General features: G+C 68.6%; 100 protein-coding genes. 47 read left to right on the top strand and 53 right to left on the bottom strand.

Annotation, left to right across the window (positions count from 1 at the left end):
* Nucleotides 1-128 precede the first annotated feature (128 nt).
* Together ACWGID_RS23800 and ACWGID_RS23795 are read right to left on the bottom strand one after the other, a co-directional pair.
* Complete coding sequence (locus ACWGID_RS23800) at nucleotides 129-473, bottom strand: VOC family protein (protein WP_452199918.1); 345 nt, start codon at nucleotides 471-473, stop codon at nucleotides 129-131.
* A gap of 10 nt (nucleotides 474-483) precedes the next feature.
* Nucleotides 484-1,314, bottom strand: coding sequence for a helix-turn-helix domain-containing protein (locus ACWGID_RS23795; RefSeq protein ID WP_452199916.1), 831 nt, complete (start codon nucleotides 1,312-1,314; stop codon nucleotides 484-486).
* A 49-nt stretch (nucleotides 1,315-1,363) separates the two neighbouring features.
* On the opposite strand from ACWGID_RS23795, the gene ACWGID_RS23790 reads away from it, so the two are divergent.
* On the top strand, nucleotides 1,364-2,188 hold the full coding sequence (locus ACWGID_RS23790) for an acyltransferase domain-containing protein (protein ID WP_452199914.1): 825 nt from the start codon (nucleotides 1,364-1,366) through the stop codon (nucleotides 2,186-2,188).
* Here the strand turns inward: ACWGID_RS23790 and ACWGID_RS23785 are convergent.
* The 3 genes from ACWGID_RS23785 to ACWGID_RS23775 all read right to left on the bottom strand — a co-directional run bounded on the left by ACWGID_RS23785 (nucleotide 2,183) and on the right by ACWGID_RS23775 (nucleotide 5,389).
* On the bottom strand, nucleotides 2,183-3,376 hold the full coding sequence (locus ACWGID_RS23785) for a hypothetical protein (protein WP_452199912.1): 1,194 nt from the start codon (nucleotides 3,374-3,376) through the stop codon (nucleotides 2,183-2,185). The two genes, ACWGID_RS23790 and ACWGID_RS23785, sit on opposite strands and share 6 nt — an antisense overlap.
* A 99-nt stretch (nucleotides 3,377-3,475) precedes the next feature.
* Nucleotides 3,476-4,105 (bottom strand): DedA family protein, encoded by a 630-nt coding sequence (locus tag ACWGID_RS23780; RefSeq protein ID WP_452199910.1) that lies wholly within the window; start codon nucleotides 4,103-4,105, stop codon nucleotides 3,476-3,478.
* Between the two features lie 99 nt (nucleotides 4,106-4,204).
* Nucleotides 4,205-5,389, bottom strand: a complete 1,185-nt coding sequence (locus tag ACWGID_RS23775; RefSeq protein WP_452199909.1) for a cytochrome P450 family protein — start codon at nucleotides 5,387-5,389, stop codon at nucleotides 4,205-4,207.
* Nucleotides 5,390-5,443: 54 nt separating this feature from the next.
* Here ACWGID_RS23775 and ACWGID_RS23770 point away from each other — a divergent pair, with 54 nt between their 5' ends.
* Nucleotides 5,444-5,770, top strand: coding sequence for an ArsR/SmtB family transcription factor (locus ACWGID_RS23770; RefSeq protein ID WP_452199907.1), 327 nt, complete (start codon nucleotides 5,444-5,446; stop codon nucleotides 5,768-5,770).
* A complete protein-coding gene (locus ACWGID_RS23765; protein ID WP_452199905.1) occupies nucleotides 5,760-6,179 on the top strand; it encodes an SRPBCC family protein in 420 nt (139 codons plus the stop codon). Before ACWGID_RS23770 ends, ACWGID_RS23765 begins: the two co-directional genes overlap by 11 nt.
* A gap of 160 nt (nucleotides 6,180-6,339) precedes the next feature.
* On the opposite strand, the gene ACWGID_RS23760 is transcribed toward ACWGID_RS23765, so the two are convergent.
* On the bottom strand, nucleotides 6,340-6,516 hold the full coding sequence (locus ACWGID_RS23760) for a DUF5302 domain-containing protein (RefSeq protein WP_452199903.1): 177 nt from the start codon (nucleotides 6,514-6,516) through the stop codon (nucleotides 6,340-6,342).
* Between the two features lie 137 nt (nucleotides 6,517-6,653).
* Between ACWGID_RS23760 and ACWGID_RS23755 the strand changes: the two genes are divergently transcribed.
* The 3 genes from ACWGID_RS23755 to ACWGID_RS23745 are packed head-to-tail and all read left to right on the top strand — an operon-like array spanning nucleotide 6,654 to nucleotide 8,921.
* Nucleotides 6,654-7,304, top strand: coding sequence for a LysE family translocator (locus tag ACWGID_RS23755; RefSeq protein ID WP_452199901.1), 651 nt, complete (start codon nucleotides 6,654-6,656; stop codon nucleotides 7,302-7,304).
* A 33-nt stretch (nucleotides 7,305-7,337) separates the two neighbouring features.
* Nucleotides 7,338-8,018 (top strand): hypothetical protein, encoded by a 681-nt coding sequence (locus tag ACWGID_RS23750; RefSeq protein WP_452199899.1) that lies wholly within the window; start codon nucleotides 7,338-7,340, stop codon nucleotides 8,016-8,018.
* 9 nt (nucleotides 8,019-8,027) lie between these two features.
* Nucleotides 8,028-8,921, top strand: a complete 894-nt coding sequence (locus ACWGID_RS23745; protein WP_452199897.1) for an aminoglycoside phosphotransferase family protein — start codon at nucleotides 8,028-8,030, stop codon at nucleotides 8,919-8,921.
* On the opposite strand, the gene ACWGID_RS23740 is transcribed toward ACWGID_RS23745, so the two are convergent.
* The 5 genes from ACWGID_RS23740 to ACWGID_RS23720 form a co-directional block, all read right to left on the bottom strand.
* The gene (locus ACWGID_RS23740) at nucleotides 8,869-9,087 is read right to left on the bottom strand and encodes a hypothetical protein (RefSeq protein ID WP_452199922.1); all 219 of its coding nucleotides are present in this window, start codon (nucleotides 9,085-9,087) and stop codon (nucleotides 8,869-8,871) included. The two genes, ACWGID_RS23745 and ACWGID_RS23740, sit on opposite strands and share 53 nt — an antisense overlap.
* Nucleotides 9,088-9,098: 11 nt before the next feature.
* Nucleotides 9,099-9,833 carry a class I SAM-dependent methyltransferase gene (locus tag ACWGID_RS23735; RefSeq protein ID WP_452199895.1) on the bottom strand — a complete coding sequence of 245 codons (735 nt, stop codon included), beginning with the start codon at nucleotides 9,831-9,833 and terminating at the stop codon, nucleotides 9,099-9,101.
* A 152-nt stretch (nucleotides 9,834-9,985) separates the two neighbouring features.
* A complete protein-coding gene (locus ACWGID_RS23730) occupies nucleotides 9,986-10,768 on the bottom strand; it encodes an ABC transporter permease (RefSeq protein WP_452199893.1) in 783 nt (260 codons plus the stop codon).
* Nucleotides 10,765-11,520 carry an ABC-2 family transporter protein gene (locus ACWGID_RS23725; protein WP_452199891.1) on the bottom strand — a complete coding sequence of 252 codons (756 nt, stop codon included), beginning with the start codon at nucleotides 11,518-11,520 and terminating at the stop codon, nucleotides 10,765-10,767. Before ACWGID_RS23725 ends, ACWGID_RS23730 begins: the two co-directional genes overlap by 4 nt.
* A complete protein-coding gene (locus tag ACWGID_RS23720; RefSeq protein WP_452199889.1) occupies nucleotides 11,517-12,485 on the bottom strand; it encodes an ABC transporter ATP-binding protein in 969 nt (322 codons plus the stop codon). The genes ACWGID_RS23725 and ACWGID_RS23720 overlap by 4 nt, the downstream gene beginning before the upstream one ends.
* Nucleotides 12,486-12,547: 62 nt before the next feature.
* Here ACWGID_RS23720 and ACWGID_RS23715 point away from each other — a divergent pair, with 62 nt between their 5' ends.
* A complete protein-coding gene (locus ACWGID_RS23715; RefSeq protein ID WP_452199887.1) occupies nucleotides 12,548-13,531 on the top strand; it encodes a helix-turn-helix transcriptional regulator in 984 nt (327 codons plus the stop codon).
* Here ACWGID_RS23715 and ACWGID_RS23710 read toward each other — a convergent pair.
* Genes ACWGID_RS23710 through ACWGID_RS23695 form a run of 4 tightly spaced genes read right to left on the bottom strand, consistent with a single transcriptional unit; the run spans nucleotide 13,519 to nucleotide 16,132 of the window.
* On the bottom strand, nucleotides 13,519-13,782 hold the full coding sequence (locus ACWGID_RS23710; protein WP_452199885.1) for a hypothetical protein: 264 nt from the start codon (nucleotides 13,780-13,782) through the stop codon (nucleotides 13,519-13,521). The two genes, ACWGID_RS23715 and ACWGID_RS23710, sit on opposite strands and share 13 nt — an antisense overlap.
* 57 nt (nucleotides 13,783-13,839) lie before the next feature.
* The gene (locus tag ACWGID_RS23705; protein ID WP_452199883.1) at nucleotides 13,840-14,466 is read right to left on the bottom strand and encodes a DUF3885 domain-containing protein; all 627 of its coding nucleotides are present in this window, start codon (nucleotides 14,464-14,466) and stop codon (nucleotides 13,840-13,842) included.
* A gap of 15 nt (nucleotides 14,467-14,481) precedes the next feature.
* A complete protein-coding gene (gene ychF / locus ACWGID_RS23700) occupies nucleotides 14,482-15,558 on the bottom strand; it encodes a redox-regulated ATPase YchF (RefSeq protein ID WP_452199881.1) in 1,077 nt (358 codons plus the stop codon).
* Between the two features lie 43 nt (nucleotides 15,559-15,601).
* Nucleotides 15,602-16,132, bottom strand: coding sequence for a GNAT family N-acetyltransferase (locus ACWGID_RS23695; RefSeq protein WP_452199879.1), 531 nt, complete (start codon nucleotides 16,130-16,132; stop codon nucleotides 15,602-15,604).
* A 65-nt stretch (nucleotides 16,133-16,197) separates the two neighbouring features.
* Here ACWGID_RS23695 and ACWGID_RS23690 point away from each other — a divergent pair, with 65 nt between their 5' ends.
* The 9 genes from ACWGID_RS23690 to ACWGID_RS23650 all read left to right on the top strand — a co-directional run bounded on the left by ACWGID_RS23690 (nucleotide 16,198) and on the right by ACWGID_RS23650 (nucleotide 23,945).
* Complete coding sequence (locus ACWGID_RS23690; protein WP_452199877.1) at nucleotides 16,198-17,064, top strand: DUF817 domain-containing protein; 867 nt, start codon at nucleotides 16,198-16,200, stop codon at nucleotides 17,062-17,064.
* A 78-nt stretch (nucleotides 17,065-17,142) separates the two neighbouring features.
* Entirely contained in the window at nucleotides 17,143-17,904 is a 762-nt protein-coding gene (locus tag ACWGID_RS23685) for a polysaccharide deacetylase family protein (protein ID WP_452199876.1), read from the top strand.
* Nucleotides 17,905-17,935: 31 nt separating this feature from the next.
* The gene (locus tag ACWGID_RS23680) at nucleotides 17,936-18,910 is read left to right on the top strand and encodes a methyltransferase (RefSeq protein ID WP_452199874.1); all 975 of its coding nucleotides are present in this window, start codon (nucleotides 17,936-17,938) and stop codon (nucleotides 18,908-18,910) included.
* Between the two features lie 46 nt (nucleotides 18,911-18,956).
* On the top strand, nucleotides 18,957-20,126 hold the full coding sequence (locus tag ACWGID_RS23675; protein WP_452199872.1) for a DNA recombination protein RmuC: 1,170 nt from the start codon (nucleotides 18,957-18,959) through the stop codon (nucleotides 20,124-20,126).
* A gap of 47 nt (nucleotides 20,127-20,173) precedes the next feature.
* The gene (locus tag ACWGID_RS23670; protein ID WP_452199870.1) at nucleotides 20,174-20,719 is read left to right on the top strand and encodes a DinB family protein; all 546 of its coding nucleotides are present in this window, start codon (nucleotides 20,174-20,176) and stop codon (nucleotides 20,717-20,719) included.
* A gap of 94 nt (nucleotides 20,720-20,813) precedes the next feature.
* Complete coding sequence (locus tag ACWGID_RS23665) at nucleotides 20,814-22,001, top strand: glycoside hydrolase family 64 protein (RefSeq protein WP_452199868.1); 1,188 nt, start codon at nucleotides 20,814-20,816, stop codon at nucleotides 21,999-22,001.
* A 39-nt stretch (nucleotides 22,002-22,040) separates the two neighbouring features.
* On the top strand, nucleotides 22,041-22,379 hold the full coding sequence (locus ACWGID_RS23660; RefSeq protein WP_452199867.1) for an ArsR/SmtB family transcription factor: 339 nt from the start codon (nucleotides 22,041-22,043) through the stop codon (nucleotides 22,377-22,379).
* A complete protein-coding gene (locus tag ACWGID_RS23655) occupies nucleotides 22,376-22,828 on the top strand; it encodes an SRPBCC domain-containing protein (protein ID WP_452199865.1) in 453 nt (150 codons plus the stop codon). Before ACWGID_RS23660 ends, ACWGID_RS23655 begins: the two co-directional genes overlap by 4 nt.
* 7 nt (nucleotides 22,829-22,835) lie before the next feature.
* On the top strand, nucleotides 22,836-23,945 hold the full coding sequence (locus ACWGID_RS23650) for an aromatic ring-hydroxylating oxygenase subunit alpha (RefSeq protein WP_452199863.1): 1,110 nt from the start codon (nucleotides 22,836-22,838) through the stop codon (nucleotides 23,943-23,945).
* On the opposite strand, the gene ACWGID_RS23645 is transcribed toward ACWGID_RS23650, so the two are convergent.
* On the bottom strand, nucleotides 23,929-24,537 hold the full coding sequence (locus ACWGID_RS23645) for an NAD(P)-dependent oxidoreductase (RefSeq protein ID WP_452199861.1): 609 nt from the start codon (nucleotides 24,535-24,537) through the stop codon (nucleotides 23,929-23,931). The genes ACWGID_RS23650 and ACWGID_RS23645 overlap by 17 nt on opposite strands.
* A gap of 77 nt (nucleotides 24,538-24,614) precedes the next feature.
* Between ACWGID_RS23645 and ACWGID_RS23640 the strand changes: the two genes are divergently transcribed.
* The 3 genes from ACWGID_RS23640 to ACWGID_RS23630 all read left to right on the top strand — a co-directional run bounded on the left by ACWGID_RS23640 (nucleotide 24,615) and on the right by ACWGID_RS23630 (nucleotide 26,240).
* Complete coding sequence (locus ACWGID_RS23640) at nucleotides 24,615-24,971, top strand: winged helix-turn-helix transcriptional regulator (RefSeq protein WP_452199859.1); 357 nt, start codon at nucleotides 24,615-24,617, stop codon at nucleotides 24,969-24,971.
* 96 nt (nucleotides 24,972-25,067) lie between these two features.
* Nucleotides 25,068-25,595 (top strand): SigE family RNA polymerase sigma factor, encoded by a 528-nt coding sequence (locus tag ACWGID_RS23635; protein ID WP_452199858.1) that lies wholly within the window; start codon nucleotides 25,068-25,070, stop codon nucleotides 25,593-25,595.
* A gap of 3 nt (nucleotides 25,596-25,598) precedes the next feature.
* The gene (locus tag ACWGID_RS23630; RefSeq protein ID WP_452199856.1) at nucleotides 25,599-26,240 is read left to right on the top strand and encodes a hypothetical protein; all 642 of its coding nucleotides are present in this window, start codon (nucleotides 25,599-25,601) and stop codon (nucleotides 26,238-26,240) included.
* Here the strand turns inward: ACWGID_RS23630 and ACWGID_RS23625 are convergent.
* The 3 genes from ACWGID_RS23625 to ACWGID_RS23615 form a co-directional block, all read right to left on the bottom strand.
* Nucleotides 26,233-27,273 (bottom strand): 4-hydroxy-3-methylbut-2-enyl diphosphate reductase, encoded by a 1,041-nt coding sequence (locus ACWGID_RS23625; RefSeq protein ID WP_452199854.1) that lies wholly within the window; start codon nucleotides 27,271-27,273, stop codon nucleotides 26,233-26,235. The genes ACWGID_RS23630 and ACWGID_RS23625 overlap by 8 nt on opposite strands.
* A 14-nt stretch (nucleotides 27,274-27,287) precedes the next feature.
* On the bottom strand, nucleotides 27,288-27,683 hold the full coding sequence (locus ACWGID_RS23620; protein WP_452199852.1) for a hypothetical protein: 396 nt from the start codon (nucleotides 27,681-27,683) through the stop codon (nucleotides 27,288-27,290).
* 91 nt (nucleotides 27,684-27,774) lie between these two features.
* Nucleotides 27,775-28,281, bottom strand: a complete 507-nt coding sequence (locus ACWGID_RS23615; protein ID WP_452199851.1) for an HAD domain-containing protein — start codon at nucleotides 28,279-28,281, stop codon at nucleotides 27,775-27,777.
* A 45-nt stretch (nucleotides 28,282-28,326) separates the two neighbouring features.
* Here ACWGID_RS23615 and xseA point away from each other — a divergent pair, with 45 nt between their 5' ends.
* From xseA to ACWGID_RS23600, 3 genes are read left to right on the top strand one after another with little or no spacing between them, the layout of a single operon-like run.
* Nucleotides 28,327-29,547, top strand: coding sequence for an exodeoxyribonuclease VII large subunit (xseA, locus tag ACWGID_RS23610; RefSeq protein WP_452199849.1), 1,221 nt, complete (start codon nucleotides 28,327-28,329; stop codon nucleotides 29,545-29,547).
* Complete coding sequence (locus tag ACWGID_RS23605; RefSeq protein WP_452199847.1) at nucleotides 29,544-29,759, top strand: exodeoxyribonuclease VII small subunit; 216 nt, start codon at nucleotides 29,544-29,546, stop codon at nucleotides 29,757-29,759. The genes xseA and ACWGID_RS23605 overlap by 4 nt, the downstream gene beginning before the upstream one ends.
* Nucleotides 29,684-30,256: an N-acetyltransferase family protein gene (locus ACWGID_RS23600; RefSeq protein ID WP_452199845.1), complete on the top strand. Its 573-nt coding sequence runs from the start codon at nucleotides 29,684-29,686 to the stop codon at nucleotides 30,254-30,256. The genes ACWGID_RS23605 and ACWGID_RS23600 overlap by 76 nt, the downstream gene beginning before the upstream one ends.
* 176 nt (nucleotides 30,257-30,432) lie before the next feature.
* Here ACWGID_RS23600 and ACWGID_RS23595 read toward each other — a convergent pair whose 3' ends face one another.
* Nucleotides 30,433-31,059, bottom strand: coding sequence for a TetR/AcrR family transcriptional regulator (locus tag ACWGID_RS23595; protein ID WP_452199843.1), 627 nt, complete (start codon nucleotides 31,057-31,059; stop codon nucleotides 30,433-30,435).
* 38 nt (nucleotides 31,060-31,097) lie between these two features.
* Here ACWGID_RS23595 and ACWGID_RS23590 point away from each other — a divergent pair, with 38 nt between their 5' ends.
* Nucleotides 31,098-31,697: a flavodoxin family protein gene (locus tag ACWGID_RS23590; protein ID WP_452199841.1), complete on the top strand. Its 600-nt coding sequence runs from the start codon at nucleotides 31,098-31,100 to the stop codon at nucleotides 31,695-31,697.
* Nucleotides 31,697-32,017: a DMT family transporter gene (locus ACWGID_RS23585; protein WP_452199839.1), complete on the top strand. Its 321-nt coding sequence runs from the start codon at nucleotides 31,697-31,699 to the stop codon at nucleotides 32,015-32,017. The genes ACWGID_RS23590 and ACWGID_RS23585 overlap by 1 nt, the downstream gene beginning before the upstream one ends.
* Nucleotides 32,018-32,035: 18 nt before the next feature.
* Here the strand turns inward: ACWGID_RS23585 and ACWGID_RS23580 are convergent, their stop codons facing one another.
* Together ACWGID_RS23580 and ACWGID_RS23575 are read right to left on the bottom strand one after the other, a co-directional pair.
* The gene (locus ACWGID_RS23580; protein WP_452199838.1) at nucleotides 32,036-32,689 is read right to left on the bottom strand and encodes a nucleotidyltransferase family protein; all 654 of its coding nucleotides are present in this window, start codon (nucleotides 32,687-32,689) and stop codon (nucleotides 32,036-32,038) included.
* Nucleotides 32,690-32,928: 239 nt separating this feature from the next.
* The gene (locus tag ACWGID_RS23575; RefSeq protein ID WP_452199836.1) at nucleotides 32,929-33,540 is read right to left on the bottom strand and encodes a DUF4245 domain-containing protein; all 612 of its coding nucleotides are present in this window, start codon (nucleotides 33,538-33,540) and stop codon (nucleotides 32,929-32,931) included.
* Nucleotides 33,541-33,689: 149 nt separating this feature from the next.
* Between ACWGID_RS23575 and glpX the strand changes: the two genes are divergently transcribed.
* The 3 genes from glpX (at nucleotide 33,690) to ACWGID_RS23560 (ending at nucleotide 36,249) form a co-directional block, all read left to right on the top strand.
* Entirely contained in the window at nucleotides 33,690-34,724 is a 1,035-nt protein-coding gene (gene glpX, locus ACWGID_RS23570; RefSeq protein ID WP_452199834.1) for a class II fructose-bisphosphatase, read from the top strand.
* A 97-nt stretch (nucleotides 34,725-34,821) separates the two neighbouring features.
* Complete coding sequence (locus tag ACWGID_RS23565; protein ID WP_452199832.1) at nucleotides 34,822-35,778, top strand: carbohydrate kinase family protein; 957 nt, start codon at nucleotides 34,822-34,824, stop codon at nucleotides 35,776-35,778.
* Nucleotides 35,779-36,249, top strand: coding sequence for a hypothetical protein (locus ACWGID_RS23560; protein ID WP_452199831.1), 471 nt, complete (start codon nucleotides 35,779-35,781; stop codon nucleotides 36,247-36,249).
* Here the strand turns inward: ACWGID_RS23560 and ACWGID_RS23555 are convergent.
* Nucleotides 36,246-36,914 (bottom strand): FadR/GntR family transcriptional regulator, encoded by a 669-nt coding sequence (locus ACWGID_RS23555; RefSeq protein WP_452199829.1) that lies wholly within the window; start codon nucleotides 36,912-36,914, stop codon nucleotides 36,246-36,248. The two genes, ACWGID_RS23560 and ACWGID_RS23555, sit on opposite strands and share 4 nt — an antisense overlap.
* A 184-nt stretch (nucleotides 36,915-37,098) precedes the next feature.
* On the opposite strand from ACWGID_RS23555, the gene ACWGID_RS23550 reads away from it, so the two are divergent.
* Genes ACWGID_RS23550 through ACWGID_RS23540 form a run of 3 tightly spaced genes read left to right on the top strand, consistent with a single transcriptional unit; the run spans nucleotide 37,099 to nucleotide 39,740 of the window.
* The gene (locus ACWGID_RS23550) at nucleotides 37,099-38,427 is read left to right on the top strand and encodes a 2-isopropylmalate synthase (RefSeq protein WP_452199828.1); all 1,329 of its coding nucleotides are present in this window, start codon (nucleotides 37,099-37,101) and stop codon (nucleotides 38,425-38,427) included.
* Entirely contained in the window at nucleotides 38,415-39,191 is a 777-nt protein-coding gene (locus tag ACWGID_RS23545) for an ABC transporter ATP-binding protein (protein ID WP_452199826.1), read from the top strand. Before ACWGID_RS23550 ends, ACWGID_RS23545 begins: the two co-directional genes overlap by 13 nt.
* 57 nt (nucleotides 39,192-39,248) lie before the next feature.
* The gene (locus ACWGID_RS23540) at nucleotides 39,249-39,740 is read left to right on the top strand and encodes a hypothetical protein (protein ID WP_452199824.1); all 492 of its coding nucleotides are present in this window, start codon (nucleotides 39,249-39,251) and stop codon (nucleotides 39,738-39,740) included.
* On the opposite strand, the gene ACWGID_RS23535 is transcribed toward ACWGID_RS23540, so the two are convergent.
* A complete protein-coding gene (locus tag ACWGID_RS23535) occupies nucleotides 39,733-40,437 on the bottom strand; it encodes a DUF1707 SHOCT-like domain-containing protein (protein WP_452199822.1) in 705 nt (234 codons plus the stop codon). The genes ACWGID_RS23540 and ACWGID_RS23535 overlap by 8 nt on opposite strands.
* Before the next feature lie 194 nt (nucleotides 40,438-40,631).
* Here ACWGID_RS23535 and ACWGID_RS23530 point away from each other — a divergent pair, with 194 nt between their 5' ends.
* Nucleotides 40,632-42,296, top strand: coding sequence for a fumarate hydratase (locus ACWGID_RS23530; RefSeq protein WP_452199820.1), 1,665 nt, complete (start codon nucleotides 40,632-40,634; stop codon nucleotides 42,294-42,296).
* A gap of 636 nt (nucleotides 42,297-42,932) precedes the next feature.
* Here ACWGID_RS23530 and ACWGID_RS23525 read toward each other — a convergent pair.
* The 3 genes from ACWGID_RS23525 to ACWGID_RS23515 all read right to left on the bottom strand — a co-directional run bounded on the left by ACWGID_RS23525 (nucleotide 42,933) and on the right by ACWGID_RS23515 (nucleotide 45,225).
* Nucleotides 42,933-43,091: a hypothetical protein gene (locus tag ACWGID_RS23525; RefSeq protein ID WP_452199818.1), complete on the bottom strand. Its 159-nt coding sequence runs from the start codon at nucleotides 43,089-43,091 to the stop codon at nucleotides 42,933-42,935.
* A 68-nt stretch (nucleotides 43,092-43,159) separates the two neighbouring features.
* Entirely contained in the window at nucleotides 43,160-43,825 is a 666-nt protein-coding gene (locus tag ACWGID_RS23520) for a DUF402 domain-containing protein (RefSeq protein WP_452199816.1), read from the bottom strand.
* Nucleotides 43,822-45,225, bottom strand: coding sequence for a class II fumarate hydratase (locus ACWGID_RS23515; RefSeq protein ID WP_452199814.1), 1,404 nt, complete (start codon nucleotides 45,223-45,225; stop codon nucleotides 43,822-43,824). Before ACWGID_RS23515 ends, ACWGID_RS23520 begins: the two co-directional genes overlap by 4 nt.
* A gap of 78 nt (nucleotides 45,226-45,303) precedes the next feature.
* Here ACWGID_RS23515 and ACWGID_RS23510 point away from each other — a divergent pair, with 78 nt between their 5' ends.
* On the top strand, nucleotides 45,304-45,681 hold the full coding sequence (locus ACWGID_RS23510) for a DUF3224 domain-containing protein (protein ID WP_452199813.1): 378 nt from the start codon (nucleotides 45,304-45,306) through the stop codon (nucleotides 45,679-45,681).
* On the opposite strand, the gene ACWGID_RS23505 is transcribed toward ACWGID_RS23510, so the two are convergent.
* From ACWGID_RS23505 to ACWGID_RS23495, 3 genes are read right to left on the bottom strand one after another with little or no spacing between them, the layout of a single operon-like run.
* Complete coding sequence (locus tag ACWGID_RS23505; RefSeq protein WP_452199811.1) at nucleotides 45,666-46,313, bottom strand: spermine/spermidine synthase domain-containing protein; 648 nt, start codon at nucleotides 46,311-46,313, stop codon at nucleotides 45,666-45,668. The two genes, ACWGID_RS23510 and ACWGID_RS23505, sit on opposite strands and share 16 nt — an antisense overlap.
* A 2-nt stretch (nucleotides 46,314-46,315) precedes the next feature.
* Nucleotides 46,316-46,987 (bottom strand): response regulator, encoded by a 672-nt coding sequence (locus tag ACWGID_RS23500; RefSeq protein ID WP_452199809.1) that lies wholly within the window; start codon nucleotides 46,985-46,987, stop codon nucleotides 46,316-46,318.
* Nucleotides 46,971-47,108 (bottom strand): histidine kinase, encoded by a 138-nt coding sequence (locus tag ACWGID_RS23495; protein WP_452199807.1) that lies wholly within the window; start codon nucleotides 47,106-47,108, stop codon nucleotides 46,971-46,973. The genes ACWGID_RS23500 and ACWGID_RS23495 overlap by 17 nt, the downstream gene beginning before the upstream one ends.
* On the opposite strand from ACWGID_RS23495, the gene ACWGID_RS23490 reads away from it, so the two are divergent.
* Complete coding sequence (locus tag ACWGID_RS23490) at nucleotides 47,056-48,471, top strand: alpha-L-fucosidase (RefSeq protein WP_452199920.1); 1,416 nt, start codon at nucleotides 47,056-47,058, stop codon at nucleotides 48,469-48,471. The genes ACWGID_RS23495 and ACWGID_RS23490 overlap by 53 nt on opposite strands.
* Before the next feature lie 3 nt (nucleotides 48,472-48,474).
* Here the strand turns inward: ACWGID_RS23490 and ACWGID_RS23485 are convergent, their stop codons facing one another.
* A complete protein-coding gene (locus ACWGID_RS23485; RefSeq protein WP_452199805.1) occupies nucleotides 48,475-49,179 on the bottom strand; it encodes an aggregation-promoting factor C-terminal-like domain-containing protein in 705 nt (234 codons plus the stop codon).
* 172 nt (nucleotides 49,180-49,351) lie between these two features.
* The gene (locus ACWGID_RS23480; protein WP_452199804.1) at nucleotides 49,352-50,683 is read right to left on the bottom strand and encodes a PhoH family protein; all 1,332 of its coding nucleotides are present in this window, start codon (nucleotides 50,681-50,683) and stop codon (nucleotides 49,352-49,354) included.
* Nucleotides 50,684-51,079: 396 nt separating this feature from the next.
* Here ACWGID_RS23480 and ACWGID_RS23475 point away from each other — a divergent pair, with 396 nt between their 5' ends.
* Nucleotides 51,080-52,213, top strand: coding sequence for an NYN domain-containing protein (locus ACWGID_RS23475; protein ID WP_452199802.1), 1,134 nt, complete (start codon nucleotides 51,080-51,082; stop codon nucleotides 52,211-52,213).
* On the opposite strand, the gene ACWGID_RS23470 is transcribed toward ACWGID_RS23475, so the two are convergent.
* Entirely contained in the window at nucleotides 52,107-52,886 is a 780-nt protein-coding gene (locus tag ACWGID_RS23470) for an isoprenyl transferase (protein WP_452199800.1), read from the bottom strand. The genes ACWGID_RS23475 and ACWGID_RS23470 overlap by 107 nt on opposite strands.
* Nucleotides 52,887-53,144: 258 nt before the next feature.
* On the opposite strand from ACWGID_RS23470, the gene trhA reads away from it, so the two are divergent.
* Nucleotides 53,145-53,840: a PAQR family membrane homeostasis protein TrhA gene (trhA, locus tag ACWGID_RS23465; RefSeq protein ID WP_452199799.1), complete on the top strand. Its 696-nt coding sequence runs from the start codon at nucleotides 53,145-53,147 to the stop codon at nucleotides 53,838-53,840.
* Nucleotides 53,841-54,153: 313 nt separating this feature from the next.
* Here the strand turns inward: trhA and ACWGID_RS23460 are convergent, their stop codons facing one another.
* The gene (locus ACWGID_RS23460; RefSeq protein WP_452199797.1) at nucleotides 54,154-54,591 is read right to left on the bottom strand and encodes a MarR family winged helix-turn-helix transcriptional regulator; all 438 of its coding nucleotides are present in this window, start codon (nucleotides 54,589-54,591) and stop codon (nucleotides 54,154-54,156) included.
* Nucleotides 54,592-54,655: 64 nt separating this feature from the next.
* Here ACWGID_RS23460 and ACWGID_RS23455 point away from each other — a divergent pair, with 64 nt between their 5' ends.
* Nucleotides 54,656-55,828 (top strand): phosphotransferase, encoded by a 1,173-nt coding sequence (locus ACWGID_RS23455; protein ID WP_452199795.1) that lies wholly within the window; start codon nucleotides 54,656-54,658, stop codon nucleotides 55,826-55,828.
* A 62-nt stretch (nucleotides 55,829-55,890) separates the two neighbouring features.
* Nucleotides 55,891-56,412, top strand: a complete 522-nt coding sequence (locus ACWGID_RS23450) for a hypothetical protein (RefSeq protein WP_452199793.1) — start codon at nucleotides 55,891-55,893, stop codon at nucleotides 56,410-56,412.
* Here ACWGID_RS23450 and ACWGID_RS23445 read toward each other — a convergent pair.
* The 3 genes from ACWGID_RS23445 to ACWGID_RS23435 form a co-directional block, all read right to left on the bottom strand.
* Nucleotides 56,409-57,824, bottom strand: a complete 1,416-nt coding sequence (locus ACWGID_RS23445; protein ID WP_452199791.1) for a M28 family peptidase — start codon at nucleotides 57,822-57,824, stop codon at nucleotides 56,409-56,411. The two genes, ACWGID_RS23450 and ACWGID_RS23445, sit on opposite strands and share 4 nt — an antisense overlap.
* A gap of 87 nt (nucleotides 57,825-57,911) precedes the next feature.
* Nucleotides 57,912-59,993 carry a M4 family metallopeptidase gene (locus ACWGID_RS23440; protein ID WP_452199789.1) on the bottom strand — a complete coding sequence of 694 codons (2,082 nt, stop codon included), beginning with the start codon at nucleotides 59,991-59,993 and terminating at the stop codon, nucleotides 57,912-57,914.
* A 225-nt stretch (nucleotides 59,994-60,218) separates the two neighbouring features.
* The gene (locus ACWGID_RS23435; RefSeq protein ID WP_452199787.1) at nucleotides 60,219-62,186 is read right to left on the bottom strand and encodes a thioredoxin domain-containing protein; all 1,968 of its coding nucleotides are present in this window, start codon (nucleotides 62,184-62,186) and stop codon (nucleotides 60,219-60,221) included.
* 36 nt (nucleotides 62,187-62,222) lie between these two features.
* Here ACWGID_RS23435 and ACWGID_RS23430 point away from each other — a divergent pair, with 36 nt between their 5' ends.
* Complete coding sequence (locus ACWGID_RS23430; RefSeq protein ID WP_452199785.1) at nucleotides 62,223-62,783, top strand: nitroreductase family protein; 561 nt, start codon at nucleotides 62,223-62,225, stop codon at nucleotides 62,781-62,783.
* On the opposite strand, the gene ACWGID_RS23425 is transcribed toward ACWGID_RS23430, so the two are convergent.
* The 3 genes from ACWGID_RS23425 to mca all read right to left on the bottom strand — a co-directional run bounded on the left by ACWGID_RS23425 (nucleotide 62,780) and on the right by mca (nucleotide 65,144).
* The gene (locus tag ACWGID_RS23425) at nucleotides 62,780-63,805 is read right to left on the bottom strand and encodes a CopD family protein (protein ID WP_452199783.1); all 1,026 of its coding nucleotides are present in this window, start codon (nucleotides 63,803-63,805) and stop codon (nucleotides 62,780-62,782) included. The genes ACWGID_RS23430 and ACWGID_RS23425 overlap by 4 nt on opposite strands.
* 138 nt (nucleotides 63,806-63,943) lie before the next feature.
* Complete coding sequence (locus tag ACWGID_RS23420; RefSeq protein ID WP_452199781.1) at nucleotides 63,944-64,249, bottom strand: hypothetical protein; 306 nt, start codon at nucleotides 64,247-64,249, stop codon at nucleotides 63,944-63,946.
* A 31-nt stretch (nucleotides 64,250-64,280) separates the two neighbouring features.
* A complete protein-coding gene (gene mca / locus ACWGID_RS23415) occupies nucleotides 64,281-65,144 on the bottom strand; it encodes a mycothiol conjugate amidase Mca (protein ID WP_452199779.1) in 864 nt (287 codons plus the stop codon).
* Between the two features lie 59 nt (nucleotides 65,145-65,203).
* On the opposite strand from mca, the gene ACWGID_RS23410 reads away from it, so the two are divergent.
* From ACWGID_RS23410 to ACWGID_RS23400, 3 genes are all read left to right on the top strand, one after another.
* Nucleotides 65,204-65,641, top strand: coding sequence for a DUF4307 domain-containing protein (locus tag ACWGID_RS23410; RefSeq protein ID WP_452199777.1), 438 nt, complete (start codon nucleotides 65,204-65,206; stop codon nucleotides 65,639-65,641).
* Between the two features lie 244 nt (nucleotides 65,642-65,885).
* Nucleotides 65,886-66,398 carry a transcription elongation factor GreA gene (gene greA / locus ACWGID_RS23405; RefSeq protein WP_452199775.1) on the top strand — a complete coding sequence of 171 codons (513 nt, stop codon included), beginning with the start codon at nucleotides 65,886-65,888 and terminating at the stop codon, nucleotides 66,396-66,398.
* 211 nt (nucleotides 66,399-66,609) lie between these two features.
* Entirely contained in the window at nucleotides 66,610-67,848 is a 1,239-nt protein-coding gene (locus ACWGID_RS23400; protein ID WP_452199773.1) for an MFS transporter, read from the top strand.
* A gap of 106 nt (nucleotides 67,849-67,954) precedes the next feature.
* Here the strand turns inward: ACWGID_RS23400 and ACWGID_RS23395 are convergent, their stop codons facing one another.
* Both ACWGID_RS23395 and ACWGID_RS23390 read right to left on the bottom strand, forming a co-directional pair.
* The gene (locus ACWGID_RS23395; protein WP_452199771.1) at nucleotides 67,955-69,019 is read right to left on the bottom strand and encodes a hypothetical protein; all 1,065 of its coding nucleotides are present in this window, start codon (nucleotides 69,017-69,019) and stop codon (nucleotides 67,955-67,957) included.
* A 134-nt stretch (nucleotides 69,020-69,153) separates the two neighbouring features.
* On the bottom strand, nucleotides 69,154-70,647 hold the full coding sequence (locus tag ACWGID_RS23390; RefSeq protein ID WP_452199769.1) for an MFS transporter: 1,494 nt from the start codon (nucleotides 70,645-70,647) through the stop codon (nucleotides 69,154-69,156).
* Between the two features lie 73 nt (nucleotides 70,648-70,720).
* On the opposite strand from ACWGID_RS23390, the gene ACWGID_RS23385 reads away from it, so the two are divergent.
* Both ACWGID_RS23385 and ACWGID_RS23380 read left to right on the top strand, forming a co-directional pair.
* Nucleotides 70,721-71,164, top strand: coding sequence for a MarR family winged helix-turn-helix transcriptional regulator (locus tag ACWGID_RS23385; protein ID WP_452199767.1), 444 nt, complete (start codon nucleotides 70,721-70,723; stop codon nucleotides 71,162-71,164).
* A complete protein-coding gene (locus ACWGID_RS23380; RefSeq protein WP_452199765.1) occupies nucleotides 71,157-72,176 on the top strand; it encodes an alpha/beta fold hydrolase in 1,020 nt (339 codons plus the stop codon). The genes ACWGID_RS23385 and ACWGID_RS23380 overlap by 8 nt, the downstream gene beginning before the upstream one ends.
* Here the strand turns inward: ACWGID_RS23380 and ilvA are convergent.
* A complete protein-coding gene (ilvA, locus tag ACWGID_RS23375) occupies nucleotides 72,161-73,363 on the bottom strand; it encodes a threonine ammonia-lyase (protein WP_452199763.1) in 1,203 nt (400 codons plus the stop codon). The two genes, ACWGID_RS23380 and ilvA, sit on opposite strands and share 16 nt — an antisense overlap.
* A gap of 53 nt (nucleotides 73,364-73,416) precedes the next feature.
* On the opposite strand from ilvA, the gene ACWGID_RS23370 reads away from it, so the two are divergent.
* On the top strand, nucleotides 73,417-74,580 hold the full coding sequence (locus ACWGID_RS23370; RefSeq protein WP_452199761.1) for an aminoglycoside phosphotransferase family protein: 1,164 nt from the start codon (nucleotides 73,417-73,419) through the stop codon (nucleotides 74,578-74,580).
* Here the strand turns inward: ACWGID_RS23370 and ACWGID_RS23365 are convergent.
* From ACWGID_RS23365 to ACWGID_RS23330, 8 genes are all read right to left on the bottom strand, one after another.
* Nucleotides 74,560-75,315, bottom strand: coding sequence for a hypothetical protein (locus tag ACWGID_RS23365; protein WP_452199759.1), 756 nt, complete (start codon nucleotides 75,313-75,315; stop codon nucleotides 74,560-74,562). The two genes, ACWGID_RS23370 and ACWGID_RS23365, sit on opposite strands and share 21 nt — an antisense overlap.
* Before the next feature lie 68 nt (nucleotides 75,316-75,383).
* Nucleotides 75,384-76,427 carry a hypothetical protein gene (locus tag ACWGID_RS23360; RefSeq protein WP_452199757.1) on the bottom strand — a complete coding sequence of 348 codons (1,044 nt, stop codon included), beginning with the start codon at nucleotides 76,425-76,427 and terminating at the stop codon, nucleotides 75,384-75,386.
* 56 nt (nucleotides 76,428-76,483) lie between these two features.
* On the bottom strand, nucleotides 76,484-77,548 hold the full coding sequence (locus tag ACWGID_RS23355; RefSeq protein WP_452199755.1) for a hypothetical protein: 1,065 nt from the start codon (nucleotides 77,546-77,548) through the stop codon (nucleotides 76,484-76,486).
* The gene (locus ACWGID_RS23350) at nucleotides 77,545-78,285 is read right to left on the bottom strand and encodes a hypothetical protein (protein WP_452199753.1); all 741 of its coding nucleotides are present in this window, start codon (nucleotides 78,283-78,285) and stop codon (nucleotides 77,545-77,547) included. Before ACWGID_RS23350 ends, ACWGID_RS23355 begins: the two co-directional genes overlap by 4 nt.
* 60 nt (nucleotides 78,286-78,345) lie before the next feature.
* Nucleotides 78,346-79,149 (bottom strand): ABC transporter permease, encoded by an 804-nt coding sequence (locus ACWGID_RS23345; protein ID WP_452199751.1) that lies wholly within the window; start codon nucleotides 79,147-79,149, stop codon nucleotides 78,346-78,348.
* Nucleotides 79,149-79,934, bottom strand: a complete 786-nt coding sequence (locus ACWGID_RS23340) for an ABC transporter permease (RefSeq protein WP_452199749.1) — start codon at nucleotides 79,932-79,934, stop codon at nucleotides 79,149-79,151. Before ACWGID_RS23340 ends, ACWGID_RS23345 begins: the two co-directional genes overlap by 1 nt.
* A 1-nt stretch (nucleotide 79,935) precedes the next feature.
* Nucleotides 79,936-80,883 carry an ABC transporter ATP-binding protein gene (locus tag ACWGID_RS23335; protein WP_452199747.1) on the bottom strand — a complete coding sequence of 316 codons (948 nt, stop codon included), beginning with the start codon at nucleotides 80,881-80,883 and terminating at the stop codon, nucleotides 79,936-79,938.
* Between the two features lie 10 nt (nucleotides 80,884-80,893).
* Nucleotides 80,894-81,691 carry a MerR family transcriptional regulator gene (locus ACWGID_RS23330; RefSeq protein ID WP_452199745.1) on the bottom strand — a complete coding sequence of 266 codons (798 nt, stop codon included), beginning with the start codon at nucleotides 81,689-81,691 and terminating at the stop codon, nucleotides 80,894-80,896.
* A 57-nt stretch (nucleotides 81,692-81,748) separates the two neighbouring features.
* On the opposite strand from ACWGID_RS23330, the gene ACWGID_RS23325 reads away from it, so the two are divergent.
* Nucleotides 81,749-83,326, top strand: coding sequence for an amidohydrolase family protein (locus ACWGID_RS23325; protein WP_452199743.1), 1,578 nt, complete (start codon nucleotides 81,749-81,751; stop codon nucleotides 83,324-83,326).
* Here the strand turns inward: ACWGID_RS23325 and ACWGID_RS23320 are convergent, their stop codons facing one another.
* Both ACWGID_RS23320 and ACWGID_RS23315 read right to left on the bottom strand, forming a co-directional pair.
* Nucleotides 83,327-84,055 carry an SDR family oxidoreductase gene (locus tag ACWGID_RS23320; RefSeq protein WP_452199741.1) on the bottom strand — a complete coding sequence of 243 codons (729 nt, stop codon included), beginning with the start codon at nucleotides 84,053-84,055 and terminating at the stop codon, nucleotides 83,327-83,329. It lies immediately after the preceding gene.
* Entirely contained in the window at nucleotides 84,052-84,825 is a 774-nt protein-coding gene (locus ACWGID_RS23315) for a CPBP family glutamic-type intramembrane protease (protein WP_452199739.1), read from the bottom strand. Before ACWGID_RS23315 ends, ACWGID_RS23320 begins: the two co-directional genes overlap by 4 nt.
* Before the next feature lie 239 nt (nucleotides 84,826-85,064).
* Here ACWGID_RS23315 and ACWGID_RS23310 point away from each other — a divergent pair, with 239 nt between their 5' ends.
* Both ACWGID_RS23310 and ACWGID_RS23305 read left to right on the top strand, forming a co-directional pair.
* A complete protein-coding gene (locus ACWGID_RS23310; protein ID WP_452199737.1) occupies nucleotides 85,065-85,673 on the top strand; it encodes a MarR family winged helix-turn-helix transcriptional regulator in 609 nt (202 codons plus the stop codon).
* A complete protein-coding gene (locus ACWGID_RS23305) occupies nucleotides 85,670-87,277 on the top strand; it encodes an MDR family MFS transporter (RefSeq protein WP_452199736.1) in 1,608 nt (535 codons plus the stop codon). Before ACWGID_RS23310 ends, ACWGID_RS23305 begins: the two co-directional genes overlap by 4 nt.
* The last annotated feature ends 171 nt before the right edge of the window (nucleotides 87,278-87,448 follow it).

Below are 87,448 nucleotides of genomic sequence, written 5' to 3'. Positions count from 1 at the left end.
TCTCGCCCCCCCCCCCCCCGGGGGGGGGGGGGGGGGGGCCCCCCCCCCCCCCCCCCCCCCCCGCCCCCCCCCCCCCCCCCCCCCCCGGGGGCGGGCCGCGGGGGGGGGCGGGGAGGTTGGTGAGTGGCTCAGGTCCGCAGGCCGATGAGCACGCCTTCGGTGTCGCGGACGTAGCAGAGCTGCCCGATGCCCGGCAGCTCCTGTACGTCGCCGACCTGCTGACCGCCGGCGCCACGGACGGCGGTCAGCGTCGCCTCGAGGTCGTCGACCTCGATCCAGGCGATCGTCGGCTGCGACTGGTACCGGCTGCTCATGATCGCGCCGTCAATCCCCTCTCCCGACCCGGTCGCGGCGAGCAGGTACCCGTCCGGCATCGGCGCCGGCGTCACCTGCCAGCCTAAGGCCTTGGTGTAGAACTCGGTGGCCCGGTCGTGGTCCTCGGCAACTATCTCGACATGAACGATGCGTCCCATGTCTCGATGATCAGCCGTCGACCGGCGGTTCGTCTTGGACGGATCTTCCATGCATCAACGCGGCGATCCCGTTCTCGACGGCGCGGAACGACGTCGCGCTCACCCCCGTGAACCGCTTGAAGTCCCGCGCGGCATGCGCCTGGTCGTAGTACCCGTGCAACGCCGACAACGTCGCCGCCGCGTCCGCCGGTCCATCGAGCAGCCCGCCGACGAAGTGGAAGTAGCGAACGATCTCGGCGTACTGCTTCGGCCCGATCCCCAGGCTCCGCCGGAACACCCGGTACAACGTGCTGTACGACGTCCCGCACCGCCGCACCACATCGGCCACGGCCACCTGCCCCCGCAACGCGTCGATCGCCCGCACCGCCTCGACCACCACCGGCTGCACGTCGAAGCCGACCAACCGCCCCGCCAGAAACCCAGCCAACCGCTCAGCCCGCCCTGCGCCGAACTCCTCCGCCCGGAGCTCTCCGACCAGCCCCGCGAGGTCCGCCCCGACCCACTCCCGCATCGGCAGCACCTCGTCCACCAACCCCGGCAGCCCGAACGCCGCGAGCCCCCACGGCAAGAACTCCACGCCCGCGTAGATCGACGTACCGCCCTGTGCGAGCACCTGCGGCCGCGTCATGATCCCGAACACCGACGCCACATTCGGCCACTCGCCCCGCGTCACCGGATCATGCCGCGTCCCCGCATCTCCCAACGCCACCGCCAGCCCCGGCCGCCCGTTCGGAATCAGGATCTCCCGCCGAACCTCCGCCAGCGCCCCGGAATCGACCAACCACACATGGTCGATCACGTGCCGAAGCTCGTCCGGCGGCGAGAAGCGCTGGTAGCCCACGGTTGAGATCGTAAGTCTGTGGCCGGGCCGAATCGGTTAACGTTGACGAGTGACGACTGCCGAGGAGTACCGCCTGCTGGGGTTTGCCGACGTCGATCGGGAGGCTGCTGAGGCGTTCGCGCCGGATCAGGTGGCGGTGAAGGATCTCGCCGACCAGATCCGGGGCGCGATCGGCAAGCTCGGGAGCGAGCCGGAGTTCCGGATGCCGGAGGATCCGCGGAACTCGATCCAGGCGTTCCTGGACACCGTGCCGGACATCCGCCGGTACCACGCGGAGCGCGGGATCCCGGACGACATCAGCTGGGCGACGCTCGCCGACCTCGGGCAGCAGATCAAGGTGAACCGGCGGACCCACGGCGACTACGGCCTGGAGACGCACTGGTGGATGACGATCCACTGGACCGGTCAGATCTACGCGCTCGGCCGCCTGCAGTACCTGCTGCACCAGGTCCCGGCCGACAAGCCGGTCCCGGGCACCGAGCCGGGCGAGTGGATCATCGGCGTCCACATCCCGGAGACCGGTTCGCTCACGCCCGAGCTGGTCGACGAGAGCCTCCAGCAGGCCCGCGAGTTCTTCCCGCGGTACTTCCCGGAGTACCCCGTGCAGACCGCGAACCTGTGGTCCTGGCTGATCGACCCGTACCTGCTCGACAACCTCCCGCAGGAGTCGAACATGGTGCGGTTCGGTCGCCGCTTCACGCCGTACGGGACGGCGAACGACAGCCAGGACAGCGCGATCTTCTTCACGTTCCGCACCCACGGACTCGAGCGCCTCGACGAGCTCCCGCAGGACACCCGCCTGCAGCGCCTCGTGGTCGGCCGGATCAAGGACGGCGGCACCTGGCAGAGCGCGTACGGCTACCTGAAGCTATGACGGCCGGTTCCGCCCACTCGGTGCGCCGTACTTCGTCAGCCAGCTCGCCAGCTCCATGTTCGACACACACCGTACGTCGGGCTGCCTGCACGTCTGCGTGACGAACTGGGTGAGCGCGTCGGAATACACGCTGTTGTTCCACCGGTTGAAGTGGTTGCCGAGGAACAGCGGCGGGTTGCCGCTCCCCCGCGACTTCGCGAGCGCCTGCTGGTAGGTCGCGATTACCTGCGCCTTCAGGGCGGGTGCCTGCGCGAGCGGCGCCTTGCGGGCCTGGGTCTGCGCGAACCACAAGTTGTAGTCCATCGTCAGCGTCTTCTTCGCGGTACCGGCCAGCGTGACCGACTCGAGCGGGAAGTCCCACAGGCCGTTCTGCCTCTTCGGCCAGGCGATGTAGCCGGGCGCGGAGGCGTCGTACAGCATGCCGCGCTGGACCATCGCCTGCCGGTACGCGGGCCGGTTGCCCTCCAGGCACGGCGTCCGCATGCCCTTCACGGTCGCGGGGTCGAACGGTGGCGCGACGGTCTTGCCGGCCGCGAGGGACGGCCCGGTCCGCACCATCCGGTCGAACGCGCTCAGCTCGGCGGTCCACTGCGCCGTCGTCCACCGTCCGATGCCGGTCGTACCGCAGAAGTGCCCGTTCGCGTGGGTGCCGATCTCGTGACCCTCGGCGATCGCCTGTCGCAGGACCGTGGTCCGGCCGAGCACGTTCGCGGTGTCGCCCCACCCGATATCCGACGCGCCCGGTTTCTTGTACGGCGGTTTGTAGTCGTCGCGGTGATCGCCGGGGTAGAGGTACGGACCGGAGAGGAAGAACGTCATCCGGGCGTTGACCTGCTTCGCGACCGCCCGCCAGTGCGCCCAGAGCGCGAGGTCGCCGGCGCCGTCGAAGGAGACGACCACGAACAGTGGCGGCTTCCCGTTCGGCAGCCGGCCCGGGAAGCTCCGGGTCACCGGCGCGGCGGCGAGCAGGTTGCCCGCGGCGGGCTTCGACGGGGGCACTGAGGGAGTCGGCGTCGGCTTCGTCGCCGGAGTGCTGGGTTTCGGCGTGGTCGCCGGACTGCTCGGCGTCGGTTTGGTGCTGGGCTTCGGCGTCGGTTTCGTGGTCGTCTTGCCCGCCGACGGTGCGCCTTCCAGCGGTACGTCGGCACACCCGGCAGCGACCGCCGCGATCACCAGCGCGACGCCCATGAGGTTCACCCCAGGCCTCACCACCTGTCTACTGACGCACGTCCGCCCGGAAATGTTGGTCCGGGACACGCGTCAACGGCGAAACCCAGGCAGGGATCGTTAAGCGCTCGTGATCTTCGCCGCGCGGCGCTTCACCGCGATCCGGCGGGTCGTCTCGACCACCAGCCCGATCACCCCGGCCAGGCTCAGACTGAACGCGAGCGCCTTCAGCTGGTCGTGCGCGAACGCGTCACCACCGAGGTACCCGAGCAGAGCGACGTACGTGTAAGCCACGGTGACGCCGGCGAAGGTGAAGACGATGAACTTCTTGAACGAGTACCGCGTCGCGCCCGCCGTCAACGTCGCGACCATCCGGGCCCCAGGGATGTAACGCACCGTCATCAGGATCAGCCCGCCGCGGGAGTGCAATGCGGCGGCGACCCGTTCGTAGACCTGCTGGCGGCGTTCCTGCCGCTTCATCCAGCGGTGCAGCGCCGGGCCGGAGCCGCGGCCCATGAAGTAACAGACCGATTCGCCGATCACCGATCCCGCCATCGCGACCGCGATCACGAGCAGCAGGTTCTGGTGGCCGGCGGCGGCTGCCATGCCGGCAGTGACGACCATGCCCTCGCTGGGCACGACCGGGAACACCGCGTCGACCGCCGCGGCGATGAACAGCACCAGCAGCAGCCAGTGCGAGGCCATCGCGAAGTTCAGCAGGTGTCGCGCGGCCTCCATCGACTCTGTCACCCGGACAGAATGACATCCCTGGTCAAGCGGGCTGCAATCCCATCGATGTGATTCAGCAGCGGTTCATCCGATGTTCAGGCGCGCCCGCGCGCGGCGTGGTCAGAGCCGTACGGGGAGTTCCCGGATCGCGTTCATCAGCAGGCTCGGGTGCCGCGGCGGATCCTGGTCCGGCTCGGCGAGCCGGAGGTTCGGGAAGCGCTCGAACAGCATGCCGAGCGCGATCCGGCCCTCCAGCCGAGCCAGCGGCGCGCCGAGGCAGTGGTGAATGCCGTGCCCGAACGCCAGGTGCGCGGTGTCGGCCCGGGTGATGTCGAGCTCGTCCGCGCGATCGACCTTGCGGGCGTCGCGGTTCGCGGGGAGGAGCGCGAAGACGATCACCTCACCGGCCTCGATCCGGCCCGTGGCGAGGTCGATCGGCGCCTGCGCGACGTACGGGATCGCGGCCTGCAGCGGACCGTCGTACCTGAGCAGTTCCTCGACTGCCGCGGGCAGCCGCTCGGGCTCCGCGGTCAGCAGCGCGAGCTGGTCCGGATGCCGAAGTAGAGCGTGTACTCCGTTCGTGATCAGGCTGACCGTGGTCTCGTGCCCGGCGGCGAGCAACAGGAAGATCATCGAGGTCAGCTCGTCCTCGCTCAGCCGGTCGCCACCGTCCTGCGCCAGGATCAGGCCGGACAGCAGGTCGTCGGCCGGCGCCGCCCGCTTGGTCGCGATCAGCTCGTGCACGAAGTCGAGCATCAGCGTGGTCGCCTCGATGTACTCCTCGGCGGTGTACACGGTCGCGTTCACGAACACGGTCGACCAGCGGCGGAACTCCTCGCGCCGGACCGCGGGGATGCCGATCAGCTCGCAGATCACGGTGATCGGCAGCGGGTAGCTGTACGCGTTCACCAGGTCGATGCGGTCTCCCCCCGCAGCCGCCATCTCGTCGAGGAGCTCAGCGGCGATCTCGCGGATCCGGGGCTCCAGCGCGTCGATCCGGCGCCGGGTGAAGGCGGCCGTGACCAGCTTGCGCAGCCGGGTGTGATCCGGCGGGTTCGCGCCCAGCATGTGCTGCTCGGTCCGGTAGATCAGGTCGTCCATCACCGAGTCCCGGTGCGGGCCGTCCATCGGCGAGCGCACCACGTCCGGATGGGCGAGCAGCTCGCGCGTCTCGGCGTACCCGGTGACGAGGCAGACGGGGACGCCGGTGAACAACGTCAGGCGCTGCAACGGGCCGCCGGCGGCGAGGGCCGCGAAGCCGTCGTGGCGGGCGATTCCACTGGTCTCGATGAACGGCTGCGTCATGTCGGCCAGCGTACGGACTTGACAGGACACTTCACCAGTTGGTGAAGTGTCCTCGTGCTGACCGGACTGCCGAAAACCTTCGGCGCGCTCGCGGACCCGACCCGGCTGGCGATCGTCGGCCGGCTCAGCCGCGGCGACGCGACCATGGGCGAGCTCGCCGAGCCGCACCGGATCACGCCGCCGGCGATGACCAAACACGTCCGCGTGCTGGTGGACGCGGGGCTGGTGAATCGGCGGCGCGTCGGGCGGACCGTGGTGTGCACGCTCAGGCCGGAGGCGTTCGCCGAGGTGGAGCAGTGGCTCGGCGACCTCACGTCGTACTGGAACAGCACCGTCGACCGGTTGGAAGAACTGTTGCGAGGGGACGCCGATGAACACTGAGATCCGGATCGAAAGAGTGCTGCCGGCAACGATCGGCCGGGTGTACGACGCCTGGACGCGCGCCGACCTGCTGGTCCAGTGGTACTGCCCGAACCCGGACCTGGAACTGAAGGTCGAGGCCGAGGTCCGGGTCGGCGGGGACTACGTCGTGTGGATGGGCCCGCATGTCGTGCGCGGGACCTACCTGGAGGTGGACCCGCCGCGGCGGCTGGTGTTCAGCTGGAAGTGGGACGGGACCGACGACGATCCGACCCGGGTCGAGGTCGAGTTGTCCGAGGTCGCGGACGGCACCCGGATGCTGCTCAGCCACACCGGCTTCGCAAACGCCGAAGACGCCGCCAACCACCGGCAGGGCTGGGAGCCCGAGCTGGGCCGGCTAGCCGGGCTGCTCGAGCCGGTCACGCAGTAACACTGGTCGTTACCTCGGACACCCGATGGGGACCGTAGACAGGCTATTGCCTGTCCGAACCCCCCGGAGGGTGTCCGCGGCCCCGAGAAACTGCCCGGGAAAAGGTCGAGCCCCGGGCGGCAACCCGGGGCTCATGCGGATGGATGGACAGTGGCGGTTGTCAGCTGCCGGACTTGCGCCGGAACTGGCGCTTCTGCTTGTCGTTGTGCGCTTCGCCAACGCCCTGGCCACGGACCCCGTTGCCGGGGTGGTCGTGGTTTCCGGCGTTCTTCTTCTCGAGCGCTTCCCGGAACTTCTTCTGCAGATCGTCCGCCGGCGTGCTGGACTTGTCGCTCATACCGTCTCCTTCACAAACCGTCAGGCGTACGCCTCCACGCTAACCGAGGGTGAGTACAACCCGCGAGTGGAATTCCGCCGATCTCAGCATCGGAAACCCCCGGCGACACTCCCGGGACCGCTGTTAGGTTCGGCTCCATGGTGGTCAGCAACGAGGCGCTCCTCGGTATCGCACTGGTCGAACTCGGTCTGGTGATCGTCCCCGGACCGAACATGATCTACCTGATCTCACGCTCGATCGCGCAGGGCCGTCGCGCGGGGCTGATCTCGCTCGCCGGGGTCGGCGTCGGGTTCGGTATCTACTTGCTCGCGGCAAGCGCCGGTCTAGCGACACTCTTCGCGCTCGTCCCCGAGATCTACGTGACGCTCAAGCTCGCCGGAGCGGCGTACCTGCTGTGGCTGGCGTGGAACGCGCTCCGTCCCGGCGGCTCGTCGGTCTTCGCCACGCAGGAACTCGAACCGGACCGGCCACGGAAACTGTTCGGTATGGGTCTGCTGACCTGCCTGCTGAACCCGAAGATCGCGATCCTGTACATCTCGCTGCTCCCCCAGTTCCTCGACCCGTCCCGCGGCCGTCTCGGCCTGCAGAGCCTGATCCTCGGCCTCGGCCAACTCACCGTCGGCGTCGTGATGAACGCGGTCTTCGTGATCACCGCCGGCTCGGTCGCGGTGTTCCTCGCCCGCCGCCCGACCTGGATGCGGATCCATCGCTACCTGACCGGTACGGCGCTCGCGGTCTTCGCGATCCGCCTGGCCACGGACCGCGCCCGCCCACTCGCGACGCACTGAAACTGTCGGATCCGGTGATTACCGTTGCCCGGAATGAACGACTTCATTACCTCGTCCCTGGACCGGTTGGCCGTTTGGAACCACGGTGCGGTTGCGACCCTGGTCCGGGAGCGGGGCCTGCCCGCGATCACCCCTGAGTATCTGCTCGACACGTTGGACTGGCAGGCTGCCGAGGACGCGACGCGGGCGCTGACCGAGCACTTCGCGTCGGCCCGGTTCGCCGGCGAGGTGGAGTACGGCGTACTGCTGGTCCCTGATCCTGAGCGGCTAGACACTCGGCGACCGCTGCCGGGCGAGGTGCGGCCGACGCCTTCGCCTGATGTGTTCGACGAGCGCCTGCCGGCCGGGATCCCGCTGCCCGGTGGTCGCTCGTGGCAGTTGGTGGCGAGCGTGGTCGGGGCGTACGGGCCGTCGCTGGGCAGCTACAACGACGTGATCGCCGCGGATGAGTTTGTGGTGAACGGGCAGGACACCCGGCAGTGGATGACCCGGCAGGTGTGGGGTGCGCGGGTGCTGCAGTGTGGCGCGACGCCGCCGGATAGCGAGGACAACGAGCGGTGGACGTTCACGCTCTTTCCGGGTGAGGATCTGGTCGACGGGCAGGCCGAGTCCGGGACCGTACTGAAGGGCAAGGTCCGCTTCCGGCTCGGCAAACCGGACCGCGGCATCGGGTCGGCGCGGGTGGCGCCCGCGCTGCTGATTGACGTGAAGTAGGTTCTGCGGATGGTCATGCACGAGGGGCAACTCCAGGTCACGACCGAGCACGTGGCCAACCTGGTCCGAGAGCAGTTCCCGGACTGGAGCCAGCTGCGGATCCGCGAGGTGACCTCGCACGGGACGGTCAACGCGCTGTTCCGGATCGGCGACGAGTTGGTGGCCCGGTTCGCGATCCTGCCGGGCGACGCGGACGAGCTGCGACGGGAGCTCGAGGACGAGGCCGACGCGGCGCGACGGTTGCGCGCAATGTCGCCGTACCCGACGCCGGAGCCGATCGCGATCGGTGCACCGGGGCTGGACTATCCGCTGCCGTGGAGTGTGTACAGCTGGGTCGACGGGACCATCGCGTACGACGCCGACGTGGCCGGCTCACTCGCCTTCGCGGAGGATCTGGCGCGGTTCGTGCTGGCGCTGCGCGCGCAGCCGACTGAGGGGCGGGTGTTCACCGGGTCGTGGCGTGGCGGGCTGGTGACGTCGCAGGACCCTTATGTCGCGGAGGGTCTGGAGCGCAGTCGCGGGATGATCGACGTGGACGCGCTCGCGCGGTTGTGGGCCGACCTGCGTACGACGCCGCGCACCGAACCGGACGCGTGGACCCACCGCGACCTGATGCCCGGCAACCTGCTCGTCAAGAACGGCCGTCTCGCCGGCGTGATCGACGTCGGCACCTTCACCGTCTCCGACCCCGCGATGGACCTCCAGCCTGCGTGGAACCTCCTCGACCCGACTGCACGTTCCGCGTTCCGTACGGCGCTCGGCAGCGACGACGCCGAGTGGCGCCGCGGCATGGCCTGGTCGTTCGCCCAGGCCATCGGCTGCCTCTGGTACTACGTCGAAACCAACCCGGTCATGTCCCGCACGGCCCACCACACCCTGACCGCACTGCTGAAAGCTTCCTAGCCCTTCCGCAACTCACGGCCTTCCGTCGGCTCACCGGCGCATTGCGTCGGCTCACGGGCGTGTTGCGTCCGCTCACGGGCGTGTTGCGTCCGCTCACGGACATGTTGCGTCCGCTCACGGACATGTTGCGTCCGCTCACGGACATGTTGCGTCCGCTCACGGACATGTTGCGTCGGCTCACGGTTTTCTGGCGACGAACACGAACTCCATGCCTGGTCGATCCGGCGCCTCGCGCACCTCATCCACCACGAACCCGGCCGACACCAACGACTGCTCGACCTCGTCCCGCTCGCGGAACCGCAAGGTCGAGTCCGAGGTCAGCACCGCCCCGTCGGACGAGAACACGTAGTTCGCCCGGAACGACACGAACGGCAGGTCGACGCCGGTCAACTCGCTCCAGCACTCGACGGTCCCACCACCGTCGGCCGGGACAACCTGCCCCGTCTTCTCCCGCGACCAGTCCGCCCATTCCTCCCAGATCCGCCGCGCCGGATCCCGCGTCTCGAACACGAACCGCCCACCGCCGACCAGCGCCCTATGCACCCCACGCACCGTCGCGGCCCAGTCCTCGTCGGTCAGAAACACCTGCGCGACGTTCCCCGTCATCACCGCCAGCTCAACGTCCAGCTCCGGCAGCGTCGTGGCATCACCGTGGATCCACCGCACCCGCTCCGCAAACTCCTTGCCCCGAGCAACCTCCAGCGAAGCCTCCGCCGGGTCCACCCCCACGACGTCCACGCCCTGCCCCGCGAGCAAACAGGCCAACTCGCCCGTCCCACAGCCCACGTCCAACACCCGCCGTACCCCGAACTCCCCCACCATCGCCAGGTAATGCTCCAGATCCCCCCGCCCCGTCTCCATCACGTCATACAACGCCACCAACCGAGGCACCCCGAACAAGGCATCAACCATGCCCGCGACGCTAACCCGCCTGCCCCGATCCGGCGACCCCATTTCCGTACCGAACAACGGGACGTAGACATGTACGCACACGCCCGCGTACGCCCGACCAACCACCGCAAGACCAACGAACGCCACACCACTACCCGTTCTTCGGCACGGCCTCACGAGGTAGCCCCGCTATATCGCCGCACTCCCGCCCGCCAAGCCAGCACCGCCACCCCGGCCGCGCCGCCCGCCGCCGCGCATCCCGCAGCCAGAACGCCCAACTGCGGTCCACGCATCAAGGCCGTCGACGGGACGGAGGCGATCAGGGCCATGGGGAAGATGTAGGTGAGGATGATGCGGAGGGGGTGGGTGAAGACGTCGGTCGGGTAGCGGGCGAGTTGCCACGCCGAGTGGAAGAAGACGTCCAACTGGAGTTTGGGGGCCCAGAAAGCGAGGCAGGCCAGGAGAACGCTCAACGCCCAGGTGACCAGCAGGCCGGCGACTACCAGGATCAACCAGCTCGCCACGCAGGCGGGACCGGGCGGGTGGTCGGTGGAGGAGATGCCCCAGCTCAGGACGCCGATACCTAGCACGAACTGGATCAGCTGGAGGGGCGACGACAACGACAGGCTGGCGAGGAACAGGCTGGACGCCGGTTGCAGCAGGTAGGCGTCGAGCTTCCCGTCGCGGACGGTCTCGGGGAACCAGGACAGGTTCGGATCGATGAACGTGCCGCGCAAACCAGTGATGCATTGATACGTGCCGATCAGCACGAGGAACTCCGCCTTCGACCAGCCCACGAGGGTGTCGGCCCGGGTGAAGACGATCAGGACGGCGGCGATCGCCGTACCCAGGCCGATGAAGGCAAGCAGGATGTCGAACACCAGGTTGATGCGGAAGGCCATGCTGCGGCGCAGCGAGAGCGAGAAGCCCGCGGCGAGCAGACGGAGGGGTTTCACGAACCCACCGCCGTGTACCGACGTACGCCGGCTCTCCAAAGGACCGTGACGGCACCGATCAGCACGACGACCCAGATCAGCTGATAGGCGAGCGATCCGGCGGTTCGCGTACCCGCGGCGACCTCGGCCGGCAACCCGTTCATCCCATAGAACGGCAGCACCTCGGCGACCCGGCGCCAGCTGTTCGGGAGGAGCGCGATCGGCGCCGCCGTACCGCCGAAGAGGAAGATCAGCTGGCTCCCGAACCCCACCACGGCATGCACCCGATCGGTCCAGAACGCGGTCAACGACAGCAAGAACGTCCACAGGAACACCAGTACAGCGGCCAACGCGACGTACGGCGTACTCCGCACCACTGCCGACCAATCGAACCCGACATGCAGCGTGACCGTGGTGAGCACAACGATCGGCGCGCCGAGCAACGTCAGCCAAGCACGGATCGCGAGGTTCATCCCGACGACGCCGACCACCACCGGCTGCGGGCGGAGCAGTTCGTGGCTCAGCGTCCCGTTGTAGATCCGCTCGGACAACGTGTGCTGCTCGAACGACTCGGTCATCAGCGTCACCAGGATCACCGCGACGTAGTACCGCGCGATCGCCGGCTCGTCCGGGTACACCGCAGACCAGACGAACAACCCGACCAGCGGCGCCAACACCGCCTGCACCACCAGCGTCAGCAGGAACCACCAGGCACCGGACCACTCCAGCACCTCCTGGCGAAGCCTGAAACCCAGCAGTACGGCGGTTCTCATCGCAACCCCTCGCGGTACGCCTGGTCGATGACCTTCTCAAGCGGCGGCTCCTCCACCGCGAGATCCACGACCTCGAGCGCCTGCAGCAACCGCGCCGTCGTCCCCGCCACGTCGTCGCGCGGCACCCGCAGGACCCACTGCCCGTCGGCCTTCTCGACCACCTCACCGAACGAGGCGGGATCCCCATGCGTCGAGATCCGGATCAGCTTGTACGGCGACAATCGCGCGGACAGTTCGGCCAGCGGACCGTCGTACGCGACCTGGCCGTGGTCGATCAGGATCAGCCGCGGGCACAGGGACGCGACGTCGGCCATGTAGTGGCTGGTCAGGAGCACGGTCGCCCCGGTCTGGTCGACGTACCTGGCGACGAATTCGCGGATCTGGGTCGCTGCGGTGACGTCGAGGCCGATCGTCGGTTCGTCGAGGAACAGCACCTCAGGGCGGTAGATCAGCGCCATCGCGAGCCCGATCCGCATCCGCTCGCCGAGGCTGAGCGCACGGAGTTGCCGGTCGAGGAGCGGGCCGAGGTCGAGCAGCGCTTCGAGCTCGGCGAGGGTACGGCGGTACTCGGGGCACGGGACGTCGTACAGGAGCCGCTGGTATTCGAGCGAGTCCATCACGGTCAGCTCCTGCGAGCCGCCGACCGGCTGGCTGCCGCGGACGAACGCGATCCGTTTCAGGAACGCGGAGCGGCGCTGCCACGGGACCGAATCGAGTACGTCGACGCGGCCGCTGGTCGGGTGCAGGATCCCGGAGAGGATCTTCATCGTCGTGGTCTTGCCGGCGCCGTTCGGTCCGATGAAGCCGGCCACCTCGCCGCGGGCGATCGTGAACGTCACCTCGTCGAGCGCTTGGACCGTCTTGTACTCACGGCGTACCAGCGAACCCAGAGCGGCCCGCAGTCCTGTTTTGCGGACGGGGGCTTGGTAGGACATCGAGAGGTCTTCCACCTCGATCGCAGTCATGGCGCCGACCGTAGGAAGAAAAGACGACGGTTGATGGCTTATTTTGCTGAGATAGTTGGGGGATGCGCGCGGAACGGCTTCTTCGGCTTCTGCTGCAGCTGCAGACGCGCGGTCAGACGACGGTCGCGCAGCTTGCGGAGGCGCTTGATGTGTCGCCGCGTACGGTGCAGCGCGACCTCGAGGCGTTGAGTCTTGCCGGGGTCCCTGTCTATTCGGTTCGCGGTCGCGGCGGTGGGTGGGCGTTGCTGCCCGACTACCGAAGCCGGCTCACCGGTCTCACGCCGTCCGAGGTGATGTCGGTGTTCGTCGGCGCGACCGCGCATGTACTCGCGGACCTCGGACTCGACGCGTCCAGCGACCTCGCGGTCCAGAAGCTGATCGTTTCCCTCCCGGAGGGCACTCGCCGCGAAGCGGAGTACGCCCGGCAACGGCTCCTGATCGACCACGCCGGCTGGGACGACCACCGCGAAACCCCACGCTGGCTAGACCTCTGCCGCCAGGCCGTCTGGCAAGAACGCACCCTCGACATCGAGTACGGCGACCCCACGCCGCCCACCAGCACATCCACCGCCCCGCGCCGCGGGCCGTTCCCCGTCGAACCGCTCGGACTGGTCGCGAAGACCCGCACCTGGTACCTCGTCGCCGCCCGCACCGACGGTCGCCTCCGCACCTACCGCCTCTCGCGGATAACCTCGGCCGAGCTCACCACCCGCACGTTCACTCGGCCGCCCACCTTCGACCTGGCCGCCTACTGGGCCGAGTCCCAACAAGAGTTCAAGGCCCTCCGCCCGTCGTACCCCACAGTCCTCAAAGTTCGCGACCACGCCGTACGCCGCTTCCGCCCCACCACCCCGATGGTCCCCGCAGACAACGGCTGGTGGCTCCTCCACACCGACCTGGAAAACCCCAACGAAGCCTGCGCCGCAGTCCTAGCCCAAGCCGGCGCCGCCCAAGTCATCTCCCCACGCGAACTAGCCGAGGCAGTCCACAAAGCCGCCCAAACCGTCGCGGCAAAGCACAGTCCGCTCGAGGATCAGCCTCTGTAGGCGGCATGGATGTCGGTCCAGAGGTACCTGAGAGCCTCAGTCATCTCGGTCAGTCGATCCAGCTCGGCACGCTCGGACCCGACCGACAGATGAAGAAGCCGGTACGCCTCGGCATCCCAGGCCTCCGCCGCACCCGCGACCGCGCCGGCCAGCAGCGTCAGGTCGGCTCTGGGCCGATCGGCACGGAGCGCACGAAGGTAGTCGGCTTCAGCCCGCTCGTACGCGTCCTCGAACTCCTCAACCGCTGCCATCCCGTGCACCCTAGACGTTCAAGCGGAACTCCGGCCGCCGTGGCTGTCGGAGCGCGCCTACAAACCGTCCGCACGTTCCGACAGCCACTCGGCGAACCTGTCGTGCAGTGCGTCGCGCTCTACGCGGTCCGGGGCGACGACGTCCGCGCCCCCGTCGTACGGCGCATAGATCCAGCGCAGCCCTGGCCCGACGATGATCACGCTTGTCTCGCCGTTGGCGGTCGCGGTGAGCAGATGGCCGAGTTCGACGCGGGTGAGGCCGCTCTTGACCCAGAAGTAGCTCCAGGATTCCGTACCGTTCTCGTCGTACCACCGACGCCAAGGCCAGGCGCCGTGCAAGTGCCGTCGCGTCCAGCCGGTCGAGAGATCACGTGGCCCGTAGTCCTCGCCGATCGCCAGCAGTTGCTCGCTCGCCAGCCCGCCCGAGAGCGCCTCCAGTACGGCGTGATGCCGGCGCAGGATCTCCTCGTACTCCTGCGGCGAGTCCGCGTACCGCTTGCCACCCGGCAGGCTGTGGAACCGCACCCACTTGTCAGCGCCCCGGAGCAGGTACCCGACGGGCTCACTACCCGGCCAAGCCTGTTCCCAGGCGGCGGTCAACTCCCGGGCGCGGGCGCTGTCTTCGGGTGTCGTGAAATCACCCGTCAGTCCACGAACCCGCAACCAGGTTCGCTTCAGCGCCAACGGTCGCTGCTTCGCTCAGACGTTGAAGCGGAATTCGACTACGTCGCCGTCCTGCATCACGTAGTCCTTGCCTTCCATGCGGACTTTGCCGGCGGAGCGGGCGGCGGTCATGGTGCCGGCGTCCATCAGGTCGTTGTAGGAGACGATTTCGGCCTTGATGAAGCCGCGTTGGAAGTCGGTGTGGATGACGCCGGCGGCCTCGGGGGCGGTGGCGCCGCGCTTGATGGTCCAGGCGCGGGACTCCTTCGGGCCCGCGGTCAGGTACGTCTGCAGGCCGAGGGTGTCGAAGCCGACCCGGGCCAGTACGTCGAGGCCGGGTTCCTCGATGCCCATCTCGGTGAGCATCTCGCGGGCCTCGTCCTCGTCGCCGAGTTCGACCAGTTCGGCCTCGAACTTGGCGTCCAGGAAGATCGCCTCGGCGGGCGCGACCAGGTCCCGCATCTTCTGCTTCAGCTCTTCGTCGGCGAGCTCGTCGGCGTCGCAGTTGAAGACGTACAGGTACGGCTTCGCGGTCATCAGCATCAGTTCGCGGATCGCGTCGCGGTCGATGTCCGTGGCGATGATCGGCGTACCGGCCTCGAGGTGCTTCTGGGCCTCGCGGACCGCGTCCAGGACGGCGGCGCTCTCCTTCTTCAGCCGGGCTTCCTTCTCCAGCCGCGGGATCGCCTTCTCGACGGTCTGCAGGTCGGCAAGGATCAGCTCGGTCTGGATGGTGGAGATGTCGTCGGCCGGCGAGACCTTGCCGTCGACGTGGGTGACGTCGTCGTCGCGGAACACCCGGGTGACCTGGCAGATCGCGTCCGACTCGCGGATGTGGCTGAGGAACTTGTTCCCGAGGCCCTCACCCTCCGACGCGCCGCGGACGATGCCCGCGATGTCGACGAACTGGACGGTGGCGGGGATCACCTTCTGGGAGTCGAACAGCTCGGCCAGCTTGCCCAGCCGCGGGTCCGGGACACCGACGACCCCGACGTTCGGCTCGATGGTCGCGAACGGGTAGTTCGCGGCGAGCACGTCGTTCTTGGTCAGCGCGTTGAACAGGGTTGACTTGCCCGCGTTGGGGAGTCCGACGATTCCGATGGTGAGTGCCACGGGCGTCAAGGTTACGCGGCGAACACCGAAGTACCCCAATCCGTCAGATCAGGAACGCCTCGAGCTCAGCGCCGTACCAGCGGTTCGTGCGGCCGATCCGGTGCATGCCGAGGCGGCCGCACACGGCCAGCGACGCGACGTTGTCCGGGCGGACCACCGCGTAGATCTGGCCCACACCGGCCTTGAATCCGTGCTCGATCGCGCCCCGCGCCGACTCGGTCGCCAGCCCGCGGCCCCAGGCGTCCGGGTGGAAGTGCCAGCCCACCTCGACCTCGCCCCGGGCGGCCGTCCCGTCCGTCGGGTCGGGCAGCGGCACCAGCAGGACGGTGCCCGCGACCGTCCCGGAGGCGCGCTCCTGGACCGCCCAGATGCCGTACGTCGAGTCGCGGTTGCGCTCGTTCCAGCGGGCGATCACCTGCGACGCGGCCCCGCGGTCGGCCATCACCCGCGGCGCGGCGCCGAGCCAGCGGGACACCTCCCAGCGCCGGTAGATGTCGAACACCCGGTCCCCGTCGCCGTCGGCCCAGTCGCGCACCAGGAGCCGGTCGGTCTCGTAGACCACCTTCGGATCCATCGCCCACCTCCCACTGCTGTTCTTATTTCTCCCAACCAGGCGTCCGCAAGCAACGTCTCCAGTCTGTGACCACCTGGACCGCCCGCCTCGGGTTCTCTTCACGCTTCGTGTTCGGCTGCTTGCAGTTCCTCCGGTTCGGGTGCCTGGAGGTGGTGTCGTGCCTGTTCCCGGGGTTCCTGTTCGCGGGCCTGGCGATCTCGAAATACGTCGCCCTGCCGATCGCCCGGTACGACGCGTTGCTGATCTACTGCCTCGCACTGACGCTGCTGTTCTGGCTCGTCCGGCTGGAGACCTGGCGCGAGGTCGCGGTGATCTTCGGGTTCCACCTCGTGGGGCTCGGGCTGGAGCTGTTCAAGGTGCACGTCGGCTCGTGGCAGTACCCGGGTGACGCGGTGACGAAGATCGCCGGCGTACCGCTGTTCGCCGGGTTCATGTACGCCGCGGTCGGCAGCTACATCTGTCAGGCGTGGCGCCGGTTCGACCTGCGCGTGAGTGGTTACCGGCCGATCCAGACCACGGTTCTCGCCGTCCTCATCTACGCGAACTTCTTCACCCATCACTGGATCCCCGACCTGCGGATCCCGATCGCGTTCGGGTTGCTCGTCGTGTTGCGTCGTACCTGGGTCTTCTTCACGGTCGGGGTACGGCGCTACCGGATGCCGCTCGTGGTGGCGTTCGCGTTGATCGGGTTCTTCCTGTGGATCGCCGAGAACGCGGGCACGTTCCTGGACGCGTGGAACTACCCCGACCAGGTGAACGTGTGGCGGCTCGTGCACCCGGCGAAGTTCGGGGCGTGGTCGCTGCTGGTCAGCATGAGCTTCGTGCTGGTCGCGAGCGTGAAGTCGCTGGAGGGCCGGCTGTACCACCGGGGCGGCACCGCGACAGTCGAGATCTCACCGCAACACGAACAGGCCAACCAAGCTGACGGGTAAGGCGTCTTTCGTTGTGTTGAGGCGCTCCTGGACAGGAGCACTGGGGAAGTACCGCCTGATTCGCAGTGGGGAGCGATCATGTCCCGAAGGTTCGCCGCGTTCGTCGCGACCGGGGTGGCGCTGGCCGTCGTCGTCGGTTCGCTACTCGTCCTGGCACTCGGGCACGAACCACCGCCGCGGCCCGCCGCCGCGCAGACCTCGGCGACCCCGTCGCCGACGCCGACCGTGACGCCGACCTTGAACGCACCGCCGTCGACACCGCACAGGCCGGCGCCGAACCCGACCGCAGCGTTTGCCACAGGCAACAAAAAGGTCCTGTTCTTCAGTTTCGACGACGGACCGGACCCGTACTGGACACCGAAGGTCCTGCAGGTACTGCGCAAGCACGGCGCGCACGCGACGTTCTTCGAGCTCGGCGCGATGCAGACCGCGCACCCCGGGCTGCGCGAACAGGTGATTGCCGCGGGCAACACCATCGGCAGTCACTCGATCACGCATCCGCAGCTGACCGCGGTATCGGCGGCGAAACGGCACCACGAGATCTTCGACGGACCGGCCTCGACCTGCTTCCGGCCGCCGTACGGCGCCTCGAACCCGAAGGTGCGGGCCGACATCAAGGCGGCCGGAAAGGTTCAGGTGCTCTGGGACGTCGACCCGCGGGACTGGGCCCGGCCGGGGACGAACGCGATCGTGCACAACATCATGACCCACGCGCACAACCACAACATCATCCTGATGCACGACGGCGGCGGGAACCGCGCGCAGACGGTCGCCGCGCTGGACAAGGTGCTGCCGCTGCTGAAGGCGCAGGGCTACGCGTTCCCCGCGATGGACTGCTGACCGACAGGCCTCCCCGGGCGCACAATGCCCCATGGATGCTTCTCGGGAGTTGCTCCGCCTGATCGGCGGGTACCAGGTGTCCCAAGCGATCTCGGTCGCCGCTCGGCTCGGGATCAGCGACGCGCTCGCCGCCGGTCCACGGACCTTGGCCGAGCTCGCCGAGTCGAGCGGCGCCGACGAACAAGCGCTCGCTCGACTCCTGCACGCCTTGACCGCACTCGGCCTGTACACGGCCGACGACGGCAGCTTCGCGAACACCGAGCTCGGTGCGGCGCTCCGGGTCGACGTACCGCGCTCGGTCGCGGGCTGGGCCCGGTTCGTGGGGACCGGTTCTCACTGGGAGGCGTACGCCGCGTTGGAGCAGTGCATCCGCTCCGGAGAGACCGCGTTCTCGATCGTGCACGGCGAACCCGTGTGGGAGTACCGCGCCAAGCATCCCGACGAACAGGACGCGTTCGACGCCGCGATGACGTCGATGGCGGACGCGGTTTCCAACGCGGTCGTCACGGCGTACGACTTCAGCCGGTACGACAGCGTGGTTGACGTCGGCGGCGGGCACGGGCGGTTGCTGAGCGGGATCCTGGAGCGCTACCCGACCATCCACGGTGTGCTGTTCGACCAGCCCGACGTGGTCGCCGGCGCGGACACCGAGCAGTTCCAGGTGATCGGCGGCGACTTCTTCGACAGCGTGCCGGCCGGCGACGCACTGGTGTTGAAGTCGGTGATCCACGACTGGGCGGACGCCGAGTCGATCGAGATCCTCCGCAACTGCCGCCGCGCCCTGCCGACGGACGGTCGCGTGCTGCTCGTGGAGCAACTGCTCGACCGGTCGCCGGATCCCGTCCGGACCGCGTTCTCGGACGTCAACATGCTGATCATGACCGGCGGCCGTGAGCGCACGACCGACCAGTACCGCGCGTTGCTCGCATCCGCCGGCCTCACCCTCGTCGACACGGTCGCCACCGCGAGTACGACGTACGTGATCGAGGCCGCGGCGACTCACTGAGCGGGGATTCCGGAAACTGTCGGTGGGGTTCGGCACTATCAGTGACATGACCGGTACGACGCTGTTGCTGATCCTGCTCTTCCTGTTCATCGGGCTGCTGCTAGGTGCTGCGTTCGGTGTGCTCTGGGCGCGCGGGCGGGACGGTTCACGGCTCGCGCGGATCACCGCCGAGCGCGACGCGGCCGAGGACCGGGTCGTCGAGCTGACCCAGGAGCGGACGTCGGTCGGTGCGCAGATGGGCGGCCAGGCGGTCGTGAAGGAGGCGCTGGATCGCCTGCACGCGCAGCTGAACAAGCTCGAGCAGGGCCGGGCCGCGTGGCAGAGCCAGCTGCACCAGCAGGTCAACGAGGTGCGGATGAGCGGCGAGGCGTTGCGTCGCGAGACCGCGTCGCTGTCGACCGCGTTGCGGAAGCCGCAGGTGCGTGGACGGTGGGGCGAGCTGCATCTGCGCCGGACTGTCGAGCTCGCCGGGATGGTGTCGCACTGCGACTTCACCGAGCAGGCGACGACGGTCGGCGAGGACGGCGTACTGCGGCCGGACCTGGTGGTCCGACTTGCCGAGGGCAAGAATCTCGTCGTCGACTCGAAGGTGCCGCTCGCCGCGTTCCTCGATGCCAGCGAGTCGGATGACGCGGACGTCCGCGAGGACCGCTTGCGAGCACACGCGCGGCACCTGCGCACGCATGTCGACCAGCTTGCGGCGAAGGCGTACTGGACGCGTCTCTCGCCGTCACCGGAGTTCGTGATCCTCTTCGTGCCGGGCGAGTCGTTCCTGTCCGCGGCCCTCGACATCGAGCCCACCCTGCTGGAGTACGCCGCTGAGCGCCGGGTGATCCTGGCGACGCCGACGACCCTGATCGCGACGTTGCGCGCCGCGGCGTACGCGTGGAACCAGTCGGCGCTGACCGAGTCGGCGCAGCAGGTGTTCGAGCTCGGGCGGGAGTTGTACGAACGGCTCGGGACTATGGGCGATCACTTGGGGCGCGTGGGGAGGTCGTTGACGTCCGCGGTCGAGGCGTACAACGGCACCGTCGGCTCGTTCGAGCGGCGGGTGTTCATCACCGCGCGGAAGCTCCGCGACCTGCACGTCACGGAGGCCGAGCTGACCGCGATGGAGTCGATCGAGGCGTCGGTTCGTCCGCTGACCGCGCCGGAGTTCCTCGCTCTCGACGAGGCTCCGACGACCCACCGGTGGCCGCCGTCACAGGCCGGGTGACGCGTTCCGGACGGTGATCGTCCGGAACCACCGTTAGCGTGCTCGGTATGGACAACGCACCTTTGATCGAGCCGCCGATCGCCGGGCCCGAGGCCGACACGTTGCTCGGTGCGCTCGAGCGCAATCGGCGGACGTTCGCCTGGAAGTGCGGCGGTCTCGACGCGGCCGGTCTCGCCACGAAGCACCCGCCGTCGACGGTGACGCTCGGCGGACTGCTCAAGCACCTCGCACTGGTCGAGGACGAGTACTTCACTCGCCGGCTGCTCGGCCAGGAACTCGGCGCTCCGTGGGACGCCGTCGACTGGGACGCCGACCCGGACTGGGAGTGGAGCAGCGCGGCGGACGACTCCCCCGAAGAGCTGATGGCGCTGTGGGAGGCGTCGGTCGCGCGCTCCCGCGCCGCCGTCGCCGAGGTGCTCGCCAAGGGCGGGGTCGACCAACTGGCCCAGTGGAAGGGTCGCGGCGGGCAGTCGCCGAGTCTGCGCTACATCCTCGTCGACCTGATCGAGGAGTACGCCCGGCACACCGGCCACGCCGATCTGATCCGGGAGTCGATCGACGGCCTCACCGGCGAGGGTGCGCCGCAGGACTGATGTCGGAAAGCCGACAGTGATGGACTGTTGACAGTCGGTGGCCTCTTCACGGAACGATGAGAGCGCTCTCTCAGGCGGACGTGAGGAGAAACGAATGCGTGTCAGAACGCGAATTGCAGGCGTTGTCGCGGCTGCGGTGGCGGTGGCCGGTGTGTTGTCGGCTGCGCCGCATCGTGCGGCCGAGGCGGCACAGGACGCAGTACCGGCAACTATTCCGCTCAAGATCACGAACAACTCGGGCCGTGGCGACGCGGTCTACATTTACAACCTGGGCACGAATCTGGCGACCGGCCAGCAGGGCTGGGCCGATGCGTCCGGCACCTTCCACGCCTGGCCGGCCGGCGGCAACCCGCCCACCCCGGCGCCCGACGCGTCGATCCAGGGACCGGGCAACGGCCAGTCGGTGACGATCCAGATGCCGAAGTTCTCCGGCCGGGTCTACTTCTCGTACGGCCAGAAGCTGGTCTTCAAACTGACCACGGGCGGCCTGGTGCAACCCGCCGTACAGAACCCGGACGATCCGAACCGGAACATCCTGTTCAACTGGTCGGAGTACACGCTCAACGACAGCGGGCTGTGGATCAACAGCACACAGGTGGACATGTTCTCGGCGCCGTACGCGGTCAGCGTGAACGGCAACACCACCGGGCACCTCAAGTCCGGTGGCTACAACGCGGTCTACGACGCGCTCAAGAACACCGCGGGCGGCTGGGGCGGCCTGATCCAGAAGGGCTCGGACGGCTCGGTCATCCGGGTGCTTTCCCCGTCGTACGGCGTCGAGACCGGTGCGCTCCCGGCGAACGTGATGGACGACTACATCAACCGCGTCTGGTCGAAGTACAGCTCGGACACGTTGACGGTGACGCCGTTCGGCGATCAGCCGAACACGAAGTACTTCGGCAAGGTGTCGGGCAACGTCATGAACTTCACCAACAGCGCCGGTGCGGTCGTCACGTCCTTCCAGAAGCCGGACGCGGCGAGTGTCTTCGGCTGCGCGAAGCTGCTCGACGCACCGAACGACCAGGTCCGCGGCCCGATCTCGCGCACGTTGTGCGCCGGCTACAACCGCTCGACGTTGCTGACCAACCCGAACCAGCCGGACGCCAACGACGCGAACTTCTACAAGGACGGCGTCACCAACCACTACTCGAAGGCCATCCACGCCCAGATGGCCGACGGCAAGGCGTACGGCTTCGCGTTCGACGACGTCGGCAACCACGAGGCCCTGGTTCACGACGGCAACCCCCAGGACGCCGGACTGATCCTCGATCCCTTCAACTGAGGCTTGACTCCTCGGTCCGTTAGTGGCAACTTACCGTTCGTGGAGACTTACGGATCACTCGCCGCCGTCGGGCCGGTGCTGGACGCACTGGGCGACCCGACCCGGCGGGTGATCCTCGAGACGCTGCGGACCGGCGGGCCGTGTTCGGTCGGCGTACTGGCCGACCACGTCCCGGTCAGCCGGCCCGCGATCTCGCAGCACCTGAAGGTGCTCGGCGCGGTCGGGCTGGTGCGGCACGAGGCGCGCGGGACGCGGAACATCTACCGCGTCCACCAGGCGGGTCTCGACGAGTTGCGCAGCTGGCTCGACCAGTTCTGGGGCGACACGCTGCAGGCGTACGCCGACCACGTCCGGCGGACCGAGGAGGAACGGACATGACTGTGGAACAAGACCTGTCACCGTTGGTGAAGACCGTTGTCGTACCGGTCGGCGTCGACCGCGCGTTCGAGGCATTCACCGCGGAGACGTCGGCGTGGTGGCCGCTCTTCAGCCACTCGGTCGGCGAGGAAGCGGCGAACGAGGTGCGGCTGGAGGGTGCGGTCGGCGGGCGCATCGCCGAGTACGGCACCGAGGGCGAGATCGCCACCTGGGGAACGATCTCAGCCTGGAACCCGCCGACGTCGCTCAGCTTCAGCTGGCACCCCGGCGGTGACCCGTCGGAGGCCGGCCAGGTCACCGTGACCTTCGAGGCGACCGGCGACGGCACCCAGGTCCAGCTGGTGCACTCCGGCTGGGAACGCCGCGGCGAAGGCGGCGGGCGGGCGCGCCTGAGCTACGACACCGGCTGGGACTACGTGCTGGGCAAGTACGTGGAGTTCGCCCGATAGTTGGTAGATGCTCCCCTTTGACGCGCTGGAAGCTTCGCTACGGCCGCACGGCGAGTCGGTCATGCTGCCGCGGGCGGCGTACGTCGATCCGGACGTGCTCGCGTGGGAACGCCGGCACTTCTTCGCCGGGACGTGGACGTGCCTCGGCCGCGTCGACGAGCTGGCCGGCGGTACGACGTACCGCGAGGTGACCGTTGGTGACATCGCGACCGTTGTCACGTTCGGGGACCGGCCGCGGGCGTTCGCCAACACCTGCCGGCATCGCGGGCACGAGCTGTTGCAGCGCGACGAGACGAGCGACCGCCGCGCGGTGGTGTGCCCGTACCACGGATGGTCGTACGAGCTCGACGGGTCGGTGAAGACCGCACCGAGGATGGGTGACGCCTTCGACCCCACGCCGTACGGGCTGGTCGAACTGCCGGCCGAGGTATGGCAGGGGTGGCTGTTCGTGAACGCGACCGGTACGGCGGAGGCGTTCTCGGACCACGTCGGCGGGCTGACGGATCTCGTCGCGCCGTACGCGCCGGAATCGCTGGTCATGAAGGCCCGGCACTCGTACGACGTCGCGGCCAACTGGAAGACGATCGTGGAGAACTACCACGAGTGCTACCACTGCCCGCTGATCCATCCCGAGCTCTGCAAGGTGTCGCCGCCGTCGTCGGGCGACAACTGGGATCTGCCCGGCGCGTGGGTCGGCGGGTTGATGGACCTGCGGCCGGACGCCGAGACGATGTCGCTCGACGGCCGGTCGCATGGAGTCCCGCTGCCAGGTGTGAACCCACGACAGGTCAACTACGTCGGCCTGTTCCCGAACCTGTTGCTCTCACTGCACCCCGACTACGTGATGACGCATCGACTCGAGCCACGCGCTCCCGGACTGACCGCGATCGAATGCTCCTGGTACTTCCGTCCCGAGGTGACCGACCCGTCGTACGCCGTGGAGTTCTGGGACATCACCAACCGCGAGGACTGGGCCGCGTGCGAGTCGGTCCAGCGCGGCGCCGAGTCACCGCACTTCCGGCCCGGCCCGCTGGCACCCGCGGAGGACGCCGTCTACCAGTGGGTGACGATGCTGGCCCGCGGGTATCTCGGCAAGCCGCTCAGTAGCCCAGGGTGAAGCGCTGGCGGTTGTGGGCGGGCTTCTCGAGCTCGTCGATCAGCGCGACCGCGTAGTCCTCGGCGGAGATGTGGTCGCCGATCGGCTCGTCGAGGCTGAGCCGGAAGACACCGGTCCGCTCGCCGGGGGCGATCACGAACGCCGGGGACAGCATGGTCCAGTTCACGTCGCTGGCGCGGAGGTTCTCCAACGCCTGCGAGACGGTCAGCGACTCGTTCTTGTACTCGGCCGGGAAGTCCGGGCCGTCCACCACCCGGTTGCCGTTGACAACCAAGCTGCCGGCGCCGCCGACCACGATCAGCCGGGTCGCCGTCCCCCGCACCGCGGCGATCAGATTGTCGACCGCGTCCAGGTAGTCCTGGTGGTCGCCGCCGTCCCGGCTCGGACCGATCGCCGCGACCAGCACGTCCGACTCGCCCGCGAGCTCCTTGGCCGTCGCGACGTCGTTCGCGCTCGCCTGGACCGCGCGGACGCCGGTCGGCAGGTCACCGCCGGATCGCGTCACGCCGGTCACCTCGTGTCCACGGTTCACCGCCTCGGCCGCCACCCGGCTGCCGACCATGCCGCTCGCGCCGTACACCGCGATCTTCATCTTTACTCCTGTCTGTGAGGTCTGAGCTGGACAGTATCCATTGGTAACTGGCTACTTCAACGTGCTATAAGTACCTTGTGGTAACCAAAGGCGACGTCTTCGACCCGAACTGCCCGACCCGGGTGATCCTGGACCGGATCGGCGACAAGTGGACGGTGCTCGCTGTCTTGCTGCTGCGCGACGGCCCGCTGCGGTTCACCGAGCTCCGCGACGGGATCGGCCGGGTCGCGCCCAAGGTGCTCACCCAGACTCTGCGCCGCCTGGAGCGCGACGGCCTGATCACCCGCGAGGTCTTCGCCGAGATCCCGCCGCGCGTCGTCTACACCCTCACGCCCCTGGGCGCCTCGCTGATCGCCCCGATCGCCGTCCTCACCGACTGGGCCGAGACCAACATGCCGGCGATCACCAAGGCGCAGGCGGCGTACGACGGCTGAACATCACAAGCTCCGCACTGTCCGATCACAGCTCAACCTTTCGGAACCCTCGCCTCATCACACTCCTGACCGGATGAGAGCTGGGGGTATGTGGCCATGGATCCAGGACGGGATCGGGAATTCGCGGACTTCGTGGACGGGCGGTTCACGGCGTTGCAGCGGTTCGGATACCTGCTGACCGGCGAGTGGCATCTCGCCGAGGACCTCGTGCAGACATCGCTGACGAAGGTGTGGTTCCACCGCGCCTCGCTGCGCAGCGGGAACGCGCTGGAGAGCTACACCCGCACCGTCATGGTGAACACCAGCACCCAGTGGTGGCGCCGCAAATGGAAGGGCGAGACGCCGACCGAGCATCTCCCCGAACCGCACCAGTCCTCAGGACCGTCGGAGTACGGCGTCGTGGACGATCGTGACCTGCTGCTCCGGGCACTCGCCACGCTCCCCCGGCGGACTCGCGCGACGCTCGTCCTGCGGTACTTCGAGGATCTGCCGGAAGCCGAGATCGCCCAGATCATGGGCTGTTCGCTCGGGACGGTGAAGAGCAACGTCTCCCGCGGACTGGCCAAGCTCCGCGAGCATCATCTGGTCGCCGCCGTCTCCGCCCCTGCCCAGAAGGAGGGCTGAGCCATGACCGAAGACCTGAAGAGCCGCTTCGACCAACTGGTCGCCGAACCACCACCGCCGAGCGCCGTCCCGAGCGAGGCAGTGTTCGCCCGCGTCCGCAAGGTACGCCGCCGCCGCACCGCCGGCGTGGTCGGTATCGCCACGGCCTGCGTAGTGGCGATCGCCTTTGCCCTCGGCAACGTCACGAACATCGGCGGCGCCCCGCCGGTCACGAACACCCCCGGCGCCCCCAAGACCGTGATCACCGGCCCACCAACAGCCAAGCCCCTCCCGCCACCCCCGCCGATCCAGGTCCTCCTGAAACCAACCATCAAAGGCCGCACGGTAACGATGAACATCACCGTCTCCGGCAAGGCCTTCATCCCCACGGTCCAGCCCGAGAACACGTTGTTGTCGGCCGACAGCCTGTTCGTCGACCTGTCGAGCGGATCCGACTACAGCTTCGGTGAGGGCATTCCCGGGGGCTCCGACGGCGGGCCGCTCGATTGCACCACCAAAGAACTGAAGCACGGCAGCCAGACGTATCTGATCGACACCCATACCTACACGAAGCCAGGCACCTACAAGTTCACGTACCGGGTGGGCTTCTGCGGCACGCGGGGCTGGTTCGACACGAAGGCCAGCACCCTGGTCAGGATCAAATAGTCCAGGCGTGGTCTGAGGTGCCGGTGGTGGGGAGCCCGGCCGCTTTGAGGTCGGTGCGGAGGTCTCGGGGGAGGGCGAAGGTGAGGCTCTCCTCCGCGGTGGTGACTTCCTGTACGTCGGCGTAGCCGCGCTCGGCGAGCCAGCGCAGGACGTCGCGCACCAGCACCTCGGGCACGCTCGCGCCGCTGCTGACGCCGACCGCGTCGACACCTTCGAGCCAGGCCTCGTCGATCTCGTCGGCGAAGTCGACCAGGTAGCCGGCCTTGGCGCCGTGCTCGACCGCGACCTCGACCAGGCGCACCGAGTTCGACGAGTTCCGCGAACCGACCACGATCATCAGGTCGGCCTCGGGCGCGAGCTTCTTCACCGCGGCCTGACGGTTCTGGGTGGCGTAGCAGATGTCGTCGCTCGGCGGGTCCTGCAAGTGCGGGAACCGTTCGCGCAGGCGGCGTACCGTCTCCATCGTCTCGTCGACGGACAGCGTGGTCTGCGACAGCCAAACGACCTTCTCCGGGTCGCGGACGACGACATTCGGTACGTCGTCGGGCCCGTCGACCAGGTGCACGTGGTCCGGGGCCTCGCCGGAGGTGCCGATGACCTCTTCGTGGCCCTCGTGACCGATCAGCAGGATGTCGTAGTCCGTCGCCGCGAACCGCTTCGCCTCGTGGTGCACCTTCGTCACCAGCGGGCAGGTCGCGTCGATCGTCTTCAGCTGCCGCGCCGCCGCCTCCTCGTGCACCACCGGGGCGACACCGTGCGCGGAGAAGATCACCGTCTCGCCCTCGGGGACCTCTTCGGTCTCGTCGACGAAGATCGCGCCACGCTTCTGCAGCGTCTGGACGACGTACTTGTTGTGCACGATCTCCTTGCGCACGTACACCGGCGGACCGTAGAGGTCGAGGGCCTTCTCCACCGCCACGACCGCCCGGTCGACGCCCGCACAGTACCCGCGGGGGGCCGCAAGCAGCACCCGCTTGGTCTTGGTCGCGGTCGAAGTACCGGTGTTGTCAGGCTGGGAAGTCACGGTCCCCATGGTACGGGCCGTAGTTAACACCGCCGGAGTCGTACCAGGTGCGAAACCGCCAGCGCACACGTGCAGCACACCACCGCGACAGCGGCATCACCGAACGAAGTCAGCTCCGGCGTCGGGCTCCGCGTGCCCGGCTTTGTGAGCAGCATCACCACGATCAGGCCCGCGAGCACCGCGATCCCGGTCGGGACCGCCACGGTCGTCGCCGGACGGAAGCTCGCGTGCGCCAGCAGCGCGATCATCGCGCCCATCAGCAGCGCACCGAGAATCGCCGGTCCGCCACCCTGGCGGCCGGCCATCTCCCACAGCGTTCCGTAGTCCGGCGGGAGGATCGGCTGGAACGAGATCACCACCGACACCACGGCCAGTGGCCCGTACAGCCGCGCGTACCCGATCACTTCCTGCTCTCGCATGCCGACAGCATGCCGAAGCGGAGGTCCATCGGACGTCGAGGAGCCGTCCGCCCTGTCCGGACGGCTCCCCCGTGGGAGGTGTTCCAGCACGTCAAGAATGCGACGGAAACGCCTTGTCCGCAACGGGTTTTCCGCCGCCCCACACCCGGAGCTCCTCGAAGTCCCGCTCGGTCAGCCCGGTCCGGGGATCGACCCGGAGAATCAGTTGGTGCGCCCCCGGAAAACGTGTTCGTTCGAACTCCCCCACCTCGTCGTCCACCCAGGCGAACGGACGATCGCCGACCCACTCCGCGACGTACGGCGCCTTCCAGGAACCATGGCGTACCGGCTTGCGATCCGGCCACCGGATCGTGGGCAGCGGCGGCAGGCCGAGCCGCGGCCCGAGCAGCCGGTTCGCGCCGTCCTCCCAGCTGCTCGCCCACACCAGCTCAAACGTTTTCGCAAGCTCCTTGAGCTGTCCGCCGTGACTCGGGTTGAGCAGGACCCGCCAGGTCTTTGCGCCCTCAGTGATCTCGTGCCGCACGTACCCGGGCGGGAATCCGTCGGCCGCGTGCGGGTTGAGCGGACCGTCGAAATCGAGCAGTAGCAGCGGACGCATCACTCAACGTTAGTGATTGTCGGTGCGGGGTCGTAGGGTCTGGGGGTGGCTTTGGAGACCTCACCGGACGCACCCGCGGCCGTTCGCACGATCGCGAACGGGATCGCCAGCTGGATCAACCAGCTCGGTGCCGTGTGGGTCGAGGGACAGCTGACCGACGTCTCGATCGGGCGCGGTACGACGACTGTCTTCGGCACGCTGCGGGACACCGACGCGGATATCTCGCTGCGGTTCACCTGCAACCGCCGGGTGTTCGAGGCGGTCGACCCGCCGGTGAAGGACGGCTCGCGGGTCGTCGTGAACGCCAAGCCGAACTTCTTCGCCCGGCGCGGGACGCTCGCGCTCGCGGTCAACGAGATCCGGCACGTCGGCATCGGTGAGCTCCTGGCCCGGATCGAGCGACTCAAGCAACTGCTCGGGGCCGAGGGCCTGTTCGCGCCGCACCGGAAGCGGAAGCTGCCGTTCCTGCCGCACACGATCGGGTTGATCTGCGGGCGGGACTCGGCGGCCGAGCGGGACGTGCTGGAGAACGCGAAGCGGAGGTGGCCGGCGGTCGCGTTCCGGATCGAGTACGCGTCGGTGCAGGGGCCGTCGGCGGCCGGCGAGGTGATGACCGCGCTGCGGAAGCTGGACGCGGACGAGTCGGTCGAGGTGATCGTGATCGCGCGCGGTGGCGGATCGCTGGAGGACCTACTGCCGTTCTCCGACGAGGGATTGATCCGCGCGGTGTCGAAGGCGAGTACGCCGGTCGTGAGCGCGATCGGCCACGAGCCGGACTCGCCACTGCTCGACCTGGTCGCGGATCTGCGGGCGTCGACGCCGACCGACGCGGCGAAGCGGATCGTGCCGGACGTGCGCGAGGAGCTGGACGGCGTGCGGCTGCTGCGCGAGCGCGGCTCGCGGGCGATCAGGTCGTGGCTGGATCGGGAAGCGCATGCTTTGGCGGCGATCCGGAGCCGGCCGGCGCTGGCGGCGCCGGTGACCGATCTGCAGCGCCGGTCCGACGAGGTCCTGGCGCTGATCGAGCGGAGCCGGCGGACCCTGACGCACCGGCTCGACCGGGCCGGCGACGACATCGCGCACCGGTTGGCGAGTGTGCGGGCATTGTCCCCGAAGGCGACCCTCGAGCGCGGGTACTCCGTGCTGCAGCTCGCCGACGGGACCGCCGTACGGGAAGTGGCGCAGGTCGCGCCGGGTGATCTGTTGCAGGCGCGGGTCACCGACGGCCGGTTCACTGTCGAAGTCAAGTCCGAGGAGAACACGTGAGCGGCGACCGACCCGAGATCACCTACGAGCAGGCCCGCGAGGAACTCGTCGAGGTGGTCCGCAAGCTAGAAGCCGGCGGTACCACGCTCGAGGAGTCGCTGGCCCTGTGGGAGCGCGGCGAGGAGCTGGCCACCACGTGCCAGCGCTGGCTCGACGGCGCCCGCGAACGCCTCGCCAAGGCCCAAGCCGCCCACGAGGAAAAACCCAACTGATCGTCCGTTCGGCCCGGCCAGAAGATCTCCCGGGCGCCGCCGAGGCGCGGGTCGCCAGTTGGCGGGCCGCGTTCACCGGCCTGGTCCCCCAGGATTTCCTCGACGCGATGGACCCGTCGGCGATCGCCACCTCCTGGACCGACAGCATCGCCGCCGGCCGCTCCCGAATCCACGTCGCCGTACGCCAAGACAAAGTCATCGGGTACGCCGGTGTCGGGCCCGAGCGCGATCCGGAGGCGCCGCCGCGCAGCGGTGAGTTGTACGCGCTCTTCGTGCATCCTGACCACTGGGGAACCGGCGCGGGGCGGGCTCTGACCGACGCGGCGTGTGCCGATCTGCGGGCCGCGGACTGTACCAATGTGGGGCTTTGGGTGCTTGAGGCAAATATCCGCGCGCGCACGTTCTACACGCGGTACGGGTTCACCGAGACCGCCGGCCGCACGTACTCCTCGCTCGGGAAACTCCCGGAAATCAGGCTGATCCGCGACCTGACGTGAAGGTTGCGCAAAGCCGCACCGATTCGGCGAGTGGTGACCTGATCCGCGACCCGCTGAACGGCGACGACTTCTACACGTTCCACGCCGAGCAGAGGTAGTCCTGGGAGCTGACGCTGTCGCCGGAGCAGGAGAAGGCGTTCATGGCCGGTCTCGAGGCGTACGACGACGATGGAAGTTCAGGCGCTGAGCAGGTTCTTGGCGATCGCGGCGAGGCCGGCCCGCATTCGGTCGAGCTCGAAACCCTGTGTCCGCAGGGCGTTGTGCAGGTCGGCCGCGAGCGGCGCCAGCAGTACGTGCGCCGTGTAGTCCGCGTCGAGGTCCGGACGGGCGGACTCGATCAAGTGCGACAGGTGCCGGTGCCAGAGGTGGTACGAACCGATCCGGTAGCGCGCGCCGTCTGACGCGTTCTCGCTGTCCATGAACAGCGCGACGTGCCGGTCCAGCAGGTCGAGGTACGCGTCGAGGAACGCCAGTAACCGCACCAACGGCGGCGCTCCCGGACCGAGTGGTGGCGGACCGCTGATGATCTTCGCCTGCAGTTCCTGCTCGCGCTCGTCGAGCAGTGCGACCGCCAGCCCCGCGCGGTCCCCGAACCGGCGGAACACCGTCCCCTTCCCCACGCCCGCCTCGGCGGCGATCGCGTCCAGCGACACGTTCTGCACCCCGTGCGCGGTGAACAACCGGTCCGCGGCCTCCAGCACCCGGAGCCGGTTCCGGCGGGCGTCGGCGCGTTCCGGGCGTGGCTCCCCCACGACCGGAAGATCCCGTTGTGAAGCGGACCGCGGTCCGGTACTGTCGTTCATAAGACGGACTGTAGTCCGCTAAAGACTCAGGAGGAAGCATGAGCAACACTCCCGCCCGGATCGCGATCGCCTTTCACTCGGGCTACGGGCACACCGCGAAGCAGGCCGAGGCGGTCGCGGCCGGGGCCACGTCGGTCCCGGACACGACGGCCGACCTGGTCCCGCTGGACGAGTTGACCGAGGACGTCTGGGAGCGGCTCACCGCAGCCGACGCGATCGTCTTCGGAGCTCCGACGTACATGGGGAGCCCGAGCTGGGTGTTCAAGAAGTTCGCCGAGGAGAGTGTGCGGGTCTGGGCCGCCGATCTCGGCTGGCGGGACAAGATCGCCGCCGGCTTCACCAACTCGAAGGCGATGTCCGGCGACAAGCTGAACAGCCTGGTCGACCTGGCGGTGTTCGCGGCGCAGCACGGGATGATCTGGGTCGGCCTGGACATCTACCCGGGCTGGGCGGAGAGCACCGCGAGCATCGAGGACCTGAACCGGCTCGGCAGCTGGATGGGCGCGATGGCGCAGTCCGACGCGGACCTGTCCGCGGAGAAGGCGCCGCCGGCGACCGACCTGCGCACCGCGGCCGCGCTCGGGGCCCGGGTCGCGACGGTCACGCACCGGCATCTGCGCGGAGCGCTGGCGGCCTGATGGCGTGGCTCATCCTGCTCGCCGCGGCGGCGTTCGAGATCGCGTTCGCGCTCAGCCTGAAACCGAGCGAGGGTTTCAGCCGGCCGTGGCCGACCGTCGGCGTGCTGGTGTTCGGCGTCATCTCGGTGGCACTCCTGGCGAAGACGCTCGATCGCCTCCCCGTCGGTACGGCGTACGCGATCTGGACCGGTGTCGGTTCGGTCGGGGTGGTGACGCTCGGGATCATCCTGTTCAACGAGCCGATCACCCCGGCCCGCGTGGCCTGCATCGCCCTGATCGTCACCGGCGTCATCGGTCTCCGCCTGGTCGGCGCCGACTAGCTCTACCGACTGGCGCGGTTATGGGGCGGTACGGCGGCGGGTGCGGGTCAGCGGGACGACGGGGATCGGGTGGGTGTCGAGCGGGAGGTCCTCCGGGATGGGGGTACCGGAGAGGAGCCGGTGGTACTCGGCCCAGGTGGTGACGCGGGGCGGGACGTTGCCGATGGCATCGACTCTGGTGATGCGGTGGACGCCGCTGTGGACGGAGGTCCACAGGTCCGCGTCACTACGGAGCGTGCGGAGTTCGCCGAACAGCTCGCGCCCGAACCAGCACGGGTAGCCGTCGCCGTCGTCGTACCGGCAGACGCCGATCGGTGTCGCGGCCTCGGCGACGAGCGACCAGACGGCGGCCGACGTGATCCCGGGCTGATCACCCGGCAGGACGACGATCCCGTCGGCCCGCCGGTCGACCGCGTCGAGGGCCGGGACGATCGAGGAACTCCCGGTGTCGTAGTGCGGGGACTCGACCACCCGCACTCCGTCCAGGTCGATCCGCTCGTGGACGGCCTCCGAGGCGCTGCCCAGCGTCACCACCAACTGGTCGAAGGAGCACTCGCGGGCGCTCTCGAGCGCCGCACCGAACAGCGTGCCGCCGCCGTAGGCCAGGAGCTGCCACGGAGTGCCGAGATGCGGCGAGCCGTCGGCACCCAGCAAGATCCCGGTGATGAACATCGGCGGGTCAACCCTTCACCCGGGACGGCGCGACCATGGTTGGCCCTTCCGCTAGTCCCCGAGCGTGCACAAGCCGTGCATCGATCGAACCAATTGCCGAGGGCACGTGTCAACGACCGTCCGGAAAGTGGGCGGAAATGCCCGGAAATTGGTCAGCGCGCCGGCGGAAACTCGGTAATACGCAGCGAAACCCGGCGGTGCCCGGGAAACTCACCGGCACTCGGTGCGACGAAAACCACTCAGTGCAAGGTCACGGCGAACGTTTCGAGGGCCGGATATCCGGCATTTCCGGTGACGATCGTGGTCACTCCGGAACCTATCCGCACCAACGCGTTCTCGCCCTTGCGGTCCAGCAGAACCTTGCGTTGCCAGGTCACCCCGTCGACGGTCGTCGTACCGTCGTCGGTGGTTCTGCCGAGCTTGTCGGCGAGGTATTTGCCGCCGGAGACATTCGATTGTTCGAGGCCGACGTATTTCTTCTCGTTCGTGACGACGCCGAGATGCCAGGTCATCGGCTCCTGCTGAGGTGAGCGGAACTCGACGCTCGTCGCGGTCCACCCGGACGGCATCGGCTCCGGCCCGAGCACCCAGGAGGCGGCCTTGCGGGCGTCCTGCAGTTGCGCGGTGTACTCGACGGCCTTGACCGTCTCCTGCTTCGGCCGCCAGGTGACGATGATCAGGAACGCGACCACGACGAGACAGATCAGCAGCGCGAACACCATGTTGCCGACGGTCTGCGACTTCCGCTTGTCCCGCCGGTACGCCTGCCGGTACTCGTTCGCCTCCGCCTGGATCTGCGCCCGCTCCCGCGCCGCAGCCTCGTTGGAAGCATCCTGACCTGTCGAACTCATACCCACAGTGTCTCCCGAGGCGCAATCCGCCCGAACACCCCCTCGGGCCGTTGGCTACGATCCGTTGGCATGAGCGAGCGCAGCGAGCGACCAACCAGCAGAGCCGATCTATCGCTCGTGCTGGAGCCGAGCGCCAGCGAGGTGGAAGCATGAGCGATCCGACGACTCCGCCTGCCCATCTGGAGGTCGAGGCCGATGCGCCCGACCGGAACCTCGCGCTCGAACTGGTGCGGGTCACCGAGGCCGCGGCGATGGCGGCCGGGCGCTGGGTCGGCCGTGGTGACAAGAACGGCGCTGACGGCGCGGCCGTGAACGCTATGCGGACGCTGATCGGCACCGTGGGGATGAACGGCGTCGTGGTGATCGGCGAGGGCGAGAAGGACAACGCCCCGATGCTCTACAACGGCGAGCAGGTCGGCTCGGGCGCCGGACCGGAGTGCGACGTGGCGGTCGACCCGGTCGACGGTACGACGCTGGTCGCGAAGGGCATGGCCAACGGGATCGCCGTGATGGCGGTGGCGCCGCGGAACTCGATGTACGACCCGTCGGCGGTCTTCTACATGGAGAAGCTCGTCGTGGGCCCGGAGGCCGCCGAGGTGGTCGACATCCGGCTCCCGGTCGCGGAGAACATCCGCCGGGTCGCGAAGGCGAAGGGCTCCACGGTCGACGACGTCACCGTCGTCCTGCTGGACCGGCCGCGGCACGAGGACCTGGCCCGGCAGATCCGGGCGACCGGCGCGCGGATCAAGTTCATCTCCGACGGTGACGTGGCCGGCGCGGTCGAGGCGGCCCGGCCGGACACCGGCCTGGACATGCTGCTCGGGATCGGCGGTACGCCGGAAGGCATCATCGCGGCCTGTGCGATGAAGTGCCTCGGCGGCAAGATCCAGGGCAAGCTCTGGCCGCGCGGCGACGCGGAACGGCAGAAGGCGCTGGACGCCGGCCACGACCTGGACCGGGTGCTCGACACCGACAACCTGGTCGGCGGCGACGACTGCTTCTTCGTCGCGACCGGCATCACCGACGGCGAACTGCTCCGCGGCGTCCGGTACGGCGGCTCGACCGCGCGCACCCATTCGCTGGTGATGCGATCGCGCAGCGGCACGATCCGCAGCATCGAGAGCGTCCACCAGCTGTCCAAGCTCCGCGCGTACTCCGCCATCGACTTCGAGCACGCGCGATGAGCACTGTGCTTTCGGCCGCGCCTCCGCCGTGGTCCCGGGGCTGTGGCTCCGAGCCGTCCCTGCTTCCGATGCTCCTCAGTCCCGGCCGGGAGGCCCAGTGACCGTCCCTCTGCTCGTCGTCGGTGAGGCCCTCGTGGACATCGTCGGCAGTGCCGCCAAGCCTCGTAACGGGAACGGGAACGGGAACGGCAAGACCAACGCGACCCCCGGCGGGTCTCCCGCGAACGTCGCGGTCGGGCTGGCGCGCCTCGGCGTACCGACCGAGTTGGTGACGCGGTTCGGGACCGACGCGTACGGCGATCAGCTCGGGGCGCACCTGTTCGGGAACGGCGTGCAGCTGGCGCCGGGCTCGGTCGACCCCAAGTTCCGGACCAGCACCGCGACCGCGACGCTCGATGCGGCCGGCGTCGCGACGTACAAGTTCGACATCGCGTGGGAGCCTCCGGCGCTGTCGCTGTCCCGCGGCTGTCCGGCGATCCACACCGGGTCGATCGCGACCGTCCTGGAGCCCGGCGCGGCAGCGATCCGGGAGTTCCTGGAGTCGGTCGCCGATCAGCCGGTGACCGTGACGCTGGACCCGAACGCGCGCCCGAGCATCACCCCCGACCCCGTCGCGACCTGGGAAGCGGTACGGGCGCTTGCGGCCTTGAGCGACCTGGTCAAACTCAGCGATGAGGACTGCGAGTTCCTCCGACCCGGGATGTATCCGGAGGACATCGCGGAGGAGCTGCTGACCGCGGAGCGGACCCAGTGCGTGGTGATCACCCGCGGCGGCAAGGGCGCGCTCGGGGTCAGCCGCGACGCACGGGTCGACGTGACCGCGCCGGTGATCGAGGTCGTCGACACCGTCGGCGCGGGCGACTCGTTCATGTCGGCACTGATCGCCGGCCTCGACGCGCGCGGGCTGCTCGGCGAACGGCGGCTCGCCGGACTGACATTCGAGGACCTGCGCGACGTCGTGGACTACGCGGTGAAGGCTGCGGCGATCACCTGCACCCGCCACGGCGCCGACCCGCCGACCGCGGCCGAGCACACCGCGAAGTGGGGTTCATGAGTGTCCGCCGAGACGTGGTCCGCTGAGCTGGAGTCCAAGGGCAGCGTGGAGTTCCCGCCACGCCGCGGCCGGCTCGTGGTGCGGCTAGCGGCTTTCGGCCTGCTGATGGTGGCGTCCGCGTGGACGAACGTGGACCACCTGCAGTCCGACGGGTTCACCGGCACCCTCAGCGTGCTCCGCCTCACCGCACTGGCCGCGTTCGTCTACGGGACCGCGCTGACCGCGTGGCAGCTGATCACCAATCGCCCCGTGGTCCGGATCGACAGCGACGGGATCAGCCGCGGCCGCAACCTCCCCTGGTCCGGCATCACGAGCATCGACGGCCCGGCCGGTCTGCCACTCGCTCGGACGGTCCAGGTCACGCCGGCGGACCGCCGTACCCGGCCGATCTCGATCCCGCAGGACAACGTCGAGGATCTGGCCGCGCTGACGCCCTGGCTGCGGTCGCTCCTCGAACAGCACCGCGACTAGGCCAGTGAGCTTCGCACCGCGCTGAGGTGTTCGCGGGCGCGCGTCGCGGCCAAGTCGGGGTCCTTGGCGCGGATGGCGTCCGCGATCGCCTCGTGCGCGGCCTGGTCGTGGCGGTGGCGATGTTCGTCGTCCAGCTTCAGCATGTCGATCATCGCCCGCCGGATCCGCGGCACGAACGTGTCGAACAGCTCCGTCAGTACGGCGTTGTGCGCGGCCGTCACCACCGCGCGGTGGAACGCCAGGTCCGCCTCGATGTACCAATCGTCCGGCGCGTTCGCGGCCGCCCGTTTCCGGTCCGCAAGCGTGTAGCGGAAGTCCTTCAGATCCGCTGGCGTACGACGTGACGCCGCCAGCCGAGCCCCCTCGGTCTCGATCGCCAGGCGCCCCTCCAGGACGTCGGTGATGTCGGCCTTGCGCAACACCTTGTCCCAGTCCTCGGCCGCCTGCAGCGCGATCACGAACACGCCCGCACCCTGCCGGCTCTCCAGCACCCGGCGCCCGGCCAGTTCACGCACGGCCTCCCGGATCGTGGACCGGCCAACCCCTAGCTGCGCCGCCAGCGTGGTCTCGCCGGGGAGCTTGGCGCCGAGCGTCCACTCACCGCTCCCGATCCGGCGCAGCAACTCCTCGGCGGCCTGCTCGGCCAGCGGGTGACGGCGAATCATGCGGGTAGTTTAGAGGAACTCAGGTTGTCAGCTTGTCTGAGGAGTTGATAGCGTGCTCGGCATGCGCAAGCTCCCGGGCCTTCTCCTTCTTCGCCGCCACGGCGGGAGCTGATTCGATCGGCGCTCCCTCCGTGGAGTGCCGTCGCCCGCCGGTCCTGCCCCGCACTCCCCGGAAGGACCCACCATGAATCGCCAGCAGCCCTCCCCCATGCCCAGCCACCGGTACCGCGACGTCTTCGCGAAGGTCCCGGTCGCGCCGGTCGACCGCACCTGGCCGGACCGCCGGATCACCAGCGCCCCGCTGTGGGTACCGGTCGATCTCCGGGACGGCAATCAGGCCCTGGCCGACCCGATGGACCCCGAGCGCAAGCGCACCTTCTTCGAGCTGATGGTTGCCATCGGCTACAAGGAGATCGAGGTCGGCTACCCGTCCGCGTCGCAGACCGACTTCGACTTCGTCCGGATGCTGGCGACCTCCGACCTCGTCCCGTCCGACGTGACCGTCGTCGTGTTCACCCCCGCCCGCCGCGATCTCATCGAGCGCACCGTCGAGTCCGTCGCCGGGATGCGCGGCGACGTCGTCATCCACATGTACGCCGCGACCGCGCCGGTGTGGCGGGACGTCGTACTGCGGAAGTCGCGCGACGAGCTGGCGTCGATGATCTACGCCGGGTCCGAGGAGATCCTGCGGCTGGCCGGGGACTCGGTGCGGTTCCAGTTCTCGCCCGAGGTGTACAACCTGACCGAGCCGGACTTCGTGCTCGAGCTCGCGGACCAGCTCACCAAGCAGTGGGACGCGACGCCCGAGCGGCCGGTGATCATGAACCTGCCGGCGACCGTCGAGGTGGCGACGCCGAACGTCTACGCCGACCAGATCGAGTACATGCACCAGAACCTGCCGCGTCGCGACGGTGTGATCCTGTCGGTGCACCCGCACAACGATCGCGGGACCGGGATCGCCTGCGCGGAACTCGCCGTACTGGCCGGAGCGCAACGCGTCGAGGGCTGCATCTTCGGGAACGGCGAACGCACCGGCAACGTCGACATCGCGACCCTCGCGCTCAACCTGCACGCGCAGGGCGTCGACCCGATGGTGGACTTCTCCGAGATCGACCGGATCCGCGAAGTCGTCGAGCACTGCACCCGGATGCCGATCCATCCGCGGCACCCGTACGTCGGTGAGCTCGTGTACACCGCCTTCTCGGGCACGCACCAGGACGCGATCCGCAAGGGATTCGCCGTACAGGGTTCTGGTGCTTGGGAGGTGCCGTACCTGCCGATCGACCCGGCCGATGTGGGGCGTGGGTACGAGGCGGTGGTCCGGGTGAACAGCCAGTCGGGTAAGGGTGGGATCGCACACGTGCTGGAGTCTGTGTACGGCATTCGCCTGCCGGCCGCGGAGGAGCGGGCGTTCGCGCGGCGGGTGCAGCAGCACACGGACGGCACCGGGCGGGAAGCGAGTCCGGAAGAGTTGAAGGCGTTGTACGAGGAGGTTTACGGGTGCTCGAACTGAAGGATGTCGACTTCGTCCGCGACGGCAAAGTGCTGCTCGGCGGCGTCTCCCTGACCGTCGGCGAGGGCGAGCGCTGGGCGCTGCTCGGGCCGAACGGGGCCGGCAAGAGCACCCTGCTGAACCTGTGCGGAGCGATCACCCATCCGACCCGAGGCACCGTCGAGATCCTCGGACGACGCCTCGGTACGGTCGACATTCGCACCCTGCGCGAGTCGATCGGGCACGTGAACCCGCGGCACCCGCTCCGCTCTCCGCTGAGCATCCTCGACATCGTGCTCACCGGCCTGACCGGGACGATCGAACGGATGCCGCGCTGGGAGCCGACCCCCGCTCAGGTGGAGCGGGCGCGGGAGCTGATCGACCTGCTCGGCATCGGCGGGATCGCCGCCTCGTCCTGGACCACGCTGTCCCAGGGCGAGCGCGGCCGCGCGTTGATCGCGCGCTCCCTCATCTCCGACCCGAAGCTGCTCCTGCTCGACGAGCCCTCCACCGGCCTCGACGTCGCCGCGCGCGAGCAGCTCCTGGAAACCCTCGACCAGATCGACGCCAGTCACCCGCACCTGGCATGGGTCCTGGTCACCCACCACCTCGAGGAACTCCCCACCTGCACCACCCACGCGGCCCTCATCACCGAGGGCCGCCTCCTCGCCGCCGGCCCGGTCGAGGACACCATCACCACCGAGCTGATCTCGACGACGTTCGCCCACCCGATCGAGATCAACCGCCACTCCGGCCGCTGGACCGCGACCGCTCACCGAAACTGACCAGCCGGAGTACAGTGACCCTGCTCCGGGGGCGGGGTCACGCGGCTGGGGGACGACATGAAGGTCATGGGTGAACGCCTACCCGAGGCGTGGATCGTCGAGATGCACCGCAACGGGCGCGTCGAGTTTCCCCTGCGCCGATCGCCGATCGCCCAGCCACCGATGCTGTTTGTGGTCGTCGTGTCCCTCAGCTATGCCACGCGCATCCCGGACATCCTCGACAGCGGCGACCGTCTCCTCGGCTACCTGATGATTCTGGGGTATCTCGCCGGCCTCGTCGCGATCAGCTGGCAGCTGATCACCCAGCGCCCGCTCCTGGTCGTCGATCAGCGCGGAATCCACCTGGGACGTCGACGCTCCATGCTCTGGACCGAGATCAGCTCGATCGGCGTTGTCTCCGGTCCACGGCTGTTCCGACGGCTGGAAGTGTTCCCGAAGGACATCTGGGCCAAGAACCTCACCCTGGCTCAGAGCCACGTGAACGACCTGGAGTCGTTCCGGACGTGGCTGGACGAGGTGCTGGCGGAGCAGCAGCACCAGCTCAGGTGAGGCCGAGGCGTTTGCTCAGGCGGGGGCCGCGTTTGATCTTGATCTCGCCGAGGACGGCGGTGCCGCGGATGTGGATGCGCAGGGGCGCCGCCGACTGGGCGTTCGGGTCGGGGACGGCTTTCAGGCCGGCTTCCTGTTCGGAGATCGAGCCGAGGATCGGGTTGCTGTCCAGCACCACGATCGCGTTCTGCGGAACGCGGATCTTCACGTCGGCGAGGATCGACTTCACGTCCACCTGGATCTCGTCGAACGGGATCTGCGCCTCGGTGTAGTCCAGCGTGACGTCGCCGAGGACGGCGTTCACCTCCTGGCGCCGCGGCACCAGCCAGTTACCCGTCCTCTTGGTGTCGGACAGGATCACATTGATGACCGGCCCGGACTCGACCAGCGCCCCGCTGTACTGCGACCCGGCGGATGGGACTGCCGACGTACCGGGGACCTGCAGACCGTTCGGCAGGTCGGACGTGAGCTCGACGAGCTCGCCGTACGTCTTGGAGGAGTACAGCGTCTCGAGCCGCTCCTCGAGTTCGGCGTACGACAGCCGCCCCTCGCCCGCGGCCTCCCGCAGTACGTCGGCGACTTCCTCCCGCTCCAGGTCGGAAACCCGTCGCCGCATCGCCAACTCGTCACCGGTCGGCGCCTGCGCGGGCACGACATCCTGCGGTCGGTTCTCCTGGGGAACGTCATCCTGAGCCACGCTCAGAACCATACGCGCGCAGCACCCCGCCTGCCGCCCGTTTCTTCCCCCATTCCCCCCTGACCGGGCCCCTGATTCGGAGCTGCGGAGTGAGGGTCGCCTCACCGGCGGGTGAGACGGAGGTCGCGTCGGCCGGTCCGGCGGGGAGAACTAGGCTTTGGGCGTTCAGTCCACTCCTGCTGGAGGTATGCCCGGTGTCTGCCGACTTCAACTACTCCGACCTGTTGCCGTTGGGCGCCGACGAGACGGAGTACCGGCTGCTGACGACCGAAGGTGTCAGTACATTCACCGCGGGCGACCGGACGTTCCTGCAGGTGCAGCCGGAGGTGCTGCAGCAGCTGACCTCCGAGGCGATGCACGACATCTCGCACTACCTGCGGACCGCGCACCTGACCCAGCTGCGCCGCATCATCGACGACCCGGAGGCGTCCGGGAACGACCGGTTCGTCGCGCTCGACCTGCTCAAGAACGCGAACATCTCGGCCGGCGGCGTGCTCCCCATGTGCCAGGACACCGGTACCGCGATCGTGATGGGCAAGAAGTCCGAGGGCGTACTGACCGGCGCGGTCGACGAGGAGTGGATCAGCCGCGGCGTGTACGACGCCTACACCAAGCTGAACCTCCGCTACTCCCAGATGGCCCCGCTGAGCATGTGGGACGAGAAGAACACCGGCTCCAACCTGCCCGCGCAGATCGAGCTGTACTCGACTCCGGCGGGCGCCGGCGACCCGACGTACAAGTTCCTGTTCATGGCCAAGGGCGGCGGGTCGGCGAACAAGTCGTTCCTCTACCAGGAGACCAAGGCGGTGCTGAACCCGTCGCGGATGATGGAGTTCCTGGACGAGAAGATCAGGTCGCTGGGTACGGCGGCCTGCCCGCCGTACCACCTCGCGGTCGTGGTCGGCGGGACGTCGGCCGAGTACGCGCTGAAGACCGCGAAGTACGCCTCCGCCCACTACCTCGACACGCTGCCGACGACCGGATCGCCGGTCGGGCACGGGTTCCGGGACGTGGAACTCGAGGAGGAGGTCTTCAAGCTCACGCAGCAGTTCGGGATCGGGGCACAGTTCGGCGGGAAGTACTTCTGCCACGACGTCCGCGTGATCCGGCTGCCGCGGCACGGTGCGTCCTGCCCGGTCGCGATCGCGGTCTCCTGCTCGGCGGACCGGCAGGCGCTGGCGAAGATCACCCCCGAGGGCGTGTTCCTGGAGCAGCTCGAGCGGGAGCCGGCGCGCTTCCTGCCGGACACCACCGACGAGCACCTCGACGACTCCGACGTCGTCCGGGTCGACCTGAACCGGCCGATGAGCGAGATCCGCGCCGAGTTGTCCAAGCTGCCGGTGAAGACCCGGCTGTCGCTGAGCGGACCGCTCGTCGTGGCGCGCGACATCGCGCACGCGAAGATCAAGGAACGCCTCGACGCCGGCGAGCCGATGCCGCAGTACCTGCGTGACCACGCGGTGTACTACGCCGGCCCCGCGAAGACCCCCGAGGGCTACGCCTCCGGCTCCTTCGGCCCGACCACGGCCGGCCGGATGGACGCGTACGTCGACCAGTTCCAGGCGGCCGGCGGCTCGTTCGTCATGCTTGCCAAGGGCAACCGCTCCGCGAAGGTGACCGCGGCCTGCAAGGACCACGGCGGCTTCTACCTCGGCTCCATCGGCGGCCCCGCGGCCCGGCTCGCCCAGGACTGCATCAAGTCCGTCGACGTCCTCGAGTACGCCGAACTCGGCATGGAAGCGATCTGGAAGATCCAGGTCGAGGACTTCCCCGCCTTCATCGTCGTCGACGACAAGGGCAACGACTTCTTCACCGACACCAGAAAGCCCGTCCCCCTCACCGTCCGCCCCCGCAGCTGAAACAGTCCCGGGACAGCACACACTTCACCCCACAAGCCCCTCCCGCCACCGGTCCGCCCGGTTCAGCTGCCCGCGCGGGAGGGGTTATCCGCTCGCGTGATGGGTTATCCGGTGGTGTACGAGCGCAGAACCCCCAACACGCGGGGATAACCTCTCGCGTGCCGCCCGCTTCCTCGGCCGGCACGCGATCCGGGCGGGGCGATCGTAGTCGCGCGACGGTGGTGGCGAAGGCACGCGGCGTTGTCGCGGACCGGCAGCTCGACAGGAGGTGTCACGCTCCGGGGTAGTGCACCTGAGCGTGAACCCACCCGCGCGTACGCCGTACCGCGGTGCACTACCTGTCCACCTGCCGATCCACCAACCCCGCCGACCCCACCGCCCTGCCACCCCACCGCCTCGCCCCCCGGACGCTCCTCAGGCTGCCCGCGCGGGAGGGGTTATCCGTTCGAGTTGGGGGTTCTCCGCTGGTACACGGGCGGACAACCCTCCACGCGCGGGGATAACCCCTCCCGCGTGGAGGACCTCAGCGAGTGCGGCGAACGCGCTGGGGTGGGCGCGTGCGTGGGGGACCGGCGGGGGCTGGCCGGGGTTGGGCGCGGGATCACCGCGCACACGCCTGCCGTGCGCGGGGGTGGGTCAGCTGGCTTGGCTGTCTACCTGCTCGGGGAGCTTGGCGAGTAGGGCGCGGGTGGCTTTGACCAGGTCGGCTTCGTTGTGGCCGAAGGCCTGGAGGTAGCTGTTCAGCGCCGAACGCATCAGCTGCAGCTCCTCGGCATCCAGCTCGATCGTGTCCATATCCCCAAGGTAAGACGGTTCGCGGGAGTTGCAACCGCTCGTGACCCAGCCGTTGTCGGCCTACGCCGTCAGCTGTGCAGTTCCGGTGCGATCAGGGTCGGCTGGTGGCTGGTCGGCGCGGCCGGCAGCGGCCAGTCGGGTGGAGCTGTCCAGGTCTGCCAGTCGTCGCAGAACGGCGACGTCCACGCCTCGATGTCGCGGATCGCTTTGTGGGCGTCGGCGATGATCTGCTCCGCCTCGGCGGGCGTGAAACGGCCGGCGGTAACGGCCCCTTCGAGTTCGTCCTCGTCCTTCCATTCGATGCTGCGGTCCGGTTTGATCCACAGGTCAAGCACATGATCGACGGTGCTGGTACGACGGGAAGCCCAGTCCCGCACGTGTTCACGCTCAAGGTTCACGTACCACCCGTTGAAGGTCCCGTCCGCGGCCCAGAAGTACCAGACCGACCACGGTTTGCCGGGTGGCGAGACCTTGAGGATCCCGGTGCCGTGCCAGATGTCGAGTTTCAGCACCCGGTCCGCGGTGAACATCCCGACCGGACCGGCGTACCGGAGCTCTTGTCCGTCGGCGAGGACCGGTTTGAGCAGCGGCGTACCGGGGGCGAGCCAGGCGACCAGGCCGTCCGCGTCGTCGCGCACGACCGTCATCGGTCGCACGTTCGGCAGGTAGGCGTGCCGCTCCGTGCCCTCGTAGACCCACTCGATCGTCGTCCCCGGCTCCCAGTACTGCGTCATGAACCGGCCGGCCGGGTCATGGACAGGACGTCGAGGGCGGCGTCCAGCTGCTCCTCGGTCAGGTCGCCCTTCTCGACGTGACCGTTCTCGATCACGACTTCACGGATCGTCTTCCCTTGTTTCAGGGCGCTCTTGGCGACCGCGGCCGCGTTCTCGTAGCCGATGTAGCGGTTCAGCGGGGTGACGATCGATGGCGACGACTCGGCGAGCGCCCGGGCGTGCTCGACGTGGGCGGTGATGCCGTCGACGCAGCGGTCGGCGAGCAGGCGGGAACTGTTCGCCAGCAGGGTGATCGACTCCAGCAGGTTACGGGCAATCACCGGGAGCATCACGTTCAGCTCGAAGTTGCCGCCGGCGCCGGCCACGGTGATCGTGGTGTCGTTGCCGATCACCTGGGCGGCGACCATCAGCGTCGCCTCGCAGATCACCGGGTTCACCTTGCCCGGCATGATGCTGGAGCCGGGTTGCAGGTCGGGCAGCGCGATCTCGCCGAGCCCGGCGCGTGGCCCGGATCCCATCCAGCGCAGATCGTTGCAGATCTTGGTCAGGCTGACCGCGACCGTCTTCAGCTGGCCGGACAGCTCGACGAGCCCGTCCCGCGCGCCTTGCGCCTCGAAGTGGTCCTCGGCCTCGGTCAATTCCAGGCCGGTACGACGGTTCAGCTCGGTGATCACCGCTGCGGCGAACCCGGGCGGCGTGTTGATCCCGGTCCCGACGGCGGTGCCGCCGAGAGGCAGCTCGGCGGCGCGGGGCAGCGTGGCGCGGACCCGCGCGGTGCCGCGGCGGATCTGCTGCGCGTACCCCGCGAACTCCTGGCCGAGCGTCACCGGGGTCGCGTCCATCAGGTGCGTCCGCCCGGACTTCACCACTTCGGCGAACTCGGATCCCTTACGGGACAGGGAGTCCGCGAGGTGCTCGAGCGCCGGAAGCAGCTCCTGGACGACGCCGGCGGTGGCCGCGACGTGGATGGCCGACGGGAAGGTGTCGTTGCTGGACTGCGACGCGTTCACATGGTCGTTCGGGTGCACGTCGAGGCCGGACTCGCGGGTGGCGAGGGTGGCCAGGACCTCGTTGACGTTCATGTTCGTGGACGTCCCGGACCCGGTCTGGAAGACGTCGATCGGGAACTCGGCGTCGAACTCCCCCGCGGCCACCTGGCCCGCGGCGGTCACGATCGCGGCCGCGCGGTCCGCGTCCAGGACACCGAGCGAGGCGTTCACGACCGCGGCCGAGGCCTTGATCTGCGCGAGCGCGTGCACGAGCTCGGGCGCGAGCGGCCGGCCGGAGATCGGGAAGTTCTCCACCGCGCGCTGCGTCTGCGCCCGCCACAACGCCGCCCGAGGCACCTTCACCTCGCCCATCGTGTCGTGCTCGATCCTGAACTCCGCGTCATCACCCATACCTGCAGAGTACGTCGCTCACCGTTGTCGGAACGCCCTGATAGACAAGCTGTGGACAACACCACAGGAGGGGACGGGATGAAGTTCACCCAGACGTTCGAGATCACGCAGTGGGACCAGTCGGCGTACGACGAGGCCGGCGCGATCCAGCTCGGCCGAGCGGCCGTCGGCAAGACGTTCACCGGCGACGATCTGAACGGCACCAGCGCGGCCGAGCTGCTCATGGTCGGGGCCGCCGACGGCCCGGCGGCGTACACGGCGCTCGAGCGGTTCACCGGCACGCTCGCCGGGCGGAAGGGCTCGTTCGTGATGCTGCACGGCGCGACGACCGATCAGTCCGCGGCGCCTGGCCGGATCGTGGCCGCCGACGGCGACCTGCAGGGCCTGACCGGCACGGTCGTCTACGAGCACGACGAGCAGGGCGCCCGCGTCACCGTGGACTACGAGCTGCCCTGATACACGTAGTACAGCTCGGAGCGGCCCTGGAGGTCGACGGGGACGGGTTTGACGATGCAGGCGCCGAAGGTTGTGCTGACGGCTGACTCCAGGGCGTCGGACGCGGAGGAGGACCAGACGGTCAGCACTCCGCCGGTGCGGAGTTTTGCGCGGCAGGTTGTCAGGAAGCCGGACGTGTAGATGGCCGAGTTCTCGTTGTAGACAAGGAAGTCCGGGCCGTTGTCGACGTCCAGCAGGATTCCGTCGACGGAGGCGTCCGGGAGGTCGGTGACGACATCCCGGACGTCTCCGACCACGACTGCAACCCGGGGGTCGTCGAGGATCGACGGGACCAGACCGGAGCGCATCCAGGACACCAGGTCCGGCTCGATCTCGGCGACGACCACCTCACCGAGCCGCGCATCGGTGAGCAGTGCACGAACCGTGTAGCCGAGGCCGAGTCCCCCGACGAGCACGCGGTTTGGGTGCTGTACGGCGTCCAGCGCCGCCGACGCGAGCAGCTCCTCGCTGGACGTCTCCTGATCGTCCATCACGAACACACCGTTGACCCGGAGCTCCAGCGCCCCGTCGTCGTCCCGCCGACGCAGGACGAGCTCGCCACGCTCGCTGTGCCCCCGAGCGATCTCTGCCACGGTCAGACCCCCAGGCCGGCGTCGTGCGCCAGTAGTGCGAGCTGCACGCGGTTCGTGAGCTGCAGTTTGGCCAGCGAGTTCGTCAGATGCGTCTTCACCGTGGCGATCCCGAGGTCCAGTGCGGCCGCAGCCTCCGCATTACTCTTGCCTTGGGCCACAGCCAGTACGACGTCCCGCTCGCGCTCGGTCAACTGCGCCAGCGCCGCGAGTGCCGTCGTACGCCGACTGTCCTGGTCGACTGCGCCCACATGATCCATGAGCTGCCGGGTCGACTGTGGTGACAGCACAGACTCACCAGCTGCCACGTTCAGCACCGCAGCGACGATCTCAGTCGGCGCAGCGTCTTTCAGCAGGTAACCGGACGCACCGGCTCGCAGCGCCCGCGGCAGGTGCTCATCGGAGCCAAATGTGGTCAGCATGACCACCTCCGGCGCACCAGCTCGTCGACGGATGGCCGACGTCGCAGCAACCCCGTCCAGCACTGGCATCCCGATGTCCATCAGTACGACGTCCGGCCGCAGATCACGGACCGCGTCGACCGCCTGCTGGCCGTCAGCGGCCTCACCGACCAGCTCCAGTTCCGCAGCACCGGTCAGCATGCTGGACAGCCCTGCCCGGACCAGTGGGTCGTCGTCGACCAGCAGCAGTCGGACCGGTTCAGTCACGCCCGTCATCGTAGGCCACCCACGGCAGCCAAGCCGCCATGCTCAGCAACGACAGCCGATGCCCCAGGGCGTCATGCATCTCCCGCGCGATCCGCTCCCGTTCCAGCCGCTGCCCCTGCTCGACACGCAACTGCTGCTCCGAAGACCTTGACCGTCTTGCCGTCGAAGGTGTCCCACCCGGGGATCCGCTGCCGGAGTGGTTCGCCAACGCCAAGTTCGGGGTCATGATCCACTGGGGTCTCTACTCGGTGCCGGGCTTCGCCTCCAAGGGCACCACCTTCGCCAAGCTGCTCGAGACGCAGTACGGGAACGCGATGACGCACAACCCGTACGCCGAGGACTATGCGAACGCGATGAAGGACCCGGACTCGCCGACCGGTCGGTATCACCGCGAGCACTACGGCGACGCGCCGTACAGCGACTTCACCAAGCAGTTCGATGCCGGACTGGCGCAGTGGAACCCGGACCGGTGGGCAGCGCAGTTCAAGGCCGCCGGAGCGTCGTACATCGTGGTGACGGCCAAGTACGCCGATGGGTACTCGCTCTGGCCCACACAGGTCCACAACCCGCACGCACCGGACTTCCACGCCAAACGGGACCTGATGGGCGAGCTGGCGACGGCAGTCCGCAAGCAGGGGCTGAAGTTCGGCGTCTACTACTCCGGTGGGGTCGACTGGACATTCCAGCGCACGACCGTGAAGACGCAGGGCGACTACGCCTACCTGCACTACGGCGAGGACTACCGCAAGTACGCCGAGGCGCAGGTGCGCGAGCTGATCACGCGGTACAAGCCGGACATCCTCTGGAACGACATCTCCTGGCCGACCGGCTCCAAGCGGCTCTACTCGCTGATGGCCGACTACTACAACACCGTCCCGGAAGGCGTCGTCGACGACCGCTGGGGTACGGCGTCGTTCGGCCGGCAGCTGATGGGCGTGAAACCGCTGCGCTGGGGCTTCGACCAGCTCATGAAGGGTCTCTTCAAGCTGCCCGATGTGGCGGAAGGCGTGAACACGCAGAAGCCTGCCCCGCACAGTGACTTCCGAACGCCGGAGTACACCGACTTCGACACCATCCAGGACAAGTTCTGGCAGCAGGACCGCGGCATCGGCGGCTCGTTCGGCTACAACCGCGAGGAGACCGACCAGGACTACGCCGAGCCGAGCGATCTGATCGGGTCACTCGCCAAGGCCGCGGCCAACAACGGCGCCCTGCTGCTGAACGTCGGACCGAGCGGTGGCGAGGGCGAGATCGTCCCGGACCAGCTGAGCCGGCTCACCGCGATCGGAGCCTGGCTGAAGGTCAACCGGGAGGCGATGGACGGCACCCGCCCGTGGACGCGCCCGACGGCGACCACAGCCGCCGGCGACCAGGTGAGGTTCACCCAGAAGGACAAGACGGTGTACGCCGTCGTACTGGGGCAGCCGAAGGGGGACATCGTGCTGAAGGCTGCCGGCGACGGGAGTTTCGGTCCGGTGTTCCGGATCGGGTGAGGGTCAGTACCAGTTCTTGGCCACCGAGTGCGCCCACGCGGAGCACGGCGAGCCGTAGGTGGCCTCGATGTAGTCCAGACCCCACTTGATCTGCGTCACCGGGTTGGACCGCCAGTCGGAGCCGTAGGCTGCCATCCGCTTCCCGGGCAGGGCCTGCGGGATGCCGTACGCCGAGGACGTCGGGTTCGCCGCGCTGACCTTCCAGCGGGATTCCTTGTTCCAGAGCTTCTCGAGGCAGCTGAACTGGCCCTGGCCCCAGCCGTGGTCGGGGAGGAGGTTCATCGCGACCTCCTTCGGCGTGCCCTCGTACTTCTTCCGCTCGGCGTCCCGGCTGGCGCGCTCCTCGCTCGACGAGCGGTTGGCGCGTGCCAGGGCCTCGTAGCGGCGCAGGGCGGTGTTCTTGGCGGCCATCTTCAGGTCGGCCGCGTTCTGCAGCGAGACCTGCTGCTGGGCGATCGCCTCGACCTGGTTCCGCATCCGGACCGCGTCGGCGGCCGCATCGGCGTCGGAACCCTTCGGCGTGGCGGACGGCTTGTCGTCAGTGGCGACCACCTTGCCACTGTTGATGACGGCCATTTCGGCACGCCCGGACACACTCTCCGACGCATTACTGCTCCCTGGGGAGCTGAAGAGATCGACACCGGCGACCACGGAGACCACGGCGATTCCAGTCACTGCCAGAACCGCGACGGAGCGCTTCGCTTTCATCTGTCCTTCCGAGAAAACCCGACCCCCGTCGGCTGCAACGAGAACATACTCTGGCGTAAACCGTCCGTGATCACAAGCAGGTCACGAACGAACGGTGCGGTCACCGCGTGGCGACCGCACCGTTCTTACTCTCGCTTTACAGAATGCTATGACCCAATAACTCGAACACTCCTTACAGCTGCAAGTCGTCGAGCATCTCGGTGACCAAGGCCGCGATCGGCGAGCGCTCCGAGCGGCTCAGGGTGACGTGCGCGAACAGCGGGTGGCCCTTCAGCTGCTCGACCACCGCGACCACGCCGTCGTGCCGGCCGACCCGCAGGTTGTCCCGCTGGGCGACGTCGTGGGTGAGCACCACCCGCGAGTTCGCGCCGACCCGGGACAGCACCGTGAGCAGCACGTTCCGCTCCAGCGACTGCGCCTCGTCGACGATCACGTACGAGTCGTGCAGCGACCGGCCGCGGATGTGGGTCAGCGGCAGCACCTCGAGCATGCCCCGGTCGATGACCTCGTCGATCACGTCGCTGCTGGTCAGCGCGCCGAGCGTGTCGTACACGGCCTGGGCCCACGGCTGCATCTTCTCCGACTCGGAGCCCGGCAGGTACCCGAGCTCCTGGCCGCCGACCGCGAAGAGCGGCCGGAACACGACCACCTTTTTGTGCTGCCGGCGCTCCATCACCGACTCCAGGCCGGCGCACAAGGCGAGCGCCGACTTACCGGTACCGGCCCGGCCGCCGAGCGAGATGATCCCGACGTCGGGGTCCAGCAGGAGGTCGAGCGCGACGCGCTGTTCGGCGGACCGGCCGCGGATGCCGAACGCCTCCCGGTCACCCCGGACCAGCCTGATCCGCTTGTCCGGCATCACCCGGCCGAGCGCGCTCCCGCGGTCCGACAGCATCACCAGTCCGGTGTGCGTCGGGAACTCCCCGGCCTCCGGCAGCTCGACCGTGCTGTTCTCGTACAGGTCGTCCACGACATGCGTCTCGACCTCGAGCTCGGCCATTCCGGTCCAGCCCGACTCCAGGGTCAGCTCGGCCCGGTACTCCTCGGCCTGCAGACCGCACGCCGACGCCTTGACCCGCATCGGCAGGTCCTTCGAGACCAGCGTCACGTCCTTGCCCTCGGCCAGGAAGTTGCAGGCCACGGCCAGGATCCGGCTGTCGTTATCGCCGAGCCGGAAACCGGCCGGCAAGGTTTCGGGGTCGGTGTGGTTCAGCTCGACCCGGAGGGTTCCACCGTTCTCCCCCACTGGCAGGGGCGCGTCCAGACGTCCGTGCAGTATCCGGAGCTCGTCGAGCAGTCGCAGCGCGGTGCGGGCGAAGTAGCCGAGTTCCGGGTGATGCCGTTTGGCCTCCAATTCGGTGACGACGACCACCGGGACGATCACCTCGTGCTCGTCGAACCGCAGCATCGCGTGCGGGTCGGAGAGGAGCACCGAGGTGTCCAGCACGAACGTGCGCTGGTCCGGTGTGGATGAGGTACTTGACGCCTTGGCGTGGATGGCCATGTCGCACGTCCTCTTCTGAGGCCGTGACGTGCACCCTCGCCCCGGCCCGCCAGTGGTTAGGTGATGGACCGGGTGCCGCCCCTGGGGTCCGGTGCAGACCCCGTCCGCGCCGCGATTCGAGCGGCAACGGAAATCAGTGAGTTCGAGACCAGAGGTCTCGGGTACTCCGTTCGGCCCCTCACAGGGCCACCGGCTGGGACGAGATTCTCAAACTGATCGGGCCTCCCGGACAGCCGGCTTCCCCTCCGACCGTCCCTGCCAGAGTAGGAGGGTCCCGCAAACGGCGCAGCCCGACACGCCCGGCCACGGGGTTAACAGGGCGTTACGCCTTCTGGGGGAGTCAGGTCACTCCGCCGGGTGATCCGGTCCCCCGTCCCCGCGGGCGACGCTCGGTGCATGAGGAAGAACTGGCCGTCGTGGACCGGGTACGCCACCGCGCTCTGGTCCCTGGGGTACGGCGTACTCGGGCTCTACTGGACCCTCGGCGGCGCGGGCTACCCGTTCGCGCCCGTGCCGGACGACCGCGCCACAGCGTCGATCCTGGAAGGTACGCCGGTCCACGTCGTCGCACCGGTGATGACAGCGATCGGACTCGGCGGCGCCGCGCTCGCGCTCGTCATGACACGCCGTACGCCGCGCGGGTGGGTGCTACAGACAGTTGCCGCCGTACTCGCCGTCGGACTGGCTTTGGTGATCCCTGACTACACACTGATCGCCGTCGTCGCGCTGGCGCCGGCACTCCTCGTGTTCGCGTTCACCGGCGTACCGGGGGCGCAGGGCGGGATCGGCGACATCCTGTACTGGCACCGGGTGAACCTGATCGTGTTGTTCGTCGGCGGTTTGTTGTGGGCGGCAACCGCTCTCGCCTACCACCGCCGGAGCCGGGACCTGTGTGTCTCGTGTGGCCGGGGAGACGAGGATCAAGCGTGGACCAGACCGGATGCCGCGCTGCGCTGGGGCCGGTGGGCGGTCGTCGTCGCGGTGGTGGCGAATCTTCCGTACGAGTTCACCCGGATCGCCTGGTACTTCGGCTGGCCGGTCGGCATCAGCGCCGAGTTCCACCGGATGATGGCCGACACGCCCGGGATGCTCGAAATGGGCCTCGGCCTGGCCGTTCTGGGCCTTGCCGGCAGCGTCTTGACCCACGGTCTGGTCCACCGCTGGGGCGAGGTGTACCCGCGCTGGATCTGGTTCCGCGCGGGCCGGCGCGTCCCGCCGTACCTCGCGATCATCCCGGCGTCGATCGTCGCGGTCGTCCTGGTCCCGGCCGGGCTGATGAACCTGGAGGCGCCGATCGACCCCGCGAACTGGGCACTCACCGCTCCCGGCATCCTCTGGACCCTCTGGGGTACGGCGCTGGGCGTCGCGACGTACGCGTACTACCTCAGACGCCGTACGACGTGTTCGCGCTGCGGCCGCGGCGTCAGGTCCCGAAGCGGCGTTCCCGCTGGGCGTAGCTCCGGACCGCACGCAGGAAGTCCACGTGCCGGAAGTCCGGCCAGAGCGCCTCACAGAAGTAGAACTCGCTGAGCGCGCTCTGCCAGAGCAGGAATCCGCCGAGACGCTGCTCCCCCGACGTCCGGATCACCAGGTCGGGGTCCGGCTGGCCCTTCGTGTACAGGTGCCGGGCGATGTGTTCGACGTCGACCCGGTCCGCCAGCTCCTCGATCGACATGCCCTTCGCCGCTTCCTCGAGCAGCAGCGACCGGACCGCGTCGGCCAGCTCCCGACGACCGCCGTACCCGACGGCGACGTTGACCAGCATGCCCTGAACGTCGTGGGTCGCGGTCTCGGCCGCCTTCAGCGCCTCCGCGGTGGTGCCGGGCAGCAGGTCGAGCGCGCCGACCGGGTGGATCCGGTAGCGGCCGATCGTCGTCAGCTCCTCGACGGTCTGCTCGATGATCCGCAGCAGCGGCTCGAGCTCGTCGGCCGGACGGGTCAGGTTGTCGGTGGACAGCATCCACACCGTGACCACCTTGACGCCGACGTCCTCACACCAGTCCAGGAACTCGGAGATCTTGTTCGCCCCGGCCTCATGACCGCGCGACACCGGGTCGCCGCCCTGGCGGGCCCACCGCCGGTTCCCGTCGATGATGACGCCGATGTGCCGGGGAATCCGGTCCGGCGCCAACGATCGCCGCAGCCGGCGCTCGTACAGTCCGTAGACCGCGTCGCGCAGCTTCTGTTTGCCAGGTGTCCGCATGGGCAGAATGCTCTCCTCAAAGACTCTCGATCACGAGGCTAGCCCAGATTCACCCGGTGCGAGAGGCCCTGGAGTGGCTCACAGAAAGCTGGCAGAAAGGTCGAACTTTCTGCCGAGTTGGTGCATCGTCAACGCGGGGGTTCTGCATCAGGACGGTGACTTCGCCTACATTTCATTCTTCCGACCCATGTAACCTACGGTTGCGTAGGTTACGGTTGCGTAGGTATGACCCGCCCGACACCCCTCGAAAGGAAGGCGATGACCGCTACCAGCGCCCACCCCCAGGACCTCGGGCACCGGCTATCCGGCCGGCTCGGGCCGCTCAAGCCAAAACTTCGCGGATGGCTGCACGCCGGCACCTTCCCGTTCGCCACCGCCGCCGGCATCGTGCTGATCTGCCTCGCACCCCAGGCGAACGCCCGCTGGGCCGCCGCGGTCTATACCGCCGGCTCGATGCTGCTGTTCGGGATCTCCGCGCTGTACCACCGCTTCTACTGGGGCCCGACCGGTGAGGCGATCCTCCGCCGGCTCGACCACAGCAACATCTTCCTGCTGATCGCCGGCACCTACACCCCACTCGGGATGGTGCTGCTGCACGGCAAGGACCGGGTGCTGCTGCTCAGCCTCGTCTGGGGCGGCGCGATCCTCGGCATCCTGTTCCGGATCTTCTGGCTGAGCGCACCGCGCTGGATCTACACCCCGATCTACTTGGCCCTCGGCTGGGTCGCGATCTTCTGGATGGGCGCCATCTACCACGCCGGCGGCGCGGCAGTCGTCACCCTGATCGCGGTCGGCGGCGGCCTCTACTCCCTCGGCGCCGTCGTCTACGGCACCAAGCGCCCCAACCCGTCCCCCCGCTGGTTCGGCTTCCACGAGATCTTCCACGCCTTCACCGTCGCCGCCTTCATCTGCCACTACATCGCCGTAAGCATCGCGACGTACCACGCCCGCTAACCCGCGCCGTCCTGCGACAGACACGGAAAGGACACGCGTACGGCGTGACTGTCTGATGGCCGGCTCCGCCGGGGCGCGGGATGTGGCGACGAGTGGACGTACCCCGCGAGGCGCCGATTGAGGCCAGCCGGTGAATCGTTGGCCAGCCCATTGATCACCGCACCCACCTCGGTCAGCCTGCCTTTCGCACCGCAGATCGCCGACTCGTGGCGAAAGGCGGACCCCGCGCCGCCGAGTCGTGGGTTCTGGTTGCTGTTTCGGTGCCGGACCCACGACTCGACGCGCAAGACGCAGTCGGCGCGGGGTGCCTCGGCTAGGTGGCTAGCTCGTGGAGCATTTGGCGGAGGGAGTTGTAGCGGTCTGGGCCTAGGTGGTTGGACCACTGGTGTTCTAGTCGGGCTATGACGGATCGGCTGAAGGTGACTGCTTCGTCGCCGAGGGGGGTACGGCGGACCAGGCGGACGCGGCGGTCGCCCCGGAGGCGGTCGGATTCGGTGTAGCCGAGGCGTTCCAGGTAATCGACGTGCTGGCCGAGGCCTTGTTTCGTCATTGCCGCGGTTTCTGCCAGGTCGGTGATCCGGGCGCCGTCCGGCGGGATCATCTCGAGCAGCCGGTAGTGCGAGACGCGCAGCTCGGGGTAACGCTCCTCCGAGGTCGCCAGGATCTCCTGACGGAGCGTCCCGATCGCCGCACCGAGCAGGTTGGCGATGTGGTCGGATCCGACCACAGGCCCGCCGTTGACGGAAGTCATAAGGCCACTTTACTATCCAAATAGTAAGGCTGCTTTACTTCCATGGGGGGAAGGTTGTGGGGAGATGCGGACCGAGTTGGCACCGTTGGGCCGGGACGCTCCGAGCGAGGACGATCTGACCGCGCTCGTGCGGACCATCACCGGAGACGCAGGCGCCGTTCCAGGCGCGGTGCGAGTCGTGCCGGTCGACTACGAGATCGGTACGCCGAGCACCGCGGCCCTGCTTCGGGTCTTCGGGACCGCGACCAGCACAACCGGCGATGACGTCGAGTGGTCGTGCTTCGTGAAGCAGCTCCAGTCCGCGCGGCACTGGCCGCAGATCGGGATGGTCCCGGAGGCGTTCCGCGCCGAGTTCATCAAGTACCTGCCGTGGGAGCTGGAGATCGCGGTGCACCGCAGCGGGCTGGCGGAGCTGCTCCCGAGTGGCCTGCGCCTCGCCACGGCGTACCGGATCGATCTGTACGACGACGATCGCGGCACCGTGTGGATGGAGAACGTTGTCCAGGTGCCCGGACCGTGGCCGATCGACCGGTTCGAGCGCGCGGCGTACCTGCTCGGGCGGCTGTCCGCGCGGCGGCAGCCGCACCTCGTCGGACCGCTCCTCCCCCGGGGCGACATCGAGACGCCTGGTTCCGGACTGCGGTACTACGCGGGCGGACGGGTGGCGCACAGTGCGCTGCCGACGCTGGCCGACCCGCAGACCTGGCGCCACCCGCTGCTCGCCGCGGCGGTCTGCAACCTGGGAGATCACCGGTTGCGGGCGGACTTGCTCGACCTGGCTGAGCGACTACCCGCCGTACTGGATGCGCTCGACGAACTGCCGCAGTGCTACCAGCACGGGGACGCGAGTCCGCAGAACCTCCTGGTTCCCTCCGACGAGCCGGACGAGTTCGTCGTGATCGACTGGGGGTTCGACTGCCCGCAGGCGGTCGGGTTCGACCTGGGGCAGTTGCTGGTCGGGCTGGCGCATGCCGGCGAGTTGTCGCCGGAGGCGTTGCCGATCGTGCATCGGGTGATCGCCAAGGCGTTCCAGGCGGGTCTGGCCGAGGAAGGGATGCGGGTGACCGAGGACGAGGTGCTCTACGGCTACCTCGGTTCGCTGCTGGTCCGCGCCGCGTTCACCGCGCTCCCACTCGAGCAGCTGAGCACGGTGGGCGACCAGGCGACGCTCGCGCTGTTCGAGCAGCGGGTCCAGCTGACGCGCGCGATGGTCGACCTGGTCTCCCCCGTCGTCTGACGATCACATTTCAGTCCTGTCACAGCTGCAACGAACGGCCTGCCATTGGGTATCCATGGTGCGTGAGGAACCTGAGCAGATACGCAGCAGTGGCCGTGTTCATGACCGTCGCGGGAGTCGTGCTGAGCGGGTGCGGCGACGAGTCCGGATCGAGCGGCGGTACGCCGGTGAGCTCGCCACCGCCGACGTTGCCGACGGCGTCGGTCACGCAATCGACGCCGGTCGGAGCCGGCCTGCCACTCACGGTGTCCAGGACCGGTGGGTTCGCGGGCTTCGACGACCAGGTGCAGATCAGCCCGGACGGCATCGCGACCGTGACCGCGCGCGGTAAGCAGCCGATCAAGTGCAAGCTCGACCCGAGCCTGCTGACCACGATCAGCGCGGCCGCTCAGCAGGTCGACTGGGCGAGCCTGGTGGCCACCAAACCGTCGACGAAGCACCCGGACGACATGATCGTCGCGGTCACGGCGAACGGGAAGACCGCCCGAATCGAGGACCCGAAACTCAAGCCGCTGGCGGACCCGGTGAACAAGTTGCTCACCGAAGCCGCCATCCCACCAGGCAAGCTCTGCACAAAGATCTAACCAGCGGTCAAGGCCACGTCGTCGATCACGAAGCTGGTCTGCGCGGAGGAATCCTCCTGGCCGACGAACTTCACCGTGACCGTCTTCCCCTTGTACTGCGACACGTCGAGGGTCTTCTGCACGTACGACGTGTTCTTGTTCAGGTTCGAGTACGTCGCCAGCGTCGTCGCGGTGGACCCGTCGACGACCTGCACCTTGACCGTGTCGTACGCCGTGGAGGACGTAGTCTCCGCGGTGTCGATCCGGATCCACAACGACAACGAGGCCGCGGTGGCGGTCGCCGGGATCGCGACCGACTGGCCGATGCTCTCGGTGGTGGCACGGCCGTTGCCCTGGAGCCACGCCTTCCAGCTACCGGTGTGCGCCGGACGCCCGGTGTTGTTGGTGATCGGGCCGGTCGTTCCGGTCCAGTTCGCCGTACCGGACTCGAAGCCCGGGTTCTGCAGGAGGTTGCCGCCGGCCGGTGGTGGGCCGCCGGTGTAGTCCTTCTGCGCGTACGTCCAGATCATGTGGCCGATGGCATCGATCTGGCGGTCCAGCGAGGTCAGGTCCAGGTTGCTGATGGTGTCGCAGGACCGGTGGTAGCAGGCGTCGAACGCCTGCCCTGCCGTACCTCCCCACTTCGTCGCCTGCGCCGAGCTCTTGATCTCCTCGGCACCGGAGAACGTTCCAGCCGTGGGGATTCCCAACGATCGGAAGGCGGCGTGGTCGGAGCGGCCTTGGACGTCGATGAACTCGGTCTGGACGTTCTTGCTGGTGAAGTACGTGACGAGGTCGTCCCGCGCGGCGTCGCCGGCCGGGTTGTCGTCGTACACGAAATAGCCCGGGTTCGGGGACGCGATCATGTCGAAGTTCAGGTACAGCTCGATCTTGTCCCGATCGGCGGCCGGCAGGTTGTTCACGTAGTACTTCGAGCCGAGCAGCCCGAGTTCTTCCGAACCCCAGAAGCCGAACCGCAACCGGTTCTTCGGGGTCTGGCCGCTGGCAGCGTAAGCGAGGGCGGTTTCGAGTACGCCGGCGCTGCCGGAGCCGTTGTCGTTGATCCCAGGACCGGCGCTGACGCTGTCCAGGTGCGAGCCTGCCATCACCACGTGGTTCGCGTCGCCGTGCGGCCACTCCGCGATCACGTTGTACGACGTACCCGCCGAGGTGCTGAACGACTGCAGGGTGGTGGTGTAACCGGCCGCGTCCAGCTTGGCCTTCACGTAGTCGGCCGAGGCCTTGTACCCGGGCCGGCCGGTGTAGCGGTTCCCACCGTTGCTGGTGGCAATCGACTGCAGCTGGTCCAGGTGAGCCTTGGTGTTGGTGACGGAGATGTCGGGCGAGTCGGCCGCTACGGCGACGTTGCCCGGGGCAAGCAAGACACCGGCGACGAGGGCGGCGCCGACTCCGGGGACGAGAAACTTGCGCATCACTGGATCTCCTTTGACCCAAGAGAAATCCGGGGCGCGCGGGCCTGGGCGGAAGGCCGCGCACGCCCCGGACGTGTCACCGCGAGGTCAGCTCGCGGTCAGGGAGGTGTCGTCGATGACGAAGCTGGTCTGCGCGGAGGAGTCCTCCTGGCCGACGAACTTCACCGTGACGGTCTTGCCCTTGTAGGCCGACAGGTTCACCGTCTTCTGCACGTACGACGTGTTCTTGTTCAGGTTCGAGTACGTCGCCACCGTGCTGGTGGTCGAACCGTCCACGACCTGCACCTTCGCCGTGTCGTACGCCGTGGTGCTGGTGGTCTCCGCGGTGTCGATCCGGATCCAGAACGTCAGGGTCGCGGTGGTCGCCGACGCCGGGATCGCGACCGACTGGCCGACGCTCTCGGTGGTGGCGCGACCGTTGCCCTGCAGCCACAGCTTCCAGGTACCGGTCCGCGCCGGGCGACCGGTGTTGTTGGTGACCGGGCCGGAGGTGCCGGTCCAGTCCACCGCACCGGACTCGAAGCCCGGGTTCTTCAGCAGGTTGTCGCCGGTGGGCGGCGGCGTGGTGCCACCACCGCAGGCGGCCGACCCGGCCGGGACGGCGATCCCGCCGAACGCGGCCTCGATGCCCTTGCACTCCGCGGAGTCCGCGCCGTACAGCTCCTTCGCGGAGGTGATCGCACCCTCGCGGGCGTCCTTGTAGGTGCTGCCCGAGCTGAGCTTGGTGCTCAGCGTGCGGTACCAGACCTTCGAGGCGACGTCGCGGCCGACACCGGCGAACGTCGTACCGTTGCAGGCGGTGCTGTTGTAGGTGACACCGTTGATGGTCTTGCTGCCGGTGCCCTCGGAGGCCAGATAGAACCAGTGGTTCAGCGGGCCGGACGAGTAGTGCGGGTCGAGCCCGCCGGTGCTGGTCGACCAGCAGTCCACGCTGGCCCCGTCCTTCGACGGCTTGTCCATGTAGCGCAGCGGCGTACCGTCGCCGTTGATGTTGATCTTCTCGCCGATCAGGTAGTCACCCGGGTCGCTCGCGTTGTTCGCGGACCACTCGACCATGGTGCCGAAGATGTCCGACGTCGCCTCGTTCAGGCCGCCCGCGTCACCGGAGTAGTTCAGGTTGGCGGTCGCCTCGGTGACGCCGTGGCTCATCTCGTGGCCGGCCACGTCGATCGCGGTCAGCGGGTGGGTGTTGCTGATCCCGTCGCCGTACGTCATCTGGGTACCGTCCCAGAACGCGTTCACGTACGCGCTGCCGTAGTGCACCCGCGAACGCGCACCCTGGCCGTTGTTGAAGATGCCGTTCCGGCCGTGGACGTTCTTGTAGTAGTCCCAGGTCAGCTGGGCACCGTAGTGCGCGTCCACCGCGGCGGTCGCGCGGTCCGAGGCGGCACCGCTGCCCCAGGTGTCGTCGGCGTCGGTGAACGTCGTGCCGTTCCCGGACGTCGCGCCCTTCAGGTCCGTGGTGTAGTTGCCACCGCGGGTCGAGTCGGTCATCGAGAAGTTGCCGGACGAACCCGACGTACCGATGGTGACCTTGCCGGCGTACATCGAGTTGCCGGTACCGGCCTTGATCTCGTCGTCCTGCGCCAGCACCTTGCCGCTCTTGGCGTCGACGAACGAGTGCAGCACCGACGGGGTCTGGTCGGGCTTCACACCGGTCGTGACGACCTCGTACGCGAGCACGGGCTTGGTGGGCGTCACGAAGACGACCAGTTCACCCTTGTTCGCGGTGGCCTTGAACTTCGCGGACTCCGCACCCTTCGCGAGCGCCGCCGACTGGGACAGAGTCGGCTTGGTGGCGACGGCGACGGACTTGGCGCCACGGTTGTACGTGACCTGGCCGACGGACTCGCCCTTGCTCTTGACGATCAGATCGCCGCCGACGACCTTCAGGCCGTTGAAGGTGCGGTCGTAGCGGACATACTCGGTGCCGTCGGCATCCTTGACGACGTCGTGGACCTTGAGCTGCTCACCCTTGCCGAGGCCGAGGGCAACGGCCGTCTGCGGGGCCAGCGCCTGCTCGGCCTTGACCGCGGCGGGCTGGTTGAAGCCCGACGCCGGGAGCGGAGCCGTCCGGTCGGCGGCACCGGCGGTCGACGCGGAGAGCGTCGTGGCAAGACCCGCTGCCGCGACGATCGCCACCGCCCCTGCTGATGTCAGTCGTTTCAAGACAACATCTCCTCACGGTGTGGTCGCTGTTTGGGCGCAGCGACCGAATTCAGTTGGGGACGCGCCGGATGCTGACGCAACAGTGCCACTGCCTCATTTGTGACACTTCGTGTCTGAACATGCGAGTTCTGTTACATCCGACTGAGGACCGACTGTTGCCGTCCGGTCGCCGTGAGTCAAGGGAATCGGGCGAAACCGCAGGGAAAACCCGCACCCGCGCACGCCTCAGTCCGCTGGGCGCAACTCCTGCCGAAGGTGTTCCGGCAACGTCACGGGCAGCCGGCAGGTGAATTTCTGACACACGTACGCCGCTGATTCCTGCCGCCCGTCCATCAGCGGTACGGCGAGACCGGGTGCACCGCTGACGATCGCCGTACCCCACGGGGCGTAGGTGAACGCGGTCCTGGTCAGCTCGGGCCGGTCGCCGACGATCGCGATCTCGAGCGGTCCCCCGGCGATGGTCTCGGCGACCGCCAGGGCGCGTCCGGCGAACCGGGGCGCGCGGTCGGCGATCGCGGCGGAGGCCTGCAGGGCCTGGTCGGCGGCGGCTTCGTACCGGACCGATCCGGTCAGGCTCGCCATCGTGGTGAACGCCTCGGCGGCCAGGCTGACGCCGGACGGGGTGGCGTTGTCGGTCGCGTCCTGCGGGCGCCAGACCAGCGTCTCGGCGTCCGCGGCGGTGTCGAAGTACGCGCCATCAGCAACGAACTGCTCGAGGACCCGGTCCAGCAACCGCTCCGCCGTCCGGAACCATTCGGCCTCCCCGGTTGCCCCCAGCAAGGTCGCACACGCCTGCGCGAACGCGGCATAGTCCTCTAGTACGCCGTGCGCGGTCCCCCGAACGCCGTCGCGCGACGTGCGGTACAGCCGGCCGGTGTCGTCGAGGTGCACGTCGCGGATCAGTTCGGCCGCGGCGCGCGCGGCGTCGACGTACTCCGGTTTCCCGAGGACGACGCCGGCGCGGGTGAGTGCGGTGATCGCGAGGCCGTTCCAGGCGGCGACCACCTTGTCGTCGCGCCCGGGGTAGGTGCGGCTGCTCCTCGCCTGCTCGAGGGTTGCGCGGACGCGCTGCCAGCGCTCCGGGTCGTCCGGGTCCTGCCGTAGCTGGAGGACCGACGTACCGTGCTCGAAGGTGCCGCTGACGTCGCAGAGGTCGATGACCCAGTCGGCGTCATCGGTGGCCTCGCGCAACTGCTCGGGGGTCCAGACGTAGTACCTGCCCTCCTCGCCTTCGGTGTCGGCGTCGAGAGCGGACGCGAAGCCACCTTCCGCAGTGCGGAGCTCGGCGAGCAGGAAGTCGGCCGTCTCCTCGGCGACCCGCCGGGCCAGCGGGTCGGACGAGAGCGTCCACCACTGCGTGTAGACGTCGAGCAGGAGCGCGTTGTCGTACAGCATCTTCTCGAAGTGCGGGACGATCCACTGGCCGTCGACGGAGTACCGGGCGAAACCGCCGGCGAGCTGGTCGTACATCCCGCCGCGCGCCATCCGGTCGCAGGTGTGCGCGACCATGGCCAGCGCGTCCTCGTCGCCGGTGCGGCGGTGGTGGCGGAGCAGGAAGTCGAGCACCATCGACGGCGGGAACTTCGGCGCCCGCCCGAACCCGGCGTCGACCGGATCGAAGTCGGCCTTCAGCAACTGGACCGCGCGATCGAGGTCGAACGTTCCCTGTTCGGTGGGCTGCTGGTCGGTGGGCTGCTGGGCGCCGAGCTGCTCGACCACCCGCTTGCCAATGCCGTCGATCTGCTCGCGCCGGTTCTGCCAGGCGTCGGTGATCGCCTGGAGCACCTGGGGGAACGTCGCCATCCCACCGCGGGCGTCCTTCGGGAAGTACGTCCCGCAGAAGAACGGCTCCCCCGCCGGCGTCAGGAACACCGACATCGGCCAGCCGCCCTGCCCCGTCATCGCGACCGTCGCCGCCATGTAGATCGCGTCGACGTCCGGCCGCTCCTCCCGGTCGACCTTCACACTCACGAAATGCGCACCCAGGTACGCCGCCGTGTCCGCGTCCTCGAACGACTCATGGGCCATCACGTGACACCAGTGACAAGCGGAGTACCCCACCGAGAGGAAGATCGGGACGTCCCGCTCCCGCGCCTCGGCGAACGCGCGATCCGACCACTCCCGCCACTCCACCGGGTTGTCCGCGTGCTGCCGCAGGTAGGGACTGGTCGATCGCCCGAGCTCGTTCGCCATGTCCCCCACCGTAGTGCCCCGAAAATGGTGCTCGGAATGGACAGACCCGAGCCGTGGTTGTACGACGTCATGCCCGTGCACCCGTTGCTCGCCAGCCGCTTCAGCCCCCTGCGCTTCGACACCGGCTGGAGCGTGACGGACGACGACATCGAGACGCTGCTCGAGGCAGCCCGCTGGGCACCGTCGGCAGGCAACTCCCAGCCGTGGGCGTACTTCGTCGCGCGCCGCGGCGAGCCCGACCACGAGCGCGTCATCAGGCACCTCGCGCGCAGCTCGGCCCGCTGGGCACCGACCGCGTCCCTGCTGATCGTGACGATGGCCCACCGGTACATCGAGGACACCGACTGGGCGTACTCCGATTTCGCCGACTACGACCTCGGCCAGTCGGTCGCCCACCTCACCCTGCAGGCACACGCGATGGACCTCGCCTGCCGCCAGTTCCGCGCCTTCGACCTCGAAGCCCTGACCACCGACCTGAACCCGGGCGACGGCTGGCACATCGTCTCGATGATCGCAGTCGGCCGCCCCGCCGAGGACCGCCCGGCAGACCGCGAACGCCGCAGTACCGCCGAGCTGCGAACGGCGCCCTGGGCCTAGGCGGTTTGCGAGAGGGCGACCGAGAGGCCGAGGGCGATGGCCATGGTCAGGAGTTCGAAGCCGACGATGCGCCAGAACGGGAGGGTGGCGTCGAGGAGGTCGCCGTGCGAGCGGGAGCGGTGCAGCGCGGCGAGCACGATGAGGAGCAGGAACGCCACGATCTTCACGATCAGCAGGACGCCGTACGCGTCCTCGGTGAGGGCGTCGCCGATCGTGCCCCAGCCGCCGCCCTTCGCCGCCAACCGTCCGGCGGCGCTGATCAGGCCGCTCACCAGTACGGCGATCGACGACACGAACGCGACCTGGCGGTACCGCTCCAGCACCATCCGGAGCCCGGTCCGGCTCGCTCGCCCGTAGCGGACCAGACCCGCGAGGCCGCCGACCCACGTGGTCGCCGCGATCACGTGGATCACCAGCGCCGCGCCCGCGAGGACGACGTACGACTCGTTGCGGGGGTACGCCGTGACCGCGGTCGGGACCAGTGCGGCGATCGCCACCAGCACGCCGAGGCCCGCCGCGGACGATGACTGCACGCGGCGGATCCCGATCGCCAGTGCGACCACCAGGATCCCGGTGATCAGCAGCGCCTTGACCTCGGGTACGCCGAGGGCGTCGTCGAGCCGCATCCGGAGCAGCCGGACCGGGGTGTCGAGCAGGGTCGCCGCCGTGACGACCGCGCCGGCGAACGCGCACGCCGCCCAGATGATCGCCGAGTTGCTCGCGTCCCGGACCGCCCGCCGGCCCTGGACACCGAGCGGTCCGCCGTCGGTCCGCAGCAGCACCACCGCCGCGAGCAAGGCACCTGCACACCCGACCGTCGCCAGGACGGAGACGAGCCGGAGCAGCGGCAGCAGCCAGGCGACGAAGACGCTCGGTCCACCGATGCCGCCGAGCTCACGCGGTTGGCTGTCCGAGGCGTAGAGGGCGACCACGAGCGCCAGTGATGCGACGAAGACAGCGCCCACGCCACCGATGACCAGCCGCCCGGGCATACGGTGCCGGGCGGAGCGGGTCGCGGTCACCGAGCAGACCGGAGAAGGGGGCCATTCAGCACGCGGCTCACTATAGGGTCAGCCGAAGGTGGGCAGCCCAGTCCGACACCATCTCGTGATCAGGGTGTTTCCCAGCTCCCAGGAAACGGTGACCGCACTGATACCTCGTCAGTGCTCAGAGTGTTGTTTGCCGTCACTCGATGTCGGGGTCGATGTCGGGGTCGGGTCCGAAGTCTTCGGCTCCGCATCGCCAGCCGGGGACTGCGAGTCGTCCGGACTCGCTGGGCCGGCGGACGGTGCTGGGTCGTCCGCACCATCGCCGTCCACGTCGATCCGCTTCAGCTGTTTGCCCATGTTCCGCCACAGCAGCACCGTGGCGGCACCGAGAGCGAGCACGATCAACAGCGCGACCCAACCGGGCTTCACGGTATTCGGGTCGATCTCGGCCGTCAGAAGGGAGGTCGTCGCTGTCACGCCACCAGTCTCTCACTGTCCCGACCGCCCGTCAGCGGAGCCCCGCGAACAGGTCATTCTCAGGCAGCTCCGACTCGACCAGAGTCCGCGCGAGCTCGTAGTCCTCGGTCGGCCAGGCCGCCTGGTGCACCTCGAGCGGTACGGCGAACCAGGCGCCGTCCGGGTCGATCTGCGTCGCGTGCGCGAGCAGCGCCCGGTCCCGAACCTCGAAGTACCGCGCGCACTCGACCCGGGTGGTGATCCGGCGCTCGTTCTCCGGGTCCGGCTTCCAGTCCTTCAGGCGCTCGGCGTACGGCGACTCGAGCCCGCGCGCGACCATCGCGTCGTGCAGCGCCTTCATCCGCTCGTAGTGGAAGGTGTGGTGGTAGTACAGCTTCAGCGGCTGGAACGGTTCGCCGAGCTCCGGGTAGGCGTCCTTGTCGCCCGCGGCCTCGAACGCCGCGACGGTGATCTGGTGGCACATCACGTGATCGGGGTGCGGGTAGCCACCGTTCTCGTCGTACGTCGTGACGACCTGCGGGCGGAACTCGCGGATCAGCTTCACCAGCGGGGCGGCCGCGTCCTCCACCTTCTGCGCCGCGAAGCAGCCCTCCGGGAGCGGTGGCGGCGGGTCACCCTCCGGGAACCCGGAGTCCACCCAGCCCAGCCACTCCTGCCGGATCCCGAGGATCTCGCGCGCCGCGTCCATCTCCTTGCGGCGGATCTCGGTGATGTTGGCCAGCACCTCGGGGCGGTCCATTTTCGGATTCAGGATCGATCCGCGCTCGCCACCGGTACACGTGGCGACCATCACCTCGACGCCCTCGGCCACGTACCGGGCCGTCGATGCGGCTCCCTTGCTCGACTCGTCATCCGGGTGGGCGTGCACATGCAACAACCGAAGATCTCCACTCACAAGACACAATGGTCCTCCAAGCGCACCGAAAACCCACGACCGACCCCCTGGACGACCCTGTGACCGAGCCTTCAGCCTCACCCGCCGCCGACCCGACCCCCGACCTGAACGCGCGGTACGGCCGGGGCCGCCGGTCGCGGCGACCGCTGGTGATCGGCGGGCTGGGCCTCGTCGTCCTGGTCGCGATGGCGTGGCTGATCTGGGCGGCCTGGGTGCAGTCGAACCCGCCGGTGACCTCGCAGCTGCAGGGCTTCCAGATCGTCTCGCCGACGAGTGCGAAGGCGACGGTGAACGTCGACCGGAGCAAGTCGGTGGAGGCGAGCTGCCGGCTGCAGGCGAAGGCCTCCGACTTCTCGATCGTCGGCGAAGTGACGGTGACGGTCCCGGCCGACTCCCCGCGGCACCAGGTGCTCCCGGTGACGCTGACAACGCAGCGCTCGGCGACCGCGGTGGTCCTCGTCGGGTGCACGACGGCTGATCAACACCGTCCGCGCTGACCTCAGCGCCGTGTCGCCCCGATCTCACCACTTGCCGCCGGGATCCCTGCCTGGGCAACCGATTGCCGCCGAGTGCCCGGGACGGCGCGAAAAAGGCCGGTAGCAAGCGTTTTCCAAGCGTTTGCGTCCGGTCAGAACCCCTGCGTGATCTGGGTTCCCTTGCTACGCTCGTTGGATTGGTCGCCGTCGACGACGGCGGCCAGCAGTATTTTCCTGCCCATCCCACCGACACAAGGAGCAGCCCGTGACGCAGAAGATCGACGAAGACAGCGTTGTCTGGCTGACGCAGGACGGTTATGACCAGCTGAAGTCCGAGCTCGAGCACCTCAAGGGCCCCGCCCGTGCCGAGATCACGCAGCGGATCAGCGAGGCCAGGGACGAGGGCGACCTCAAGGAGAACGGCGGCTACCACGCCGCGAAGGACGAGCAGGGCAAGATCGAGGCGCGGATCCGGCAGCTGGAGGACATGCTCCGACGGGCCCGGGTCGGCGAGACCCCGAAGGCCGGCGGCAAGATCGAGCCGGGCATGAAGGTGTCGATCAAGTTCGCCGGCGACGACGACGTCGAGACGTTCCTGCTGGGCTCCCGAGAGTTGCTCGCCCTGGATGCCTCGGTCGACATCGACGTGTACTCGCCGCAGTCCCCGCTCGGTGCCGCGATCCTCGGGAAGAAGAAGGGTGACAAGGCCACCTACGAGGCCCCGAACGGCAAGGACGTCACCGTCGAGGTCGTCGCCGCGGAACCCTTCACCGGCTGACTCCACCAAAGCTTTCAAGCGCCCCGGTGGAGACCCCACCGGGGCGCTTGCTTTTGAGGTCAGTCTTTTGAGGTCAGTCGCACCCGTCCGTGGGTGCCGGCGTCCAACGACGTACGCCGACACCCGCGGACAGGCTCAAGTTGAGTCGCCTCGACTCAATTTTGTTGATACTTGAGTCGACAGGACTCAACCCGGCGCTTACGGTCGCGGAATGAGCATCCTCCGCCACCCCGAGTTCCGCCGGTTGTGGGCCGCCGACCTGCTCAGTCAGCTCGGGTCCCGGTTGAGCATGGGCGCGATCCCGCTGCTCGCCGTCCTCACCCTGAACGCGTCGACCCTCCAGGTCTCACTACTCCGCACCTGCGAGACCGCCGCCTGGCTCGTGCTCGGCCTGTTCGCCGGCGCCTGGGCCGACCGGATCCGTTGCCGCCCGGTCCTCGTGTACGCCGACCTGCTTCGGGCGCTGTTGTTCGCGTCGATCCCGGTCGCCTGGTGGCTCGGCGTACTCACCCTCACGCAGGTGTACGTCGTACTCGTGCCCGCCGGAATCCTGACGGTGCTGTTCGACGTGGCGCACAACTCGTACCTGCCCCGGCTGCTCGAACGGGACCGCCTGCTCCCGGGCAACGCCAAGCTCGCCGCCAACCACTCGATCGCGGCCGTCATCGGCGCGGGCGCCGGCGGTCTGCTCGTCCAGTGGCTCGGAGCTGCTCTGACGATCGGCCTCGATGCGCTCAGCTTCGTGTGGTCGGCGCTCTGGCTCCGCTCCATCCGGACCTCGGAACCGCAGCCGGTACTGCCCGCGCGCCCGAACCTCCGCCGCGAGATCGGCGACGGCTTGCGGTACGTCTTCCACCACCCGCTCCTGCGCCCGCTCGCCCTCAACACGATGGCGACGATGCTCCTCCAGGCGGCGGCCGGCGCGATCATGGTCGTCTACCTGGTCCGCGAGGTTCACCTGCAGCCGGCGACCATCGGCATCCTGAGCATGATCGGCCTCCTCGGCGCGATCGTCGCCTCCGCCGTCACGGAACGACTCAGCCAGCGGTACGGCGATGCGCGCATCCTGCTGCTGTCGTCGACCGGCGTTGGAGTCGCCTTCACGGTGCAGGCGCTGACGGCACCGGGCTGGGCGGTGAGCTGGTTCGTCGCCGGGACGCTGCTCGCCGGCTTCTGCATCATCGTCAGCTACATCCTGCAGGTCAGCACCCAACAACGCCTGTGCCCACCAGACCTCCAGGGCCGAGTCAGCGCCACCATGAGCTTCGTCAGCTGGGGCGTCACACCCCTAGGCAGCCTCCTAGGCGGCGCACTAGCCACCACCCTCGGCCTCCACCCCACCCTCTGGCTAACAGGCCTAGGCACCCTAACCGCCAACACCCTCCTCTACTTCTCTCCCCTCCGCCCCCTCCGCACCATCCCCACTCCCACCAACACGCCAGCAGGCTGACGCTCCGCCAGCAGGCTGACGCTCCGCTGGCGGGTTGTTTCACCGGTGACGTGTTGCAGCACTCCAGTCGGCACAAAAGCCGCCAGCCGCCGGTGGATGGACGGGGTCAGTCGGACGTCAGCTGGGCGGTGCCTACCAGGACCTCTACGTCGAGGGCGGCTCGGCCGCGGCCGATTTCTACGTCTTTGGATTGGCCGGAGACGGCGCCGGACCAGGTGACGCGGCCGAGTTGGGCCTCGGTGTGGACGTGGACGTCGGAGCCGCGGCGGAGGGCGATTTGGGCGGTGCCGGATTCGACGCGGACGCGGGAGCGGCCCTTGGTGATCTGGGCGTCCAGGTTGGCGGAGCCGGCTTGGACGAGGACGTCGATCGGGCCGGCGACGTCTGCGACCTTCGCCGTACCGGCGGTGACGCGGACGCGGGTCAGACCGGGCAGGCGCTCGGCGTTGACGCTGCCGCCGGTCACCTCGACCTCGACCTGGAGGTTCGGGTTGACGCGGATCGACAGTTCCTTGGCGAGGCCGTTGACGTGCGCTTTCAGGTCGGTTGGATTCCGCAGCATGCTGAAGCCGTCGATCGAGACGCCCATGTCGCCTTCGCTGCTGATCGCCAGGGTGTCGCCGTCGCGCTTGATCACGTGCGGCCCGTCGACGGCGACGCCGTTCACCGCGGGCTCGCCGATCAGCCGCACCCGGCGCCCGATCGCCCGCACCGTCACCCGCTGCACGCCGGACGGAATCGGCACGTTGCTGTGCAGCTCCTCGACCAGCTCCTCAGTCTCCTCCGGCACGGTGTCCTGCACCCGCGAAGAGTCAGCCCGCGCGTCGGACGGCTCGCTGGTCGACTCCGCGAACGGCTCGGTCGATGGCGACGCTGGGCCCTCGGCGGACGACTCGCTGGACGGCGTGGCGGTGGGCGAGTCGACGGCGTCGGCCCAGGCGGACGGGGTCGCCGCATCGTCGCCCGTAGCTTCGGGCCGGGGCGTCGTGCCGTCGGCCGGACGGTCGGCAACCGGAGCTTCGGTGGCCGGCTCTGCCTGGGTGTCGGCAGGCTCGGACGGGGTGGTCTTGAGGGCGGCGATCAGGGTGGTGGCCTCGTCGGTCGAGAGGTGGCCCTTGGCGACCCGGTCGAGGATGTCCTTGACCTGCCGGTCGTAGCTCTGGTTGCTCATGCCCCCAAGTCCAGCACCCAACCGGTCCGAAACCAATCGGGGTATCCCCCGAAATGCAGTGGTGCGAACCCCCGAAGGAGTCCGCACCAGCCACTGTCTCTATAACCGCACAGCCCGCGAAGGGCTGGTTGTTGTCACGCCGCCGGCGTCATCTCCTCGGTCGCCAGCTCGTCCTGTACGGCGGCCAACTCGGCGGCCTCCGCCTCTTCAGCAGTCCGCCGGGCGCGCAACCCGCGCAGACCGGTGAGCGCGATCACCAGGCCGAGCGCCGCGATCCCCGTCACGACCCCCAGCCCGGACTTGTACGCCGGGAGAACCCCCGACGGCGTGGTGATGCCGACGGACTGACCACTGATCACCGCGGTCACGATCGCCAGGACGACCGCGCCACCCACCTGGTTGGAGGTGTTGAACAGTCCGGACGCCAGACCCTGCTCGCTGTCCGGGACCCCGGACACGGCCTGGATGTTCAGCGACGGGAACCCGATCGCGAACCCGAGCCCCAGCAGCATGATCGTCGGGAACACCGTCGAGAAGTACGCCGACTCCGGGCCGATCCGAAGCGACAGCGCGTACCCGGCGACGAACAGCGCCATCGCGAGGATGATCATCTTCTCGGTGCCGACCCGGTCCACGATCTTGCCGACGTTCGGCGAGAGCGTGGCGACCAGGATGCCGGCCGGGAGGAAGCCGAGCGCGGTCTGGAACGACGACCAGCCGAGCAGGTTCTGGAAGTACAGCGTGCCGATCAGCTGGAACGCGACGTACGAACCGAAGACGGTCAGGATCGCCAGGTTCGCGCGCCGCAGCGACGGGTTGCGCAGGATGCCGAGCCGCACGAGCGGGTGCTTGGTGCGCAGCTCGATCGCGACGAAGCCGGCCAGCAGTACGACGGCGAGCGCGAACAGGCCGATGGTCTGCACCGACACCCAACCGGCGTGTTCGGCGCCGACGACGGCGTACACCAGGGACAGCATGCCGCCGGTGACGGTGATCGCACCCGGTACGTCGTACCCGCCGGCGGCGTCGTCGCGCGGGCTGTTCGGGATCAGCTTGATGCCGAACAGCAGCACGATCAGGGCGACCGGGCCGGGCATCAGGAAGGTCCAGCGCCAGCCGACCTCGGTCAGCGCGCCGCCGAGGATCAGGCCCATCGAGAAGCCGCTGGCGGCGCAGGTGGTGAAGATACTGAGGGCACGGTTGCGATCCGGGCCCTCGTGGAACGTCGTGGTGATGATCGACAGCGCGGCCGGCGCGGTGAACGCGGCGGCGATGCCCTTCACGAACCGCGCGGCGATGAGCAGTTCGGGGTTGCTCGCGAGTGAGCTCAGCATCGAGACGACCGCGAACACGGCCAGCGCGATCAGGAAGACGCGGCGGCGGCCGAGCAGGTCCGCGGTCCGGCCGCCGAGCAGCAGCAGACCGCCGTACCCGAGCACGTAGCCGGTCACGACCCACTGGAGAGAAGAAAGGGAGACGCCCAGGTCGGCGCCGATGGACGGCAGGGACATGCCGACCATGGACACGTCCAGGCCGTCGAGGAAGATCACGCCGCAGACCACCAGGAGAGCGCCCCAGAGACGGGCATCCCAGGTCATGCGAGCGGGCGATGTGGTTTGCGTAGTCACGAGGAGAGACTATTGCATGCACGTGCATCTAATGTCTAGGCATTAAATGCGTTTGCATGCTATGGTCACCTCCATGACCGCTACGAAGGTCAGCAGTGGGACTGGTGAAACCACTGCCGATGTCAGGGAATGGCGCGAGCTGCTGGCTCGCCACGCAGATCTGACTTGCGCCCTCGACCGGGCGCTGCAGGCCGGTCACTCGCTGGGCATGAGTGAGTACGAGGTGCTCGAGCGGCTCGCCGAGCTGCCGGACCATTCCGCGAAGGTAGCGACGATCGCCAAGTCGGTGCACCTGAGCCAGAGCGCCCTGTCCCGCGTGATCGGCCGGCTGGAGACCGCCGGCCTGCTGGAGCGGCACATGTGCCCCGAGGACCGGCGCGCGGTGAACGTCCGGCTGACCGACGAAGGGCTGCGGCGCCAGACCGAGGCCCTGCCAACGCAGCGCGAGGTGCTCGCGCAGCGGCTGCACGCACCTCTCGTGAAGACCTGTGAGCCATTACCCTCATCGGGTGAGTGAGACTTTCGACGACGCTCGCGAGATCATCGCGGATCTGCAACGCATCATGACGCCCAACGGCGTCCAGGAGACCTACCAGCTCCCCGCCGGCGGTATCGACCACTACGTCTACGCGCGTGGCCACGACCGCTCCAACCCCGTCATCTTCTTCGTCCACGGCGGTCCGGCCTCGCCGCTCGCCCCGGCTGCCTGGGAGTTCCAGCGGCCGGTCGAGGAGTACTTCACCGTTGTCACCTACGACCAGCGCGGCGCCGGACTCACGTTCCGCACGGTCGATCCCGACACCATCGCGGACACCTTGACGATCGCGCAGTACGCCGCCGACGCGATCGAGCTCGCCGAACAGGTCAGGGACCGGTACGGCGTCCAGAAACTGATCCTCCTCGGCCACAGCTGGGGCACCCTGATCGCCTTCGAAGTGGCCCGCCTGCGTCCGGACCTCTTCCACGCCTACGTCGGTATCGGCCAGGTGATCGATGCGCGGGCCAACGAGCGCCTCTGCTTCGAGTACGCGCTCCAGCAGGCGCGCGAGCACAACCACACCGAGGCGCTCGAGCAGCTCGAGTCGATCGCGCCGTACCCCGGTGACGTGCCGCTGACCCGGGACCGGATCGTGATCGCGCGTGAGTGGGCGCAGTACCGCGGTGGGCTGTCGGCGTACCGGAGTGACTCGCGCTACTTCTTCGAGGCCCCGCTGCTGTCACCGGAGTACACGGTCGCGGATGCCGAGATCATTGGCGAGGGCAACCAGTTCACCCTGGGACGGGTGCTGGACGAGATGCTCGAGGTCGACCACACGGACGTCACCGAGTTCCCGATCCCGGTGCTGATGTTTCTCGGGCGGCACGACTACACGACACCGGCCGAGCCGTCCGCGGCATGGCTCGAGGCCGTCGATGCGCCGTACAAACAGGCCGTCTGGTTCGAGAACTCGGCGCATCTGGCGCCGTGGGAGGAGCCGGGGAAGTTCCTGGTCAGCCTGGTGACGTACGTGCGTCAGTTGAGCGTGTAGGTGTAGCCGTTCGCGGCGAGGCCGGCGAGCAGACGCTCGCGGTGATCCTCGCCCCGAAGCTCCACCTGCAGGGCGACCTCGACCTCTTCGAGGCTCAGGGTCTCCGAGATCCGTTCGTGCACGACCTCGATGATGTTCGCGTCCAGCGCGGCCAGCTGGGTCAGCAACGTCGCCAACCCACCGGGCGTATCGGGGATCCGGACCCGCAACGACAGGTACCGACCGGCAGCCGCCATCCCCTGCCGGATCACCCGCATCAGCAGCAGCGGATCGATGTTGCCACCGGACAGCACCACGACGACCGGTGGTTTGAACCGCCGCGGCTCATCGAGTATGGCGGCCACCGCTGCGGCCCCGGCGGGTTCGACCACGAGCTTCGCGCGTTCGAGGACGAGCAGCAGCGCCTTCGACAGCGAGTCCTCACCGACGGTCCGTACCTCGCCGACGTACCGCTGGACCGTCTCGAACGGGACCTTGCCGGGCAGCCCGACCGCGATCCCGTCCGCCATCGTGCGCATCCGCTCCAGCTGGACCGGCTCCCCCGCGTCCAGCGAGGCCGGGTACGCCGCCGCGCCGGCCGCCTGCACGCCGACGACCTCGATCGGCATCCCGTCGCGCTGCATCGCGGCCGCGATCCCGGCGAGCAGTCCGCCACCACCGGTCGGTACGACGACCGTCCGGACCTGTGGGCACTGCTCGACGATCTCCAGCCCGGTGGTCGCCTGACCCGCCACGATGTCGGGGTGGTCGAACGGGTGGATCAGTACCGCGCCGGTCTCGGCCTCGAACGCCCGCGCGGCGATCAGGCAGTCGTCGATCGACGTACCGGCGAAGCGGATCTCGGCGCCGTACGCGCGGGTCGCCTTCTCCTTCGGGATCGGGGCGCCGTGCGGCATGAAGACGGTCGCCTTGATGCCGAGCAACTGTGCCGCCAGCGCGACGCCTTGCGCGTGGTTGCCGGCGCTCGCCGCGACCACGCCACGCCGGCGTTCGGCGTTGGACAGCCGCGCCATCCGCACGTACGCGCCGCGCAGCTTGAAGGACCCGGTGCGCTGCAGGTTCTCGCACTTCAGGAACACGTCGCCGCCGACCAGCTCGCTCAACCACCGCGAGAACTCCAGCGGCGTCGGCGCCACCACGTCGTGCAGCAGATCGGCGGCCCGTGCGACATCCCTGGCATCGATCACGGGTTCACCCTAGCCAGGAAATGTTGTTGCACCGGGAACATACGCTGCCATACATGAAAGTCACGGCCATCGTGGTGCGTCTGTCCGACCAGGCAAGCATCGTTCGGTACGTCGAGGTTCCGGACGACCTCTGGTTCCCCGACACCGAGCCGGTGCTGCGCGCGCTCCGCGACGAGCACTCCGTGGAGGCGACGGTCCTCTCCTGCGTCAGCAGGGAACCACTCGTCTATCTGATGCAGGCGCGCGGCGAGCTCCCGGCCGAGGAGCAACCCGCCTGGACCAAGCCACAGTGGTACGACGAGGCACTGCCGTGGATCGCCCAGCACATCACTCCCACCGGACCGTGGTCGCAAGTCCGCTCGTGGGGTCTGTCGAACGTCCTGCGGATCCCGACCGCCGACGGAGACGTGTATTTCAAGGCGCTCTCGCATGCGTCGACCCGGCCGGATGCGCTGCCCTTCCTGTTCGCGAACGAGCCGTTGTTCCTGCAGCGCGCGTCGACAGACCGTCCCGGTGCAGTGCCCGCGCCGATCGCGATCGACAGAGAACAGCGGTGGATGTTGCTGCCTGACCTCGGCGCACCGTTGGCGGAGGAGACCGACATCGCGCTCTGGCTGGACGCGATCCGCGATCATGCCCGATTGCAGCGCAGCTATGCGGATCAGCCCGAACGCCTGCTGGAGTTCAGTTGTGTCGATCGCCGGCTCGCCGTACTCGATGCCGAGCTCGACCGGTTGCTCGGGCCGAACCAGGCCACTGACAGCCTCACGCCGGAGGAGCGCGCCCAGCTGCCGATCCGCGCGAAACAGTTGCGCGAGGCAATCACCGAGCTCGCGTCGATCGGCGTACCGGAGACCTTGCTGCACGGGGATCTGCATCCGCGCAACCTCGCGGTGCGGGACGGTCGGGTGCTCGCGTTCGACTGGACGGACGCCGCACTGTCGCATCCCTTCCTGGACCTGGTGACGTTCGTCGAGGAGCGATCGCCGCTGTCGACCGATCCGCGGGTGCGGGACGCGTATCTGAGCGAGTGGGAGGAGTCCGCCTCCCCCACCGAGCTGCGGCGTGCCCTCGAACTCGCCGAGGAGCTCGGGACGCTGTTCCAGACGATGACGTCACTCCACCTGCTCGATCACCTGACCGGCCCGAGCCAGGATTCCGTACTCCGCGGTGCTGTGTGGTGGTTGCAGCGGACGTTAGCGGTGCAGGACAGCTAGCTGGTTGCGCATGCCGCGGCGTACGGGTGGGTCGAGGTGCTGGTCCCACTCCGGGTGGCGTTCGCCGCGGAGCATCGCGTAGTACGCCAGGGCTTCGGACAGCGCTGCCTCGCGGAGGTAGCCGCGGGCCAGCGGCTGCTTGCCGCGTCCGTTCGGCCGTGGGCGGCGCTCGTACGCCGCGTTCGCGGTGAAGATGCCGAGTCCGTAGAAGACCGTGATCAGGTCGGTCAGCGGCTCGTGATCGGGGCGGCCGGTGAGGGAGATCCGGTGGCTGCCGAGCAGCAGTTCGTGCCCGACTTCGTGTGCGTAGATCGCGATCAGCGCGACCGGATCCGCGGCCAGCGCCGGAGCGAGCTGGATCTGGTTCCGGTCGGTGCCGCGGGTCCAACGCCCGGACTGCTCCTTCACCACGACTGTCGCGCCGCGGGTCGACGGCCGCCGGGCGCCGTCCAGTCCGAAGTCGAGACCGCACTGGCCGGCCGGCAGGTCCATCCGGCCGTCGACACGTCCGCAGATCTCGATCGCGGCCGACTCGCTGCCGTCGTACCCGTCGGGGATGACGTCGGCCGGCAGGGCGATCGGGCGGAGCAGGACGTCGCGGCCGAACTCGCTGACCAGCCAGTCCATGGACGAGCGGATCCAGCGGCGGCTGCCACCGGGCAGGCGCTCGCGCGGTGCCTTCAGTTGGGACCGCACCTGCTGACTTCGCCGGATCATGCCGATCGGATTCCTCACCCGCCGGATCATGCCTGTCCGACGGTTCGGCAAACCTCCCGGTTCCGCTGTGTCACCACTCCTTGACATCAGGTCAGCGGCGCACCCTCCTGGATCGAGGTGATCTCGGCGTCCTTCACCAGCGCCGCGAGCCGCGCGAACGTGCGCATCCGGACCGCCCGGTCCAGCTCGGTCGGCATCACCGGCAGCAGCGAGCTCGGCCACAACTGGTGTCGCCGGAAGCAGTACGCCGCCAGCGCCTCGGAGGCACCGCGTTCGCCCAGGTACCCGAGGGACTGCAGCGTCGAGCGATGCCCCGGGACCCGCTCGACCGCCTGGTTCGCCAGGAAGATCCCGAAGCCGTGGAACACCGCGAACAGGTCAGTGACCGCCTCGGCGTCCGGCCGCTTCCGGTCGAGCAGGTGATAACCCCACAGCACCTCGTGCCCGAGCTCGTGCGCGGTCGCGGCCACCACCGCCGACGGATCGACCAGCGCGCCGGCCGACAACATGACGGCGGTGCCTTCGTACCCACCGCTCCGCAGATCGAGCCAGCACGCGCGCGATCCACTGCCGGCCGGCCTCGACCAGGTGGCCACGGCGCCCGTGACCAGCTCGGCCCGTCGATGCGGATCGGTCTCCTGCGCGATCGCCGTACTGCGTTTCAGCTCGGCCTGCAGCTCGCGCTCGGCAAGTACGGCGATCTCGGCCGCGTATCCCTGCTCTGCAAGGGCGCGCACCTCGTTCGGTGTCATCATGGCCCGCAGGCCGGAGTACGTGGAGATGTGTCGCGGATGCTCGGCGTGCAGTCGATGGACGGCGGTGCTGCGGGCGGCGGCGCGGACCTCTTCCATCCGGAAGCTGAACCGGATCCGGTCGTCGGGCACCTCCATCCAGGCGCAGACCTTCAGACAGAGTTCGCGGGCGGCCGGCTCCGAGCCGTCGTACCCCTGCGGGACGAAGGCGCTCGGCACGACCGGCGGGCGGTGCAGCGGCTCGTGACCGAACCGGCCGACGAGCCAGTCGAGCGAGTCCTCGATCCACTGCTCCGGTCCACCGGGGAGCAGGACCTTCGGCCCGTACAGCCGTTCCCGCTCGCGTTGCCGGCGCCGCCAGGCACCCATGGGGTTCATATCGACACTGACGCGACGCGCCGCGACGCCGTTCCACACCGATTGTTGCGGTTGGATCACCAACCCAACACGGTCGGCGGGCCGCCGATCAGTTCGTCCAGCCGGGACAGGAAACGAGCCCGCGGCACCGGGTCGAGCGTCTGGTACCAGTCCGGCACGAGCGGCCCGTCACGCTGCAACCGGTGCTGCCGGAAGCGGTACGACGCGAGCGCCTCGGCCATCGCATGCTCGCCGAGATAGCCGGACGTGTGCACCCACTCGTCATCGAGCGTCGTCTCGTCGACCGCGGCGTTGACGAGAGCGATCCCGAACCCGTGGAACAGAGCGCACAGATCGGCCAGCGGCTCTTCAAGCGGACCCGTTGCCCAGGGCAGCTCCGCTCGGGACAGGAGCTCGTGGCTGAGCTCGTGGGACACGGTCGCCAGCAGCTTCGTCGGGTCGGCGATGACGTCGGACCGGATCATGACCGCACAGTGGCCGGGGACCACCTCGACACCGGGACTGTCGGCCGTCAGGTCGATCCAGCGACCGACGACCGATACCGGCCGGAGGACTTCGGGCTGCTTCGGTGGGCGCGCGCGTTCGGGGCGCTCCTCAGGAGAAGCGGCGGCGATCAGCAGGCACCGCACGACCTCGGTGCCGAACTCGGCGACGCCCAGCCGATGCACCAATGGCAACAGGTTCTCGTCCGTCAGGTCGGACTCGACGATCCGGTCGACCGTCGCGAACGACGCGGTCCCGAGCCGGTTCGAGTAGGTCCGCACCGCCGCGAGATCCCCCGGTGCGGATCCCTTCGCGAGCAGGCTGTCCGGTTCGACGTACATGTCGAGCATCGCCGACCCCAGGTGCTGGGCCGCCTCGAGCACCTTCTCCAACCGGAAGCTGAACTGCACGCGTTCGGACGGGACCCCCATCCGGTCGCTCACCCTCCGGCAGACCTCACGAGCAGCCGCCTCCGAACCGTCGTAGCCAGCCGGGACGAACTCGTCCGGTACGACGGCCGGCCGGAGCAGCGGGCCGAAGTGCTCGGTCAGGCGCTGGAAGGAGTCCTCGACCCAGCGCCGCGGTCCACCCGGTAGATCAACTGCCGGCCCCCGCACGGAATCATCGGCAGAAGTCATGAAGCGGCACGCTCGCTCATCAGCTGCACCCGGCGGCTGAGCAGCAATCGCGCGGACCAGTCGACCTGCTTGCGCCACGGCGGCATCACCGGCTGCCCCGGGCACAGGTCCCGGTGCCGAAGCCAGTACGCCGCGAGCGCCTCGGCGTACCCCTGTTCCTTCAGGTTGCCGAAGGTCTCGATCAGCCACGGCCTGCCTTTCGCGGGCTCGCTGGACCTGTTGAGCAGGAACACGCCGAACCCCTGGTAGACGGCGTACAGCTCGGCCATCGCCTCGGCGTCCGGTCGCTGGGTGTCGATCAGGCCGCGTCCGTCCAGCACCTCGTGCCCGAGCTCGTGCGCGACCGCGGCGACCACCGCGGCCGGTTCGGGCAGCAGCCTGGCGGGCAGCACGATCGCTGTGTCCTGGCCCTGCACCGTCATAGCCCCGTCCGTCTGGAAGCTGACCCGCAGGCGTTCGGTGGGGACGCCCATCCGGTCGCAGACCTTGAGGCACAACGCGCGAGCCGCGTTCTCCGAGCCGTCGTAGTCCTTCGGAACGAAGTCACTCGGCAGGACGACCGGCCGGCACAGCGCGGCGGTGCCGAACTGGTCGACCATCCACTGCATCGACACCTGCATCCAGGTCCGCAGCCCGCCGGGCAGCTCGGCCTTCGGCCCGGGCAACACCTCGCCCTGGCGGCGACACTCGAGGGCGCGCTCGCGCCGGCGCTGCCACCACGCTGCGATGCTTTCCATGCAAGAGCAGACGCCGCCGGTGCGGCCGGGGTTCCCACCGGCCGCAATCGTTGCCTCGGGCTACTTCAGCAGCAGCTTGCCGAGCCGGCGGGAGGCGACGTACATGCCGGCGGCGCCCATCGCGGCCAGGTAGAGCGCGTGGATCAGCAGGAACCAGCTGACGTTGCCGGTCGTGAACGCACGCTCCAGAACGACGCCCTGGTACAGCGGGGTGATCTCGACCAGCCAGCGGATCACGCCGGGATAGGTCTCGACCGGGTAGAAGGTGGCCGAGAACAGGAACATCGGCATGATCGCCAGCTGCACGAACTCGAAGTCCTGCCAGCTGCGCATGAACGTGGTCAGCGCCATCCCGGCCCCGGCGAACGCGAACCCGATCAGCACCGCGGCCGGCAGCGCGAGCAGCGCCCACCACGACGAGATCAGCCCCATGATCAGCATCACGACGATGAACATCGCCGAGTAGATCCCGCCACGCAGCAGCGCCCAGGTGACCTCCCCGGTCGCCACGTCCCACGGTTTCAACGGGGTCGCGAGCATCGAGTCGTACAGCTTGGCGTACTTCATCCGGAAGAAGATGTTGTACGTCGAGTCGAAGATCGCACCGTTCATCGCGGAACTGGCGAGCATCGCCGGCGCGACGAACGCGGCGTACGCGATCTTGGTGCCGTCGGACAGCGTGAAGTCGCCGACCAGGTGCGCGACACCGATGCCGATCGACAGCAGGTAGAACACCGGCTCGAAGAACCCGGACAGGAACACCACCCAGGACCGCCGGTAGAGCATGAAGTTCCGCTCGACGATATGCCGCCCACCACCGAGCCGAACAGGTACGGGAATCACCCGCGCTGCAATCGTCGCCATCAGCCGATCAATCTCTTCGTGAAGCCGCGGACGGCGAGCCACGTGCCGACCACGAACCAGGCCAGCAGGTAGACGACGTTGAGCAGCGCGAGCCACGGGTTCACGGTGCCGAGGCTCAGGTTGCGGCACAGGTCGACCGCATGCCACAGCGGGCTGACGTAGGCCAGCCACTCGATCCAGTCCGGCAGCTGCGAGACCGGGAAGAACGCCCCGGAGAACAGGAACGCCGGCACCACGCCGAACCGGAAGATCATCGCGAACCCGGAGTCGTTGTCCAAGGTCGTCGCGTACGCCGCGATCGGACTGGCGACCGCCATCCCGACCAGCAGCGCGACGAACAACCCGAGCACCCCGAGCGGCGACTTCAGCCCGCCGAACAGCGCGATGATCACCAGGAACACCGCGCACGAGCTGAACACCCGGAACGCGATGAATCCCAACTGCCCGAACACCACGTCCGCCGGCCGCAGCGGCGTCGCGATCATCGAGTGGTAGAACTTCTGCCACTTCAGCCCCGACATCACCGGGTACGTCGCCTCGCCGACCGCGATCTGCAAGGCGGTGGCGGCCAGCAGCCCCGGCGCGATGAACTGCAGGTAGCTGACGCCACCGAGCGCGCCCGTCCCGTTGCTGTCCACGAACGAGCCGAGCCCGATCCCCATCGCGGCCAGGTAGAGCATCGGCAGCAGGAAGCTGCTGATCATCGTGCCCTTCCAGGTCCGCTTGTAGACGGTCAGCCAGTAGTCGAACATCCGGCGACCGTTCTCCACTGCCATTGCGGTCATGTCAGTCCACCAGCGTCCGGCCGGTGAGGCGGAGGAACACGTCCTCCAGAGTGGAGCGGCGTACCAGCACGGCGGCCGGTTGCAGGCCACGCTCGTGCACCGCGGCGACCGCACGCTCGCCGTCGTCGGTGTAAAGCAGCAGCCGGTCCGGCAGTACCTCGATGCGCTGCGCGAGGTCCTCGACCTTGCCGGCCAATGCGTCGTGGTCGGTCAGCATCACGTCCGGCCCGAACCGCAGCTCGGTCACCTCACGCGTCGAGTAGTCCCGGATCAGGTCGGCGGGCGAGCCCTCGGCCGCGATCAGACCGCCGTCCATCACCACCAGCCGGTCGCAGAGCTGCTCCGCCTCGTCCATGTAGTGCGTGGTGATGATCAGCGTCACGCCGGCCTGCTTGAGCCGGAACAGCTTGTCCCACAACAGGTGCCGGGCCTGGGGGTCGAGGCCGGTGGTCGGCTCGTCGAGGAGCAGCAGGTCGGGCTTGCTGACCAAGGAGCGCGCGATCGTCAGCCGGCGCTTCATCCCGCCGGACAGCTCGTCGACCTTGACCTTCGCCTTCTCGGTCAGGGCGACGAACTCCAGCAGCTCGTCCGCGCGGCTGCGGCACTCGGCGCGGCTGAGCCCGAAGTACCGCCCGTAGATCGTCAGGTTCTCGCGGACGGACAGCTCGGTGTCGAGGGTGTCGTCCTGCGGGCAGACGCCGAGCCGCGCGCGGATCGCCGGGCCGTCGGTCGCCGGGTCCAGCCCGAGGATCCGCAGCGTGCCGCCGCTGGTCGGTGAGACCGCGCCGATCATCCGCATCGTCGACGACTTGCCCGCGCCGTTCGGCCCGAGGAAGCCGAAGGCCTCGCCCTTCCACACGTCCAGGTCGATCCCCCGGACCGCTTCGAAGTCGCCGTACGACTTCCGCAGCCCGCGGACATGGACCAGGGACTCCCGCTCGTCACTCACCTGCCCGAGACTAGACGGATCTCCGGACAGTTTTCTTGTCGTTTTGGGCATACCCGAGCCGCTGGACGGCATACGCCCGCACTGCGGCCGCCAACCACTCCGGCAGGTCCTCGTCGACGGAGGCGATCATCGCCCGCTGGTCCGCGTTCTCCACCAGCACGTCACCGAGCGCGTGGTACGACGCGGGCGTGGCCGGCCACAGCTCCAGCACCCCCTCGTAATGCTGCTGCGCCAGCTCGAGCGCCTCCGGCGAATCCGGCGGTACGCCGCGGTCCCGGGCGGCCGCCATCCGCAACAGCAACCGCCGGCCCTCGTCACCCATCCGCTCGTAGTCCTCGCGGGTCCAGCCCTCGGTCTCCCGAACCGCCTTCTCGAACCCTTCGGCGGCACACTCACCGAACCGCTCGGCCAGGTCGTCCCGGAACCGCGACCGCGCCTCCGTCAGCCCGGTGAAGAACTCCTCGTCGGTCACGCTCTGGTCGCCGGACAGCCCCGCGATCGTCCGTTCGACGGCCCCCAGCATGTCGTCGAGACGCTTCCGCTCCCCCAGCAACTGTTCGCGATGGCCCCTGAGCGCCGCGACCTCGTCGTCCTGCTCGTCAAGGATCCGCGCGATCCCCGGCAGCGGTACGCCGAGTTCGCGCAGCAGCAGGATCCGTTGCAGCCGGATCAGTTCGGGCCGGCCGTAGGACCGGTAGCCGTTCGTTGCGATGCGGCCGGGCTGGAGCAGACCGATGGCGTCGTAGTGCCGCAGCGTCCGCACCGAGACACCGGCGAGCCGGGCGACCTCGCTGACCGTGCGCTCCACAACACCTCCGAAAACCGGTTGGAGTATGACGCTACGTCACCCTTTAGCGTCCGGGACATGGCATTCACCATCCTGCACACCGGACTGGTCGACCGCGGCGCAGTACTACCCGCGGACTGCCTGCGCGTAGCGCACGGCCGCATCAGTGCGATCGGCGGCGCGGACATCGCCCAACCCGGCGACTCGGTGGTCGACGGAGCGGGTCTGACTCTCCTACCGGGTCTGATCGACGCCCACGTGCACCTCGTGCCCGGCTGCACCCAGTTGGCTGCGACGTACGGCGTGACCACGCTGATCGACCAGTTCAGCATGCCCGAGGTGGTCAAGCGGGTGACGCCGCGATCGTCGTTCCGCACCTCGAGCATCGGCGCCACCGCACCGGGCGGTCACCCGACGATCGCGTTCCCACCGCTCCCGTACGTCACCGGACCGGAGGACGCGAAGCAGTTCGTCGCCGACCGGGTGGCAGAGGGCGCGGACCACCTGAAGCTGATCTACGACGACGGCTCCGGCGCGATGCTGAACATCCCCACACTCGACTCGGCCACAGTGCGAGCACTGACCGACGAGGCCCACGCGCACGGACTCACAGTGGTCGCACATGTCTCCACAGCCGCCGGTGCGGTACGGGTGGCGGAGTGCGGCGTCGACGTACTCGCGCATGCGCCGTCCGACCTCATGTCGCCGGCGGACATCGAAGCGGTCCGAGGTGTCGCGGTGATCGCGACGCTGGACGTCATCGACGGCTTCAACGGCCCGTCCGGTCGCATGCCGTTGCAGGACGAGCCGGAGCTGATGGCGCGGATGCCTGCGCGCTGGCGGCGAGTGCTGGACCATCAGTCCCGCCGCTGGATGCCACCACAACCACCAGACGGTACGGCGCCCCGCGCGAACACGCTGGCGCTGCAGAGGGCCGGCGTACCCGTGTTGGCTGGGACGGATGCACCGAATCCGGGTCTGGTGTTCGGGGCGTCACTGCATCGGGAGCTGGGGCATCTGGTGCGTGCTGGTCTCACACCGGCCGAAGCGCTCGTTGCTGCGACCAGTGCGCCGGCTGAGGTGTTCAAACTGGCGGACCGTGGACGCTTGGTCGTCGGAGCGCGTGCTGACCTACTGCTGGTCGACGGGAACCCGCTGGAGGACATCACGGCCACTCGGCGGATCAGTCGGACCTGGGTGGGTGGAGAGGAGCCGGCTCCCTATGCGGGGACCGCAGTGGAACTGGAGAGCATCCATTTCCTCGGTGAGACGACGGCTCGCATCATCAAGGCGCTGAAGGAGCAGTGGCCCGGATTCCCGTCACCGGAAGACGTGGTGCGGGAGGACGGCGAAGTACTCGGGCGGGTAGTACCCATGACCGGCGGGTGGATGCCGACCACCGTCTTCGGCGCCGCGCTCGGTCCGGTGAGTGATCGGGACGGAGCGGTCCACACAGTCGAGTCAGAAGGGCTCTCCTGCTTGACGGAGCCGTGGTGGGCGCGGACCGACGGACCGGACTGGCAGGAGGTCGTGCTGGTCGAGGCGCAGCCGGATCGGGTCCGGCTGCGCTGGAAGGACCCGTTGATCGAGCAGCCGCCGAGTGGCCAGTGGTACAACCTGACCGACATCGACGTGGTCCGTGTCCGACCGGACTGATCAGCCGCGCCCCACGTAAGGCATCCCGGCCGCCATCACGGTCAGCGTCGGCACAGCGACCGTGGTCGGCAGGTCCGCGACCCGGACCACGAAGTCGGCCACGATCTTCGGGTCGAACGTCGGCTCGACCGCGATCGAACCGTCCGGCTGGAGCACGCCCTGCTCCATCCGGGCGGTCATCGCGGTCGCGGCGTTCCCGATGTCGATCTGGCACGCGGTGATCCCGTGCGCCCGGCCCTCCAGCTCGAGCCCCTTGGTCAGCCCGGTGATCGCGTGCTTGCTCGCGGTGTACGCGATCCCCTGCGGCCGCGGTACGTGCGCCGAGATCGACCCGTTGTTGATGATCCGCCCGCCCTTCGGGTCCTGCCGCAGCATCAGGTCGAAGGCTGCCTGCGCACAGAGGAACGACCCGGTCAGGTTCGTGTCCACCACCCGCCGCCAGTCCGCCTCCGCCACGTCCGGCACCGCCGCGGCCGGTGAGCCGGTACCGGCGTTGTTCACCAGTACGTCGATCCGCGGGAGGCCACCGAAGAACCGCCGTACCGCTGCACCGTCGGCGACGTCCAGGACGGCGAACTCGACCTGACCGCCACCGAGCTCGACCGTCTCCTTCAGCTTCTCCTCGGTCCGGCCGGTCACCCACACCCGGTATCCGGCCGCGGCCAGCGCGAGCGCCATCTCCCGTCCGAGTCCCGAACCACCACCGGTCACCACGGCCACCCGCGTCATACCGTCACCTCTCCACGTCGTCGAACTGTCGTCCAGGATGGCAGCAACGCCGCAGCGACCACCGTCAGCACCAGCAACTCCAGCCAGACGCCCTTGCCTAGCGGCGGGACCAGTTCCTCGGTCAGGTTCCACGCGGCATGCACCAGGATCGCCGCCGGTACGCCGCCCCGCAGGCGCTCGCTGACGAACAGCATCACGAAGGTGAGCGGAAAGAGCTCCAGGAAGAACGTCAGTCCCTGTGCGGTGAACAGACCGTCGTCGTGCTGACCAGTGCCGTTCAGGAAGTACAGCGGCACGTGCCACAGACCCCACGCCGTCCCGAGGATCGCCGTCGTCCCGAGCGGACCGAAGTACTGACGCAACCGCGGCTGCACGTACCCACGCCAGCCGAACTCCTCCGACACCGGCCCCGCCAGGAAGGTGTACGCCGCTGCGCCGAGCACTCCGCCAGCGCCGGAGACAACAGAAGCAGCGTGGTCCGGCAGCGCCGGCAGATCGCCCATCAGCGCACAGGCCGCAAGCGGCGCCACCGCACCGAGGCCCGCAGCAGCCACCAGCCACACCAGCGACCACCTGACCGCGGGCCGCCGCTCCCGGTACCGCAGATACATCACCAGCGCCGCCAGCGACGGCCCCGCAGCCGCCAGCGCGAACACCACCGACCCCACGCCCTCGTCGGGATCCGTACCGAGTACGCCGAGCACTCCCCACGGCACCCAGGTCAGGACGAGACAGATGACGCCGAACTCCAGCAGTCTGCGCTTGATCACCGCCCAAGCCTCGTCACGCGCGCAGGCACCGGCGAGGGTGCTGAACCGACCGCTGTGGGGGATCCAGCACCCTTTCCGCGTCACAAAACGCCACCCTCTGCCGTCGAATGAGTGTGCGAATCACCTCTTTGACTGCGGAAAGTGATCGCCTCACGACTAAGAGCAAATCATTGGCGGCTCACTGGAAGATCTCGGAAACTCATTTGCGTGTATCACGCAAGCATGTATATGCTTGCAGCATGCAAGTAAACGACGCGTACACACCACAGACCCCCATCGAGGGCGTCATGCACGCGTTCACCCGGATCGGACGCCGGCTGAAGGCCAAGCAGCCCGGCGACACGATCGACCACAGCGCGCACGTCGTGCTGTTCGCACTGCGATGCAACGGCGCGCTGCGGCTGTCCGACCTCGCCGCGCGGCTGGAGCTGGATGCCTCGACCGCGAGCCGGCACGTCCGCTCGCTGGAGCAGCTGGGCCTGGTCCGCCGCTCCCCCGACCCGGACGACGGCCGCGCGTTCCGCGTCGAGCTGACCGAGCAGGGCCTCGAGCAGTGGGAGGCCAGTGCCCGGCACCGGATGGAACTGCTCAGCACGGCGATGGAGGGCTGGTCCGAGGAGGACGTGCAGACCTTCGAGCGCCTGATGACCCGCTTCGCGGACGGCGTCACCGCCAACACCGAAGCCCCCAGCAGCGCCGCCTGGGCCGACAAGGGCTGGGCCGCGGTAGCACCGCGACTGCAGCCGAAGGCCCCCGCAGAGCGCAGTACCGACCCCAATGACTCCGCGGCCGGCGGCGATCCCGCCGCCCGCGAGAACACCGACAAGAACCTGGAGAGCACCAGATGAGCACCACAGAGCCTGCCACCGCCGGCGGCGCTGCGCCTGACGGCGGTCCTAGCTACCTGTCCCACAAGCAGATCCTGGTCATCCTCGGCGGACTGATGGCCGGGATGTTCCTGGCCGCGCTGGACCAGAGCATCGTGGGTACGGCGCTGCCGCGGATCGTCAGCGAGTTCAACAGCCTGGACAAGTTGTCCTGGGTGGTCACGGCGTACCTGCTGACCTCGACCGCCTCGACCCCCCTGTGGGGCAAGATCTCCGACCTCTACGGCCGCCGCCCGCTGTTCATCGCGGCGATCCTCACCTTCCTCGGCGGCTCGGTGCTGTCCGCGCTGTCGCAGAACATCGAGCAGCTGATCGGCTTCCGCGCCGTCCAGGGTCTGGGCGCCGGTGGTCTGATGTCGCTGGCGTTCGCCACCATCGGCGACGTGATCCCGCCACGCGAGCGCGGTAAGTACATGGGGTACTTCGGTGCCGTCTTCGGTCTGTCCTCGGTGGCCGGCCCGCTGCTCGGCGGCCTGCTCACCGACGGTCCGGGCTGGCGCTGGATCTTCTGGATCAACGTCCCGATCGGCCTCGTTGCCCTGGGCATCGTCGCCGCCGTCCTGAAGCTTCCGCACGTGAAGCGCTCGCACAAGATCGACTACCTGGGCGCCGCGACGATCGCCGCCGCCGTCACCTCACTCCTGCTGGCCATCTCCTGGAGCGGCCCGACCAACGGCTGGGGCACCGGCACCACGATCGCGCTGCTGGCCGGCGCCGTGGTACTCGCGGTCTCCTTCGTCGTCATCGAGCTGCGGGTGGCCGAGCCGATCATCCCGATGGACCTGTTCAAGGGCCGGATCTTCTCCGGGTACGCCGGGTACGCGTTCCTGCTCGGGTTCGCGATGTTCGGTGCGCTGATCTTCCTGCCGCTGTACCTGCAGGCGGTCAAGGACCTGTCCCCGACCCGCTCCGGCCTGGCGTTGCTGCCGATGATCGTCGGTATCTTCTCAGCGTCGATCCCGAGCGGCCAGATGATGAGCAAGAGCGGCCGTTACAAGCACTTCCCGATCATCTCCGCGGTCCTGGTCGGCGGCGCGATGGTGCTGCTGTCCACGCTGAGCCTGACCACGCCGTACTGGCAGCTGGCGATCTACATGTTCGTGATGGGCGCCGGCCTGGGCCTGTCGATGCAGATCACCGTCACCGCCGCGCAGAACAGCGTGCCCCGGCAGCACATGGGCAGCGCGACCTCGACGATGACGTTCTTCCGCTCGATGGGTGGCGCGATCGGAACGGCGGTTTACGGCGCCGTACTGACCAGCCGGCTGAAGACCCACCTGGGCGACATCGTCCCGAACGCCACGCAGTCGATGGTCGACGGGCTGGCCAAGGCGGCCAACAGCGTCCAGGCACTGCACGCATTGAAGGAGCCGTTCAAGGGCTTCGCCCTGCACGGCCTGGTCGACGCCATGGACGACGTGTTCCTGGTCTCGCTGCCGTTCCTGGCGATCGCGCTGATCCTCGCGATCATCACGCCGGAGCAGCGGCTGGCCGGCCGCAACGAGGGCCCGAAGGCCGACGGCGAGGAGTCACTGGAGTCCTCGGCCGCCGCGGCCATGCACTGATCTGTACTTGCAGCACCGCGTCACCGAACTGAGACCGAACGACGGTTGACCTACCCGACAGCCGCCCTGGGAAGCTTCCCAGGGCGGCTGTGGGAATTGCGGAAACCCCCCGGACCCCCCCAGACACCCGGGGGGGGGTAGTGTTGAAAGCAGCTTTTGAGAAAACGGCCG

This window comes from Kribbella sp. NPDC054772, from assembly GCF_053611945.1.
The sequence above is the reverse complement of the archived record's forward strand: the minus strand, read 5'-3'. Positions and strand labels throughout refer to the sequence as shown.

Excerpts from the sequence above, each read along its gene's own strand:
- ACWGID_RS23555 (WP_452199829.1), bottom strand. The coding sequence starts at position 36,914 with ATGATTCGCCGTCACCCGCTGGCCGAGCAGGCCGCCGAGGAGTTGCTG.
- ACWGID_RS23500 (WP_452199809.1), bottom strand. The coding sequence starts at position 46,987 with ATGACGGGCGTGACTGAACCGGTCCGACTGCTGCTGGTCGACGACGAC.
- ACWGID_RS23480 (WP_452199804.1), bottom strand. The coding sequence starts at position 50,683 with ATGGCCATCCACGCCAAGGCGTCAAGTACCTCATCCACACCGGACCAG.
- ACWGID_RS23625 (WP_452199854.1), bottom strand. The coding sequence starts at position 27,273 with ATGGGGACCGTGACTTCCCAGCCTGACAACACCGGTACTTCGACCGCG.
- ACWGID_RS23735 (WP_452199895.1), bottom strand. The coding sequence starts at position 9,833 with ATGGTTGATGCCTTGTTCGGGGTGCCTCGGTTGGTGGCGTTGTATGAC.
- trhA (WP_452199799.1), top strand. The coding sequence starts at position 53,145 with ATGACCGCTACCAGCGCCCACCCCCAGGACCTCGGGCACCGGCTATCC.
- glpX (WP_452199834.1), top strand. The coding sequence starts at position 33,690 with ATGAGCGATCCGACGACTCCGCCTGCCCATCTGGAGGTCGAGGCCGAT.
- ACWGID_RS23310 (WP_452199737.1), top strand. The coding sequence starts at position 85,065 with ATGCAAGTAAACGACGCGTACACACCACAGACCCCCATCGAGGGCGTC.
- ACWGID_RS23670 (WP_452199870.1), top strand. The coding sequence starts at position 20,174 with ATGGACAACGCACCTTTGATCGAGCCGCCGATCGCCGGGCCCGAGGCC.
- ACWGID_RS23540 (WP_452199824.1), top strand. The coding sequence starts at position 39,249 with ATGAAGGTCATGGGTGAACGCCTACCCGAGGCGTGGATCGTCGAGATG.
- ACWGID_RS23350 (WP_452199753.1), bottom strand. The coding sequence starts at position 78,285 with ATGGAAAGCATCGCAGCGTGGTGGCAGCGCCGGCGCGAGCGCGCCCTC.
- ACWGID_RS23715 (WP_452199887.1), top strand. The coding sequence starts at position 12,548 with ATGCGCGCGGAACGGCTTCTTCGGCTTCTGCTGCAGCTGCAGACGCGC.
- ACWGID_RS23755 (WP_452199901.1), top strand. The coding sequence starts at position 6,654 with ATGGTGGTCAGCAACGAGGCGCTCCTCGGTATCGCACTGGTCGAACTC.
- ACWGID_RS23760 (WP_452199903.1), bottom strand. The coding sequence starts at position 6,516 with ATGAGCGACAAGTCCAGCACGCCGGCGGACGATCTGCAGAAGAAGTTC.
- ACWGID_RS23485 (WP_452199805.1), bottom strand. The coding sequence starts at position 49,179 with ATGAAAGCGAAGCGCTCCGTCGCGGTTCTGGCAGTGACTGGAATCGCC.
- ACWGID_RS23590 (WP_452199841.1), top strand. The coding sequence starts at position 31,098 with ATGAGCAACACTCCCGCCCGGATCGCGATCGCCTTTCACTCGGGCTAC.
- ACWGID_RS23435 (WP_452199787.1), bottom strand. The coding sequence starts at position 62,186 with ATGGCGAACGAGCTCGGGCGATCGACCAGTCCCTACCTGCGGCAGCAC.
- ACWGID_RS23750 (WP_452199899.1), top strand. The coding sequence starts at position 7,338 with ATGAACGACTTCATTACCTCGTCCCTGGACCGGTTGGCCGTTTGGAAC.
- ACWGID_RS23620 (WP_452199852.1), bottom strand. The coding sequence starts at position 27,683 with ATGCGAGAGCAGGAAGTGATCGGGTACGCGCGGCTGTACGGGCCACTG.
- ACWGID_RS23645 (WP_452199861.1), bottom strand. The coding sequence starts at position 24,537 with ATGAAGATCGCGGTGTACGGCGCGAGCGGCATGGTCGGCAGCCGGGTG.
- ACWGID_RS23320 (WP_452199741.1), bottom strand. The coding sequence starts at position 84,055 with ATGACGCGGGTGGCCGTGGTGACCGGTGGTGGTTCGGGACTCGGACGG.
- ACWGID_RS23325 (WP_452199743.1), top strand. The coding sequence starts at position 81,749 with ATGGCATTCACCATCCTGCACACCGGACTGGTCGACCGCGGCGCAGTA.
- ACWGID_RS23635 (WP_452199858.1), top strand. The coding sequence starts at position 25,068 with ATGGATCCAGGACGGGATCGGGAATTCGCGGACTTCGTGGACGGGCGG.
- ACWGID_RS23575 (WP_452199836.1), bottom strand. The coding sequence starts at position 33,540 with ATGAGTTCGACAGGTCAGGATGCTTCCAACGAGGCTGCGGCGCGGGAG.
- ACWGID_RS23580 (WP_452199838.1), bottom strand. The coding sequence starts at position 32,689 with ATGTTCATCACCGGGATCTTGCTGGGTGCCGACGGCTCGCCGCATCTC.
- ACWGID_RS23340 (WP_452199749.1), bottom strand. The coding sequence starts at position 79,934 with ATGACCGCAATGGCAGTGGAGAACGGTCGCCGGATGTTCGACTACTGG.
- ACWGID_RS23550 (WP_452199828.1), top strand. The coding sequence starts at position 37,099 with ATGAATCGCCAGCAGCCCTCCCCCATGCCCAGCCACCGGTACCGCGAC.
- ACWGID_RS23470 (WP_452199800.1), bottom strand. The coding sequence starts at position 52,886 with ATGCGGACACCTGGCAAACAGAAGCTGCGCGACGCGGTCTACGGACTG.
- ACWGID_RS23430 (WP_452199785.1), top strand. The coding sequence starts at position 62,223 with ATGGACAGACCCGAGCCGTGGTTGTACGACGTCATGCCCGTGCACCCG.
- ACWGID_RS23665 (WP_452199868.1), top strand. The coding sequence starts at position 20,814 with ATGCGTGTCAGAACGCGAATTGCAGGCGTTGTCGCGGCTGCGGTGGCG.
- ACWGID_RS23395 (WP_452199771.1), bottom strand. The coding sequence starts at position 69,019 with ATGAGCAACCAGAGCTACGACCGGCAGGTCAAGGACATCCTCGACCGG.
- ACWGID_RS23595 (WP_452199843.1), bottom strand. The coding sequence starts at position 31,059 with ATGAACGACAGTACCGGACCGCGGTCCGCTTCACAACGGGATCTTCCG.
- ACWGID_RS23525 (WP_452199818.1), bottom strand. The coding sequence starts at position 43,091 with ATGGACACGATCGAGCTGGATGCCGAGGAGCTGCAGCTGATGCGTTCG.
- ACWGID_RS23800 (WP_452199918.1), bottom strand. The coding sequence starts at position 473 with ATGGGACGCATCGTTCATGTCGAGATAGTTGCCGAGGACCACGACCGG.
- ACWGID_RS23585 (WP_452199839.1), top strand. The coding sequence starts at position 31,697 with ATGGCGTGGCTCATCCTGCTCGCCGCGGCGGCGTTCGAGATCGCGTTC.
- ACWGID_RS23630 (WP_452199856.1), top strand. The coding sequence starts at position 25,599 with ATGACCGAAGACCTGAAGAGCCGCTTCGACCAACTGGTCGCCGAACCA.
- ACWGID_RS23685 (WP_452199876.1), top strand. The coding sequence starts at position 17,143 with ATGTCCCGAAGGTTCGCCGCGTTCGTCGCGACCGGGGTGGCGCTGGCC.
- ACWGID_RS23745 (WP_452199897.1), top strand. The coding sequence starts at position 8,028 with ATGGTCATGCACGAGGGGCAACTCCAGGTCACGACCGAGCACGTGGCC.
- ACWGID_RS23740 (WP_452199922.1), bottom strand. The coding sequence starts at position 9,087 with ATGTCCGTGAGCGGACGCAACATGTCCGTGAGCGGACGCAACATGTCC.
- ACWGID_RS23765 (WP_452199905.1), top strand. The coding sequence starts at position 5,760 with ATGAACACTGAGATCCGGATCGAAAGAGTGCTGCCGGCAACGATCGGC.
- ACWGID_RS23775 (WP_452199909.1), bottom strand. The coding sequence starts at position 5,389 with ATGACGCAGCCGTTCATCGAGACCAGTGGAATCGCCCGCCACGACGGC.
- ACWGID_RS23615 (WP_452199851.1), bottom strand. The coding sequence starts at position 28,281 with ATGCGTCCGCTGCTACTGCTCGATTTCGACGGTCCGCTCAACCCGCAC.
- ACWGID_RS23785 (WP_452199912.1), bottom strand. The coding sequence starts at position 3,376 with ATGGGCGTCGCGCTGGTGATCGCGGCGGTCGCTGCCGGGTGTGCCGAC.
- ACWGID_RS23725 (WP_452199891.1), bottom strand. The coding sequence starts at position 11,520 with ATGAGAACCGCCGTACTGCTGGGTTTCAGGCTTCGCCAGGAGGTGCTG.
- ACWGID_RS23680 (WP_452199874.1), top strand. The coding sequence starts at position 17,936 with ATGGATGCTTCTCGGGAGTTGCTCCGCCTGATCGGCGGGTACCAGGTG.
- ACWGID_RS23445 (WP_452199791.1), bottom strand. The coding sequence starts at position 57,824 with ATGCGCAAGTTTCTCGTCCCCGGAGTCGGCGCCGCCCTCGTCGCCGGT.
- ACWGID_RS23460 (WP_452199797.1), bottom strand. The coding sequence starts at position 54,591 with ATGACTTCCGTCAACGGCGGGCCTGTGGTCGGATCCGACCACATCGCC.
- ACWGID_RS23520 (WP_452199816.1), bottom strand. The coding sequence starts at position 43,825 with ATGACGCAGTACTGGGAGCCGGGGACGACGATCGAGTGGGTCTACGAG.
- ACWGID_RS23360 (WP_452199757.1), bottom strand. The coding sequence starts at position 76,427 with ATGAACCCCATGGGTGCCTGGCGGCGCCGGCAACGCGAGCGGGAACGG.
- ACWGID_RS23400 (WP_452199773.1), top strand. The coding sequence starts at position 66,610 with ATGAGCATCCTCCGCCACCCCGAGTTCCGCCGGTTGTGGGCCGCCGAC.
- ACWGID_RS23475 (WP_452199802.1), top strand. The coding sequence starts at position 51,080 with ATGAGGAAGAACTGGCCGTCGTGGACCGGGTACGCCACCGCGCTCTGG.
- ACWGID_RS23675 (WP_452199872.1), top strand. The coding sequence starts at position 18,957 with ATGACCGGTACGACGCTGTTGCTGATCCTGCTCTTCCTGTTCATCGGG.
- ACWGID_RS23695 (WP_452199879.1), bottom strand. The coding sequence starts at position 16,132 with ATGGATCCGAAGGTGGTCTACGAGACCGACCGGCTCCTGGTGCGCGAC.
- ACWGID_RS23370 (WP_452199761.1), top strand. The coding sequence starts at position 73,417 with ATGAAAGTCACGGCCATCGTGGTGCGTCTGTCCGACCAGGCAAGCATC.
- ACWGID_RS23650 (WP_452199863.1), top strand. The coding sequence starts at position 22,836 with ATGCTCCCCTTTGACGCGCTGGAAGCTTCGCTACGGCCGCACGGCGAG.
- ACWGID_RS23345 (WP_452199751.1), bottom strand. The coding sequence starts at position 79,149 with ATGGCGACGATTGCAGCGCGGGTGATTCCCGTACCTGTTCGGCTCGGT.
- ACWGID_RS23305 (WP_452199736.1), top strand. The coding sequence starts at position 85,670 with ATGAGCACCACAGAGCCTGCCACCGCCGGCGGCGCTGCGCCTGACGGC.
- ACWGID_RS23710 (WP_452199885.1), bottom strand. The coding sequence starts at position 13,782 with ATGGCAGCGGTTGAGGAGTTCGAGGACGCGTACGAGCGGGCTGAAGCC.
- ACWGID_RS23655 (WP_452199865.1), top strand. The coding sequence starts at position 22,376 with ATGACTGTGGAACAAGACCTGTCACCGTTGGTGAAGACCGTTGTCGTA.
- ACWGID_RS23510 (WP_452199813.1), top strand. The coding sequence starts at position 45,304 with ATGAAGTTCACCCAGACGTTCGAGATCACGCAGTGGGACCAGTCGGCG.
- ACWGID_RS23385 (WP_452199767.1), top strand. The coding sequence starts at position 70,721 with ATGACCGCTACGAAGGTCAGCAGTGGGACTGGTGAAACCACTGCCGAT.
- ACWGID_RS23720 (WP_452199889.1), bottom strand. The coding sequence starts at position 12,485 with ATGACTGCGATCGAGGTGGAAGACCTCTCGATGTCCTACCAAGCCCCC.
- ACWGID_RS23515 (WP_452199814.1), bottom strand. The coding sequence starts at position 45,225 with ATGGGTGATGACGCGGAGTTCAGGATCGAGCACGACACGATGGGCGAG.
- ACWGID_RS23355 (WP_452199755.1), bottom strand. The coding sequence starts at position 77,548 with ATGACTTCTGCCGATGATTCCGTGCGGGGGCCGGCAGTTGATCTACCG.
- ACWGID_RS23455 (WP_452199795.1), top strand. The coding sequence starts at position 54,656 with ATGCGGACCGAGTTGGCACCGTTGGGCCGGGACGCTCCGAGCGAGGAC.